Origin of the sequence: Streptomyces spiramyceticus (assembly GCF_028807635.1) — a bacterium.
In the GTDB taxonomy this organism is placed as follows: domain Bacteria; phylum Actinomycetota; class Actinomycetes; order Streptomycetales; family Streptomycetaceae; genus Streptomyces; species Streptomyces spiramyceticus.
On record NZ_JARBAX010000001.1, the window covers coordinates 4,730,741 to 4,846,083 of the forward strand.

General features: G+C 69.9%; 98 protein-coding genes, 4 pseudogenes and 2 riboswitches (2 of these 104 running past the window's edge). Of the genes and pseudogenes, 67 read left to right on the forward strand and 35 right to left on the reverse strand.

What is annotated here, in order from left to right; genetic code table 11:
- Positions 1-2,481, forward strand: partial view of an alpha-glucan family phosphorylase gene (glgP, locus tag PXH83_RS21815; RefSeq protein WP_274562166.1) — the 3' portion only. The gene continues 228 nt to the left of window position 1, outside the view; the window shows 2,481 of its 2,709 coding nt (coding positions 229-2,709); the start codon falls outside the window, past its left edge; its stop codon occupies positions 2,479-2,481.
- Between the two features lie 180 nt (positions 2,482-2,661).
- Here the strand turns inward: glgP and PXH83_RS21820 are convergent, their stop codons facing one another.
- The 3 genes from PXH83_RS21820 to PXH83_RS21830 all read right to left on the reverse strand — a co-directional run bounded on the left by PXH83_RS21820 (position 2,662) and on the right by PXH83_RS21830 (position 7,075).
- Complete coding sequence (locus tag PXH83_RS21820; RefSeq protein WP_274562167.1) at positions 2,662-4,290, reverse strand: sensor histidine kinase; 1,629 nt, start codon at positions 4,288-4,290, stop codon at positions 2,662-2,664.
- Positions 4,291-4,292: 2 nt separating this feature from the next.
- A complete protein-coding gene (locus PXH83_RS21825) occupies positions 4,293-4,964 on the reverse strand; it encodes a response regulator (protein WP_274562168.1) in 672 nt (223 codons plus the stop codon).
- Positions 4,965-5,047: 83 nt separating this feature from the next.
- A complete protein-coding gene (locus PXH83_RS21830) occupies positions 5,048-7,075 on the reverse strand; it encodes a M4 family metallopeptidase (protein ID WP_274562169.1) in 2,028 nt (675 codons plus the stop codon).
- Between the two features lie 423 nt (positions 7,076-7,498).
- Between PXH83_RS21830 and PXH83_RS21835 the strand changes: the two genes are divergently transcribed.
- Positions 7,499-8,446: a hypothetical protein gene (locus PXH83_RS21835; protein WP_274562170.1), complete on the forward strand. Its 948-nt coding sequence runs from the start codon at positions 7,499-7,501 to the stop codon at positions 8,444-8,446.
- Between the two features lie 53 nt (positions 8,447-8,499).
- On the opposite strand, the gene PXH83_RS21840 is transcribed toward PXH83_RS21835, so the two are convergent.
- From PXH83_RS21840 to glgX, 3 genes are all read right to left on the reverse strand, one after another.
- Complete coding sequence (locus tag PXH83_RS21840; protein ID WP_274562171.1) at positions 8,500-10,356, reverse strand: ABC transporter ATP-binding protein; 1,857 nt, start codon at positions 10,354-10,356, stop codon at positions 8,500-8,502.
- The gene (locus tag PXH83_RS21845; RefSeq protein WP_274562172.1) at positions 10,353-12,209 is read right to left on the reverse strand and encodes an ABC transporter ATP-binding protein; all 1,857 of its coding nucleotides are present in this window, start codon (positions 12,207-12,209) and stop codon (positions 10,353-10,355) included. Before PXH83_RS21845 ends, PXH83_RS21840 begins: the two co-directional genes overlap by 4 nt.
- Before the next feature lie 61 nt (positions 12,210-12,270).
- A complete protein-coding gene (glgX, locus tag PXH83_RS21850; protein WP_274562173.1) occupies positions 12,271-14,556 on the reverse strand; it encodes a glycogen debranching protein GlgX in 2,286 nt (761 codons plus the stop codon).
- Positions 14,557-14,712: 156 nt separating this feature from the next.
- Here glgX and PXH83_RS21855 point away from each other — a divergent pair, with 156 nt between their 5' ends.
- From PXH83_RS21855 to PXH83_RS21880, 6 genes are all read left to right on the forward strand, one after another.
- Positions 14,713-15,933, forward strand: coding sequence for a L,D-transpeptidase (locus tag PXH83_RS21855; RefSeq protein ID WP_274562175.1), 1,221 nt, complete (start codon positions 14,713-14,715; stop codon positions 15,931-15,933).
- Between the two features lie 206 nt (positions 15,934-16,139).
- Entirely contained in the window at positions 16,140-17,396 is a 1,257-nt protein-coding gene (locus PXH83_RS21860) for a L,D-transpeptidase (RefSeq protein ID WP_274562177.1), read from the forward strand.
- 81 nt (positions 17,397-17,477) lie between these two features.
- Positions 17,478-18,245, forward strand: coding sequence for an enoyl-CoA hydratase/isomerase family protein (locus PXH83_RS21865; RefSeq protein WP_274562178.1), 768 nt, complete (start codon positions 17,478-17,480; stop codon positions 18,243-18,245).
- 244 nt (positions 18,246-18,489) lie between these two features.
- Positions 18,490-19,017 carry an ATP-binding protein gene (locus PXH83_RS21870; RefSeq protein ID WP_214927338.1) on the forward strand — a complete coding sequence of 176 codons (528 nt, stop codon included), beginning with the start codon at positions 18,490-18,492 and terminating at the stop codon, positions 19,015-19,017.
- A gap of 400 nt (positions 19,018-19,417) precedes the next feature.
- Positions 19,418-20,212: a polysaccharide deacetylase family protein gene (locus PXH83_RS21875; protein WP_420803199.1), complete on the forward strand. Its 795-nt coding sequence runs from the start codon at positions 19,418-19,420 to the stop codon at positions 20,210-20,212.
- A complete protein-coding gene (locus tag PXH83_RS21880) occupies positions 20,209-21,402 on the forward strand; it encodes a YncE family protein (RefSeq protein WP_274562180.1) in 1,194 nt (397 codons plus the stop codon). Before PXH83_RS21875 ends, PXH83_RS21880 begins: the two co-directional genes overlap by 4 nt.
- 57 nt (positions 21,403-21,459) lie before the next feature.
- On the opposite strand, the gene PXH83_RS21885 is transcribed toward PXH83_RS21880, so the two are convergent.
- The 3 genes from PXH83_RS21885 to PXH83_RS21895 form a co-directional block, all read right to left on the reverse strand.
- Positions 21,460-22,653 (reverse strand): cytochrome P450, encoded by a 1,194-nt coding sequence (locus tag PXH83_RS21885; RefSeq protein WP_274562181.1) that lies wholly within the window; start codon positions 22,651-22,653, stop codon positions 21,460-21,462.
- Positions 22,631-23,356: a tRNA-dependent cyclodipeptide synthase gene (locus PXH83_RS21890; protein ID WP_274562182.1), complete on the reverse strand. Its 726-nt coding sequence runs from the start codon at positions 23,354-23,356 to the stop codon at positions 22,631-22,633. The genes PXH83_RS21885 and PXH83_RS21890 overlap by 23 nt, the downstream gene beginning before the upstream one ends.
- A gap of 190 nt (positions 23,357-23,546) precedes the next feature.
- Positions 23,547-24,209 (reverse strand): N-acetyltransferase, encoded by a 663-nt coding sequence (locus tag PXH83_RS21895; protein ID WP_420803200.1) that lies wholly within the window; start codon positions 24,207-24,209, stop codon positions 23,547-23,549.
- A 97-nt stretch (positions 24,210-24,306) separates the two neighbouring features.
- On the opposite strand from PXH83_RS21895, the gene PXH83_RS21900 reads away from it, so the two are divergent.
- Positions 24,307-24,522 carry an EF-hand domain-containing protein gene (locus tag PXH83_RS21900; protein ID WP_214927354.1) on the forward strand — a complete coding sequence of 72 codons (216 nt, stop codon included), beginning with the start codon at positions 24,307-24,309 and terminating at the stop codon, positions 24,520-24,522.
- A 53-nt stretch (positions 24,523-24,575) separates the two neighbouring features.
- Here PXH83_RS21900 and PXH83_RS21905 read toward each other — a convergent pair whose 3' ends face one another.
- From PXH83_RS21905 to PXH83_RS21930, 6 genes are all read right to left on the reverse strand, one after another.
- A complete protein-coding gene (locus PXH83_RS21905) occupies positions 24,576-25,160 on the reverse strand; it encodes a PadR family transcriptional regulator (RefSeq protein ID WP_274562183.1) in 585 nt (194 codons plus the stop codon).
- Between the two features lie 17 nt (positions 25,161-25,177).
- On the reverse strand, positions 25,178-27,208 hold the full coding sequence (locus PXH83_RS21910) for an NADPH-dependent 2,4-dienoyl-CoA reductase (protein ID WP_274562185.1): 2,031 nt from the start codon (positions 27,206-27,208) through the stop codon (positions 25,178-25,180).
- Positions 27,209-27,296: 88 nt separating this feature from the next.
- Complete coding sequence (locus PXH83_RS21915; RefSeq protein WP_274562186.1) at positions 27,297-28,445, reverse strand: serine hydrolase domain-containing protein; 1,149 nt, start codon at positions 28,443-28,445, stop codon at positions 27,297-27,299.
- 169 nt (positions 28,446-28,614) lie between these two features.
- A complete protein-coding gene (locus PXH83_RS21920) occupies positions 28,615-29,190 on the reverse strand; it encodes a TerD family protein (RefSeq protein ID WP_214927370.1) in 576 nt (191 codons plus the stop codon).
- Positions 29,191-29,339: 149 nt separating this feature from the next.
- Positions 29,340-29,804, reverse strand: a complete 465-nt coding sequence (locus PXH83_RS21925) for a GNAT family N-acetyltransferase (RefSeq protein WP_274562187.1) — start codon at positions 29,802-29,804, stop codon at positions 29,340-29,342.
- A gap of 10 nt (positions 29,805-29,814) precedes the next feature.
- On the reverse strand, positions 29,815-30,630 hold the full coding sequence (locus PXH83_RS21930; RefSeq protein ID WP_274562189.1) for a putative protein N(5)-glutamine methyltransferase: 816 nt from the start codon (positions 30,628-30,630) through the stop codon (positions 29,815-29,817).
- A 261-nt stretch (positions 30,631-30,891) separates the two neighbouring features.
- On the opposite strand from PXH83_RS21930, the gene PXH83_RS21935 reads away from it, so the two are divergent.
- Both PXH83_RS21935 and PXH83_RS21940 read left to right on the forward strand, forming a co-directional pair.
- Positions 30,892-31,668 (forward strand): GNAT family N-acetyltransferase, encoded by a 777-nt coding sequence (locus PXH83_RS21935; protein WP_274562190.1) that lies wholly within the window; start codon positions 30,892-30,894, stop codon positions 31,666-31,668.
- Positions 31,665-32,558 (forward strand): lysophospholipid acyltransferase family protein, encoded by an 894-nt coding sequence (locus tag PXH83_RS21940; protein ID WP_274562191.1) that lies wholly within the window; start codon positions 31,665-31,667, stop codon positions 32,556-32,558. The genes PXH83_RS21935 and PXH83_RS21940 overlap by 4 nt, the downstream gene beginning before the upstream one ends.
- On the opposite strand, the gene PXH83_RS21945 is transcribed toward PXH83_RS21940, so the two are convergent.
- On the reverse strand, positions 32,497-34,509 hold the full coding sequence (locus tag PXH83_RS21945) for a heavy metal translocating P-type ATPase (protein WP_274562193.1): 2,013 nt from the start codon (positions 34,507-34,509) through the stop codon (positions 32,497-32,499). The genes PXH83_RS21940 and PXH83_RS21945 overlap by 62 nt on opposite strands.
- A gap of 61 nt (positions 34,510-34,570) precedes the next feature.
- On the opposite strand from PXH83_RS21945, the gene PXH83_RS21950 reads away from it, so the two are divergent.
- Both PXH83_RS21950 and PXH83_RS21955 read left to right on the forward strand, forming a co-directional pair.
- Positions 34,571-34,933: an ArsR/SmtB family transcription factor gene (locus tag PXH83_RS21950; protein ID WP_274562195.1), complete on the forward strand. Its 363-nt coding sequence runs from the start codon at positions 34,571-34,573 to the stop codon at positions 34,931-34,933.
- Positions 34,934-35,049: 116 nt separating this feature from the next.
- The gene (locus tag PXH83_RS21955; protein WP_274562196.1) at positions 35,050-35,361 is read left to right on the forward strand and encodes a DUF1490 family protein; all 312 of its coding nucleotides are present in this window, start codon (positions 35,050-35,052) and stop codon (positions 35,359-35,361) included.
- 81 nt (positions 35,362-35,442) lie between these two features.
- Here the strand turns inward: PXH83_RS21955 and PXH83_RS21960 are convergent, their stop codons facing one another.
- The 4 genes from PXH83_RS21960 to gcvT form a co-directional block, all read right to left on the reverse strand.
- Positions 35,443-36,810, reverse strand: coding sequence for an L-serine ammonia-lyase (locus PXH83_RS21960; protein WP_274562197.1), 1,368 nt, complete (start codon positions 36,808-36,810; stop codon positions 35,443-35,445).
- Between the two features lie 141 nt (positions 36,811-36,951).
- Complete coding sequence (gene glyA / locus PXH83_RS21965; RefSeq protein WP_274562955.1) at positions 36,952-38,214, reverse strand: serine hydroxymethyltransferase; 1,263 nt, start codon at positions 38,212-38,214, stop codon at positions 36,952-36,954.
- A gap of 19 nt (positions 38,215-38,233) precedes the next feature.
- Positions 38,234-38,614: a glycine cleavage system protein GcvH gene (gcvH, locus tag PXH83_RS21970; protein ID WP_214927395.1), complete on the reverse strand. Its 381-nt coding sequence runs from the start codon at positions 38,612-38,614 to the stop codon at positions 38,234-38,236.
- 58 nt (positions 38,615-38,672) lie between these two features.
- The gene (gene gcvT / locus PXH83_RS21975; protein ID WP_274562198.1) at positions 38,673-39,797 is read right to left on the reverse strand and encodes a glycine cleavage system aminomethyltransferase GcvT; all 1,125 of its coding nucleotides are present in this window, start codon (positions 39,795-39,797) and stop codon (positions 38,673-38,675) included.
- Positions 39,798-39,832: 35 nt separating this feature from the next.
- A riboswitch (glycine riboswitch) is annotated at positions 39,833-39,941 on the reverse strand.
- Positions 39,942-40,060: riboswitch (glycine riboswitch) on the reverse strand.
- 150 nt (positions 40,061-40,210) lie between these two features.
- On the opposite strand from gcvT, the gene PXH83_RS21980 reads away from it, so the two are divergent.
- The 11 genes and pseudogenes from PXH83_RS21980 to PXH83_RS32525 form a co-directional block, all read left to right on the forward strand.
- Complete coding sequence (locus PXH83_RS21980) at positions 40,211-40,900, forward strand: AAA family ATPase (RefSeq protein WP_274562199.1); 690 nt, start codon at positions 40,211-40,213, stop codon at positions 40,898-40,900.
- A 49-nt stretch (positions 40,901-40,949) separates the two neighbouring features.
- Positions 40,950-41,723: an enhanced serine sensitivity protein SseB gene (locus PXH83_RS21985; RefSeq protein ID WP_274562200.1), complete on the forward strand. Its 774-nt coding sequence runs from the start codon at positions 40,950-40,952 to the stop codon at positions 41,721-41,723.
- A 161-nt stretch (positions 41,724-41,884) separates the two neighbouring features.
- Positions 41,885-42,682, forward strand: a complete 798-nt coding sequence (locus PXH83_RS21990) for an enhanced serine sensitivity protein SseB C-terminal domain-containing protein (protein ID WP_274562202.1) — start codon at positions 41,885-41,887, stop codon at positions 42,680-42,682.
- Positions 42,683-43,075: 393 nt separating this feature from the next.
- Positions 43,076-44,074 carry an ABC transporter permease gene (locus PXH83_RS21995; RefSeq protein WP_214927413.1) on the forward strand — a complete coding sequence of 333 codons (999 nt, stop codon included), beginning with the start codon at positions 43,076-43,078 and terminating at the stop codon, positions 44,072-44,074.
- 121 nt (positions 44,075-44,195) lie between these two features.
- A complete protein-coding gene (locus PXH83_RS22000) occupies positions 44,196-45,968 on the forward strand; it encodes an ABC transporter substrate-binding protein (protein WP_274562206.1) in 1,773 nt (590 codons plus the stop codon).
- 127 nt (positions 45,969-46,095) lie between these two features.
- A complete protein-coding gene (locus tag PXH83_RS22005) occupies positions 46,096-47,094 on the forward strand; it encodes an ABC transporter permease (protein WP_214927858.1) in 999 nt (332 codons plus the stop codon).
- Positions 47,091-48,188 carry an ABC transporter ATP-binding protein gene (locus tag PXH83_RS22010; RefSeq protein ID WP_274562208.1) on the forward strand — a complete coding sequence of 366 codons (1,098 nt, stop codon included), beginning with the start codon at positions 47,091-47,093 and terminating at the stop codon, positions 48,186-48,188. Before PXH83_RS22005 ends, PXH83_RS22010 begins: the two co-directional genes overlap by 4 nt.
- On the forward strand, positions 48,185-49,273 hold the full coding sequence (locus PXH83_RS22015) for an ABC transporter ATP-binding protein (RefSeq protein ID WP_420803201.1): 1,089 nt from the start codon (positions 48,185-48,187) through the stop codon (positions 49,271-49,273). Before PXH83_RS22010 ends, PXH83_RS22015 begins: the two co-directional genes overlap by 4 nt.
- 18 nt (positions 49,274-49,291) lie before the next feature.
- Positions 49,292-49,966, forward strand: coding sequence for a trimeric intracellular cation channel family protein (locus PXH83_RS22020; protein ID WP_274562212.1), 675 nt, complete (start codon positions 49,292-49,294; stop codon positions 49,964-49,966).
- A gap of 26 nt (positions 49,967-49,992) precedes the next feature.
- Complete coding sequence (locus tag PXH83_RS22025; protein WP_274562214.1) at positions 49,993-50,865, forward strand: thioesterase family protein; 873 nt, start codon at positions 49,993-49,995, stop codon at positions 50,863-50,865.
- A 13-nt stretch (positions 50,866-50,878) separates the two neighbouring features.
- Positions 50,879-51,028 (forward strand): annotated as a pseudogene (locus PXH83_RS32525) (DNA-binding transcriptional regulator); the annotation flags it as partial.
- 6 nt (positions 51,029-51,034) lie between these two features.
- Here PXH83_RS32525 and PXH83_RS22030 read toward each other — a convergent pair.
- The gene (locus PXH83_RS22030) at positions 51,035-51,661 is read right to left on the reverse strand and encodes a TetR family transcriptional regulator (protein ID WP_274562216.1); all 627 of its coding nucleotides are present in this window, start codon (positions 51,659-51,661) and stop codon (positions 51,035-51,037) included.
- Between the two features lie 86 nt (positions 51,662-51,747).
- Here PXH83_RS22030 and PXH83_RS22035 point away from each other — a divergent pair, with 86 nt between their 5' ends.
- The 3 genes from PXH83_RS22035 to PXH83_RS22045 all read left to right on the forward strand — a co-directional run bounded on the left by PXH83_RS22035 (position 51,748) and on the right by PXH83_RS22045 (position 53,499).
- Positions 51,748-51,912, forward strand: coding sequence for a hypothetical protein (locus tag PXH83_RS22035; RefSeq protein WP_274562218.1), 165 nt, complete (start codon positions 51,748-51,750; stop codon positions 51,910-51,912).
- 67 nt (positions 51,913-51,979) lie between these two features.
- Complete coding sequence (locus tag PXH83_RS22040) at positions 51,980-52,252, forward strand: DUF4190 domain-containing protein (RefSeq protein WP_274562957.1); 273 nt, start codon at positions 51,980-51,982, stop codon at positions 52,250-52,252.
- A gap of 77 nt (positions 52,253-52,329) precedes the next feature.
- Complete coding sequence (locus PXH83_RS22045; RefSeq protein WP_274562220.1) at positions 52,330-53,499, forward strand: cysteine desulfurase family protein; 1,170 nt, start codon at positions 52,330-52,332, stop codon at positions 53,497-53,499.
- Between the two features lie 88 nt (positions 53,500-53,587).
- Here PXH83_RS22045 and PXH83_RS22050 read toward each other — a convergent pair whose 3' ends face one another.
- Positions 53,588-54,280: an N-acetylmuramoyl-L-alanine amidase gene (locus tag PXH83_RS22050; protein ID WP_274562222.1), complete on the reverse strand. Its 693-nt coding sequence runs from the start codon at positions 54,278-54,280 to the stop codon at positions 53,588-53,590.
- A gap of 54 nt (positions 54,281-54,334) precedes the next feature.
- Between PXH83_RS22050 and mnmA the strand changes: the two genes are divergently transcribed.
- Positions 54,335-55,453 (forward strand): tRNA 2-thiouridine(34) synthase MnmA, encoded by a 1,119-nt coding sequence (mnmA, locus tag PXH83_RS22055; RefSeq protein ID WP_274562225.1) that lies wholly within the window; start codon positions 54,335-54,337, stop codon positions 55,451-55,453.
- Positions 55,454-55,544: 91 nt separating this feature from the next.
- Here the strand turns inward: mnmA and PXH83_RS32530 are convergent.
- Positions 55,545-55,703 (reverse strand): annotated as a pseudogene (locus PXH83_RS32530) (alpha/beta fold hydrolase); the annotation flags it as partial.
- A 197-nt stretch (positions 55,704-55,900) separates the two neighbouring features.
- Here PXH83_RS32530 and PXH83_RS22065 point away from each other — a divergent pair.
- From PXH83_RS22065 to PXH83_RS22140, 16 genes are all read left to right on the forward strand, one after another.
- On the forward strand, positions 55,901-56,704 hold the full coding sequence (locus tag PXH83_RS22065) for a class I SAM-dependent methyltransferase (RefSeq protein ID WP_214927440.1): 804 nt from the start codon (positions 55,901-55,903) through the stop codon (positions 56,702-56,704).
- Entirely contained in the window at positions 56,701-57,240 is a 540-nt protein-coding gene (locus PXH83_RS22070; RefSeq protein WP_274562229.1) for an LOG family protein, read from the forward strand. The genes PXH83_RS22065 and PXH83_RS22070 overlap by 4 nt, the downstream gene beginning before the upstream one ends.
- Before the next feature lie 16 nt (positions 57,241-57,256).
- Positions 57,257-57,946, forward strand: a complete 690-nt coding sequence (locus PXH83_RS22075; RefSeq protein ID WP_274562231.1) for an SDR family oxidoreductase — start codon at positions 57,257-57,259, stop codon at positions 57,944-57,946.
- Between the two features lie 11 nt (positions 57,947-57,957).
- Entirely contained in the window at positions 57,958-58,953 is a 996-nt protein-coding gene (locus PXH83_RS22080; protein WP_274562233.1) for a methionine synthase, read from the forward strand.
- A 28-nt stretch (positions 58,954-58,981) separates the two neighbouring features.
- Positions 58,982-61,165 carry an NAD-dependent DNA ligase LigA gene (gene ligA / locus PXH83_RS22085; RefSeq protein ID WP_274562235.1) on the forward strand — a complete coding sequence of 728 codons (2,184 nt, stop codon included), beginning with the start codon at positions 58,982-58,984 and terminating at the stop codon, positions 61,163-61,165.
- An 80-nt stretch (positions 61,166-61,245) separates the two neighbouring features.
- Positions 61,246-63,594, forward strand: coding sequence for a putative bifunctional diguanylate cyclase/phosphodiesterase (locus PXH83_RS22090; RefSeq protein WP_420803202.1), 2,349 nt, complete (start codon positions 61,246-61,248; stop codon positions 63,592-63,594).
- Positions 63,595-63,792: 198 nt separating this feature from the next.
- The gene (gene gatC, locus PXH83_RS22095) at positions 63,793-64,089 is read left to right on the forward strand and encodes an Asp-tRNA(Asn)/Glu-tRNA(Gln) amidotransferase subunit GatC (protein ID WP_015036350.1); all 297 of its coding nucleotides are present in this window, start codon (positions 63,793-63,795) and stop codon (positions 64,087-64,089) included.
- Between the two features lie 6 nt (positions 64,090-64,095).
- Positions 64,096-65,598, forward strand: coding sequence for an Asp-tRNA(Asn)/Glu-tRNA(Gln) amidotransferase subunit GatA (gene gatA, locus PXH83_RS22100; RefSeq protein WP_274562241.1), 1,503 nt, complete (start codon positions 64,096-64,098; stop codon positions 65,596-65,598).
- Positions 65,595-65,834, forward strand: a complete 240-nt coding sequence (locus tag PXH83_RS22105) for a hypothetical protein (protein ID WP_214927487.1) — start codon at positions 65,595-65,597, stop codon at positions 65,832-65,834. The genes gatA and PXH83_RS22105 overlap by 4 nt, the downstream gene beginning before the upstream one ends.
- 16 nt (positions 65,835-65,850) lie before the next feature.
- Positions 65,851-67,359: an Asp-tRNA(Asn)/Glu-tRNA(Gln) amidotransferase subunit GatB gene (gatB, locus tag PXH83_RS22110; protein ID WP_274562244.1), complete on the forward strand. Its 1,509-nt coding sequence runs from the start codon at positions 65,851-65,853 to the stop codon at positions 67,357-67,359.
- Positions 67,360-67,592: 233 nt separating this feature from the next.
- Positions 67,593-69,689 carry a phosphocholine-specific phospholipase C gene (locus PXH83_RS22115; protein ID WP_274562246.1) on the forward strand — a complete coding sequence of 699 codons (2,097 nt, stop codon included), beginning with the start codon at positions 67,593-67,595 and terminating at the stop codon, positions 69,687-69,689.
- A 181-nt stretch (positions 69,690-69,870) separates the two neighbouring features.
- Positions 69,871-72,081: an MMPL family transporter gene (locus PXH83_RS22120; protein WP_274562248.1), complete on the forward strand. Its 2,211-nt coding sequence runs from the start codon at positions 69,871-69,873 to the stop codon at positions 72,079-72,081.
- 15 nt (positions 72,082-72,096) lie between these two features.
- Entirely contained in the window at positions 72,097-72,645 is a 549-nt protein-coding gene (locus PXH83_RS22125) for a GNAT family N-acetyltransferase (RefSeq protein WP_274562251.1), read from the forward strand.
- A gap of 35 nt (positions 72,646-72,680) precedes the next feature.
- Positions 72,681-73,319, forward strand: a complete 639-nt coding sequence (locus tag PXH83_RS22130) for a hypothetical protein (RefSeq protein WP_274562253.1) — start codon at positions 72,681-72,683, stop codon at positions 73,317-73,319.
- 182 nt (positions 73,320-73,501) lie between these two features.
- The gene (locus PXH83_RS22135; protein ID WP_274562255.1) at positions 73,502-73,687 is read left to right on the forward strand and encodes a hypothetical protein; all 186 of its coding nucleotides are present in this window, start codon (positions 73,502-73,504) and stop codon (positions 73,685-73,687) included.
- Positions 73,688-73,744: 57 nt separating this feature from the next.
- A complete protein-coding gene (locus tag PXH83_RS22140) occupies positions 73,745-77,005 on the forward strand; it encodes an ATP-binding protein (RefSeq protein WP_274562257.1) in 3,261 nt (1,086 codons plus the stop codon).
- Here PXH83_RS22140 and PXH83_RS22145 read toward each other — a convergent pair.
- From PXH83_RS22145 to PXH83_RS22155, 3 genes are all read right to left on the reverse strand, one after another.
- Positions 76,974-77,147, reverse strand: coding sequence for a DUF6191 domain-containing protein (locus tag PXH83_RS22145; protein WP_274562260.1), 174 nt, complete (start codon positions 77,145-77,147; stop codon positions 76,974-76,976). The two genes, PXH83_RS22140 and PXH83_RS22145, sit on opposite strands and share 32 nt — an antisense overlap.
- Before the next feature lie 65 nt (positions 77,148-77,212).
- Positions 77,213-78,385, reverse strand: a complete 1,173-nt coding sequence (locus PXH83_RS22150; RefSeq protein ID WP_274562262.1) for a PQQ-dependent sugar dehydrogenase — start codon at positions 78,383-78,385, stop codon at positions 77,213-77,215.
- Between the two features lie 318 nt (positions 78,386-78,703).
- Positions 78,704-79,696: an aldo/keto reductase gene (locus tag PXH83_RS22155; protein WP_214927513.1), complete on the reverse strand. Its 993-nt coding sequence runs from the start codon at positions 79,694-79,696 to the stop codon at positions 78,704-78,706.
- Between the two features lie 75 nt (positions 79,697-79,771).
- Here PXH83_RS22155 and PXH83_RS22160 point away from each other — a divergent pair, with 75 nt between their 5' ends.
- From PXH83_RS22160 to serA, 6 genes are all read left to right on the forward strand, one after another.
- Positions 79,772-80,710: a 2-hydroxyacid dehydrogenase gene (locus PXH83_RS22160; RefSeq protein WP_274562267.1), complete on the forward strand. Its 939-nt coding sequence runs from the start codon at positions 79,772-79,774 to the stop codon at positions 80,708-80,710.
- A 371-nt stretch (positions 80,711-81,081) separates the two neighbouring features.
- On the forward strand, positions 81,082-83,967 hold the full coding sequence (locus PXH83_RS22165) for a putative bifunctional diguanylate cyclase/phosphodiesterase (protein ID WP_274562958.1): 2,886 nt from the start codon (positions 81,082-81,084) through the stop codon (positions 83,965-83,967).
- 202 nt (positions 83,968-84,169) lie between these two features.
- Positions 84,170-86,053, forward strand: coding sequence for an acetolactate synthase large subunit (locus PXH83_RS22170; protein ID WP_274562270.1), 1,884 nt, complete (start codon positions 84,170-84,172; stop codon positions 86,051-86,053).
- 25 nt (positions 86,054-86,078) lie between these two features.
- Positions 86,079-86,606 carry an acetolactate synthase small subunit gene (gene ilvN / locus PXH83_RS22175; RefSeq protein WP_138896396.1) on the forward strand — a complete coding sequence of 176 codons (528 nt, stop codon included), beginning with the start codon at positions 86,079-86,081 and terminating at the stop codon, positions 86,604-86,606.
- Positions 86,607-86,732: 126 nt separating this feature from the next.
- The gene (gene ilvC / locus PXH83_RS22180) at positions 86,733-87,734 is read left to right on the forward strand and encodes a ketol-acid reductoisomerase (protein ID WP_274562276.1); all 1,002 of its coding nucleotides are present in this window, start codon (positions 86,733-86,735) and stop codon (positions 87,732-87,734) included.
- Between the two features lie 241 nt (positions 87,735-87,975).
- The gene (gene serA, locus PXH83_RS22185; protein ID WP_274562278.1) at positions 87,976-89,568 is read left to right on the forward strand and encodes a phosphoglycerate dehydrogenase; all 1,593 of its coding nucleotides are present in this window, start codon (positions 87,976-87,978) and stop codon (positions 89,566-89,568) included.
- Between the two features lie 110 nt (positions 89,569-89,678).
- Here serA and PXH83_RS22190 read toward each other — a convergent pair whose 3' ends face one another.
- On the reverse strand, positions 89,679-90,836 hold the full coding sequence (locus PXH83_RS22190; RefSeq protein WP_274562280.1) for a PucR family transcriptional regulator: 1,158 nt from the start codon (positions 90,834-90,836) through the stop codon (positions 89,679-89,681).
- A gap of 163 nt (positions 90,837-90,999) precedes the next feature.
- On the opposite strand from PXH83_RS22190, the gene PXH83_RS22195 reads away from it, so the two are divergent.
- From PXH83_RS22195 to PXH83_RS22215, 5 genes are all read left to right on the forward strand, one after another.
- Positions 91,000-91,926 carry a proline dehydrogenase family protein gene (locus tag PXH83_RS22195; protein ID WP_274562282.1) on the forward strand — a complete coding sequence of 309 codons (927 nt, stop codon included), beginning with the start codon at positions 91,000-91,002 and terminating at the stop codon, positions 91,924-91,926.
- Between the two features lie 15 nt (positions 91,927-91,941).
- The gene (gene pruA, locus PXH83_RS22200; protein WP_274562284.1) at positions 91,942-93,573 is read left to right on the forward strand and encodes an L-glutamate gamma-semialdehyde dehydrogenase; all 1,632 of its coding nucleotides are present in this window, start codon (positions 91,942-91,944) and stop codon (positions 93,571-93,573) included.
- 207 nt (positions 93,574-93,780) lie between these two features.
- Positions 93,781-94,842 (forward strand): S1 family peptidase, encoded by a 1,062-nt coding sequence (locus PXH83_RS22205; protein WP_274562286.1) that lies wholly within the window; start codon positions 93,781-93,783, stop codon positions 94,840-94,842.
- Between the two features lie 84 nt (positions 94,843-94,926).
- Positions 94,927-95,481: a GNAT family N-acetyltransferase gene (locus PXH83_RS22210; protein ID WP_274562288.1), complete on the forward strand. Its 555-nt coding sequence runs from the start codon at positions 94,927-94,929 to the stop codon at positions 95,479-95,481.
- Positions 95,482-95,782: 301 nt separating this feature from the next.
- Positions 95,783-95,911 (forward strand): hypothetical protein, encoded by a 129-nt coding sequence (locus tag PXH83_RS22215; RefSeq protein ID WP_274562289.1) that lies wholly within the window; start codon positions 95,783-95,785, stop codon positions 95,909-95,911.
- A gap of 15 nt (positions 95,912-95,926) precedes the next feature.
- Here PXH83_RS22215 and PXH83_RS22220 read toward each other — a convergent pair whose 3' ends face one another.
- A complete protein-coding gene (locus PXH83_RS22220) occupies positions 95,927-97,930 on the reverse strand; it encodes a zinc ribbon domain-containing protein (RefSeq protein ID WP_274562290.1) in 2,004 nt (667 codons plus the stop codon).
- 86 nt (positions 97,931-98,016) lie between these two features.
- Here PXH83_RS22220 and PXH83_RS22225 point away from each other — a divergent pair, with 86 nt between their 5' ends.
- Entirely contained in the window at positions 98,017-98,211 is a 195-nt protein-coding gene (locus tag PXH83_RS22225) for a helix-turn-helix transcriptional regulator (protein ID WP_274562291.1), read from the forward strand.
- 270 nt (positions 98,212-98,481) lie between these two features.
- A pseudogene (locus PXH83_RS22230) lies at positions 98,482-98,742 on the forward strand (IS5/IS1182 family transposase); the annotation flags it as partial.
- Positions 98,743-98,799: 57 nt separating this feature from the next.
- Here the strand turns inward: PXH83_RS22230 and PXH83_RS32535 are convergent.
- A pseudogene (locus PXH83_RS32535) lies at positions 98,800-98,925 on the reverse strand (hypothetical protein); the annotation flags it as partial.
- Between PXH83_RS32535 and PXH83_RS22235 the strand changes: the two are divergent.
- Positions 98,876-99,199, forward strand: coding sequence for a hypothetical protein (locus PXH83_RS22235; protein ID WP_274562992.1), 324 nt, complete (start codon positions 98,876-98,878; stop codon positions 99,197-99,199). The pseudogene PXH83_RS32535 and the gene PXH83_RS22235 sit on opposite strands and share 50 nt — an antisense overlap.
- A 79-nt stretch (positions 99,200-99,278) precedes the next feature.
- Here PXH83_RS22235 and PXH83_RS22240 read toward each other — a convergent pair whose 3' ends face one another.
- Together PXH83_RS22240 and PXH83_RS32540 are read right to left on the reverse strand one after the other, a co-directional pair.
- Positions 99,279-100,046, reverse strand: coding sequence for a hypothetical protein (locus PXH83_RS22240; RefSeq protein ID WP_274562292.1), 768 nt, complete (start codon positions 100,044-100,046; stop codon positions 99,279-99,281).
- A gap of 222 nt (positions 100,047-100,268) precedes the next feature.
- Positions 100,269-101,009: an outer membrane protein assembly factor BamB family protein gene (locus PXH83_RS32540; protein ID WP_420803203.1), complete on the reverse strand. Its 741-nt coding sequence runs from the start codon at positions 101,007-101,009 to the stop codon at positions 100,269-100,271.
- Between PXH83_RS32540 and PXH83_RS22245 the strand changes: the two genes are divergently transcribed.
- On the forward strand, positions 100,911-101,288 hold the full coding sequence (locus PXH83_RS22245; protein ID WP_274562959.1) for a helix-turn-helix domain-containing protein: 378 nt from the start codon (positions 100,911-100,913) through the stop codon (positions 101,286-101,288). The two genes, PXH83_RS32540 and PXH83_RS22245, sit on opposite strands and share 99 nt — an antisense overlap.
- A gap of 52 nt (positions 101,289-101,340) precedes the next feature.
- Here PXH83_RS22245 and PXH83_RS22250 read toward each other — a convergent pair whose 3' ends face one another.
- Positions 101,341-102,909, reverse strand: a complete 1,569-nt coding sequence (locus tag PXH83_RS22250; protein ID WP_274562293.1) for a fibronectin type III domain-containing protein — start codon at positions 102,907-102,909, stop codon at positions 101,341-101,343.
- A 127-nt stretch (positions 102,910-103,036) separates the two neighbouring features.
- On the opposite strand from PXH83_RS22250, the gene PXH83_RS22255 reads away from it, so the two are divergent.
- Positions 103,037-104,080, forward strand: coding sequence for a 3-isopropylmalate dehydrogenase (locus PXH83_RS22255; protein WP_274562294.1), 1,044 nt, complete (start codon positions 103,037-103,039; stop codon positions 104,078-104,080).
- A gap of 225 nt (positions 104,081-104,305) precedes the next feature.
- Complete coding sequence (locus PXH83_RS22260) at positions 104,306-105,394, forward strand: branched-chain amino acid aminotransferase (protein ID WP_274562295.1); 1,089 nt, start codon at positions 104,306-104,308, stop codon at positions 105,392-105,394.
- Positions 105,395-105,610: 216 nt separating this feature from the next.
- On the opposite strand, the gene PXH83_RS22265 is transcribed toward PXH83_RS22260, so the two are convergent.
- From PXH83_RS22265 to PXH83_RS22275, 3 genes are read right to left on the reverse strand one after another with little or no spacing between them, the layout of a single operon-like run.
- A complete protein-coding gene (locus PXH83_RS22265) occupies positions 105,611-106,855 on the reverse strand; it encodes an amidase (protein ID WP_274562296.1) in 1,245 nt (414 codons plus the stop codon).
- A 10-nt stretch (positions 106,856-106,865) separates the two neighbouring features.
- Entirely contained in the window at positions 106,866-107,681 is an 816-nt protein-coding gene (locus PXH83_RS22270; protein WP_274562297.1) for an endonuclease/exonuclease/phosphatase family protein, read from the reverse strand.
- Positions 107,599-109,062 carry a cytosine permease gene (locus tag PXH83_RS22275; RefSeq protein WP_274562298.1) on the reverse strand — a complete coding sequence of 488 codons (1,464 nt, stop codon included), beginning with the start codon at positions 109,060-109,062 and terminating at the stop codon, positions 107,599-107,601. Before PXH83_RS22275 ends, PXH83_RS22270 begins: the two co-directional genes overlap by 83 nt.
- 134 nt (positions 109,063-109,196) lie before the next feature.
- Here PXH83_RS22275 and ureA point away from each other — a divergent pair, with 134 nt between their 5' ends.
- From ureA to PXH83_RS22305, 6 genes are all read left to right on the forward strand, one after another.
- On the forward strand, positions 109,197-109,880 hold the full coding sequence (gene ureA, locus PXH83_RS22280) for an urease subunit gamma (RefSeq protein ID WP_274562299.1): 684 nt from the start codon (positions 109,197-109,199) through the stop codon (positions 109,878-109,880).
- Positions 109,877-111,565, forward strand: coding sequence for an urease subunit alpha (locus tag PXH83_RS22285; RefSeq protein ID WP_274562300.1), 1,689 nt, complete (start codon positions 109,877-109,879; stop codon positions 111,563-111,565). Before ureA ends, PXH83_RS22285 begins: the two co-directional genes overlap by 4 nt.
- A gap of 9 nt (positions 111,566-111,574) precedes the next feature.
- Positions 111,575-112,603 (forward strand): agmatine deiminase family protein, encoded by a 1,029-nt coding sequence (locus tag PXH83_RS22290; RefSeq protein ID WP_274562302.1) that lies wholly within the window; start codon positions 111,575-111,577, stop codon positions 112,601-112,603.
- Positions 112,604-112,653: 50 nt separating this feature from the next.
- On the forward strand, positions 112,654-113,268 hold the full coding sequence (locus PXH83_RS22295) for a TetR/AcrR family transcriptional regulator (protein WP_274562303.1): 615 nt from the start codon (positions 112,654-112,656) through the stop codon (positions 113,266-113,268).
- 353 nt (positions 113,269-113,621) lie between these two features.
- Complete coding sequence (gene cimA / locus PXH83_RS22300; protein WP_274562304.1) at positions 113,622-115,223, forward strand: citramalate synthase; 1,602 nt, start codon at positions 113,622-113,624, stop codon at positions 115,221-115,223.
- A gap of 81 nt (positions 115,224-115,304) precedes the next feature.
- Positions 115,305-115,343: the start of a hypothetical protein gene (locus PXH83_RS22305; protein WP_274562305.1), read on the forward strand. It continues 1,308 nt past the right edge of the window; the window shows 39 of its 1,347 coding nt (coding positions 1-39); it begins with the start codon at positions 115,305-115,307; its stop codon lies beyond the right edge, outside the window.

Genomic DNA, 115,343 nt, shown 5'->3' on the forward strand with positions numbered 1-115,343 from the left:
CGCAGACTGACCGCAGCGGCCGACGACCTGGACGACTACCTCCGCGGCCGCCGGTGGTACCAGTCGCAGTCGCCCGACACCCGATTGCCCGCCGCCGTCGCCTACTTCTCACCCGAATTCGGAGTCACCGCCGCCCTCCCGCAGTACTCGGGCGGCCTCGGCATTCTCGCCGGGGACCACCTCAAGGCCGCCAGCGACCTGGGCGTACCGCTCATCGGGGTCGGCCTGCTCTACCGGCACGGATACTTCAGGCAGAGCCTGTCCAGGGACGGCTGGCAGCAGGAGCACTATCCCGTACTCGACCCGAACGAACTTCCGGTCTCCCTGCTGCGGGAGGCCGACGGCACCCCCAGCCAGGTCGCACTGGCGCTGCCCGGCGGGCGGTCGCTGCGCGCGCACATCTGGCAGGCGCAGGTCGGACGCGTACCGCTGCTGATGCTCGACTCGGACGTCGAGGAGAACGCGGTCGGGGAGCGCGATGTCACCGACCGGCTCTACGGCGGGGGCAGCGAACACCGGCTGTTGCAGGAGATGCTGCTGGGAATAGGGGGTGTACGGGCCGTGCGGGCGTACTGCCGGCTGACCGGCCATCCCGCGCCCGAGGTCTTCCACACCAACGAGGGGCACGCCGGCTTCCTCGGCCTGGAGCGGATCAACGAACTGGCCGCCCAGGGACTGGAATTCGAGCCCGCTCTGGAGACGGTGAGGGCCGGAACCGTCTTCACGACGCACACGCCCGTACCGGCGGGAATCGACCGCTTCGACCGCGAGCTCGTCGCGCACCACTTCGGCGACGACGGCGAGCTGCCCGGCGTCGACGTCGGGCGCATTCTCCAGCTCGGCATGGAGACGTACCCGGGCGGCGAGCCGAATCTCTTCAACATGGCCGTGATGGGACTGCGGCTCGCCCAGCGCGCCAACGGCGTCTCCACCCTGCACGGCGCGGTCAGCCGCGACATGTTCTCGGGCCTGTGGCCGGGATTCGACCCCGAAGAGGTGCCGATCACCTCGATCACGAACGGCGTGCACGCACCGACCTGGGTCGCGCCGGAGGTCTTCCGGCTCGGCGCACGCCAGATCGGCGCCACCCGCACCGAGGACGCCCTGTCGGTCGGCGGATCCCGGCGCTGGGACACCGTCGCCGACATCGCGGACGCCGAGATCTGGGACCTGCGGCGCACCCTGCGCGAACAGCTGGTCCTGGAGGTACGGGAGCGGCTGTACGCATCGTGGCGGCAGCGCGGCGCCGCGGACGCGGAACTCGGCTGGATCTCCGGCGTACTGGACCCGGACGTCCTGACCATCGGCTTTGCGCGGCGCGTCCCCTCGTACAAGCGGCTCACCCTGATGCTGCGCGACCGCGACCGGCTGATGGAGTTGCTGCTGCACCCGACCCGGCCCATCCAGATCGTGGTGGCGGGCAAGGCCCATCCCGCGGACGACGGCGGCAAGCGGCTGGTGCAGGAGCTGGTGCGGTTCGCGGACGACCCGCGGGTGCGGCACCGCATCGTCTTCCTCCCGGACTACGGGATGGGGATGGCGCAGAAGCTCTACCCCGGCTGCGATGTGTGGCTGAACAATCCGCTGAGGCCGCTTGAGGCGTGCGGGACGAGCGGGATGAAATCCGCACTGAACGGTGGCCTGAATCTGTCCGTCCTCGACGGCTGGTGGGACGAGTGGTTCGAGCCGGACTTCGGCTGGGCCATCCCGACCGCCGACGGCGTGGGAGGGGGAGCCGGCCCGGCGGGCCCGGTGGGCCCGGCCAATGCGGCCATGGGTCCGGGCACGGGTCCCGGCCAGGTGCAGGACGAGGACCGGCGCGACGACCTGGAGGCCAACGCGCTGTACGAGCTGATCGAGCAGCGGGTCGCACCGCGCTTCTACGACCGGGGAGGGGACGGGCTGCCCGAGCGCTGGATCGAAATGGTCCGCCGCACCCTCGCCACCCTGGGGCCGAAGGTGCTGGCGGGGCGCATGGTGCGGGAGTACGTCGAGCGGCTGTACGCCCCGGCCGCCGAGGCGCACCGTTCCCTCGGACCCGACACCGCGAGGGAGCTGGCGGCCTGGAAGGCCCGGGTACGCGCTGCCTGGCCACGGGTCACGGTCGACCATGTCGAGGCGACGGCGGCCACCGCCGTCAACGGCACCGCGGAACTGGGCTCGACGCTCGGACTGCGGGTGCGGGTGGCGCTGGGGCCGCTGCAGCCGGAGGACGTGGAGGTGCAGGCGGTCGCGGGGAGGGTCGACCCGGACGATGCGATCGGCGACGCGCAGCCGTTTCCGCTGAAGCCCGCGAGCGGGCCAGACCTGGACGGCCGCTGGGTGTACGAGGGCCCGCTGGCCCTCGACCGCACAGGTCCCTACGGGTACACGGTGCGGATCCTCCCGGCGCACCCGCTGCTGGCGCACAACGCGGATCTGGGGCTGGTGGCGCTGCCCACCGGGGCGACGGGGGAGGGTGCGGGCGTACTGATGCGCTGACGCTGTGAGTTGGCGTGAGGTGGTCCGAGGGGCCCGGCACCTGCGAAGGGTGCCGGGCCTCTTCGTTTACGTCGTCACGTCGTCACGTCGTCACGTCGTCACGTCGTCACGTCGTTACTTCGTTCACTGAGCACCCATTCTTGTCGCCTGCGAAAAGCTGACGCACGCGGGCAACCCGGCTCAGCGGTTCTCCTCGTTGTCGACGTCTTCGGCGATCGACTTGGAGGAGAGGACGCCGTCCGTGAAGCACAGCCGGTAGACGGGTGTCGCGTCGTAACGGGCGACACGGAAGTACTCGCAGTCGTCGGCCCCGGCCGGTTCGGGGCCGACGCCGTCGGGTGCGCCGTCCAGGGAGCGGCGCGGCAGGCGCGTCATGACGTCGGTACGGGTGTCGCCGACGCGGATGCGGTCGTAGTCGTCCCGGTCCAGGACCGCGCGGGACTGGCTGTAGAGGGCGAAGAGGCCCATCAGTATCCCGAGGGCGACGACCGCTGCCAGTGGCGCCAGGATCGCGTGCATCAGACCGCGCCGTACGCGCTGCCGGGCCCGGTCCAACTCCCGGGCGGAGGTGGGAGCTTCGGGCGCGGCCGCAGAGGGCGTCGGAGTGGCGGAAGGGGCCAGAGGCAGCCGGGCGGTCACCGCGAAGCCGCCGCCCGGGGTGGGTCCGTGCGCGAGGGTGCCGCCGGCCAGGCGTACGCGCTCGTCGAGGCTCACGAGGCCCGTACCGCTGCCTGGGGCGGGGCACGGGAGCGGGCCGCCGGGGCGGGGCGCGTTGGCGACGGAGACGGTGACGAATGCACCGCCCGTGCGCCCGTACGCGTCCCGACCGCTGTCGCCGTCCTCGCCGCCGTCCCGCGTCAGCCGCACCGCGACACGCGCGCCCGGTGCGTGCTTCGCGGCGTTGGTCAGGGCCTCCTGGACGACGCGATGCACCGCCCGGTCGGTCATCGGGGGGAGGACCGGCGGCCCTTCGTCGGTCAACTCCACCGCCATCCCCGAGTCCCGCGCCCGCTCCACCACCGCCCCCACCGCCTCGCCCGTCGGCGCAGTCGGTGCCGCCTCGCCGTCCGCCCGCAGTACGCCGATGATGTCCCGCAGCCGGGCCGTCGCCGAGGCCGTCGCCTCGCGCAGCTCACCGGCCGCCGCCTGCTCCCGTTCGCCGAGCGCCGGGGCGACCTCAAGGGCGGCCGCCCGTACCGCGATCAGCGCCAGATCGTGGCCCAGCGAGTCGTGCATGTCACCGGCGATACGGGACCGTTCGCGCAGCCGTTCCCGGTCGGCGACCGCGCGCTGCTCGCGCTCCATACGGTCGGCGAGCTGCCAGCCCGCACTGACCAACTCCGCGTACTGGCGGACGTATCGGCCGAAGAGGTAGGGCACGACGGCTGCGAAGAGCAGTGTGACGACAAGCGTGAACCACTCCCAGAGAGTGGCGCCGACAGCGAGTACGACCGCCAGACCGGCCGTCGCGATGGCGGCGAAGGTGAGGAGGGCGGGCCGGGCGAGTGCCGTGCGGCGGCCGCTCAGATAGCCGAAGACGACCAGCGCGAGGAGATGGCCCGCCGTGAACAGCTCCACATTCAGGGCCAGGCTGAACGCCGCCGCGATACCGAGCGAGATCAGCGGACGGTCGCGGCAGAGCAGCACGGCCACCCCGAGCGCCACCACGCCCGCGACGACCATCGGCCAGGAAGCGCCGTCGGTGTCGTGCGACATCATCAGCCCCGGCAGGCACAGCACCACCCAGAGCACCAGATCGACGATGTGGTCCCGGGTGCTCCGCTGCCGCAAGAATGGCTCGCCGCGCACCCCTAGGGGCCCTTTTCGTCGCCGCCGGCCACGAGCCCCGCTTCGTACGCCAGAATCGCCAGCTGCACACGGTTCTTGAGCCCGAGGCGTCCGAGGACCGCGCTGACATGCGCCTTGACCGTGCCCTCGACGACGTACAACTTCGCTGCGATCTCCGCGTTGGAGAGCCCACCGCCGACCAGCGCGACGACCTCCCGCTCCCGCACCGTCAGCGGTTCAAGCTGCTCCTTCGCCCCGGCGGCCCGCGTGAGCCGCCCGGCGCCGAGGTGCGCGATGACGCGCTGTGCGACCCCGGGGGAGAGGAAGGCGGCGCCTCCCGCGACGGCCTGGACGCCCGCGATCAGCTCGCGCGGATCGCCGGTCTTGAGCAGGAAGCCGGCGGCGCCGGAGCCGAGCGCCCGCGCGATGTACTCGTCCTCGGCGAAGGTGGTGAGCATGACGACGGCGGTCTCGGGCGCCGTACGCCGCAGCTCCTCGGCGGCCCGCAGACCGTCCAGCCGGGGCATCCGGATGTCGAGCAGCGCGACGTCCGGCCGGTGCTTGAGGGCGAGCTCGACCGCCTCGCGCCCGTCACCCGCCTCGGCGACGACCTCGATGGTGGGGTCGGTGCTGAGAATGGCTCGTACGCCTGCGCGGAGCATCGCTTCGTCGTCTGCCAGCAGCACCCTGATCATGCGGTCACGATACGTCGAACGGCCCTGGGGGTACGGAAGTTCCCCCAGGGCCGTTCACTCAACTACGCCTCGCGCTTCGTGCTCTACGGGAAGGTGAGCTTGAAGCTGTTGATGTAGCCGGTGTCCTGCGCGGCCACGTCCTGGACCTTGAGCTTCCAGATGCCGTTCGCGGTCTCGGAGGACGCGTTGACGGTGTACGTCTCGACGACGTTGTCCGCCGAGTCGGACCCGCTGGAGTTCTTCAGCCGGTAGGCAGTGCCGTCCGGGGCGATGAGATCGATCACCAGGTCACCGCGCCACGTGTGGACGATGTCCACGGAGGCCTTCAGGGTGCTGGGGGCAGCGCCCGTCTTGGTGGAGGTGACCGAAGAGGTGACCGCGGCGCCGTTGTCCGGAATGGCGACGTCCGTGGTGTTCTCGAACGACGTGCCGGTCTCGCCACCGGGACGCGACCCGACGTTGATGCCCGCCCAGGCGTTGGCGACGGCCTTGTACTCGGCGCTGCTGGTCCCGTACAGCTCACCGGCGACCGCGAGCGTGCCGGTGCGGGCACCCGCGTAGTTGGTCGTCGAGTTGAACTTGGTGGTGAGCGCCTTGAACCAGATCTGCGCGGCCTTCTCGCGGCCGATGCCGGTCACCGGCAGGCCGTCCGAGGTCGGGGAGTCGTAGTTGACGCCGTTGATGGTCTTGGCGCCGCTGCCCTCGGAGAGCATGTAGAACCAGTGGTTCGCCGGGCCCGAGGAGTAGTGGACGTCGATGTTGCCGATGCCGGAGTACCACGCGTCCTTGGACGAGCCGTCCTTGCTCGGCTTGTCCATGTAGCGCAGCGGCGTGCCGTTGCCCCGGATGTCGATCTTCTCGCCGACCAGGTAGTCGCCGACGTCCTTGGGGTTGTTGGCGTTGAACTCGACCGCGGCGGCGAAGATGTCGGACGTCGCCTCGTTGAGGCCGCCGGACTCGCCGCTGTAGATCAGGCCCGCGGTGTTGGAGGTGATGCCGTGCGTCATCTCGTGCGCGGCGACGTCGATCGACGTGAGCGGCTTGGTGTTGTTCGCACCGTCGCCGTACGTCATGCAGAAGCAGGAGTCCGACCAGAAGGCGTTGACGTACGCATTGCCGTAGTGGACCCGGGAGTACGCGCCGACACCGTCACCGCGGATACCGCTGCGGCCGTGCACGTTCTTGAAGTAGTCCCAGGTCAGGCCCGCTCCGTAGGCGGCGTCGGCGCCCGCGGTCTCGGCGTTCTGCGGAGTGCCGTCGCCCCAGATGTCGTCCGGGCCCTGGAAGAGGGTGCCGGTGCCGGAGGTGCCGCGGTTGAGGTTGTACGTCTTGTGATTGCCGCGCCCGGTGTCGGTCAGGGTGTACGACGGCGAAGTGCCCAGCGTCACCTGGCCGCTGTACTGGGTGTTGCCGGTACCCGTCTCGATGGCCTCGCGCTCGAAGAGCTTCTTGCCGGTGGTGGCGTCGGTGACGACGTGCAGCTCGCTCGGCGTGCCGTCGTGCTGGATCCCGCCGACCACGGTCTCGTACGCGAGCGTGGGCTTGCCCTGCGCCAGCCAGATGACCTTGCGGGGCGCGCGCTCCGCCTCGGTCTTCTTCGAACCCTCGGCCCTTGCGGCGCCGAGTGCCTGCTTCTCGGCGACGGCGGGGGCGACGTCGGCGCTCGTGTCGACGTTCTTGAGCTGCGCCTTGGAGGCCTTGATGACGTTCTCGGTCTTGCCGGCCTTCGTCTCGGCGACGATCAGGTCGCCGCCGAGGACGGGGAGTCCGTCGTAGGTGCGCTCGTACCGCGTGTGGGTGGTTCCGTCGCGGTCCTGGACGACGTCGCGGACCCGGAGCTGCTCCTTGGCGCCCAGACCGAGGTCCTTGGCGGTGGCCGCCTTGGTGGCATTGGCCTCGCGTATGAGCTCGGCGCGATGGGCGGGCGAGAGCTTGGCGGGCAGGGCGCCCGGGTTGGGCTTCGTGGCGGCGTTCGAGGACTTGGCCTTGGGCGAAACGGTCCGGGGATCGTCGGCCGATGCTGTGCCGGCCTGTACGCCGACGGTGAGAAGTGCTGCGGCGGTGAGCAGCGCGCCTGTCGCGGTGGCACGACGTCTGGGCGTGGATCTCACGCGAACTCCTTCTGCGAGGGGGGTGGCGGGCAGCTGGGTATGCCGCCCGGGCAGAGCCGGCGGAGCAAGGTGGAGCGCGGAACGGGGGAAGAGTCCCAGGAGTTACGGGGTCCTGTCAGGAGCGTGTCAACAACTTGGCCAGAAATCGTCCGTTGCCCGAATGGTCATGTTCGTTGAGCGGACGGTCGCTTGCGTGTCTCGCGCTGTTCTCCCCCGGGTGGGGGAGACGGATCCCACCGGCGGGGGACGCTGACGGCAGGCGTGGCATCCGAGACTTGAATTCCGGCTGGGGGGAGGGGAATTCGGGTGGAGCGAGAGAGCGTGGCGCCAAGTGAAAGGGGTGAAAGGGGTGAAAGGGGTGAATGAGGTGAAGGATGTGAACCGGGACAGCCGTCGCGGGATCGGTGGGAGCGGGTCGGCCGGGTGGCGGCGTACGGGGCGGCGCTGGCACTGACGCCGTATCTGCTGATCAAAGTGTCGTGGGTGATCGGGGCGCTGCTCGGGCTGGTGCCGCTGAGCGCCGAGTTCGACATGGCGGGCTGGGTGGTGCTCAACGTCGCGACGATCGGGATGGCGGCGACCGGGATCGTGACGGCCCTCGCGCTGGTGCGGCCGTGGGGGATGCGGATACCGGGCGCGGCGGTGGCGTTCTGCACGTGGGTGGGTGCGGGTTTCCTCGTACCGCTGCTGCCGTTCATGATTCTCGGTTCGCTGCTGGGACCGGAAGGCGGGGGTGAGGCCGGTGGCGGCGAGGAGCGGAGCGGCGGTGGGGGTGACGACGGAGCGGTGATGCCGGTCTGGGAGGGGCGGCTGATCCAGTTCGGCTTCGTGGGGATGGGGCTCTGTCTGGCCCTCGCGCTGCCGGCTCACCTGCGGCGGCGGTGGCCGGATGCGTTCGCCGGGCGCGTCGGGGAACGGGAGGGCGGCACGCCTTCGGGGCCGCTGCCGTGGGGCGTCTTCGTCGGCGCCGGACTCGGCGCGGTCTGGCTGTACTGGGCGGTGGGCGGCGCGGCAGGCATCGCGCAGTCGGCGGCACGGGACGCCAACTGGCACCTGCTCACCGGCACCGCAGGGGTCTGCGCGCTCGCGTCGGCCGCCGCCGTCTGGGCCCTCACCCGCGCACGGCCGGCCGGGCTGCCCCGATGGATCCCCATGGCGCTCGGCTGGCTCGGCTCGGGCTCGCTCTTCGCATGGAGTGGCTGGAAACTGCCGTACACGCTCGTTCTGGCGGCGGTGCGCCCGGACGACGTCACCCTGCCGGAGAACCTCGGCGTCGCGGCGGCCTTGCACATCGCCGCGGTGGTGGCGGGCGCGGCGATGCTGCGGGCCATTGTCCGCCCTTCAGGGCAAGGGGCGCTCGCCGTGCGATGAGCCCGGAGCGCGGCTCCCTCGCGCCAAGTCAACACACCTATTCAAGAGGGGAGTTACGCAAGGCTGTCCCGCCACGCACGGTGCAGGTCCGCGAAACGGCCCGCTCCGCCGATCAGCTCGGCAGGGGTGCCGTCCTCGACGATGCGGCCGTGTTCCATGACCAGTACCCGGTCGGCGATCTCCACCGTCGACAGCCGGTGGGCGATCACCACGGCGGTACGGCCGCGCAGCACCGTACGCATTGCACGCTGCACCGCCCGCTCGCCCGGAACGTCCAGGGACGACGTCGCCTCGTCCAGGATCAGCACTGCCGGGTCGGCGAGCAGTGCGCGGGCGAAGGCCACCAACTGGCGCTGTCCCGCCGAGATCCGTCCGCCCCGCTTTCGTACGTCCGTGTCGTAGCCGTCCGGGAGAGAGGTGATGAATTCGTGCGCGCCAATCGCCTTCGCTGCCTGCTCGATGTCGTCGCGGGTGGCGTCCGGGCGGCCGATGGCAATGTTCTCGGCGACCGTGCCGGAGAACAGGAATGCCTCCTGGGTCACCATCACCACCCCGCGCCGCAGTTCGGGAATGGCGAGATCACGCAGGTCCGTGCCGTCGAGCAGCACCCGGCCCTCCGTCGGGTCGTAGAAGCGGGCCAGCAGCTTGGCGAGCGTCGACTTGCCCGCGCCCGTCGAGCCGACGACGGCGACCGTCTGGCCGGCCGGGAGGGTCAGGCCGAAGCGCGGCAGGACCTCGCCGCCGGTGCGGTAGCCGAAGCTGACACGGTCGAAGACGACCTCGCGGCCCGGGTGACCGCTGTCGTGGGCGGGCAGCCGGCGCGGCTCCGCGGGCTCGGGTACGGTCGGCGCCTGCGCGAGCAGGCCCGCGATCTTCTCCAGTGAAGCGGCGGCCGACTGGTACGAGTTGAGGAACATACCGAGCCGGTCGATCGGGTCGTACAACCGCCGCAGATAGAGCACGGAAGCCGCCAGTACACCGAGCGCGAGGCTGCCGTCGGCGACCTGGTAGGCGCCCCACAGCACGATTCCGGCGACAGCGGTGTTGGCGACCAGCCGTGAGCCGACGACGTACTGGGCCATCTCCAGCAGGCCGTCGCCGTTCGTCCGCTCGTGCCGATGGTTGAGCGCGCGGAACTCCGCGTCGTTCGTGCGCTCGCGCCGGAATGCCCGCACCGGGCGGATGCCGTTCATCGTCTCCGCGAACTTCACGATGACGGCGGCGATCGCCGTCGACCGCTTGCTGAAGACGACGGCGACACGGGTCCGGTAGCGGCGGATGAGCAGATACAGCGGCGCGAAGGACAGCACCGCGAGCCCTCCGAGGCCCACATCGAGATACAGCAGCAGCGCGCAGATGTAGACGGACGAGAGGACGACGCCTATCAGCTCGTGCAGGCCGTCGATGAGCAGTTCGCGCAGCGACGCCACATCGGTCGTCGATCGCGAGATCAGCCGTCCGGACGTGTACCGCTCGTGGAAGTCCACGCTCAGTGCCTGCGCATGGCGGAAGATCCTGCCGCGCAGATCGAGGAGTACATCCTGATTGACGCGGGCGGAGACGCGGATGAAGGCGTACTGGAGGAGACCGGCGCCCAGCGAGCACGCCAGATAGCCCGCCGCGACAATGATCAGCGGCCCCATGTCGTCCTGCCGCAGCGCCGGTACGCCGCGGTCGATGGCGTACGCGACGAGCAGCGGGCCGGCCTGCACCGCGGCCTGCTGGAGCAGCAGGATCAGCGTGGCGAACGCGACCCTGCCCCGGCGCGGCCCCAGCAGCGAACGCAGCAGCACGCCGGTCGCGCCTTTGGGCGCGGGCAGCGCATCCCGGTCGAAGGGATCACCGCCGGGCGCCTCTCCCGCTTCCGGTTCGGCGTCGTCGGCCACCCGCCCGTCCACAGTCGTGGTCATGCGTCTTCCCCCTCACTGGTGGCCCCGGACATCAGCCAGGCGTACTCGTCGCTGCTGCGCAGCAGTTCCTGGTGGGTGCCGACGGCGGTGATCCGGCCGCCGGAGAGCAGCGCGACCCGGTCGGCGAGCATCACGGTGGACGGCCGGTGTGCGACGACGAGCGCGGTCGTGTCCTCCAGTACGCGCCGTAGCGCCGCCTCCACCAGCGCCTCCGTATGCACGTCGAGCGCCGAAAGCGGATCGTCGAGCACCAGGAACCGAGGTCTGCCCACCACGGCTCTGGCCAGCGCGAGCCGCTGCCGCTGCCCGCCGGACAGGCTCAGCCCCTGTTCGCCCACCTGGGTGTCGCTGCCCTCGGGCAGTTCGTTCACGAATCGGGCCTGCGCGGTGTCGAGGGCCCGCCGCAGGTCCGCCTCGTCCGCACCGCTGTCGGCGCCCATCAGCACGTTCTCCCCGACGCTTGCCGAAAAGAGCGTGGGCTCCTCGAAGGCGACGGACACCAACTCGCGCAGCCGCTCCCGGGGCATGGCGGTGACGTCCTCGCCGTCGAGCGTGATGCGTCCGGCGCTCACTTCGTGCAGCCGCGGTACGAGCGCGGTGAGCGTCGTCTTGCCGCTGCCGGTGGCGCCGACGAGGGCCAGGGTCTCGCCGGGCCGAATGTGCAGGTCGATGCACGCGAGCACGGGCGGAGTCCCGTCGGCGGCATCGGGATACCGGAACTCGACCCCGTCGAACACGATGCCGCCGCCGGCACGAAGCCCTCCCCGCCCGGCGCCCCCCGGGCCCTTCGCGCGCGGCCGGTCCACCGCCTCACCCACCCCGGAGCCGGCCCCGCTGCCAACCCCAGCCGCCCCGTCCGCCTCCTCCTGCGCGTCCATCACCTCGAAGTACCGCTCCGTCGCCGTCGCCGCGTCCTGGCTGATCGCCAGCAGGAAGCCGATCGAGTCCACCGGCCAGCGCAGCGCCAGCGCCGTCGACAGGAACGCCACCAGCGTGCCTGCCGACAGGGCGCCGTCCGCGACCTGGACCGTGCCGAGGACCAGCGCCGCGCCGATGGCCAGTTCCGGGAGGGTCGTGATCAGGCCCCAAATGCCCGCCAGCAGCCTCGCCTTGACCAGCTCCGTGCCGCGAAGTTTCAGCGAGAGCTCACGGAAGGCGAGGGCCTGGCTGCGGTGCCGGCCGAAGCCCTTGATGATGCGGATGCCGAGCACGCTCTCCTCGACCACGGTCGTCAGATCGCCGACCTGGTCCTGGGAACGCCGCGCCACCAGCGAGTACTTCGACTCGAAGACCGAGCACAGCACCACCAGCGGAATCACCGGCCCGAGCAGCACCAGTCCAAGCACCCACTGCTGCTGAATCAAAATCACGAAACCCACCAGGATCGTGACCCCGTTGACCAGCAGGAACGTCAGCGGAAACGCCAGAAACATCCGCAGCAGCATCAGATCCGTGGTCCCGCGCGACAGCAACTGGCCTGAAGGCCACCGGTCATGGAAGGCAATCGGCAGCCGCTGCAGATGCCGGTACAGATCGGCCCGCATCGCGGCCTCCACCCCCGCCAGCGGCCGCGCCACCAGCCACCGCCGGAGGCCGAAGAGCGCCGCCTCGGCGAGCCCGAGCAGCAGCAGGTACAGAGCGCCCAGCCATACCCCGTCCGGGTCGCCGTCCGCGACCGGACCGTCGACGATCCACTTCAGGACGAGCGGGAAGACGAGGCTGAGGCAGGAGGCCAGTACCGCGACAAATGCGGCACTGACCAGGCGTGTTCGTACCGGCCGTACGTACGGCCACAGACGCAGCAGCGTACGCACGGCCGATCGGTCCTTGGTGGGTGCAGGGGATCCGGTCATCAGGATCGAGCGTACGGTTCACCACTGACAGCGCCACCGGTTAAAAGTCGCCGCCTCCACGTCACGTCCCGACCTTCAGCAGCAGCACCGACCTCGCCGGGAGAGTGATCACCTCGCCCCCCGGATGTACCCTGCCCGGAGCGGCCTCCTGTGCCTCCTCCGACGTGTCGACGACCACCTCGTACACCTCCGCCCACGGCGGGCCCGGCAGCACGAAACTCGCCGGTTGGTCCCCCGCGTGCAAGACGGCCAGGAAGCTGTCGTCCGTCACCTTCGCTCCACGCGCGTCGCGTCCCGGGATGTCGCGCCCGGACAGATACATGCCCAGCGTCGCCGTCGGCGCGTACCAGTCCTGTTCCGTCGTCTCCTCGCCGCGCGCCGTGAACCAGGCCAGGTCCCGCAGCCCGTCCGCCGCCTGCGCCCGGCCCGAGAAGAAGGCGCGGCGCCGCAGCACCGGGTGTTCGTGGCGCAGGGCCAGCAGCCGTGACGTCAGCTCGAACAGATTTCGCCAGCCCGGATCGTCGAGCAGCGACCAGTCGATCCAGCTGATCGCGTTGTCCTGGCAGTACGCGTTGTTGTTGCCGCCCTGGGTACGCCCCATCTCGTCGCCCGCCACCAGCATCGGCACGCCCGTGGACAGCAGCAGCGTCGTCACCAGGTTGCGCAGTTGCTGCCGGCGCAGCGTGTTCACCCGGGCGTCGTCGGTCTCGCCCTCCGCCCCGCAGTTCCACGACCGGTTGTCGTTCGTCCCGTCCCGGTTGGCCTCCTCGTTCGCCTCGTTGTGCTTGTGCTCGTACGACACGAGGTCGCGCAGGGTGAAGCCGTCGTGCGCGGTGACGAAGTTGACGGAGGCGTACGGCCGCCGCCCGCCCCATGCGTAGAGGTCGCTCGACCCGGACAGGCGGTACCCCAGGTCCCGTACGTCCGGCAGAGCGCCCCGCCAGAAGTCCCGTACAGCGTCCCGGTAGCGGTCGTTCCACTCCGTCCAGAGGGGTGGAAACGCGCCCACCTGGTATCCGCCGTTGCCCACGTCCCACGGCTCGGCGATCAGCTTCACGCGCCGCAGCACAGGGTCCTGTGCGATCACCGCCAGGAACGGCGACAGCATGTCGACGTCGTGCATGGAACGGGCCAGCGCCGCCGCCAGGTCGAAGCGGAAGCCGTCCACGCCCATCTCGGTCACCCAGTACCTGAGCGAGTCCGTGATCAGCCGCAGGACGTTCGGCTGTACGACGTGCAGCGTGTTGCCGCAGCCCGTGTAGTCGGCGTACCGACGGGCGTCCGCCTGGAGTCGGTAGTAGCCCCGGTTGTCGATGCCGCGCAGCGACAGCATCGGCCCCAGCTCGCCGGCCTCCGCCGTGTGGTTGTAGACGACGTCGAGGATGACCTCGATGCCGGCCGAGTGCAGGGCCCGCACCATGCGCTTGAACTCCCCGACCTGCTCGCCGCGCGTGCCGCCGGAGGAGTAGCCGGCGTGCGGCGCGAAGTAGCCGATGGAGTTGTAGCCCCAGTAGTTGCGCAGGTCGCGGCGCAGCAGATGGTCCTCGTGGGCGAACTGGTGCACCGGCAGCAGCTCGACCGCCGTCACCCCCAGCCGTACGAGATGCTCGATCGCCGCCGGATGCGCGAGCCCCGCGTACGTACCGCGCAGGGGCTCCGGGATCTCCGGGTGCAGCTTCGTGAAGCCGCGCACATGCAGCTCGTAGATGACCGAATCCGCCCAAGGCGTCTTGGGCCGCCGGTCGTCCACCCAGTCGTCGTCCGGCGCGTCGTCGTGGACCACGACGCCCTTGGGGACGTACGGCGCGGAGTCACGGTCGTCGCGCACCGTGTCGGCGACATGCTGCTGCGGCCAGTCCCTGACGTGCCCGTACACCTCGGCGGGCAGCGTGCTGTAGTCATTTCCCGGGGCGCCGTCCACGGCCCGTGCGTACGGATCGAGGAGCAACTTCGCGTGGTTCCAACGGGCCCCGGTCCAGGGGTCCCAGCGGCCGTGCACGCGGTAGCCGTACCGCTGTCCCGCCCGGACGCCCGGCACGAAGCCGTGCCAGATCTCGTGCGTCAGTTCGGTCAACGGGCAGCGCGTCTCCGCGCCGTTGTCGTCGAAGAGGCACAGCTCGACCGCCTCCGCCCCGCCCGCCCACAGGGCGAAGTTGGTGCCGGCGACCCCGTCGGGTCCGACGCGAAAACGTGCCCCCAGGGGGGTGGGTGCCCCGGGCCATACGGGCGGCCTGCCCGCGTCGGGCCAGGGGCGGTGCCCGTTGACTCCGGACGGGGCGGGCCGCTTGTCCCGCACGGCCTCCCGCACCGCGTCCTGTACTGCCTCCTGCTCGGGTGCGCTGGACACCTGTAAGCCTCCCGCGGCTCGACTGGACCGGCGGATCCTTGAGGCCGTACGGCGTCCCGGCCGCGGTTCCCCTCGCATGGTCCTTCCCACCTGTTCTGCCCGGAACAGCGGTCGTACTCACGTTTCCCCTGGAGGGGGGCGGTCGTTGGGCCGGTCGTGAGAGACGCAGCGAGACGTGCGCGGGCGGCCCTGGCCGCCGCACTGGTTGGGGCAGGACTGATCGCCGGACTGACCGGCTGCACGGTGGGTGGCGGCGGTGACGCGTGGTCCGACGAGAAGCCGCGATCGCCCCGGGACACGATCCGGGTGGTCCCCGAGGACGGGGCGAGGGGGGTCAGGGCCGACAGCCGTGTCGAGGTGAAGGTGGACGACGGGCGGCTGGAACGGGTCACGGTCGTACGCGTCGAGGACGTGGAACAGCAGGAGGTCGAGGGCCGGATCTCGGCGGACGGCCGGTCCTGGGAGCCGCAGGAGAGCGGGCCGCTGCAACTGGCCGCCAAGTACTCGGTCGACGCGGTGGCCGTGGACGGCCGGGGCCGGCGCTCGGCCCGGCACACCTCGTTCACGACGGACGTCCCCCGGCATCGCTTCATCGGCTACTTCAAGCCCGAGAACCGGTCCACTGTCGGCACCGGCATGATCGTCTCGTTCAGCTTCAACCGTGCGGTCGCCGACCGTGCCGCCGTCGAACGCGCCATCAGGATCAGCTCGGAGCCGCCCGTGGAGGTGGCGGGCCACTGGTTCGGCAACCAGCGCCTCGATTTCCGGCCACGCGAATACTGGGCGCCCGGCACCGGCGTCAGCATCGATCTGCGACTGCGCGACGTCCAGGCCGCCCCCGGGGTGTACGGCATCCAGCAGAAGACCGTCGGCTTCACGGTCGGCCGCTCCCAGGTCTCCACGGTGGACGCGGAGGCGCACACCATGGAGGTACGGCGCGACGGCAGGGTACTGGCGAAGGTGCCGGTCAGCGCCGGGGCGCCCAAGACCACGACGTACAACGGAAAGATGGTCGTCACAGAGCTGTACGACGTGACACGGATGGACGGCAGAACGGTCGGCTTCGGCGGTGAGTACGACATTCCGGATGTGCCGCACGCGATGCGGCTGACGGCGTCCGGGACCTTCCTGCACGGCAACTACTGGGCACCCGCGGACACGTTCGGCACGGCCAACACCAGTCACGGCTGCATCGGCCTGCGCGACGAGAAGGGCGGCAGCCCGGACGCCCCGGCGGGCTGGTTCTTCGACCGCACGCTCATCGGCGACGTGGTCGAAGTGGTCAACTCCCGTGACCGAAAGGTCGCTCCCGACAACGGCCTCGGCGGCTGGAACATGGACTGGAACCGCTGGAAGGCCGGTTCCGCCCTCTCGTAACTCCCCCGCTGACCTGCATGGCCCGCACGCATCCCGGATGGACCGGATGAACCGGATGGACGGGATGAACCACTTGGGACCGAACGGTGACATTCATGGGGAGGCCCCGACACGCCCGGTGTGATTATCTATCGCCAGGCGCGCGGTAGCTGCGCGTGGGGGTGCGGGCCATGGCCAGGGCCAGGCCGTGCGAGGGGAGCAACACATTGAACAGGCAGCCGATATCGGGGGCATCGGCCAGATCGCGGCAAGGAAGTCGGCGAGGGCTTGGGGGCACCGCGCTGCCGGCTCTGCTGGCCGCGATGATGGTGCTGGCGACGGCCTGCGGCGGAAGCGATGACTCCGGCTCAGGCGACGGCAAGGGCACGGGCGGCGCCGGGAAGGGCGGCGACACCAAGGCATCGCAGGCCGTGGTGACGATCGCACCCAAGGACGACGCGAAGAACGTCGCCACCAGCGGGGCACTGAAGATCACCGCCGACAAGGGCAAGCTGACGTCCGTCACGGTCGAGGACACCAAGGGCAACGACGTCGAGGGCAGGATCACCGACGGCGGCACCGCCTGGAAGCCGTCGCACCACCTCGGCTCCGCGACCAAGTACAAGGTCCACGCGGTGGCGAAGGACTCCGAGGGCCGCGAGTCCGCGAAGGACACCACCTTCACCACACTCGTCCCGAAGAACACGTTCGTCAGTTACTTCACGCCCGAGGACGGTTCGAAGGTCGGCGTCGGAATGCCGGTCTCGCTCCGCTTCAGCCGCGGCATCACCGAGCCCGAGGACGTCGAGAAGGCCGTCAAGGTGACCGCCGAGCCCTCCGTCCCGATCGAGGGCCACTGGTTCGGCAACGACCGCCTCGACTTCCGTCCCGAGAAGTACTGGGCCGCGGGCACCAAGGTGACGCTGAAGCTCAACCTCGACGGCGTCGAAGGCCGTCCCGGGGTGTACGGCAAGCAGAACAAGACCGTGAAGTTCACCGTTGGCCGCAGCCAGGTCAGCGTCGTGGACGCCGGCGCCCACACGATGACCGTCAAGCGCGACGGCAAGGTCCTCAAGACCATCCCGATCACCGCGGGCGCACCGTCGACCACAACGTACAACGGTCAGATGGTGATCAGCGAGAAGTACAAGGTGACCCGGATGAACGGCGCCACCGTCGGATTCGGCGGCGAGTACGACATCAAGGACGTACCGCACGCGATGCGCCTGTCGAACTCGGGCACCTTCATCCACGGCAACTACTGGGCCGGCGCCGGGACGTTCGGCTCGGCGAATGTCAGCCACGGGTGCGTGGGCCTGCGCGATGTGCGCGGGGCGTACGACAGCAAGGTCCCCGCGGCCTGGTTCTTCGACAACTCGATCCTCGGTGACGTGGTGGTCGTGAAGAACTCCAACGACAAGCAGATCCAGCCGGACAACGGCCTCAACGGCTGGAACATGTCCTGGTCGGAGTGGAAGAAGTAACACTTGCCGTACGTAAACGGGCCCGTGCTGTTGTTCACAGCGGCGGGCCCGTTGTCGTTAGCGCCGGTTAACCTGCTGGGCATGACTGTGAATCTCGAAGTCTCCGAGGGCGTCGGCGTCATCCGCCTCGCACGCCCGCCGATGAACGCACTGGACATCGCCACCCAGGACCGGCTGCGCGAGCTCGCCGAGGAGGCGACCCGGCGCGACGACGTACGTGCCGTGGTCATCTACGGCGGCGAGAAGGTGTTCGCGGCGGGCGCGGACATCAAGGAGATGCAGGCGATGGACCACGCGGCGATGGTCGTACGGTCGAAGGCCCTCCAGGATTCCTTCACCGCCGTGGCCCGCATCCCCAAGCCCGTCGTCGCCGCGATCACCGGCTATGCCCTGGGCGGCGGTTGCGAGCTGGCCCTGTGCGCCGACTTCCGTATCGCCGGGGACAACGCCAAGCTCGGCCAGCCCGAGATCCTGCTCGGCCTCATCCCGGGCGCGGGCGGCACCCAGCGGCTCTCGCGGCTGGTCGGCCCGTCCAAGGCCAAGGACCTCATCTTCACCGGTCGCCATGTGCGGGCCGACGAGGCCCTGACGATCGGCCTCGTCGACCGGGTCGTACCGGCCGACGAGGTGTACGAGCAGGCGCACGCGTGGGCTGCGAAGCTCGCGCACGGGCCCGCGATGGCGCTGCGTGCGGCCAAGGAGTCCATCGACGCGGGGCTGGAGACCGACCTGGACACCGGTCTCACCATCGAACGCAACTGGTTCGCCGGGCTGTTCGCGACCGAGGACCGGGAGCGCGGTATGCGCAGTTTCGTCGAAGAGGGGCCCGGCAAGGCCAAGTTCCTCTGAGCGCGGGTCAGTTGAGGCGCCCTGGCGTACTCCTCCCGGGGCGGATTAACTGAGCCTTAAACCAGCCTGAAGGCAGCCTTGTCCCGGACGCTTTGTGATCATGCGTGAGCGGTGGGTCACCGCAGGTCAGGGGGTCGACGAAGGGTCACGCTGCCTCCGGCATATGCCAAACCGCACCTCTGGACGGGGCGGTTCCGGGGAAGCGAATCCCCCGGAACGGCCCCGGAGGGGGTTCTGGGCGGCCATGATGGGGGACATGGCGGGGCTGGATGGTGTGGAACAGCCGCGGCCGCGCGGGAGCGCGACCGCCGCGCGATGGTCACCGGCCGTCGAGGACGAACAAGCGTTCAAGGCGCTGGAGTTGTTCGGAAATCCGACGGATGAAGAAGTCCGGCTGCCCTCCCGCCCCGAGTCCGCCGCCACCGCCCGTCGGCTCACGCATTGCGTGGTGCTCCGCCAGTGGGGTCTCTCCCCGCAGACCGCCGAGCACGCCGTGCTGCTCGTGTCGGAGCTCGTCGGCAACGCCGTGCGGCACACCGGCGCCCGCGTCTTCGGGCTGCGCATGCTGAGGCGGAGGGGCTGGATGAGGATCGAGGTGCGCGATCCCTCGCGGGGCCTGCCCTGTCTGATGCCCGTACATGAAATGGACACCAGCGGCCGCGGGCTCTTCCTCGTCGACAAACTGTCCGACCGGTGGGGTGTGGACCTGCTCCCGCGCGGCAAGACGACGTGGTTCGAGATGCGCGTGTCGGAGCGCACCGCCGAGCATTGAGCGGCCGGCGCTGAACGGCTGTGCATGCACGAAAGCCCCCTGCGCGCCTTGGTGCGGCACTTCGGGGGCTCTCGTGGAGCGCCGTGGCATGAGGGGTGTAGTCACGGCCGCTTGTAATGACGACCTGGCCCGGGTCAATGGGGGTCGTGGGACCGACTATGGCAGACAGGTGAGCACGGCGCCAAAAGTCCTTACTCACACAAATCTGTACGTAATGGGTACTTCGAATCTGAATCGTAGGTGAGGTGAGCCACTCGCCTGTCAAAGGCTGCATAGTTATGAGACTTTGCGAGTGATTCATTGATCGCCGGGCCCGCCAGGCGGTCTGGTCGGGCGACCCGTGGAGCGCCAAATTGGGTCAATGATTACCTTCTGCTCTCATTCCCCCTTAAATGGGCGCGTGACATCGACAAGCCGCCGCAGCGCGCTGCGCGCGGGAGCAGGAGCGCTGGGGGCGGCCGTCGCGGACACGCTCGCCACCGGGTGCGGCGCCCCCGGAAGTACCGGGGGCGCCGCACCCCCCGCCCCGGCGAAACGGCCCGCAGCGCCCGCGGCCCCCCGCCGGGCTCCCGCTCCCCACCGCTTTCCCGGCCTGCCCGTCCAGATCACCAACGGTCCCCGCGACCGCCCACGGGTCGCCCTCACCTTCCACGGCCAGGGCGACCCGGCCACCGCGAAGGCCGTTCTCGCCGAGGCCGAGCGGGCAGGCGCCCACCTCACCGTCCTCGCGGTCGGCGGCTGGCTCGACACGTATCCGCGGCTCGCGCGCCGCATCCTCGACGGCGGCCACGACCTGGGCAACCACACTCAGCGCCACCTCACCATCTCCGCCATGGGCGAGCGGGAGGCGTACGCCGAGATCACCGGCTGCGCCGACCGCCTGCGCCGGCTCACCGGCTCCATCGGCACCTGGTTCCGCCCGTCGCGCACCCAGTACGCCACTCCGCTCGTCCAGAGGCTGGCGCGTCGGGCCGGTTACCCGCACGTCCTCTCGTACGACGTCGACTCCCTCGACTTCACCTCACCCAGCGCCCGGGCCGTCACCCGCAAGATCACCGGGGAGATCCGCAACGGATCCGTGGTGAGCCTGCACTTCGGCTACGCCGACACGGTCGCCGCTCTGCCCGCCCTCCTCGACGCACTCGACCGCCGCGGCCTGCGCGCGGTGACCACCACGGAGCTGCTGACCCGATGACCACGATCACTCGCCGTACGATCGCGCTGCTCGCCGGCGCCCTTCTCGCCGCCCTCGGGGGCTGCGCCGACCCCGCACCGAAGGGCCGGGCCGACGCGCTCGGCACCAACGGGGCCGCACCGCCCGCCAAGGTGAGAAAGGCCGTCCCGGCCGCCCCGCCAGGACTGCCCGGCATGCCGCCGGTGCTCGACCCCGACGACGTGTACGCGGCGGACCGGCCCAACCAGCTGTCGCCCGTCGTCAAGGACTTCCCGTCCCGGGTCTACGTCCCCAACACCAACTCCAACACGGTGTCGGTGATCGACCCCAGGACGTACAAGGTCATCAAGACCATCCCGGTCGGCGTCCAGCCCCAGCACGTCGTCCCCTCCTGGGACATGAAGACCCTGTGGGTCAACAACAACCGGGGCCACACCCTCACCCCGATCAACCCGGCCACCGGCGCCGTGGGCAAGCCCGTCGAGGTGCACGACCCGTACAACCTCTACTTCACGCCCAACGGCAAGCACGCCGTCGTCATGGCGTCGATGGACCGCGAGCTGGTCTTCCGCGACCCGCACACGATGAACCGCGTCAAGACCGAACCGGTCACCTGCGCGGGCGTCAATCACGCGGACTTCTCGGCCGACGGCCGGTACTTCATCGTCTCCTGCGAGTTCTCCGGCGAGCTGCTCAAGGTCGACACCGAGAAGATGAAGGTCGTCGGGCAGCAGAAGCTTCCGTTCCAGGGCGCGATGCCCCAGGACGTGAAGATCTCGCCCGACGGCAAGACGTTCTACATCGCCGACATGATGGCGCACGGCATGTGGGTCCTGGACGGAAAGAAGTTCACCACCCCGAGGCTGCTGCCCACGGGCAAGGGCTGCCACGGCCTCTACATCAGCCGCGACTCCAGGGAGATGTACGTCTCCAACCGGGGCGAGGGCTCCATCTCCCTCTTCGACTTCAAGGAGAAAAGGCTGACCAAGAAGTGGCACCTGCCGGACGGCGGCAGCCCCGACATGGGCGGGGTCTCGGCCGACGGCAAGGTGTTGTGGCTGTCGGGGCGTTACGACGACGAGGTGTACGCGATCGACACCACCACCGGCAAGCAGCTGGCCCGTATCCCGGTCGGCGGCGGCCCGCACGGCCTGGCGGTCTACCCGCAGCCGGGCCGCTACTCGCTCGGCCACACGGGCATCTTCCGCTGACCGGGCCCCGGAGCCGGACGGGCTGACAGACCAGCCCCTCCGGCTCCGGGCGACCGGCTACCACATCACCGGCAGCCGCTCCGGCAGGCGCTTGATGAAGCCCGTACGCCACACCAGTTGCTCCGTCGGAACCGCCAGCCTCAGCCCCGGCAGCCGCTCCACGAGCACCGCCAGCGCCGCCTCGGCGTGAGCCCGGCCCAGGGCGGACGCCGGACAGAAGTGGCGGCCGCCGCCGAAGGCGAGGTGCGGGTTGTGCTCGCGGTCCAGGTTCAGGTTCTCGGGGTCCTCGAAGACCGCCGGGTCGAAGTTGGCGCCCTCGACCAGCACCAGGACCAGCTCACCCTTGCGGACGAGTACGTCGCCGAGCTGTACGTCGTCGAGAGCGATCCGGGGCAGCCCGTCGCCGATCGACAGGTTCCAGCGCAGCAACTCGTCGACCGCACGCCCCATCCGGTCCGGGTGATCCCGCAGATAGCCGATCAGCTCGGGACGCTGGAGCAGCGCGAGAACGGCGAGCACCAGAAAGGCGGACGTGGAGACCGCACCCGCGCCGAACAGCGAGACGGCTACCGTGCCCAGGACCTCGTCCGTCAGGTGCTCCGAGCCCTCCTCGTCGCGCAGCGCCGCCAATTGCCCGAGCAGGCCCGAGCGTTCGGCAACGGGCGCGTTGAGCCGCTGCACCATGTAGTCGACGTCCTTGTACCAGTTGAGCTGCGAGCCCTCGAAGGCGTGCGCACTGGTCATGAACGCGATGTCCAGGCTCGACATCAGCCGTGGCCAGTCCTCGAACGGCACCCCGAGCACCTTGCAGTGCAGCGCCGCCGAGAAGGGATCGGCGAAACCCGCCCGGAGGTCGACCGGGGGCCCCCAGGCCAGCAGGTCGTCGATCAGCTTGTCGGCCGTGATGCCCAGCCAGCAGTGCAGCCCTTCGCCCGCACGCGGGTTGAGCGCCTTCATCACTGCCCCGCGCAGCCCGGCGCTGTTGATGTTCCCCATGTTGTTGACGACCTCGGGCGGGATGGTCAGCGCGTACTGGCGCGGCACACCGGGGGCGGCCGTGTCCTTGAGGCTGAACCGCTCGTCCTCCAGGACCTGTTTGGCCAGCGGATAACTGCTCACCAGCCACGCGCTGTCGCCGGTGAGCGTGCGCACCCGGGCCACCGGCTGCTGCTCGCGCAGCCAGGAACACTCCTCGGGGAGTACGTCGCCCCGCCGGGAGAACGGGAATTCAAGCAGCTCGTCGGACATCATCCGCAGTCCTTCCGAAGGCGTCGGGTTTTACAACGGCATATGCCTGGTTGCGGGCCGCCCGCAGACCGCCGCCCTTCGCGTAGAGGAGTTCTGTCAGCGGCAGCAGCAGGTGATAGCAGGAAACGGAGGTGGGAACGCCGAGAATTCCGGGAGTGTCCAGGAAGAAGGGAAGCTCTGCGGCGATGTAGTCCAGGCAGGCGGACCGCTGCTCGGCGGTCACGGACTGCCCGTCGGGAAGCTTCGTCGCAAGGAAGTGCTCCACCATCGCGTCGCAGCTCTTGCTGAATTCGTCGTCCGTGGCCAGGAAGTGCCGGACGCGACGGTGCAGCAGTTCGTACACGGCATTGCCGGAGAACTCCGACAGCGCCCGCACACGGACGGCACTGCTCGGTGGTCCTGCCGCCTCGACCCCGGTCAGGACGCGGCGGCGGACCGCCTTGAGGTCCTTGGCCGCGCGCCGGGCGGCATGTTCGCGGTTGTGACCGAGAGATGCGAACATCTCGGCGACGTACAGATCGGCATAGACGAAGTCCACTGCGGTGAATCGCTCGGTGGCCCACCGGGTGAGTTCCGTGATGCGGTTGGCGTTGAAATAACTGTTGCCCGGGGAAACCCCGATGAGGGCGTGATCGCCCTCGGCGCAGATGATTCGGCATTGGGGGGTGTAGGGCTGGATCGTGAATGCGTCAGTTGTGATCGTCACTTTTGGAAACGCCCTTGGCCGCCGCTAGTCCCGACGGAGCCCTGTGCTCCGGGTGTGGCGACGACGCCATGAAGTTATCGTCCGGCGGCGGAGAGTCACGAAGCCAGCCCCCCTGTTTGGCGTGAACTAGGCGCACCAGGGCGCAAATTGAACTGTCGGGCGGCTGAAAAAGGTTTACGGCGACACTATTTCAGTGGGCCACCATCAGCGCTTCCGAGCCCACGGGCCGGTAACCCGCCCGCTGAAAGGTGCGCACGCTGCGGGCGTTCCCCGGCGGCTGCTGCGCCCAGACGACCGTGTCCGGCGTCAAGTGGCGTGCTGCCAGGGCGAGTCGGCCACCGATGCCCCGGCCGCGTACCGCCTCGTCCACCTCGATCGCCGCCTCCCAGCGGCCGGCGATGCCCCGGCCGAGTATCAGGACGCCGCCGTCGGCGGACCACACCCGCACGTCGTGGCGGAACTTCATGGCCCGGGCCACGCGCGGGTGATCCGGGTCCTGGATTTCGAGCAGGTCGATGTCCGGGGCGCCCGGCAGGGCGTGCGCGCACGTCAGCAGGTCGATGGTGTCGTTCATCCGGCGGCCCGTGCGCTGCATCAGGGCCATCAGGAACGCCGGATTCATCGAAGCCGCCAGCGGGTCGCAGCGGGTCGCGGCCAGCGTGGACCGTACCCACTCGGGGTCCTCGTCCGTGAAGATCACCGAGTGGGCGGTAAAGGCCAGCACTCCGGCGTCCCGGCGGTTCGGCTGCGGGATCACGGTCGTGGAGCCGTCCGGCGCCGGGAAGTCGCCGTGCGCCGCCGCTGCCAGGATCGCTGCCAGTGCGCTGTCCGTAGCGTCAGTCATGTCTGCCATGCAGAGATCCAAGCATCCCAACGCGGGCGCGTACCAGGCACGATGGCCGGGCCGATAATCTGTTCGCGTACTGACAGCATCAGAAGGGGTGGATCCAGTGGCGGACATCGAGTCGGCGCGCAAGGCTTTCGCACGGTACGACGTCAACGGGGACGGGCTGATCTCTGCGGCCGAGTACAAGAGCGTCATGGCGCAGCTTGGTGACCCCTACGTCACCGAGACGGTGGCCCAGGCCGTGATCAACTCCCACGACAGCAACGGCGACGGCAAGCTCACCTTCGACGAGTTCTGGGCGATCCAGAACAAGGGCTGACACCCCCAGGGCTGACGCTCTCGTCGCCTCCCGAGACCCTGCGGGTCCGGAACTCACCCGGCGGTGGTGGGCTCCGGACCCGTTCGCGTACTCGCCCTGCTCGCGGCCATGTCCGCGAGCTCCGCCTGCGCCGCTTCGAGCCAGCCGATCCGGAACTTCTCCAGATCGATCCCGGCGCGCAGGACGAGATGGCGCAAACGGTCGCTCTCACTGTCCCTGCCGGCGCCGAAGTCGCGCTCCTCGATCGCGGTGTACTCCGCCAACTGCGCCCGGTGCAGCGCCAGATGGCGGCGTACCTCCTCCTCAAGTCCTCGCGCGCCCACCACGCCCGCCGCGCGCAGGCGCAGTGCGAGTGCGTCACGGACGGGCTTGGGGTCCTCGCTCCTCGCCACCCACTCGGCCAGCTCGGCGCGGCCCGCGGGCAGTACCTCGTACTCCTTCTTCTGGCCCCGGGTGGGCTGCTGCTGGGGCAGGGCCCGGATGGCACCGGACTGCTCCAGCTTGCCCAGCTCGCGGTAGATCTGCTGATGCGTGGACGGCCAGAAGTAGCCGATGGACTTGTCGAACCTGCGGGTCAGTTCCAGCCCCGACGACGGCTTTTCGAGCAGGGCGGTGAGGATCGCGTACGGGAGGGACATGACCGCATCCTAGGTAGTCACAATGCCGCCGCGAGTTCCGTTCCCTGCCGGATCGCGCGCTTGGCGTCCAGTTCGGCGGCGACATCGGCGCCGCCGATCAGGTGCACCGGCTGCCCGGCGGCGACCAGCGCGTCGTACAGCTCGCGGCGCGGCTCCTGCCCGGTGCACAGGACGACCGTGTCGACGGGGATGAGCTGCTGCTCGCCGTCGACCGTGACATGCAGCCCCGCGTCGTCGATACGGTCGTACGCCGCGCCCGCGACCGTGGTGACGCCCCGGTGCTTGAGCTCGGTGCGGTGGATCCAGCCGGTGGTCTTGCCGAGGCCGGCGCCGACCTTGGTGGCCTTGCGCTGGAGCAGGTGGACGGTGCGCGGCGGCGCGGAGCGGTCGGGCTTGCGGAGGCCGCCGGGGGAGCGGTAGTCGGTGTCGACGCCCCACTGCCGGAAGTACACCTCGGGGTTCTGGCTCGCACCCTCGCCCTCGTCGGTCAGGAACTCCGCGACGTCGAAGCCGATACCGCCCGCGCCGATGATCGCGACGCGCTTGCCGACGGGTGCGCCGTCGCGCAGGACGTCGAGGTAGCTGAGCACGCTGGGGTGGTCGATGCCGGGGATGTCGGGGGTGCGCGGGGTGACTCCAGTGGCCAGCACGATCTCGTCGTACCCGCCCGCCGAGAGGTCGTCGGCCGTGACCGGGGTGTTCAGCCGGACGTCCACGCCGTGCGCTTCGAGCTGCGTACGGAAGTAGCGGATCGTCTCGTCGAACTCCTCCTTGCCGGGGATCCGGCGGGCCACATTGAGCTGACCGCCGATAGCGTCGGCGGCGTCGAAGAGCGTGACCTCGTGCCCGCGCCCGGCGGCCGAGACGGCGAAGGCGAGCCCGGCCGGGCCCGCACCGACCACGGCGATGCGACGACGGAGACGTGTCGGGGAAAGGACCAGCTCGGTCTCGTGGCAGGCGCGCGGGTTCACCAGGCAGGAGGTGATCTTGCCGCTGAAGGTGTGGTCCAGGCAGGCCTGGTTGCAGCCGATGCAAGTGTTGATCGTGTCGCTCCGGCCCGCCTGCGTCTTGGCGACGAAGTCCGGGTCGGCGAGGAACGGCCGGGCCATCGACACCATGTCCGCGCGGCCCTCGGCGAGCAATTGCTCGGCGACCTCGGGGGTGTTGATGCGGTTGCTGGTGATCAGCGGCACGGATACCGAGCCCATGACCTTCTTGGTCACCCAGCTGTACGCGCCGCGCGGCACCGACGTCGCGATGGTGGGGATGCGGGCCTCGTGCCAGCCGATGCCGGTGTTGATGATCGTCGCGCCGGCCGCCTCGATCTCCTTGGCGAGCGAGACGACCTCCTCCAGCGACGATCCGCCCGGGACCAGGTCGAGCATCGAGAGCCGGTAGATCAGGATGAAGTCGGGGCCGACCCGCTCGCGCACCCGGCGGACGATCTCCAGCGGGAAGCGGGTGCGGTTCTCGTACGTGCCGCCCCACCGGTCCTCGCGGTGGTTGGTCGCGCTCGCGATGAACTCATTGATGAGGTAGCCCTCGGAGCCCATGATCTCCACGCCGTCGTACCCGGCGAGCTTCGCGAGACCCGCTGCCCGTACGAAGTCCTCGACGGTCTGCTCGACCTGCGCGTCGGTGAGGGCGTTGGGCACGAAGGGGCTGATCGGCGCCTGGATCGCGCTGGGTGCGACCAGGTCCTTGTGGTACGCGTACCGGCCGAAGTGCAGGATCTGCATCGCGATCCGACCGCCCGCCGCGTGCACGGCGTCGGTGACGGTGCGGTGCTGCGCGGCCTCCGCCTCGGTGGTGAGCTTGGCCCCGCCCTCGTACGGTCGGCCCTCGTCGTTGGGGGCGATGCCGCCGGTGACGATGAGGCCCACGCCGCCGCGGGCGCGCTCGGCGTAGAACGCGGCCATGCGCTCGAAGCCGCGCTCGGCCTCTTCGAGCCCGACGTGCATCGATCCCATCAGCACGCGGTTGGGGAGGGTCGTGAAGCCGAGGTCGAGGGGGCTCAGCAGATGGGGGTACGCACTCTTCGGGCTCATGGAGGCATTTCTAGACCACCGGAGAGACCTTGTGCAACAAGTTGCATAATGGAGAGAGGGGCATCACAGCGGCCGTGTCCCCGCGGCGTCACAGTGCGCTGTAGACGGCCTCGACCAGCGCCATCTTGCGCGGGTCGTCGGCGATGTTCGGCCCCATGCGGTTCATGACGTATCCCATGCTGATGTCCGCCTCCGGGTCCGCGAGCCCGCAGGAGCCGCCGTACCCGTCGTGGCCGAAGGCGCGCGGGTTGGGGCCGTACGAGCCGTTCGGCCCGCTCAGCCACAGGCCGAGCCCGAGCTCCGTGTCGTGGCCGAAGCCCACGCCCAGCACCAGGTCGCGGCAGCTGCCCTGGCCCTCCCGGATCCGCTCGGTGGCCTCGGGGGACAGGACGCGGTGCTCGCCGGAGCGGCCCTGGCGGGCGAAGATCCCGTACAGGGCGGCGACGGCGCGGGCGGTGCCGTGGCCGTTGGCGGCGGGGATCTGGGCGGCCCGCCAGGCAGGGGTGTTGGCCTCGGTGACGCCGGGGCCCGGGTTGAGGAGCGAGGCGAGCGCGAGCGGGGTCAGCTGGGCGAAGAGCGCCGCCTGTTCGCTGGTGGGCGTGGTCGGCGGATGCACCAGTTCGGCGGCCCGCCCCGCGTCCTTCTCCGGCAGCCCGATGGTGAAGTCGATGCCCAGCGGTCCGGTGACCTCCTGGTGGAGGAACTCGCCGGGGAGCAGACCCGTGATGCGCCGGACCACCTCGCCGACCAGGAAGCCGTACGTGATCGTGTGATAGCCGGACTGCGTGCCCGGCTCCCACCAGGGCTCGGTCGCCGCCAGCCGCGCGCAGGTCAGCTCCCAGTCGTACAGCTCGGCAAGGGTATGTGGCTCGCGCAGTCCGGCCAGGCCCGCGCGGTGCGAGAGGAGGTGGCGTACGAGAATGGCCGCCTTGCCGGCTTCGGCGAATTCCGGCCAGTACGCCGCGACCGGGGCGTCGAGGTCGAGCAGGCCCCGGTCGGCGAGCAGATGCGCGCACAGCGCCGTCGGCCCCTTGGTCGTCGACCAGACATTGACCAGGGTTTCCCGCTCCCACGGGCGGCTGCGGGCGTCGTCGGCCCAGCCGCCCCACAGGTCGACCACGGTCTCCCCGCCGGCCAGCACGGTCACGGCCGCGCCCAGTTCGCCGCGCTGTCGGAAGTTCTCCTCGAAGGCGGCGCGGACCGCGGAGAACCGGTCGTCGCAGTGGCCGTGGATCACGGGGTCCTCCAGGCGGCAGCAGTCGGTACGGTTGCCAGGAACGTACCGACTGGTCGGACTGGACGGAAGACGCCATGCACGGCCAACCGGGCTGTCCGTGCCGGAAATCCGGCACGGACAGCTCAGCGGCGTATCAAACGGCTTCTCGGACGGCTACTGAGACGGTTTCTCAGATGTTGACGCCGAAGTCCGTCGCGATGCCGCGCAGGCCAGAGGCATAGCCCTGGCCGACAGCGCGGAACTTCCACTCCGGGCCGTTGCGGTAGAGCTCGCCGAAGACCATGGCCGTCTCGGTCGAGGCGTCCTCGGAGAGGTCGTACCGCGCGAGCTCGTTGCTGTCCGCCTGGTTGATCACGCGGATGAAGGCGTTGCGGACCTGGCCGAAGCTCTGGCCGCGGCTGTCACCCTCGTGGATCGAGACCGGGAAGACGATCTTGTCGACCTCGGCGGGCACCGTCGAGAGGCTGACCTTGATCTGCTCGTCGTCACCCTCGCCCGCACCGGTGAGGTTGTCACCGGTGTGCTCGACCGACCCGTCGGGGCTCTTGAGGTTGTTGAAGAAAACGAAGTGCTGGTCGGACACGACCTTGCTGTTGACATCGAGCAGCAGGGCGCTGGCATCGAGGTCGAAGTCGGTCCCGGTCGTGCTGCGTACGTCCCAGCCGAGGCCCACCGTGACGGCGGTCAGGCCGGGGGCCTCCTTGGAGAGCGAGACGTTGCCGCCCTTGGAGAGACTGACACCCATGAAGATCCCTGCTCAATCCGGCGCGGGCCGCGCCCTTTGACATCTCTTTGCCCAACCCGCCAACGGTTGCGCGGCCTGCTCAGTTCCCGGGAATCGTCCGAATGGCCCCATTGGGCTTCCCCCTGTGACTTCCCGCGCGGACGGGACGCTCAGGTGACGACCGGGATGAACAGCTCCGGGCGGTCCCACATCACGGCGGGCGGATGGGCGGGCACGGTCCCCGTCCGCTCCGCGCCGACGCTGCGGTAGAAGCCCTCGGCGGGCGGGTGCGAGACCACGCGCACGCCGGTCAGCCCGGCTGCCGCCGCCTCGCCCAGCATGTGCTCGACGAGGAGGCGGCCGATGCCGAGGCCCTGGGCGGAGTCGGCGACGAACAGCAGGTCGAGCTCCGGCGGGTCGAGCACCAGGGCGTAGAAGCCGAGCAGCCGGCCGTCCTGGCCCACGGCCGCGAAGACCCGGTGTGTCTCGATGTAGTCGGGACCCACGCGGTAGGCCGCGACCATCGGGGCGTACGGGCCCTCGTACGCACGGGAGTTACGCACGAGCTTGGTGAGCCGCTTCGCGTCCCGGGCGGTCGCCCGCCGGATCAGCGTCTCCGTAATGCGCGCAGTCATGCAGCGAGTATTACTCAGGTGTGTGGGGGCTGCCAGCGGGCCTGGTTCCGACGACGACGGTCGCGTACAGCTCGTCGGAGGCGACCACCCGCGGGATCAGGCCGTTCCCGGCGAACGTTTCGACGGTCACCGGCGCCTGGCGCTCGCTCGTCTCGACCAGCAGGTGCCCGCCCGGCGCCAGCCACTGCGACGCCGCCGCGGCCACCCGCCGCTGCACGTCCAGCCCGTCCGTGCCGCCGTCGAGTGCCACCCGCGCCTCGTGGATGCGGGCCTCCGCGGGCAGCAGGCCGATCTCCTCGGTGGGAACGTACGGCGTATTCGCGAGGAGTACGTCGACGCGGCCCCGCAGCGCGGTGGGCAGCGGCTCGTAGAGGTCGCCCTCGTACACCTGGCCGCCGACGGCGCCGACATTGCGGCGGGCGCACCGCACCGCTGCCGGGTCGATGTCGGCGGCGTGCAGCTCGGCCCCTTCCACAGCCGTGGCGAGCGCGGCCCCCAAGGCGCCCGAGCCGCAGCACAGGTCGACGACGACAGCTCCGGGACGGGCGAGGGCGGCCGCTTCGGCGACGAGGAACTCGGTGCGGCGGCGGGGCACGAACACCCCGGCGTCCACGGCGATCCGCAGGCCGTAGAACTCGGCCCAGCCGATGACGTGCTCAAGCGGCAGGCCGACGACACGGCGCTCCACCATGGAGGCGAGGGCGTCCGGGCTCTGAGCTGCGGAGATGAGCAAATCCGCCTCGTCCTCGGCGAATACACAGCCGGCGGCCCTGAGCCTGGTGACGACAGCGGACGGAGACAGAGCAGACGAAAGAGAAGAACACAAAGAACGAGATGACGGTGAGACTGACACGGGAGCCTTTCGGGACACCTGTGGGGCTCCCTCGGTCACCTACGTCCAGTGGACCGCACGGCCGTGAAGGGGGAGCACCCGACCTGATACAGCGGTAATCGGTCCCACCTCCTCCGGTTGGCGTCCCCTGCTGAGGACGACCGCAACATTACATGATCATGATGATCGAAAGTTAGGGATGCGGCTGCTCTTTGTGCACTGCGCCGTTCAACAAGCCGCTTCTACGGTCCTTCCATGCTCTCGACCACCGCCGTGTCTACGGCCACCACCAGCTCGTACGTCACTTCCATCGCAGACTCCCAGGAGCAGATACGGGCCGCACAGCGGCTCCGCCACCTGGTCTTCGGCGAGGAGATGGGCGCCACCCTCGACTCGCCCCTGCCCGGTCACGACATCGACGCCTACGACGACCTCGTGGACCACCTGATCGTCACCGACACCACGACCGGCGACGTGGTCGGCACCTACCGGCTGCTCCCCCCGGGGCGGGCCGAAAAGTCCTACTCCGACAGCGAATTCGACCTGCGGTCACTCGACGGGCTCCGGCCGTCCATGATCGAGGCGGGGCGTTCCTGCGTACACCCGGACCACCGCTCGGGCGCGGTGATCAACCTCATGTGGTCCGCGCTCGCCCGCTACGTCCTGCTCTCCGGCCACCGCTACCTGGCCGGCTGCGCCTCCGTACCCCTGTCCGACGGCGGCAGGGCGGCCTCCAGTGCCTGGCTCCTCGGTACGTCCAAGCACGCATCGCCGCCCGAGCTGCGGGTGCACCCGCGCAGGCCCTGGATGCCCGCCGAGCTGACGGCGGAACGCCCCAGTTACGCCGACCTGCCTCCGCTGCTGCGCGGCTACCTCCGGCTCGGCGCGTGGATGTGCGGTGCGCCCACCCACGACCCGGAATTCGACGTCGCCGACTTCTTCGTACTCCTGGACATGGACCGGCTCGGCGACCGCTACCGCCGCTACTTTCTCGGGGAGACGCCGGGGGAGAAGCCCGGAGGGGCCCGGTGAACCCCTGGGCCGTGGACGAGGGGTGTACGCCCGTCTGCGCCACGCATGCGCTGTCGCCGGTTTCGCCGGCCGAAGCCGCGCGCCGGTGCGCCGCGCTGACGTACGTGATCGCGCGCGGCGTGTCGAAGGGGCGGCGGATCGCCGAGCCCCGGGAACTGCGTGCCCAGGCACGGGGGATGCTCGACGGGCTGGGCGTACGGCTGGAAACGGGGACGGGGACGGGGACGAGGGAAGGGGCAGGGGCAGGGGTCGGGGCCGGGCCGCTGAGTGTGAACGGCTCCGGCACCCTGGTCGCCGCCAACCACATCTCCTGGCTCGACGTCGTGGCCCTGCTGGCGGTGGAGCCGGTCCTGCCCTTGGCCAAGTGGGAAGTGGCCCGGTGGCCCGTCATCGGCACGCTGGCGCGGCGCGTCGGTGCGCCCTTCATCGACCGTGAGCGGATGCGACAGCTCCCGTACGCCGTAGCGGATTTGACGGCCACCTTGCGCTCGGGCCGCTCCGTTCTCGTTTTTCCTCAGGCGACGACCTGGTGCTCGGCGCCCGGCGGCCGGTTCAGGCGGGCCACTTTCCAGGCCGCGGCCGACGCTGGGGCGCCCGTACGGCCGGTCACGGTCGGCTACTACCAAAGCGGCGCCCCCAGTACCGTCGCCGCCTTCCTCGGTGACGAGGACTTCACCACCTCGCTGCGCCGGGTGGCCTCCGCACGTGACCTGACCGTACGGGTCACCGCTCACCCGGCCCTGTGGGGCTCCTCCCGGCGGCAACTGGCCGCCGGTGCACGGGCGGCCGTCTGCGCGGCGGAGCCGCCCGCCCATGTCCGGGCGCCCGTCACGCGGTACGCGTCGTCGCGCGACGCCACGCCGTCTCGCGCAGCAGGCGCAGGCCGTTGAGGCCGACGATGACGGTGGAGCCCTCGTGGCCCGCCACACCCAACGGCAGAGGCAGGTGACCCGCCAGGTCCCAGATCACCAGACCGGCGATGAACACCGAGGCGATGACCAGGTTCTGTACGACGAGCCGGCGGGCGTCGCGCGAGAGCCGGATCGCAGCCGGGACGGTGGCCAGTTCGTCGCGTACGACCACCGCGTCGGCCGTCTCCAGAGCGAGGTCGGAACCGGCGCGGCCCATGGCGATGCCGGTATGGGCCGAGGCCAGGGCGGGCGCGTCGTTGACACCGTCGCCGACCACCAGGACCTTGCGTCCGGCCCGTTGCAGCTCTTGGACGACCGCGGCCTTGTCCTGCGGAAGCAGCCCGGGGCGTACATCCGTGATGCCCACCTCGGCGGCCAGGGCCGCCGCGGCGCGCGCGTTGTCACCGGTGATCAGCAGTGGTGCGGTGCCCGTCAGTTCGGTGAGCGCACGGACCGTGGCGGCGGCGTCGGGGCGCAGCCGGTCGGCGATGCCGAGTACGCCCACGGGTACGCCGTCGCTGACGACGAGCACGGCGGTGCGCCCGGCGTCCTCCAGCTCGGCGACCAGTGCGACCAGTGCGACCGGCGCGACCGGTGATACGGCCTGCGGGCCGTCGTACCCCTCCAGCAGCCGCGCGGGGCTGCCGACCGCCACACGCGCGCCCCCGACGGTGGCGGTGACTCCGGTGCCCGGCGCGGACGCGAAGTCCCGTGCGTCGGCGAGGTGCAGGCCACGGGTACGGGCGGCGTCCACGACGGCGCGCGCGAGGGGGTGTTCGCTGGGGTGCTCGGCGGATGCGGCGAGCGCGAGCAGCGCGTCCTCGGTGAGGCCGGACGCGGGCAGCGCCCGGATGTGGGCGACGTGGGGGGTGCCCTGGGTCAGGGTGCCTGTCTTGTCCAGGGCGACGGTGTCGACCTGGCCGAGCCGGTCCATGACCACGGCGGACTTGACGAGTACGCCGTGGCGGCCCGCGTTGGCCATGGCGGACAGCAGCGGCGGCATGGTGGCGAGGACGATCGCGCACGGCGAGGCCACGATCATGAAGGTCATGGCCCGCAGCAGGCTGTCGGTGATGCCGGAGCCGAAGGCAAGGGGTACGGCGAAGACGGCGAGTGTGGCGGCGACCATGCCCACCGAGTAGCGCTGTTCGACCTTCTCGATGAACAGCTGGGTCGGCGCCTTGGTCTCGGAGGCTTCCTCGACCATGGCGACGATGCGGGCGATGACCGAGTCGGACGCGTCGCGCTCCACCCGTACCCGCAGGGCGCCGGTGCCGTTGAGCGTCCCGGCGAAGACCTCGTCGCCGCTCTCCTTCGGTACGGGCAGGGGCTCGCCGGTGATGGTGGCCTGGTCGACCTCGCTCGCGCCGTCCAGCACCCGGCCGTCGGCGCCGACGCGTTCGCCGGGGCGTACGAGGATCGTGTCGCCCACGACGAGGCTGCCGGCGGGCACCGTCTCCTCGACAGCGTCGCCGCCCTCGCCGCGCACCAGGGTCGCGGTCTCCGGCGCGAGGTCGAGCAGCCCGCGTACGGAGTCGGCCGTACGGGCGGTGGCCAGCGCCTCCAGGGCGCCGGAACCGGCGAAGATCACGATCAGCAGCGCGCCGTCCATCACCTGGCCGATCGAAGCCGCGCCCAGGGCGGCGACGATCATCAGCAGGTCGACGTCGAGGGTCTTTTCGCGCAGGGCCTGAAGCCCGGCCCAGGCCGGCTCCCAGCCGCCGCTGACGTATGCGGCGGCGTACACCGCACCCCACGCCCAGGCGGACATGCCGGACAGCTGAAGCGTCAGCGCGAGAAGGAAGAGTCCGAGGGCGGCGGCGGCCCAGCGGGCCTCGGCCAGTGCGAACACACGCGTCCGCCGCACGGGCACGGCGTCGCCGCGGCCCGCCTGTTCGGAGACGGACCGCTCGGTGAGGAGGGAAGACATGCCGGACACCATACAGGAATGAATGAATAGGTATTCATCCTTCGTCGATAGGATGGCGGCCATGGGCCACGGAGTCGACGACAAGAGCACCGCCACCACCCGCGAACGCCTCGACGCCGTGGGCATATCCGACGTCGCCGCGACCCTCCAGGCGCTCGCCACCCCCTCGCGGCTGAGGATCCTCGCCCGCCTCCAGGAAGGCCCGTGCGCGGCCGGCGAACTGGCCGAAGCCGTCGGCATGGAACAGTCCGCCTGCTCCCACCAGTTGCGCCTGCTCCGCAATCTCGGCCTGGTCGCCGGAGAGCGGCGCGGCCGCTCGATCGTCTACGCCCTGTACGACCACCACGTCGCCGAACTGCTCGACCAGGCCCTGTTCCACGTCGAGCACTTGAGGCTCGGCCTGAGCGACGCCCCCACCGGCTGACTCGCCTCGCGCTCTGACCCGCCCGGGGAGCCTGACTCGCCTCGCGCACCACGCGCGCGCACACTTGAAAACGGGTCCGTCCAGCCCGTACGGCACCAGACGGAAGGAGACTCCGCATGCATCCCGTCGCTCTCGCCGGTGCCGCAGCAGGACGTCTCGCCCACTACGCGGTGTCCGGAGTGGTGGGCGGCCTGATCATCCGATGGGCCTCCAAACGCCGCCCCGAAGCGAAACCGGTCGCGCGCAAAGCGCTCGTCGGCGGCATAGCAGGCGGAATCGTCGCCGGCCGCTGGCTGGCGTCGGCCGCCGAAGAGGCCCGGCTCAAGGCCGGGGACGTACTCGCCGAGGCCCGGACCACGCTGGGTGAAGAGTCGCCGCCGCCCTCCGCCGTCAGCGTCGACGTCCACGACCACGGACACGAGCACTGATCATGTCTGGAGGACCGGCGGGTGCGCTGACCAGGATCTCGACGTGAACGGTCCGCATCGCGGCGGGTTCGCAGGAGCGTCTCAGCACTCGATGATGTTGACCGCCAGACCGCCGCGCGCGGTCTCCTTGTACTTCACCGACATGTCCGCGCCGGTCTCCTTCATGGTCTTGATGACCTTGTCGAGGGACACCTTGTGGCTGCCGTCGCCGCGCATCGCCATCTTCGCCGCCGTGACCGCCTTGACCGCCGCCATGCCGTTGCGCTCGATGCACGGAATCTGCACGAGGCCGCCGACCGGGTCGCAGGTCAGGCCCAGGTTGTGCTCCATGCCGATCTCGGCCGCGTTCTCGACCTGCTCGGGGGTGCCGCCGAGGACCTCGGCCAGCGCGCCGGCCGCCATCGAACAGGCGGAGCCGACCTCGCCCTGGCAGCCGACCTCGGCGCCGGAGATCGAGGCGTTCTCCTTGAAGAGCATGCCGATCGCGCCCGCGGAGAGCAGGAAACGGACCACGCCCTCCTCGTCCGCGCCCGGCACGAAGTTCATGTAGTAGTGCAGAACCGCCGGGATGATGCCGGCGGCGCCGTTCGTCGGGGCTGTGACCACGCGGCCGCCCGCGGCGTTCTCCTCGTTGACCGCCATCGCGTAGAGCGTGATCCACTCCATCGAGAGGGCCAGCGGGTCACCCTCGGAGCGCAGCTTGCGCGCGGTGTTCGCGGCCCGGCGGCGCACCTTCAGGCCGCCCGGCAGGATGCCCTCCTGGGACATGCCGCGCGCGACGCAGTCCTGCATGGCCCGCCAGATCTCCAGGAGCCCCTCGCGGATCTCGGTCTCGGTACGCCAGGCCTTCTCGTTCTCCAGCATCAGCGCGGAGATCGACAGACCGGTCTCCTTGGCCAGGCGGAGCAGCTCGTCGCCGGTGCGGAAGGGGTACTTCAGTATGGTGTCGTCGAGCTTGATCCGGTCCTCGCCGACCGCGTCCTCGTCCACGACGAAGCCGCCGCCCACCGAGTAGTACGTCTTCTCCAGCAGAGGTGCGCCCTCGGCGTCGTACGCCCACAGGGTCATGCCGTTCGCGTGGTACGGCAGGGCCTTGCGGCGGTGCAGGACCAGGTCCTTGTCGAAGTCGAAGCCGATCTCGTGCACGCCCAGCAGATTGATGCGCTTGTCCGCCTTGATGCGCTCGACCTGCTCGTCGGCGGTCTCGACGTCGACCGTGCGCGGGGAGTTCCCCTCCAGGCCGAGCAGTACGGCCTTCGGGGTGCCGTGGCCGTGACCGGTCGCACCGAGCGAGCCGAAGAGCTCTGCGCGTATCGCGGCGGTGTGGGCGATCAGGCCGTCGTTCTTGAGCCGGCGGGCGAACAGCCGGGCGGCGCGCATGGGGCCGACCGTATGGGAGCTGGACGGGCCGATGCCGATCGAGAACAGGTCGAAGACCGAGATGGCCACGGGGGTACTCCTAAGGGGTTGGTAGACGCCGCTGTCTGCCGGGGTGGTGCAGATGATCAATGGCGGTGCACAAGGTGCGGGGCACCGCACTCACTGTCCAGTGTGCGCGGTGCCCCGATATTGAGTCTGTTGCGTACGGAACTACTTCAGACCAGGGTAAAGCGGGTGCTTGTCGGCGAGCGCCGTGACGCGGGCCGCCAGGGCGTCGGCGTCGTACGACGGCTTCAGGGCCTCGGCGATGATGTCCGCGACCTCGGTGAAGTCCTCGGCCTGGAAACCGCGGGTGGCAAGGGCCGGCGTACCGATCCGCAGACCCGAGGTGACCATCGGAGGCCGGGGGTCGTTCGGGATGGCGTTGCGGTTGACCGTGATGCCGAGCCCGTGGAGACGGTCCTCGGCCTGCTGGCCGTCGAGCTCGGAGTTCCGCAGGTCGACGAGGACCAGGTGGACGTCCGTGCCGCCGGTGAGGACGGACACGCCGTGCTCGGTGACGTCGGGCTGCACCAGGCGCTCGGCCAGAATGCGGGCGCCGTCCAGGGTGCGCTGCTGGCGCTCCTTGAACTCCTCCGACGCCGCCACCTTGAAGGAGACGGCCTTCGCGGCGATGACGTGCTCCAGCGGGCCGCCCTGCTGACCGGGGAAGACCGCCGAGTTGATCTTCTTGGCGAGCTCCTGCGTGGACAGGATCACACCGCCGCGCGGACCGCCGAGGGTCTTGTGCGTGGTGGTCGTGACGACGTGGGCGTGCGGCACCGGGTTGGGGTGCAGGCCCGCGGCGACCAGACCGGCGAAGTGTGCCATGTCGACCATGAGGTACGCGCCGACCTCGTCCGCGATGCGGCGGAAGGCGGCGAAGTCCAGCTGACGCGGGTACGCCGACCAGCCGGCCACGATCAGCTTCGGCTTCGACTCCTTGGCGAGGCGCTCGACCTCGGCCATGTCGACCTCGCCGGTGGTGTCGTCGACGTGGTACGCGACCACGTTGTAGAGCTTGCCGGAGAAGTTGATCTTCATGCCGTGGGTCAGGTGCCCGCCGTGGGCGAGGTTCAGACCCATGATCGTGTCGCCGGGCTTGATCAGCGCGAACATCGCGGCCGCGTTGGCCTGGGCGCCCGAGTGCGGCTGTACGTTCGCGTGCTCGGCGCCGAAGAGCGCCTTGATGCGGTCGATGGCGATCTGCTCGACGACATCGACGTGCTCGCAGCCGCCGTAGTAACGGCGGCCCGGGTAGCCCTCGGCGTACTTGTTGGTAAGGACGGAGCCCTGGGCCTCCATGACGGCGACCGGAGCGAAGTTCTCCGAGGCGATCATTTCGAGGGTGGACTGCTGGCGGTGCAGCTCGGCGTCGACGGCGGCGGCGACGTCCGGGTCGAGCTCATGCAGGGGAGTGTTGAGAAGCGTCATCACGGTCCCGATCGAGGTCTCAGTTGCCGGAGGTGAGGGCGATGTACTCGTCGGAGGAGAGCAGGTCGGCCGGCTCCTCCGCGACGCGTACCTTGAACAGCCAGCCGCCCTCGAACGGGGCGGAGTTCACCAGCGACGGGTCGTCCACGACGTCCTGGTTGGACTCGACGACCTCGCCGGAGACGGGCGAGTACAGGTCGCTGACCGACTTGGTCGACTCCAGTTCGCCGCAGGTCTCGCCCGCGGTCACCGTGTCGCCGACCTCCGGGAGCTGGGCGTAGACGACGTCACCGAGCGCGTTGGCCGCGAACTCCGTGATGCCGACCGTCGCGACGCCGTCCTCGGCGGTCGACAGCCACTCGTGCTCCTTGCTGTAACGCAGCTGCTGGGGGTTGCTCATGACCTGAATTCTCCTGTACGCGGGGGAGTGCTGGTGAACGGGCAGGTTGTGCGTGGGGTCACTTCTGGCGCTTGTAGAACGGCAGCGCGACGACCTCGTACGGCTCATGCGTACCGCGAATGTCGATGCCGACACCGGAGGTGCCGGGCGCCGCGTGCGCGGCGTCGACGTATGCCATGGCGATCGGCTTGCCCAGCGTCGGGGACGGGGCGCCGGAGGTGACCTCGCCGATGACCTTGCCGTCGGCCACGACCGAGAAACCGGCGCGCGGGACGCGACGGCCCTCGGCGATCAGGCCGACCAGCTTGCGCGGCGGCGCGGTCTCGGCGCGCTCGGCGGCGGCCTCCAGGGCGGCGCGGCCGACGAAGTCGCCTTCCTTCTCGAACTTGACGACCCTGCCCAGGCCCGCGTCGAAGGGGGTGAGCGCGGTGGTCAGCTCGTGCCCGTACAGCGGCATGCCCGCTTCCAGGCGCAGGGTGTCGCGGCAGGAGAGCCCGGCGGGGACGAGGCCGACGTCCTTGCCCGCCTCGGTCAGTGCCTGCCACAGTTTCTCGGCGTCGGCCGGAGCCACGAAGAGCTCGAAGCCGTCCTCGCCGGTGTAACCGGTACGGGCGATGAGGGCGGGGACGCCCGCGACGGTGCCGGGCAGGCCGGCGTAGTACTTCAGCCCGTCCAGGTCGGCGTCGGTGATGGACTTCAGGATGCCGGGGGACTCGGGGCCCTGGACGGCGATCAGGGCGTACGCGTCACGGTCGTCCCGTACCTCGGCCTCGAATCCGCCTTGAGCGGCAGCGCGCTCGGTGATGGCGTCGAGGACGATCTGCGCGTTCCCGGCGTTGGCGACAACCATGTACTCGGTTTCGGCCAGGCGGTAGACGATCAGGTCGTCGAGGATCCCGCCGTCCTCCTGGCAGATCATGGTGTAGCGGGCGCGGCCGGGGCCGATGGTGCCGATGTTGCCGACGAGTGCGTAATTCAGAAGGTCGACGGCCTGCGGACCGGTGACGGTGATCTCGCCCATGTGGGAGAGATCGAAGAGGCCGGCGCGGGTCCGTACGGCGTTGTGTTCGTCGCGCTCACTGCCGTACCGGAGCGGCATGTCCCAGCCCGCGAAGTCGGTCATGGACGCGCCCAGTGAGCGATGCAGCGCATCGAGGGCGGTGTGACGGGGGACATTGCTCATGTGCGGGGCTCCCAGGGCATGACAGGCGAGGACAATCCTCCCCATCTGTCATCGGAACCTGAGAGGTTCACCGAGAGCTCGCAAAGAGCCCCGGCTTGCACCTTGGGTGGAGCCGCACGACGGCGACTCGCTTTTCAGATCTGCCTCGCCCGCGCGGTACGGGGCCTGAGAGATTCAAGGGAGGAACTTGCTCCTTCGGCGTCCTGGGCACTGCGTACTGCTGGAGTACAACTGGGTGCTTCGGACTCTCCCGCGCGGATTCAAGCGGCCGGTATGCAGTTGGCGCGCACATCATTGCACGCATCGTCCGGGAGCGGGACGCTCGGGCTGCACCCCGCAAATCGCTTGTGGCTCATTACCTTTTCTTTACACTTCTTGGGCAAGGGTGGATGACACCCGACTGGGGGAGGACGATGACGTTGCAGCAGCCTGGCGCGTACGCGGCCACGGCAGGGACCGTGCACGGCGCGGTGCCCGCACAGCACGGCGTACCGGCGAGGCAGGCCACGCGCCGGCCCGCGCCGACCGTCCGCGACCTGCGCCTGCGCGCGGGCCGCAGCCCGCGCGTTCTGGGCTTCTCGGCGGGGGACGTGGTGGTCGTCTCCGGCCTGCCCGGCAGTGGCAAGAGCACGCTGATCCGGCGTACGGCCAGTGCCGCGCGCCGCATTGATTCGCAGGACGTACGGGAGCGGTGGGCGGCGCGGATGCCGAGGCTGCTGCCGTACGCCCTCTACCGCCCCCTTGTCCGGGCGGCCCACTACGCCGGACTGCGGCGCGCGCTGCGCTCCGGCGACAGCGTCGTGGTCCACGACTGCGGCACGCTCGCCTGGGTACGCCGCTGGCTGGCGCGCGACGCCCGCCGCAGGGGCGTCGCCCTGCACCTGGTGCTGCTCGACGTGACGCCGGAGGTGGCACGGGCGGGGCAGGAGGAACGTGGCCGAGGCGTCTCCGGCTACGCCTTCGCACGGCACCGGCGGGCGGTGGCCCGGCTCGTACGGGACGCGGAGCGGGGCAGGGTGCCGGCGGGGTGTGCGTCGGCGGTGCTGCTGGACCGGGATGCGGCGGGGGCACTGACGGTGATCGACTTCCCGCCGAAGCGGTAGGGAAGAGCCCCACAGGGCACGGCCACGCACCGGCGTTAAGGTCGTACCCGTGGATTACCCAGACTTTCCGGCACCCGCCCATCCGCACGGCGGCGGCGGCTGGCCGGGCAATGAACTCGAAGAGGTCCTGGCCGCCTCCTTGGGCAACCCCGCCGCGGGTGCCCGCATAGTCGAGGTGCTCGGCCGCAGCCAGGTATGGGTGCCGCTGCCGTCCGGCGGCGGCCCAGACTCGCCGGACCTGGATCTGCCGACCCTGGAGATCCAGGGCGCGGCGTACGTCCCCGTCTTCAGCTCCGAGCAGCAGCTCCGCCAGTGCGCCGGACCCCACATGTCCTTCGCCGTCGCCCCCGCCCGCGAGTTCGCCCGCGGCCTGCCCCCGCAGCTGGGCATCGCCGTGAACCCCGACGGTGCGGTCGGCGTGCCGCTGCCGCCGGCCGCCGTCGCCGAGCTGTGCCGGGCCGGCCGTACGCCGCTGGACGGACCGGCCGGCGGCGCCCGGGTGCGGCTCTTCGAGCCGGACTGGCAGGAGGAGCCGGTCGACTTCCTCGCCGCCGCCGCGGGGGAGTTCGAGGAAAGCCGGGTGGTGGTCACCGCCCGCAGGGTGCTCGCGAGCATTGAGGGCGAGTCCCCGACGCTCTTCGTCGGCGTACAGCTGTCGTCCTGGGAGGCCGCCGACGGCAGTGCCCCGATGGACGCCCTCGGCCGGGCGCTCGGCCGGGTCCAGGTGCCCTGGCCGGTCAACCTGCTTCTGCTGGACGTCGCCAAGGACCCTGTCGCCGACTGGATGCTGGAAAGGGTGCGGCCCTTCTACACCCGCGCCTGACACCCGAGGACTCCTGCGGACTGCTGCGGGCTGCTGCGGACTGCCAGGGCATCTGCGGCAAGCGTCAAGTCTGTGTCAGTGCTGCCGCTTAAGCTGGTTTGATGACCTCGCCATACGGGGGCGGTTGGTGACACGGTGGATCGAAGAGGGGCGGGACCAGGGTGAGCGCGTCAGGCACTGCGGCGGCCGGGCAGGTCGAGCACATGCTGCGCCAGGTGACACCCGGGCGGTACGACGCCTATGAGGCGCTGCTGCGCGCCCTCGCCGACCCGGCGGGCGGCCAGGTCTGGATGCTCCTCTGGCACGGCCAGGCGGGCTCGCCCGACGCGCAGTACGGAAACATGGAGATCGACGGCCTCGGTTACGCCCCGTGCGTCACGTCCGCCCAGGAGCTCGCCGCGAGCGGCTGGAGCCGGGCGTACGAAGTGATTTCCGGCCGCGACATCGCGCGCGCACTCTTCCCCGACCGCTGGGGCATCTGGCTCAACCCGCACGCCCCCGGCGGCGGCGTCGGCATCCCGTGGCTCGACCTGCGGCGCATCGCGAGCGGGCTCGACCGGATGCCCGCCGGGCCGCTGCGGCTGTCCGAACCGGCCATCGAGATCCCCCAGTTCTACGCCCTGCTCACGCAGAACGCCCACCGTACGCCCGCAGTCCGCTCGCTGCGCCGCGCTTGGGTGCAGCCTGCGCTGGGGGCGCCCTATCTGGCCGTCGGACTCGACCTCTACGACACGAGCCAGCAGTCGGTGGACGCGGTGCGCACGATGATGCAGCAGTCGATCGGTGTGGTTCCCGACGGCCTGCCCGTCTCCACCGTCGCGATGTCCGACGAGTACGACCCGGTCTCGATGTGGCTGCGTGCCAACGCCCGCCCGTTCTACGACCGCGAGGCGCACGCACCCGCCGCCCCCTCCTCCACCGCGTCCGGCTACGGCTACCCCGCTCCCCGCGCCTACTGACGGCCCCAGCCCCCAGCCCGTAGCCCTGCCCCAATCCAAGGGCACCCCATAGCCCAATTCGCCGGTTCATAACGGCCGTTGGGCGGCATGCCCGGTCTGGTGCAATAGACCACTTCTGATCCGCTGAGCCGAGCACGGCGTCCGCATAACGGAAGCCCACAGGCCACATCACGGTTACGCATCCATTGCCCGCCAGGTCTGGCGGGTGATCGCGCGCTCATTGAAGACTCCCGCAACAAGGAACGTCGGTCCTCTGTACGACCCGCTTTCCGCGCGTCAACTGCGTTTCTCTGAGCACCTTCTGCACCACATGCACCTGCGATGCGAAAAGCCGCTACAGCGGCGGGCGCGGGCCGACCACCGTCGGTCGAGCCGAGAGGGGTCCCCACCACGATGACGGCACCACTGCACGACACGAGCGCGGCCGAGACCGCGGCCGTTGACGTCGCGGCCGATGTCCCGGCGAAAGCCATCGAAGGCCGTTCGCCATGGAAGATCGCCTGGGTGCGGCTCAAGCGCGACAAGGTAGCGCTGGCCGGCGGCGTAGTCGTGGTGTTCCTGATCCTGGTCGCGGTCTTCGCGCCCTTGATCGTCAGTCTCCTGGGACACCCGCCGAACGAGTTCCACGAAGACCAGATCGACCCGCTGCTCGGCACGCCGGTCGGCTCACTGGGCGGCATGAGCTCCGACTTCCTCTTCGGGGTCGAGCCGATCAACGGGCGCGACGTGTTCAGCCGTGTCGTCTACGGAGCCCGCATCTCGCTGCTCGTCGCATTCCTCGCGGCCATGTTCGCCGTTCTGCTCGGCTCGGTCTTCGGCGTCATCGCCGGCTATTTCGGCGGCTGGGTCGACGCGGCGATCAGCCGGGTCATGGACGTTCTTCTCGCCTTCCCCCAGCTGCTGTTCATCATCGCGCTGGTCTCGGTCCTTCCCAACGAGCTGTTCGGCATCACGGGAAGCGGGGTGCGGATCGGTGCGCTCATCGTCGTCATCGGCTTCTTCGGCTGGCCGTACGTCGGCCGCATCGTGCGCGGTCAGACCCTCTCGCTGAGGGAGCGCGAGTACGTCGAGGCGGCACGCAGCCTCGGCGCCGGCCGGTCGTACATCCTCTTCCGGGAACTGCTGCCGAACCTGGTGGCGCCCATCACCGTGTACACGACGCTGATGATCCCCACCAACATCCTCACGGAAGCGGCACTGAGCTTCCTGGGCGCCGGGGTCAAGCCTCCGACGGCCTCCTGGGGACAGATGCTTTCCAAGGCGGTGAGCACCTACGAGAGCGACCCGATGTTCATGGTGATCCCGGGTCTGGCCATCTTCGTCACCGTACTGGCCTTCAACCTCTTCGGTGACGGAGTGCGTGACGCCCTTGATCCCAAGGGATCGCGCTGACCGCGCCTCGCCGCACCACCGTTCGGCCACAGTGACACGCCCCTGCCGACCTGTCAGGAGGCAACCCCCCAATGGCCGGTTCCACTTCAGGAACCGCCAATCTCACGGAGGATGCGAGATCGTGACAACCAACAGCTCAACCAGGCGCAGACTGGCCGCAGGGTCGGCACTCGTCGTCGCGGCTCTGCTGGGTACCGCGGCCTGCGGAGGCGGCAACGACAACGGCGGTGACGGCGACGGCAAGGCCGCCGGGTTCAACGCCGCGACCAAGGGCATCGCGAACAAGTCGGCCAAGAAGGGCGGGACGCTCAAGTTCGCGGGCTCCCAGGACTTCGACTCCCTCGACCCGGCGCGCATGTACTACGGCTTCGCCTGGGACTTCTCCCGCTTCTACACGCGTCAGCTCGTGTCGTACGCGACCGAGCCGGGCGTGAAGAGCACCTCCCTCGTCCCCGACCTGGCCACCGGCATGGCCGAGATCAGTGACGACGGCAAGACCTACAAGTACACGCTGCGCGACGGCGTCACCTTCGAGGACGGCTCGCCGATCACCTCGAAGGACATCAAGTACGGCATCGAGCGCACCTGGGCCACCGACGTGATCGCCGGCGGCCCCGGCTACCTCAAGCAGGTCCTCGACCCCAAGGGCGAGTACAAGGGTCCGTACAAGGACAAGTCGAAGGACAAGCTCGGCCTGAAGGCCATCGAGACGCCCGACGACAAGACCATCATCTTCAAGCTCCCCAAGCCCAACGGTGACTTCGAGCAGATCCTCGCGCTGCCGACGAGCACGCCGGTCCCGCAGGCGAAGGACACCGGGGCCAAGTTCGGGCTGAAGCCCTTCTCCTCGGGCCCGTACAAGTTCGAGTCGTACACGCCCGGCAAGGGCGGCACCCTGGTGCGCAACACGAACTGGAAGAAGTCGTCCGACCCGATCCGCCCGGCACTCCCGGACAAGATCACGGTCACGATCAGCTCCAACGCCGACGACATCGACAAGCGTCTGATCAAGGGCGACTACGACCTCGACCTGAACGCGACGGGCATGACCCAGTCCGGGCGCACCGAGGCACTGCAGAAGCACAAGGCCAATGTCGACAACGGTCTGACCAACTTCATCCGTTACGCGGTCTTCCCCGAGACCGTGGCTCCGATGAACAACATCGACTGCCGCAAGGCGGTCATCTACGCGGCCGACAAGAAGTCGCTTCAGACCGCCCGCGGTGGCCCGCTGGCCGGTGGCGAGATCGCCGAGAACATGCTCCCCAAGAGCATCAAGGGCACCGACAACTACGACCCGTACGGTGTGCTGAAGGACCCGGGCGCGAACGTCGCCAAGGCCAAGGAACACCTGAAGGCGTGCGGCAAGCCGAACGGCTTCAAGACCACGATCTCGGTGCGGAACAACAAGCCGCAGGAGGTCGCCACCGCCGAGTCGCTGCAGGCGTCGCTCGAAAAGGTCGGCATCAAGGCCGAGATCGACCAGATCGACGGTGCCCAGTCCAGCTCCATCAACGGTTCGCCGAAGGTGGTCAAGTCCAAGGGCTACGGCATCATCATCTCGGGCTGGGGCCCGGACTTCCCGACCGGCCAGGGTTTCTCCCAGCCGCTGGTCGACGGTCGCTTCATCGTCCCGTCCGGCAACTACAACAACAGCGAGACCAACGACCCGAAGATCAACAAGCTCTTCGACGACGCGATCGCCGAGACGGACCCGGACAAGGCCGGTGAGATCTACAAGGAGATCAACCACATGGTCTCCGACCGCGCCGTCTACCTGCCGTTCGTGTACGAGAAGACGATCACCTGGCGCAGCAGCCGCCTGACCAACGTCTACACGGCCGACTCCTACAGCGGCCGCTACGACTACGTCTCTCTCGGCGTCGTCAAGTAGTTGTGATGATCCGCCGACTCCGTCACCGGACCCGATAAGCCCGAAGGGCAGGTGATGGCCGTGTGCGGCGGCCCGGGAAACCCCTCCCACCATGCAGGGGACCCGGGCCGCCGCCGGGCCGAGCACAGTGTTCGCATACCTCATCCGGCGCTTGTTCGCCGTCGTCGTGATGCTGATGGTCGTCATTCTCGCGACCTTCGCCATCTTCTTCATGATCCCGAAGCTGACGGGAACCGACCCCGCTCTGCTCTTCGTCGGCAAACAGGCCGACCCGGAGGCCATCGAGGGCATCCGGCAGAAGATGGGACTCAGCGACCCCATCCTCGTCCAGTTCTGGCACTTCCTGCAGGGACTGGTGGTCGGCCGTGACTACGCCAACGGTATTGACGTCAGCCACTGTTCGGCGCCCTGCTTCGGTTACTCGTTCCGTACCGAGCAGGAGATCTGGCCGATCCTCATGGACCGGCTCCCGGTCACGGTGTCCCTGGCGATCGGTGCCTGCCTGCTCTGGGTGATCGGCGGTGTCGCGACCGGTGTGCTCTCGGCTCTCAAGCGAGGCACGCTGTGGGACCGCGCGGCCATGAGCATCGCGCTCGGCGGCGTCTCCCTCCCCATCTACTTCACCGGCCTGGTCTCACTGGCGATCTTCAGTTACGGACTGCAGTGGATCAGCGTCGACTACGAGGGCATCACCGAGAATCCGGCGGCCTGGTTCGAGAGCCTGCTCCTTCCCTGGGTCACGCTCGCCTTCCTGTACGCCGCGATGTACGCCCGGCTCACCCGCGCGACCATGCTGGAAATCCTCGGCGAGGACTACATCCGTACCGCCCGGGCCAAGGGCCTGCGGGAACCGGTGGTCATCGGCAAGCACGCCATGCGCTCGACCATGACCCCGATCCTCACCGTTCTCGGCCTGGACCTGGGTGCGCTGGTGGGCGGAGCGGTGCTGACCGAGACCACGTTCAACCTGCCGGGTCTCGGGGACGCAGCTGTTGAGGCGATCACTGGACGCGACCTGCCGCTGATCATCGGCGTCACGCTCATCGCCGCCTTCCTCATCGTGCTCGCGAACCTCGTCGTGGACCTTCTGTACGCAGTGATCGACCCCCGAGTGAGGCTCTCGTGACCGAGCTGACCAAGACCGGCGCCGTCGGCGAGCCCGTGAGCGCCGGCACCGAAATCCCGGACGCCTTCCTCGAAGTACGTGATCTGAAGGTGCACTTCCCGACCGACGACGGCGTGGTCAAGTCCGTCGACGGGCTCTCCTTCCAGCTGGAGAAGGGCAAGACCCTCGGCATCGTGGGCGAGTCGGGCTCCGGCAAGTCGGTGACCTCGCTCGGCATCATGGGCCTGCACACCGTCGGCCAGTACGGGCGGAGCAAGGCCCGTATCTCCGGCGAGGTCTGGCTGAACGGCAAGGAACTGCTCTCCGCCGATCCGGACGAGGTGCGCAAGCTCCGCGGCCGCGAGATGGCGATGATCTTCCAGGACCCGCTGTCGGCGCTGCACCCCTACTACACGATCGGTCATCAGATCGTGGAGGCGTACCGGGTCCACCACAATGTCGACAAGAAGACCGCCCGCAAGCGGGCGATCGAGATGCTCGACCGCGTCGGGATCCCGGAGCCGGCGAAGCGGGTGGACAGCTACCCGCACGAATTCTCCGGCGGTATGCGTCAGCGCGCGATGATCGCGATGTCGCTGGTCAACAACCCCGAGCTGCTGATCGCCGACGAGCCGACCACCGCCCTGGACGTGACCGTCCAGGCGCAGATCCTCGACCTGATCAGGGACCTTCAGGCCGAGTTCGGCTCGGCGGTCATCATCATCACCCACGACCTGGGCGTCGTCGCCGAGCTGGCCGACGACATCCTGGTGATGTACGGCGGCCGCTGCGTCGAGCGCGGCCCCGCGGAGAAGGTCTTCTACGAGCCCCAGCACCCGTACACCTGGGGCCTGCTGGGTTCGATGCCGCGCATCGACCGCGACCAGACCGAGCGCCTCATCCCGGTCAAGGGATCCCCGCCCAGCCTGATCAACATCCCCAGCGGCTGCGCCTTCAACCCGCGCTGCCCGTACGCGGACGTGCCGAAGGACGGCATCACCCGCACCGAGCGGCCGGAACTGCGTGAGGTCGGCGCCCGGCACCACTCCGCCTGCCACATGTCGCAAGCGGAACGGACGCGGATCTGGACCGAAGAGATTGCGCCGAAGCTGTGAGCGAGACAAAGGATCACGAAGTGACGATCCCTGAGCAGGCTCCCGCCGCTTCGGCCGAGCCGCTGCTGAAGGTCTCCGGCCTGGTCAAGCACTTCCCCATCAAGAAGGGGATGCTGCAGCGGCAGGTCGGCGCCGTGAAGGCGGTCGACGGGCTCGACTTCGACGTACGGCCGGGGGAGACCCTGGGTGTCGTCGGCGAGTCGGGCTGCGGCAAGTCGACCATGGGCCGGCTGATCACCAGGCTGCTCGAACCGAGCGGCGGGCGCATCGAGTTCCAGGGCGAGGACATCACGCACCTCGGCGTGGCGGCCATGCGGCCGATGCGCCGCGACGTACAGATGATCTTCCAGGACCCGTACTCGTCGCTGAACCCGCGGCACACGGTCGGCACGATCGTCAGTGCGCCGTTCCGGCTCCAGGGCGTCACGCCGGACGGCGGGATCAAGAAGGAGGTCCAGCGTCTCCTGGAGCTGGTCGGCCTCAACCCCGAGCACTACAACCGGTATCCGCACGAGTTCTCCGGCGGCCAGCGCCAGCGCATCGGCATCGCACGGGCGCTCGCGCTCAAGCCGAAGCTGGTCGTTGCCGACGAGCCGGTGTCCGCCCTGGACGTGTCGATCCAGGCGCAGGTCGTGAACCTCCTCGACGACCTCCAGGACGAGCTCGGCCTGACGTACGTGATCATCGCGCACGACCTCTCGGTCATCCGCCACGTCTCCGACCGCATCGCCGTGATGTACCTCGGCAAGATCGTGGAGCTCGCGGACCGCAAAGATCTGTACGAGGCGCCGATGCACCCGTACACCAAGGCGCTGCTGTCGGCCGTGCCGGTGCCCGACCCGAGGCGGCGCGGCGTCAAGAGCGAGCGCATCCTGCTCACGGGCGATGTGCCGTCGCCGATCTCGCCGCCGCCGGGCTGCCGCTTCCACACCCGGTGCTGGAAGGCGACCGCGATCTGCAAGACGCAGGAGCCGCCGCTGGTCGCCCTGAAGACCGGCCACCAGGTGGCCTGCCACCACCCGGAGAACGCGCCCGACCAGGCGCCGACGGGCCAGGAGAGCACGGGGGACGTCGGCAAGGAATAGAACCGGCACAATTGCCCGGTGTTCCAGGAACTCTTCACGCCCTCCGTCCAGCATGCGCTCGACCTCGCCGGGATCTTCGTCTTCGCGATCTCCGGCGCTCTGCTCGCCGTACGCAAGAACTTCGACGTCTTCGGCATCGCGGTGCTCGCAGAGGTCACCGCGCTGGGCGGGGGGCTGCTCCGCGACCTGATCATCGGGGCGGTCCCGCCGGCCGCCTTCACCGACCTGGGGTACTTCACCACCCCGCTCGTCGCGGCCGCCCTGGTCTTCTTCCTGCACCCCGAGGTGGAGCGTATCCAGGGCTCGGTCAACACGTTCGACGCGGCCGGGCTCGGGCTCTTCTGCGTCACCGGCACCACCAAGGCGTACGACCACGGGCTCGGGCTGACCGCGTCGGCGGCGCTGGGCCTGGCCACCGCGGTCGGCGGCGGCGTACTGCGGGACGTCCTCGCCAATGAGGTGCCCTCGCTGCTGCGCTGGGACCGCGACCTGTACGCCGTCCCCGCGATGGTCGGGGCCACGATGGTCGCCGTCTGCATCCGCTTCGACGTACTGAACGCGGCGACCAGCGGAGTCGCCGTCGTCACCGCCTTCGTGCTGCGTCTGCTCGCGATGCACTACCACTGGCGGGCGCCGCGCGCCTGGAACCGGAGCTCGGCGAAGTCCGAGGACCAAGCAGAAGCTACCGCTTAGTAACGTACGGGTGTAGCGTGCCTGCCATGGCAACGGCAACACAGGCATCCATCGGAGACAGCGAATTCGACCGCGACACCGCGGTCTCCTTGCGTGGAGCGGGCGACACGGGCGACACGGGCGACGCGCGTGTCTATGACGCGGAGCTCTCCGCGGGCTGGACGATCTTCCACGCCGTCAACGGCGGCTACCTCCTCGCCCTCCTCGGCCGCGCACTCGGCGACGCGCTGCCGCACCCCGACCCGTTCACGGTCTCGGCGCATTACCTGACGTCGTCCGTGCCGGGCAAGGCAGTCATCCGCACCCAGGTCGTCCGCACCGGACGCACGCTCTCCACCGGCCAGGCCTCCCTCTTCCAGTACGCCGAGGACGGCACCGAGGTCGAGCGGATCCGCGTACTCGCCTCGTACGGCGACCTGGACAGCCTGTCCGACGACGTCCGTACGACCGCCACTCCGCCGGCCATGCCGCCGTACGCAGACTGCCTCGGCTCGGACGCCGGGCCCGTCGCCATCCCGGGCGGGGCGCCGATCACCGAGCGGCTCGGCATCCGGCTCGATCCGGCCACCGTCGGCTGGGCCGTCGGGGCGCCGTCCGGCAAGGGCGAGATGCGCGGCTGGTTCGGCCTTGCGGACGGGCGCGACGCCGACCCGCTGTCGCTGCTGCTGACGGTCGACGCGCTGCCGCCGACCTCGTTCGAGATCGGCCTGGAGGGCTGGACGCCGACCGTCGAACTCACCACCCACATCCGCTGCCGCCCCGCCCCCGGACCGCTGCGCGTCTCCATCACCACCCGCAACCTCGCGGGCGGCTTCCTGGAGGAGGACGCGGAGGTCTGGGACAGCGCGGACCGCCTCGTGGCGCAGTCGCGGCAGCTGGCACGGGCGCCGCGCGACTGAGTTCCGCCGCTGTGACATCGAGGTGCTGTCGGCGTCCGGCGTACCTGTGTACGCGGAACGCGGGCGGCACGGCGGGATCTCGCTGCTCCCCGAACCGCACCAGCCCGCCGCGGAGTTGACCATTCGGCGCGTCATCGTCGACCCGGTGCGGGGGTACGCGGGAGCGGACTCAGTCCAGCCAGTGACGGCGGCCGAGACTGACCAGGCGCAGCTGACGGCGGGCGAGTGAGGCGGCGGCCTCGATGCGCTCCTCGCCGTACGGCTCGGCCTCCAGGAAGGCGGACGCCGTCATCACCATGTGGTCGACGTAGACATGCGCGAGCATCCGCAGATCGTCCTCGCTCCAGCCTGCGGACTCGGGCTGGGTGGCGAGCCAGGCCGCCACCTCGTCGGCGAACAGGCGCAGTTGCTCGCCAATCGCGGCCCGCACCGGCTCCACGCCCCCATGGCGTTCGCGGGCGATGAATCGGACATGGGCGGGGTACGCGTGGACGTGGCGCGCGATGAGGCCGACGGTGCTGTCGATGCGTTCCGCGCTGCCGCCGGTCGCGGCGAGAGTCGCGCGGATCACCGCGTGCAGGCTGCCCAGGGCCTCGTCGACGAGTGCGACGCCGAGGTCGGCCGTGTCCCGGAAGTGCCGGTAGAACGCGGTGGGGGCGACGCCGACGGCGCGGGTCACCTCGCGCAGGCCGAGACTGCTCAGGCTCTGGTGCTCCAGCAGTACGAGCGCCGCGTCCATGAGGGACTGACGGGTCTTCTGCTTCTGGGCCTGGCGGATGCCGACGCTGTGACTCATGACATTCAGTAAACAACCGTTCTCTGTTGACGGGAACCCTAGACTGGGAAGTCAGTGAACAGTCGTACTCCCAGGAGGGATTGCACGTGTTCGTTCTTGTAGCGGCTCTGCTGATGCTGGGGGTCCTGCTGGGCTCGGTGGCTCACGCGCCGCTTCCGGTCACCCTCGTCGGCGCCGCGCTCATCGGCAGCTGGCTGCTCGTCTTCGCCGCCCGTGAGCGCCACTCGCGCCGGTCCACCCGAAGGAGCTGAACGCGCCATGCGCACCATGAACCCGATGCACACCACGAACCCCATGAGCACCATGGAATTGAGCACCGTGGAACTGACCGCATCCGCACGCGGCCGGACCGGGGCGCGGGACGCCGACGGCATGGCCGTCGCCTCGTTCGTGCTCGGCCTTGTCGGGCTGCTCGTGCTGAACATCTTCCTCGGCCCCGTCGCCATCGTCCTGGCGTCCATGGCCCTGTGGCGCGGCACGGAACGCCGGGGCCGGGCGCTGCTCGGACTCGGGCTCGGAGTGGCCGACCTGGCCGTTCTGGCCGCGCTCGTATCCGCGGACAACACCGTGTCCTGGACCTTCGGGGGCTGAGCGGACGCCCGGTACAGGGGCGGGGGGCAAGGGCGGGGCAGGGGGGCGCCCAACGGGCTCGTAGAATCGAATCCACCATGGCTTACCTCGACCACGCCGCGACCACGCCGATGCTTCCCGAGGCGGTCGAGGCTATGACGGCCCAGCTCGCCGTAACCGGGAACGCCTCGTCCCTGCACGCCGCCGGCCGACGGGCCCGGCGTACCGTCGAGGAGGCCCGCGAGACATTCGCCGAGTCCATCGGCGCCCGGCCCAGCGAGGTGGTCTTCACCTCCGGCGGCACCGAGGCCGACAACCTCGCCGTCAAGGGCCTCTACTGGTCCCGCCGCGACGCCGACCCCCGCAGAACCCGCATCCTGGTGAGCCCGGTGGAACACCACGCGGTGCTCGACGTCGTCCACTGGCTGGGCGAACACGAGGGCGCGAACGTCGAATACCTGCCCGTCGACGCGTACGGCCGGATCCACCCCGGCGCGCTGCGCGAGGCCATCGAGCGCGATCCGTCCGACGTGGCCCTGGCGACCGTGATGTGGGCCAACAACGAGATCGGCACCGTCATGCCGGTCCGCGAACTGGCCGACGTGGCAAACGAGTTCGGCGTACCGCTGCACGCCGACGCGGTACAGGCCTTCGGCCAGCTCGAAGTCGACTTCGCCGCCTCCGGGCTGGCCGCGATGACCGTGTCGAGCCACAAGATCGGCGGGCCCTACGGCATCGGCGCCCTGCTGCTCGGCCGCGACTGCACCCCTGTACCCGTGCTGCACGGCGGCGGCCAGGAGCGGCACGTGCGCTCCGGCACCCTCGACGTACCCGCCGTCGCCGCCTTCGCGGTCGCGGGCCGGCTGGCGGCCGAGCGGCGCGAGCGGTTCGCCCGCGAGATCGGCGCCCTGCGCGACGACCTGGTGGCGGCCGTACGCGCCGCCGACCCCACGGCGATCCTCGGTGGCGACCCGTCCCCGGCCGGCCGCCTGCCCGCCAACGCCCACTTCACCTTCCCGGGCTGCGAGGGCGACTCGCTGCTCCTGCTGCTCGACGCGCAGGGCATCGAATGCTCCACCGGGTCCGCCTGTACGGCCGGAGTGGCGCAGCCCAGCCACGTCCTGCTGGCCACCGGAACCGACCCGGACCTGGCCCGCGGCACCCTGCGCTTCTCGCTCGGCCATACGTCGACCGCGGAGGACGTGGCGGCGGTGGCCGAGGCGATCGGGCCTGCGGTCGAGCGGGCGCGGTCGGCCGGACTCGTCTGACGGTCCGGACTCGTCTGACGGTCCGGGGGCTTCTGACGATCCGGGCGCCCGGTTACGCGTTGGCTTACGGCTACGCGTTGGCGTACGGCTATGCCTTGGTGTCCGGTTGCGCCTTGGTGTCCGGCCTCGCCAGCTCTTCCCGTACGAGCGTGAGATAGCGGGGCCAGTCCCAGTGCGGCCCGGGGTCGGTGTGGTCGGTGCCTGGCACTTCGACGTGGCCGATGATGTGCTCCCGGTCGGCCGGTATCCCGTACCGCCGGCAGATCCCGGCCGCGAGGCGGGCCGACGACCGGTACATCACGCCGGTGAAGGACTGCGGCCGGTCGACAAAGCCCTCGTGCTCGATGCCGACGCTCCGCTCGTTGTACGAACGGCTCCCGGCGTGGAAGGCGACGTCGAGCTCCCGCGCCATCTGCGTGATGTGCCCGTCGCTTCCGCGTATCACGTAATGCGCGGCGGCCGCGTGCAACGGGTCCTTGAAGACCTTGATGGCCGAGGCGAAACTGCCCTGGGTCACGTGAATCACGATGCGGTCGATGGAGTAGTCGTCCGGCCGGTCGGCGGTCCGCAGATTCGCCGCCGATGCGGCCACCCACTGCGCACCCGTGTGATCCACATCGCCTTCCGTGCGCTGCTTGTCGACGCCCGGTACGCGCCACCACAGCCGGGACAACTCGTCCCCGAATGCGGCGGCGGCCCCGCCCACGACGGCCGCCCCACCCCCGATGAGCAGCGCGCGTCTGCTCACGGTCCCCGTTCCTGCCGCCTTCTTCTGCTCCATGAGCCTCTTAACGCTTTCGGCCCTGTCGGTGGTTCCGTCTACCCTGGTGGAGCTATGACTGAGACCCCGCGCCGCCTCCGTGTCCTCGCCGCCATGTCCGGCGGTGTCGACTCCGCCGTTGCCGCTGCCCGAGCCGCCGAGGCCGGGCACGACGTGACCGGTGTCCACCTCGCCCTGTCCGCGAACCCGCAGTCGTTCCGTACGGGCGCGCGGGGCTGCTGCACCATCGAGGACTCGCGCGACGCGCGCCGGGCCGCCGATGTCATCGGCATCCCCTTCTACGTCTGGGATCTCGCCGAGCGCTTCCGCGAGGACGTCGTCGAGGACTTCATCGCGGAGTACGAGGCCGGGCGCACTCCGAACCCCTGCCTGCGCTGCAACGAGAAGATCAAGTTCGCGGCGCTGCTGGACAAGGCGCTCGCGCTGGGCTTCGACGCGGTGTGCACCGGCCACTACGCGACGGTCGTGCTCAACGACGACGGCACGCGTGAACTGCACCGCGCGTCCGACATGGCCAAGGACCAGTCGTACGTCCTCGGCGTCCTCGACGAGCGCCAGCTCGCGCACGCGATGTTCCCGCTGGGCGACACTCTGACGACCAAGGACGAGATCCGCGCGGAGGCCGAGCGGCGCGGCCTCGCGGTCGCGAAGAAGCCCGACAGCCACGACATCTGCTTCATCGCGGACGGCGACACCCAGGGCTTCCTGGCCAACCGTCTCGGTACGGCGGAGGGCGACATCGTCGACGAGACGGGCGCCAAGCTCGGCACCCACGAGGGCGCGTTCGGCTTCACGATCGGCCAGCGCAAGGGCCTGCGCATCGGCCACCCGGCGCCCGACGGCAAGCCGCGCTACGTCCTGGACATCTCGCCGGTGAACAACACGGTGACGGTGGGCCCGGTAGAGGCCCTGGACGTCACGGCGCTCACCGCGATCAAGCCCCGCTGGTGCGGAACGGCCCCGGAGGGCAGCGGCACGTACACGGCGCAGCTGAGGGCGCACGGCGGCGAGACGGAGGTGACGGCGGAGCTGATCGACGGCACGCTGAACGTCGAATTCACCGAGCCGGTGCGCGGCGTCGCACCCGGCCAGGCGATCGTCCTGTACGACGGCACCCGCGTGGTCGGCTCAGCAACCATTGCCACGACGGCACGGACGGCGGCGCTGGCCTGAGCCAGTTCAGGGAAGAATGGGGTCTCCCCCGCCCGAACGAAGTTGAGAGCTTGGGGAAGGGCAGGGAAAGCGCCGCAGGCACCCGCCACCGTCACCCCGCGAAAAACTCCTCCAGCACCGGCGCCAGCACGTGCGGTGCCACGTCGTGCACCTGCCCCGTGAGCGTCCGGTGCCGACCGCGCCGCACCGCCTGAGCCACACGCCGCGTAGCCTCCCGCATCGCCGACGGACTCGCCCCGCCGTCGACCACCGTCATGAAGAGCTCGGCGGCGCCCCCACGATCCCCCGCCGAGAGCAGGGCGGCGAGCTGCTCCGTACAGCGCGCCTTGGCGGCCAGGTCGCTCGCCCCGACCTCGACCTCGCGCTCGACCGCGTAGGGAGCGGTGTCGCGAGCGCACATGCGTTACGTTGGGTAGTCGTATCATTACGCAACGCCAAGGAGGCGTCATGGAAGCCGGCCGGCTGGCGAAGAACCGCAAGAGCCTCGCGCACCGGGTGCGCTACGTCCTACGGCATCCGGGCCGGGTGCCCGCCTACGTACGCCGGGCGGGCCGCGACGCCTGGCTGCGCGCCAAGCACCGTGACCATGTCGCCTACTACAGGGCGGTCATGGCGTCGGACGCCGCCCGCAGCGCGGAGGCGGCCGTCGGCGGACGCCCCTCGCGGGAGCGCTGGAACGCCATCGGGCAGATGCAGTTCGACTACCTCGTCGGGCACGGGCTGCGGCCCCAGCACCGGATGCTGGAGATCGGCTGCGGCAACCTGCGCGCCGGACGGCTCTTCATCGACCATCTGGAACCCGGCCACTACTACGGCATCGACATCTCGCCCGACATCCTGGTCGCCGCCAAGAAGACGCTCGTACAGTACGGACTCCAGGACAAGCTGCCGTACCTCACCATCACGGACGACTTGACCTTCGACTTCCTGCCCGACGCGTACTTCGACGTCGTGCACGCGCACAGTGTCTTCTCGCACTCGCCGCTGCATGTCATCGAGGAGTGCTTCGCGCATGTGGGACGGGTGCTGGCGCCCGGCGGTCACTTCGACTTCACCTTCGACCGGACGGAAGGCGCCGAACACCACGTCCTGCGCGAGGACTTCTACTACCGGACCGAGACCCTGACCGCACTCGCGGCCCGGTACGGCCTGCGAGGCGAGCTCATGGCGGACTGGGAGGCCCTGCCGCACGGCCAGTCCAAGATCCGCATCACGGCAGTGTCAGAGGTCGCCCGTACCGTTGGGGCATGAATATCTGCGTCTTCCTCTCCGCCGCCGAGCTCGACGAGCGCTACACCCGCCCCGCCCGCGAATTCGCCGAACTCATCGGCAAGGGCGGCCACACGCTGGTGTGGGGCGGGTCGGAAGCAGGCCTGATGAAGGTCGTCGCCGACGGCGTGAAGGATGCGGGCGGGCGGCTCGTCGGCGTCTCGGTGGAATTCCTGCACACCCTGGCGCGCGAGGACGCGGACGAGATGCTGATCGCCAGGGACCTCGCCGAGCGCAAGGCCATGCTGCTGGAGAGGTCCGACGCGATCGTCATCATGGTCGGCGGTACGGGCACGCTGGACGAGGCCACCGAAATACTGGAGCTCAAAAAGCACGGACTGCACACCAAGCCGGTGGTGCTGCTCAACACGGCGGGCTTCTACGACGGCCTCAAGCAGCAGTTCCAGCGGATGGACAAGGAGGGCTTCCTGCCCGTCCCCCTCACCGACCTGGTCTTCTTCGCCGAGGACGGCGTCGCGGCACTGGCCTACCTTGAGGAGTCTGCCGGGGTGCGGTGATGCGAGCATGGGCCGTATGGCTACACATGTGATCACCGGGGCAGGCTCCGGCATCGGCGCCGCTGTCGCCCGCCGTCTGCACGAGCGCGGCGACGACCTCGTCCTGATGGCCCGCGACGCGGGCCGCGCCAAGCAGCTCGCGGACGCCCTCCCCGGCGCCCGTACGCTCGTCGGCGACCTCGCCAATCCGGACCGGCTCTCCTGGGCCTTCTCGCACCAGCCGATGCCGGAGCGGGTGGACTCGCTGCTGCACATCGCGGGCGTCGTCGACCTCGGCCGCATCGGCGACCTCGGCACGAAGGCCTGGCACAGCCAGCTCAACGTGAACCTGATCGCCCCGGCCGAGCTGACCCGGCTCTTCCTGCCCCAACTCCGCCTCGACAAGGGCCATGTGGTCTTCGTGAACTCGGGTGCCGGACTCCATGCGCATGCCGAATGGGGCCCGTACGCCGCCAGCAAGCACGGGCTCAAGGCCCTCGCCGACTCGCTGCGCGAGGAGGAGCACGGCAACGGCGTCCGCGTCACCTCCGTCTATCCGGGGCGGACGGCGAGCGCCATGCAGGAGAAGGTCCACGCGCAGGAGGGCAAGGACTACGACCCGTCGCGCTGGATCGACCCGGAGTCGGTCGCGACGACGATCCTCATGGCCATCGACCTGCCGCGCGACGCGGAGGTCAACGACCTCACAGTTCGGCCGGGCCGATGAGCGGGCAGCCGATGAACGAGCACGCGTGGGGCGCCGCGACCGGCATCGGGTCCATGCCCGGCGGCGACGCGCGCGAGACCGCGAAGACCGTCGTCGGGTCCTTCGAGGACTTCCCGTTCCTGGCCGAGCTGCCCGCACGCGGACCCGGGGCCGACATGATCGGGCGGACCGCCGGGATGCTCGTCGAGATGTACGTCCATGTGGAGCCCAGCGGCTGGCGGTTCAGCGACCGCCCCGGGCGTGACACCCGGCGGGCACGCTCCTGGCTGGGGGAGGACCTCGACGCGCTGGAGGAGTTCACCCAGGGGTACACGGGTCCGCTCAAGGTGCAGGCCGTCGGGCCGTGGACGCTTGCGGCCTCGCTGGAGCTGAGGAACGGCGAGTCGGCGGTCGGCGATCCCGGCGCGGCCCGGGACCTGGCGGGCTCGCTGGCCGAGGGGCTGCGCGCACATCTCGCGGAGGTACGGCGCAGGGTGCCCGGCGCCCAGGTCGTGCTCCAGCTCGACGAGCCGTCGCTGACGGCCGTTCTGCGCGGGCACGTCAGGACCGCCAGCGGGTATCGGACGTACCGGGCGGTGGACCGCCAGGTCGTCGAGGGCACGCTGCGCGACGTGATGGCGGTCAACGACGGTCCGGTGACGGTCCATTCCTGCGCGCCGGACGTGCCGTTCGGACTGCTGCGCCGGGCCGGAGCCGCGGGCATCTCGTTCGATTTCTCGCTGCTCACCGAGCGTGACGAGGAGGCGATCGGTGAGGCGGTGGAAGGCGGCACGCAACTGTTCGCCGGAGTCGTACCGGGCACCGATGCTCCATTGTCAGACCCTGCCGGTAGCGTCATGGGTGTCAGGACGCTGTGGCGCAGGCTGGGGCTGAATCCGGGGACTCTCGCCGAGTCCCTGGTGATCACCCCGTCGTGCGGGCTGGCGGGGGCTTCCCCCGCCTATGCGCGCGCGGCGCTCGGGCACTGCGTGCGGGCCGCGAGATCGCTCGCGGACAACCCTGAGTAACGGGATTCGAAAACGGGAGGACAAGACGGTGGCTGGCGAACAGCACGCGGCGGTACCCGCAGAGGCACGGGAGCAGCATGCGCAGCTCGCTGAGCAGATCGAGGAGCACCGCTTCCGGTACTACGTGAAGGACCAGCCGGTCGTCAGCGACGCCGAGTTCGACAAGCTCCTGCGCTCACTGGAGGCGTTGGAGGACGAGTATCCCGAGCTGCGTACGCCCGACTCGCCGACCCAGAAGGTCGCCGGGGCGTACGAGACCGAATTCACCGCGGTCCAGCACCGCGAGCGCATGCTCTCCCTCGACAACGCCTTCGACGACAAGGAGCTGGAGGCCTGGGGCGAGCGCGTCGCCAATGAACTGGGCTCCGTTCCGTACCACCTCCTGTGCGAGCTGAAGGTGGACGGTCTCGCGGTCAATCTGACGTACGAGAAGGGGCGGCTGACGCGGGCCGCGACGCGTGGCGACGGCCGGACGGGCGAGGACATCACACCCAACATCCGTACGATCGCTGGCGTCCCGGACCGGCTGAAGGGCGACCGGATCCCCGACCTGGTCGAAATCCGCGGGGAGGTCTTCTTCCCGATGGAGAGATTCCAGGAGCTGAACGCGCGACTGGTGGAGGCGCACGACAAGCCTTTCGCCAATCCGCGCAACGCGGCGGCGGGTTCGCTGCGGCAGAAGGACCCCAAGGTCACCGCGACGCGTCCGCTGCACATGGTGGTGCACGGAATCGGCGCCCGCGAGGGTCTGGACATCGACCGCCTGTCGCAGGCGTACGACCTGCTCCGCGAGTGGGGCATGCCGACCGCGCAGCACAACAGGGTGGTCGACGACCTCGCGGGCGTACGGGAATTCATCGCGTACTTCGGCGAGCACCGGCACTCCGTGGAGCACGAGATCGACGGCGTCGTCGTCAAGGTCGACGAGATCCGGCTCCAGGGCCGGCTCGGCTCGACCTCGCGGGCGCCGCGCTGGGCGATCGCCTGGAAGTACGCGCCGGAGGAGGTCAACACCAAGCTGGTGAACATCCGGGTCGGCGTGGGCCGTACGGGCCGGGTGACGCCGTACGCCCAGGTGGAGCCGGTCACGGTCGCCGGATCAGAGGTCGAATTCGCCACCCTGCACAACCAGGAGGTGGTGAAGGCCAAGGGCGTACGCATCGGGGACACGGTGGTGCTGCGCAAGGCGGGCGACGTCATTCCGGAGATCCTGGGGCCGGTCGTCGACCTGCGGGACGGCAGCGAGCGGGAGTTCGTGATGCCGCACGAGTGCCCGGAGTGCGGCAGTGCGCTGCGGCCGATGAAAGAGGCCGACATCGACCTCCGATGCCCCAACGCCCGCTCCTGCCCCGCCCAGTTGCGGGAGCGGCTGTTCTATCTGGCCGGCCGCAAGGCGCTGGACATCGAGAACTTCGGGTATGTCGCGGCGGCCGCGCTCACCAGGCCGCTGGAGCCGGCCGAGCCGCCGCTGCGGGACGAGGGCGATCTCTTCGATCTCAAGGTCGAGCAGCTGCTGCCCATCAAGTCGTACGTCCTGGACCAGGATTCGGGTCTTCCCAAGCGCGACCCCAAGACGGGGGAGGAGAAGGTCGTCACCTTCTTCGCCAACCAGGAGGGCGTGCCGAAGAAGAACACCCTCGCGATGCTGGAGAACATCGCCGCGGCCAAGGAGCGGCCGCTGGCGCGTGTCATCACCGGCCTGTCGATCCGTCATGTCGGACCCGTCGCGGCGGAGGCACTGGCCCGTGAGTTCCGCTCGCTGGAGCGGATCGAGCAGGCGAGCGAGGAGGAACTGGCCGCTGTGGAGGGGGTCGGACCGACCATCGCCGCCTCGCTCAAACAGTGGTTCGAGGAGGACTGGCACCGGGAGATCCTGCGCAAGTGGCGGGCGGCCGGGGTCCGGATGGAGGAAGAGGGCGCCGGTGAAGACCATGGACCGCGTCCGCTGGAGGGCCTCACGGTCGTCGTGACCGGAACCTTGCAGAACCACACGCGGGATGGCGCAAAAGAGGCGCTCCAGAGCCGCGGAGCGAAGGTCACTGGATCTGTTTCGAAGAAAACCTCCTTCGTGGTGGTCGGTGACAGCCCCGGCTCGAAGTACGACAAGGCCATGCAGTTGAAGGTTCCTGTCCTGAACGAAGAGGGATTTGCCGTTCTTTTGGCGGAGGGACCGGAAGCGGCTCGTGAAGCGGCTGTGCCGACCGAGGAGTAGGCGGGCCGCGAGGCGGGGACAGGGGCGGTGAGAGGGGGAAATGGCAGCCGGGGTTCACCCGTTCGGCGCATACCAGACCGATGCGGGTGCCCGGGTCGCATTCGGGCAAGAGCGGTAGACCGCTGCCCGCAGGAGCCTCCTGCGGCCTACTGTTGAGATGTGCGCCTGTCGTGCACGGCTGCCATGGGGTGTCCCCCTGCTCCTCAGGAGCTCGGGGAAGGGATTTCAGTCGTGATGGCATGACAACGGGGCCATCGCGTGGCACGGGCACCGACGGCTGTGAGAGGGACGGAATGAAACCGACGGAGAGTGCCGACCCGGTCTCACGGCTGCGAGGTTGGGCAGCGGCCCAGAGGAAGCTGCCCGCCGTCGTGGCCGCACTGGCCGCCGTCGTCCTGGTGACCGGGATCTGTCGCGCCGTCACCCAGGGCCATGCCCTGTTCCCCGACGGCACAGTGGGCTGGTCGCTGGCCCTGCTCACCGGATTCATCGTGGGCCACCTGGTCGCCCTCGGCCGCGACCGATGGTGGGGCGGCACGGGCTCCGGCGCGGCGCTGACGCTCGCCGTCCTGCTGCTGTACGGCTGGCTGCCGGCCGGCCTGGTCAGCCTCGCCGTCGTCGTGCTGGTCGGACTGGCCCGCAGGCACCGGTGGCGCCAGGGTGTGCTGCACGGCGCGGTGGACATCCTGGGCATAGGCACCGCGGCGCTCGTCCTGGCCGCATTCGGCGACGTACCGACCGTCGAGAAGCCCTGGGATCCGCTGGAGTGGGGAATCGACGCAGTCCCCGAAGTCGTGCTCGCCGCCACGGCCTACCTTGCCGTCACCCGGCTCCTCCTCTGGTACGCCCTGGCGCCCCGGGGCGGGCGGCTGCCGTCCGTCGCCCGAACGGCCCTTTATCGGCAGGCACTCGTCGCGGTCGCGCTGCTCGGCATCGCCCCGCTCATATGCGTGGTCGCCGTGGCGCTGCCGTTCCTGCTGCCGCTCTTCTCGGTGCCCTTAATCGCGCTGGACTCCACGCTGTGGATCGCCAGGGCGCGTGCGGAGGAGCAGCTTCGGGATCCGCTGACCGGACTGCCCAACCGCCAGTGGCTGTTGGAGCGGGCCTGGCCCGCACTGGAGGAAGCCGAAAGCGTCGGCACCAGGTCTGCGCTCGTGCTGATAGACCTCGACCGCTTCCGGGCGGTCAATGACACGCTCGGCCACTTGGCCGGCGACCGGCTGCTGCTCCAGATAGCGGACAGGCTGCGGCTGGCCCTGCCGCGCGGGGCGGAGGCGGCGCGGCTCGGCGGTGACGAGTTCGCGGTTCTGCTCCCGAAGGCCGACTCCACGACCAGTGCGCAGCGCGTCGCCCGGCATCTCGTGGCCGAACTGTCGTCGCCGCTCGACCTGGACGGCCTGACGCTCGTCCTGGAGGCCAGTGCGGGGGTCGCCGTCTTCCCCGACCACGCGCTCGACGCGGAGGGACTGCTGCGGCGTGCGGACGTGGCGATGTATCAGGCCAAGCGGGACCGTACAGGCGTAGAGGTCTACGAGTCCAAGCGCGACAGCAACACCCCCGACAGGCTCGGCCTGTTGGGCGACCTCCGGCGGGCGCTGGACGCGAGCGAGGTCGAGCTCCACTACCAGCCGAAGGTCCGGTTCGACGGGCAGGTCGCCGGCCTCGAAGCCCTGGTCCGGTGGGTGCACCCGGAGCGGGGACGCGTCCCCCCGGACGAATTCATCGCCATCGCGGAGTCGTCGGGGCTGATGCCGCATCTGACGGAGTACGTCCTGGAGACGGCGCTGGCGCAGGTCGCGCGGTGGAGGGCGCAGGGGCTGAACGTTCCGGTCGCGGTGAATGTCTCGCCGCGCGACGTCCACACGCCGGGGTTCGCGGGCGCGGTCGCGGCCCGGCTCGCCCGGCACGGTGTCCCTGCGGGGTCCTTGCAGCTGGAAATAACGGAACACGTGCTGCTGGAGGACCCGCAGCGCGCGGCGGACACGCTGGCCGGGCTGACCGGGCACGGCGTGAAGATGTCCCTGGACGACTTCGGTACGGGGTACTCGTCCCTGGTCCACCTCCGTCGGCTCCCGGTGAGCGAGCTGAAAATCGACCGCTCGTTCGTGGCGAGGCTGGCGGTGGACAACGAGGACGCCGAGATCGTCCGCTGCACGGTCGATCTCGCCCACTCGCTCGGCCTGCTGGTGGTGGCGGAGGGCGTCGAGGACGACGAGACGTGGGAGCGGCTGAGGGACCTGCGCTGCGATGCGGTGCAGGGGTGGCTGGTGGCGGCCGCGATGCCGCCGGACGAGGCGACGGCGTGGCTGCTGGCCCGAGGTGAGAACGGCTGGCACCGCCAGGTCGATCTGGACCGCGTAGCCGCCGCAGCAGCCCTGGAGGAAGCAAAGCGCCCGGCCCCGTCCCCTTCCGGCCAGCCCGTGAAGTAACCACCGGCGGCGGGGTCGCACCCGGAAGACCGGCACCCCGGCCCCGTCGTCGGCGCACCACCCGCTCCGGCGCAGGCACCGCCGGACCGTGCTCGCGAACCGCTCGCCCGGGCGCGCAGCTAATCCGTTTCGTGGGGAAGGGGCCGCGCCCCATAGGATTGGGCCAAAACCCACACACTCACCCCTGAGGATCGCTGCATGCCTGGCATCACGCGCGAGGAGGTCGCCCACCTCGCACGGCTGGCGCGTCTGGAGCTGAAGGGCGAAGAGCTCGATCACTTCGCCGGTCAGCTCGACGACATCATCGGCGCGGTCGCCCGCGTCTCCGAGGTCGCCGACCAAGACGTACCGCCGACCTCCCACCCGCTGCCGCTGACCAACGTCATGCGCGCGGACGAGGTCCGTCCGTCGCTCACCCCGGAGCAGGCCCTCTCCGGTGCCCCCGCCCAGGAGCAGCAGCGTTTCAAGGTGCCGCAGATCCTGGGGGAGGACTAAACAGTCATGTCGGACAACAGCAACATCATCAAGCTCACCGCCGCCGAGACCGCCGCGAAGATCGCTTCCGGTGAGCTCACGGCCGTCGAGGTCACCGAGGCCCACCTGGCCCGGATCGAGGCCGTCGACGAGAAGGTGCACGCCTTCCTGCACGTGGATAGGGACGGGGCACTCGCCCAGGCCCGCGCAGTGGACGCCAAGAAGGCGAACGGCGAGAAGCTCGGCCCGCTGGCCGGTGTTCCGCTCGCGCTCAAGGACATCTTCACCACCGAGGGCATCCCGACCACCGTCGGGTCGAAGATCCTCGAAGGCTGGATCCCGCCGTACGACGCCACGCTGACCAAGAAGCTCAAGGCGGCCGACGTCGTCATCCTCGGCAAGACCAACATGGACGAGTTCGCCATGGGGTCGTCGACGGAGAACTCCGCGTTCGGGCCGACCGGCAACCCCTGGGACCTCACCAAGATTCCCGGCGGCTCCGGCGGTGGCTCGTCCGCCGCCCTCGCGTCGTACGAGGCGCCCCTCGCCATCGGCACGGACACCGGCGGTTCCATCCGCCAGCCCGCCGCCGTCACCGGCACCGTCGGCGTCAAGCCGACCTACGGCGCGGTCTCCCGCTTCGGCATGGTCGCGTTCTCCAGCAGCCTCGACCAGGGCGGCCCCTGCGCCCGTACGGTCCTGGACGCCGCGCTCCTCCACGAGGTCATCGCCGGGCACGACCCGCTCGACTCGACCTCCATCGACGCCCCGGTCCCGCCGGTCGTCGAGGCGGCGAGGAACGGCTCCGTCGCAGGCATGCGCGTCGGCGTCGTCAAGCAGTTCCGCGGCGAGGGCTACCAGGCCGGTGTCCTCCAGCGCTTCGACGAGTCCGTCGAACTGATGCGGGAACTCGGCGCCGAGATCGTCGAGCTGGACTGCCCGTCCTTCGACCTCGCCCTCTCGGCGTACTATCTGATCGCCCCCTCGGAGTGCTCCTCCAACCTGGCCCGCTTCGACGCCATGCGGTACGGCCTGCGGGTCGGCGACGACGGCACGAAGTCCGCCGAGGAGGTCACCGCCCTCACCCGCGAGGCCGGTTTCGGCGACGAGGTCAAGCGCCGCATCATCCTCGGTACGTACGCACTCAGCTCCGGCTACTACGACGCGTACTACGGCTCGGCCCAGAAGGTCCGTACGCTCATCACCCAGGACTTCGAGAAGGCGTTCGAGAAGGTCGACGTGATCGTTTCGCCGACCACGCCCACCACCGCCTTCCCGATCGGCGAGCGCGCCGACGACCCGATGGCGATGTACCTCGCCGACCTGTGCACGATCCCGACCAACCTGGCCGGCAACGCCGCCATGTCGCTGCCCTGCGGCCTGGCGCCCGAGGACGGTATGCCGGTCGGTCTCCAGATCATCGCCCCGGCCATGAAGGACGACCGTCTTTACAAGGTCGGCGCCGCCGTCGAGGCCGCCTTCGTGGAAAAGTGGGGCCACCCGCTGCTCGAGGAGGCACCGTCGCTGTGAGTGCAATCAACAAGGCCAAGGGCTTCAAGAAGTCCAAGACCGGTACGTATCTGTCGATCGGCACCACCGCCTTCGGAGCGATCAGCGTGTTCAAGCAGGCCAAGAAGGCCCGCCACGAACACGACACGCTCCGACTGGTCGACGCCGTCGTCTCCGCTGCCGCCATCGCCACCGGCATCGCTCTGCTCTACCGCGAGCTGAAGCGCCTCGGCGACGACGACGTCCTGCTGGGCTGAGAGGGAAAGTTTCACCGTGACCGTCACTGAACTTGTGCCGTACGAGGACGCCCTCGCGGCCTACGACCCCGTCATGGGCCTTGAGGTCCACGTCGAGCTCGGCACAAAGACGAAGATGTTCTGCGGCTGCTCCACGGAGCTCAAGCAGGACGCCAACAGCCAGACGTGCCCCACCTGTCTGGGGCTGCCCGGCTCGCTCCCGGTCGTCAACGCGATCGGTGTCGAGTCGGCCATCAAGATCGGCCTCGCGCTCAACTGCGAGATCGCCGAGTGGTGCCGCTTCGCCCGGAAGAACTACTTCTATCCGGACATGCCGAAGAACTTCCAGACCTCCCAGTACGACGAGCCGATCGCCTTCAACGGCTATCTGGACGTCCAGCTGGAGGACGGCGAGGTCTTCCGTGTGCAGATCGAGCGCGCGCACATGGAGGAGGACACCGGCAAGTCGCTGCACGTCGGCGGCGCCACCGGTCGTATCCACGGAGCGTCCCACTCCCTCCTGGACTACAACCGCGCCGGTATCCCGCTCATCGAGATCGTCACCAAGCCGATCGAGGGTGCGGGCGTGCGTGCTCCGGAGGTCGCGAAGGCGTACGTCGCCGAGCTCCGCGAGCTCATCAGGGCGCTCGACGTCTCCGAGGCGCGCATGGAGCAGGGCCAGATGCGCTGCGACGTGAACCTCTCCCTGCGGCCGCACGGCCGTGAGGAGTTCGGTACGCGCTCCGAGACGAAGAACGTCAACTCGCTGCGCTCGGTGGAGCGTGCGGCCCGCTTCGAGATCCAGCGGCACGCCGCGGTCCTCAACTCCGGCGGCACGATCGTCCAGGAGACCCGGCACTTCCACGAGGACGACGGCTCCACCACGGCCGGCCGCATCAAGGACAACGCCGAGGACTACCGGTACTTCCCGGAGCCGGACCTGGTACCGGTGGCGCCGTCCCGCGAGTGGGTCGAGGAGCTCCGCAAGGGCCTCCCCGAGCTGCCGCGCGTACGCCGCAACCGGCTGCGCGAGGAGTGGGGGATCAGCGAGCACGACATGCAGTCGATGCTCAACGCCGGCGCGGTCGACCTGATCGCCGCCACGATCGATGCGGGCGCGGACTCGGCTTCGGCGCGCAAGTGGTGGATGGGCGAGCTGGCCCGTAACGCCAACGAGGCGGGCACCGACCTCGCCTCGCTGCCGATCACGCCGGAGCAGGTGGCCCGTGTCACCGCGCTGGTGGCGTCCGGCGATCTGAACGACAAGCTGGCCCGCCAGGTCATCGAGGGCGTCCTCGCAGGCGAGGGCGGCCCCGACGAGGTCGTCGAGAAGCGCGGCCTGAAGGTCGTTTCGGACGAGGGCGCGCTGGGCACGGCGGTCGACGAGGCCATCGCAGCCAACGCCGCGATCGCCGACAAGATCCGCAGTGGCAAGGTCGCCGCGGCGGGCGCGCTGGTCGGAGCGGTCATGAAGGCCACCCGAGGCCAGGCGGACGCGGCACGCGTGCGCGAATTGATTCTTGAGCGGCTTGCCCCGAAAGAATGATTGAGCACAGTCTGGAGAAGCTGGGCGTCGAGGGCTGATCGCCCGATACGCCGAAGGGCGGTGCACCGGTCCATGGACCGGTGCACCGCCCTTTGCGGTTCTTGGACTCCAGTTGGTACTTGGACTCCTGTTACGGGCTCTTGGATGTTTGCCGCTGCGCTGTCCTTGTGACTTCCCGGCGCCATCTGGCCTCGTTAGCTTCCCGGCGGTAACACCTGACTCGGGAGGATCACTTGGCCACTGACATTTCACGGCGCCGCCTGTTCGCACTCGGCGGGGGCGCGCTCGGCGCGGCAGCGGCGGGTTCGCTGCTGCCGCCGTCGCTCCAGGCCGCGCTCGCCGCCGAACCGGCGTCCGGCGGGCTGCGTGCCGTCAAGCACGTGGTCGTCCTGATGCAGGAGAACCGTTCCTTCGACCACTACTTCGGCACCCTGCGCGGCGTACGCGGCTTCGGCGACAGGAACGCCGTAGAACTGCCCTCGGGGAAGCCGGTCTTCGAGCAGCCCGGACCGCTGCGCACCGTCCTGCCCTTCCCCGTGCGGGACGCCGCCGAGGCGCAGAAGAAGGACCTCCAGTACATCGGCGACCTCGACCATTCGTGGGGCGGCGGCGCCAAGGCCTGGAACCAGGGCTGGATGAACGGCTGGGTGTCCGCCAAGACGGCCGCCACCATGGCCTACTACGACCGCCGCGATCTTCCCCTGCACTACGAGCTCGCAGACACCTTCACCATCTGCGACGCCTACCACTCCTCCGTCCATACGTCGACGAGCCCCAACCGGAACCATCTGTGGAGCGGCTGGACCGGCTTCGAGGCGGACGGCAGCCGGGCCGTCACCAATGCCGCGTACGCCGAGGGCACGCACCCGGGCTACCCGTGGCCGACGTACGCCGAGCGGCTGGAGAGCGCGGGCCGCAGCTGGAAGACGTACCAGGAGTGGGAGAACTTCACCGACAACAACATCGAGTTCTTCACCAGCTTCAAGAAGATCGCCCGCAAGGCGCTGGCGAAGGCCCCCGGCGGCTTCACGTACATGGAGGCCTTCTACGCCAAGGTCCGCGACACCACTGATACCGCCGAGCGTGAGCGGCTGCTCGCGGCGCTGGAGGAGGGCGTCGCCACGCTGACCACGCAGGAGCGCTCGCTCTTCGAGCGCGGGCTGCGGCGCGGCGAGACCGGCAGCCTCGCCGAACGGTTCCGGGCGGACGTGGCGGCGGGCGAGCTGCCCGAGGTGTCGTACTTGGTGCCTTCGGCGGTCGACTCCGAGCACCCCGGCTCGTCCTCGCCGATCGCCAGCGCCTCGCTCGTCTACAAGGTGCTGGACGCGCTCGCCTCGCACCCCGACGTATGGCGGCACACCGTCGTCCTGATCAATTACGACGAGAACGACGGCTTCTTCGATCACGTACCGCCGCCCGTTCCGCCCGCCGACAACACCGACGAGCGCTGGCAGGGCAAGCCGGTCGGGCTCGGCATCCGCGTCCCGATGCTCGTGGTCTCGCCGTGGACCGTCGGCGGCTACGTCTGCTCCGAGGTCTTCGACCACACGTCCGTCATCCGCTTCCTGGAGGAGTGGACGGGCGTGCGCGAGCCCAACATCACGGAGTGGAGGCGTACGGTCACGGGTGATCTGACCTCGGCGTTCGACTTCAGGCGCGGCCGGGCGCTGCCCGACGTGGAGCAGCCGGGCGCGATACCCCCGTTCACCGGGCGCTGGCGGCCCGTGCCTCCGCTGGAGCAGCACATGCCCGTACAGGAGGAGGGGACGCGGCCCGCGCGCCCGCTGCCGTACCAGCCGGACGCCCACGGAAAGGTCGAGGGCGGCGTATTCAAGGTCGCGCTCAGTAATACGGGGCGTGCGAGCGCACACTTCGCGCTGTATCCGTACGCCGCGGAGTTCGCCGTGCCGCAGCACCGGGATGTAAGGGGCAGGGCGCAATGGCCGGTGCCCCTTACCGGGGACTCCTACCGCTTCACGATCACCGGGCCGAACGGCTTCCGCCGCGAGTTCGCCGGTACGAAGACGGGCGCCGCCGAGGTCTCCTCGTACGTCGACGCACGCGACCGTGACCTGCACCTCACCCTCACCAACCGGGGCGCGACGCCGCTCACCTTCACGGTGCGGACGCTGGCGTACGCGGAGGAGGCCGACATCGAGGGCCCGCCCCGCGAGGTCACGGTGAAGCCGGGCCGCAGTCGCACCGTGGTGCACTCCGCCGCCGACGCGCACGGCTGGTACGACCTCGCGATCACCGTTTCGGGTGACCCTGCGTTCCACCGGCGCCTCATGGGGCACGTAGAGAACGGGCGCGCGAGCGTCTCCGGCTGATATATCGGGTATGTGCGGGAGTCCGGGACCAATGGCCCGGGCTCTCGCGCTGCCTGTGAGTAAGCGCACGAAAGGGACAAACGATCACGTTTGGCTGTCAGAGTGGACCGAGCGTAGGTCATGAGTTCTTTGCGGGCTGTTCCCGTGTAAAGATCCACGAACCCTTCAGGGAGCAAGTCCGTTGGCACGAATCGCACAGTGGTGCGTCGCGCACCGTCTCGCCTCGATCCTGCTCTGGCTGCTCGCGCTCGGCACAGTCGCCGGCGCCGCCGGAATCGCAGGATCCTCCTACTCGAACGACTACGAGGTACCCGGCACCGAGTCCGGACGGGCCACAGCCCTCCTCGACGCCGGGTTCGACGACCGGGGCGGCGACAACAACACCGTCGTCTGGCACACGGCAGGACGCACCACCGTGCAGGCCGCCGGAGTCGAGCAGCGGATGACGCAGACGCTCGACGACATCGCCGACCTCCCCGGCATCGCCACCGTCACCAGCCCGTACGAGCGCCAGGGCGCCGGGCAGATCAGCGCCGACGGACACACCGCCTACGCCACCGTCACCTTCGACGCGCAGGCCGACGACATCCCCCAGCCGCAGGCCCAGGCGCTGGTCGACACCGCGAAGAAGGCGGAGACCGACAAGCTCCAGGTGGAGCTCGGCGGCACCGCCGTCGCCTCCACCGAGGCCTCCAGCGCGCACCTCAGCGAGGTCGTAGGGGTGGTCGTCGCGGCTGTCGTACTCTTCCTCGCCTTCGGCTCGCTCGCCGCCAGTCTCCTGCCCATAGCGACCGCCCTGGTCAGCGTCGGCACGGCGTACGCGGGCATCGTGCTGCTCGGCCATGTCATGACGGTCGCCGACTTCGCGCCGATGCTCGGCATGCTGATCGGACTCGGCGTCGGCATCGACTACGCGCTGTTCATCGTCACCCGCCACCGCAAGGGACTGCGCCGGGGCCTGTCCGTGCCCGAAGCGGCGGCAAACGCGGTCGCCACGACAGGACGCGCCGTCGTCTTCGCGGGCGCCACCGTCTGTATCGCCCTGCTCGGCATGCTGATACTGCAGCTGTCGTTCCTCAACGGCGTCGCGATCGCCGCCTCGCTCACCGTCGTGCTCACCGTCGCCGCATCGGTGACCCTGCTGCCCGCCCTGCTCTCCCTCATCGGCATGAAGGCCCTCAGCCGCCGTGAGCGCAGGCACCTCGCCGAGCACGGACCGCAGCCCGAGCTGCCCACCGGCTTCGCCGCCCGCTGGTCCGCCTTCGTCGAGCGCCACCCCAAGCTGCTGGGCGCCGTCGCGGCCGTCGTGATGCTGGTCCTCGCGCTGCCCATGCTCTCGCTCCACCTGGGCACGTCCGACCAGGGCAACAACCCGGCAACCACGACGACCCGCTCGGCGTACGACCTGCTCGCCGACGGTTTCGGCCCCGGCAGCAACGGCCCGCTGACCCTCGTCGCCGAAGTCGACGGCGCCGACGACAAGGCCGCCATGAACGCCCTCGGGGACAGCCTGGGCACGGCCGAGGGCGTCGCCTCCGTCGGCCCGGTGACGTACAACAGCGGCGGCGACACGGCCGTCCTCTCCGTCGTACCCGAGACATCGCCGCAGTCGCAGGACACCAGCGACCTGGTCGACCGGCTGCGCGAGAGCGTCCTGCCCCAGGCCGAACAGGGCACGTCCCTGGAGGTCTACGTCGGCGGGGTCACCGCGAGCTACGACGATTTCGCCGAGATCATAGTCGGGAAGCTGCCGCTCTTCGTCGGCGTCGTCATCGCGCTCGGCTGCGCCCTGCTGCTGCTCGCCTTCCGAAGCGTCGGCATCCCGCTGAAGGCGGCGCTGATGAACGTGCTCGCCGTCGCCTCCTCCTTCGGAATCGTCGTCGCGATCTTCCAGTGGGGTTGGGGCAGCGAGCTGCTCGGACTCGGCAGCGCCGGCCCGATCGAGCCATTCCTGCCAGTGATCATGGTCTCGGTCCTTTTCGGCCTCTCCATGGACTACCAGGTCTTCCTGGTCAGCCGGATGTACGAGGAGTGGCTCGAAACCGGCGACAACCGGCGGGCCGTACGGGTCGGCCTGGCCGAGACCAGCCGCGTGATCAACTCCGCCGCGGTGATCATGATCGCTGTCTTCCTGGCCTTCGTACTGAGCGGCGACCGCGTCATCGCGATGTTCGGCATCGCACTCGCCTCCGCCGTCGCGCTGGACGCTTTCGTCCTCCGTACGCTCCTGGTGCCCGCCCTCATGCACATGCTGGGCGGGGCGAACTGGTGGCTGCCGCGCAGCCTCGACCGGTGGCTGCCGCGGATCAGCATCGAACCGCCCGAGTGCCGTCCTGCCCATGAAAAGATTCCGGGACAGCGCGCGAGCGAACAGGAAGAGCTCGTGCAATAGCCGTCGAGGAGCAGGATGTTCGCGATACCGCTGGGTGACGATGCCGAGCTGCGCCCCCTGGAGCCGTGGCAGGCCGAGGAGTACCTCGCTCACATCGACCGCGGTCGCGCACACATCGGCCAGTACATCGGGCTCGCGTCGGCGGCCACCGACCTCGCGTCGGCGCGGGCTTTCCTCCAGTCGTACGCCGACAAGCAGGCCGCCGACGCGGGCCGGATCTACGGCATCTGGCTCGAAGGCACGCTCGTCGGCGGGGTGCTCTTCCGGGTCTTCGACGCCGCCGCGGGCAACTGTGAGGCGGGCTGCTGGCTGGAGGAGTCCGCGGTGGGCCGGGGGCTGGTCACGCGCGCGACGCGGGTGCTGATCGACTGGGCGGTGGACGTGCGGGGGATGCACCGCGTCGAGTGGCTGGTTTCCTCCGCGAACACGGCCAGCGTCAATGTCGCGAAGCGGCTGGGGATGACGCGGGACGGCGTACTGCGCGAGAGCTACGCGTACCGGGGTGTACGGCACGACATGGAGGTCTGGTCGGTGCTGGGGCAGGAGTGGCGCGAGCAGCGTTAAGACGGCTCTCAGAAACGGCACCTAGCGTGCGAGGTATGACAGCCACACCCCCCGCCACCAAGTCCGACGAAGCAGCCGCACCCGAGGGCGAGCTCAAGAAGACCGACCAGGCCGAGAAGGCCGAAGAAATCGCGGACCAGGACGTCACCGACGCCGACGCTGATGTCGACTCCATCGACGACTCCATCGACGAGGGTGACGACGAGGACGACGATGCCGCGGACGACGACGCTCCGCGCGTCTCCTCCGGCGTCGGCACCGGCGCCGCCGCCGTCGTCTCCACGGTGCTCGGCTTCGCCGCCCTCACCGGCACCTGGACCAGCCGCGTCGCCGCCGAGCGCCAGACGCTCATCGGCCAGCTGACAACCGCCCAGACCAGCACTCCGGCCGAGCAGGTCGCCGCGATCTACGGCGACGCCTGGCACCTCACCGCCCTCGTCAACGGCGGCTTCGCGCTGCTCGCCCTGGTCGTCGGCGTCGTGGTGCTGGCCCGCCCGGCGTTCGGTACGCCCGGCAGCAGCAGCACGCAGGCCGGCTGGGTCCGCTCCGTGGCCTGGGCGGGCGTCGCGCTCGGCGTCCTGGGGATGATCATCTCCGCGGGCATGTACCTCGACCTCTTCGCCTCGATGCCGACGCCGCCCGCCACAGGTGCGGGCGCCGGAGCAGGGCAGTAATGAGGCAGTAAGGCAGCCGGAACAGGGGCCTTAGGCACGTACACGCCCGACCTCGTACGTACCTAAGGCCCCTCGTGCCACCAACATGCGGCACTCTCCCGATGTGCTGGACCCCCCTGGGAAACGAGAGTTGAGGCATCGCAGAAAGCGACCTCAACGAATGACTCACCAGGGAGCACACGATGTTCGAGTATGAAATGCAGAAGCTGCACGCCGCCGAACTCATCCAGCGGGCCGACGCCCAGCGCCTCGTCAAGCAGGCCGTCAACGCCGGCCGCGCCGACCGCAGGTCCGCCCGCCGGTCGGCGAAGAACGCATCGGAAGGGCCGGTGAGTTCACTGCGCAGCCGATTCGCCCGGGCCGCGTGACCTCGGCGTGACGGCCGAGGGACGACTCGCGCAATGAATCGCGTGACGACTCGCGTCATGACAGTCGTGCCGATCAAGGGTCCCGCACTGTCGGACCCCTGTGCGATGCTCAGCGATGTGGAGACCAGGTCCGTCAGCCCAGTGTTCGTCGGCCGCGCCGGCGAACTGGCCCAGCTCACCCATGCGCTCGCCCGCGCCGACGCGGGCGAGCCGCAGGCGTTGCTCGTGGGCGGCGAGGCGGGGGTCGGCAAGACCCGCCTCGTCGAGGAGTTCTTCTCTGCGGCCTGCGAGAGCGGCGCCGTCGTCGCGGTGGGCGGGTGCGTCGAAATCGGCGCCGACGGGCTGCCGTTCGCGCCGTTCTCCACCGCACTGCGCGCCCTGCGGCGCAGGCTCCCCGACGAGGTCGCCGCCGCCGCTGCCGGCCAGGAGGGCGAACTGGCCCGGCTGCTGCCCGAATTGGGGGAAACGACACACGGGCAGCACACCGAGGACGGCATGACGCGCCTCTTCGAGCTGACCGTACGTCTCCTGGAACGCATCACGGCGGAGCGTACGGTCGTCCTCGCCCTGGAGGACCTGCACTGGGCCGACACCTCCACCCGCCACCTCCTCGCGTACCTCTTCCGCACGCTGCGGCGCGGCCGCCTCGTCGTGGTCGCCACCTACCGCGCGGACGACATCCACCGCCGCCACCCGCTGCGCCCCCTCCTCGCCGAACTCGACCGGCTGCGCACGGTCCAGCGCATCGAACTGCCCCGCTTCAACCGCTCCGAAGTGCACCGCCAGCTGACCGGAATCCTCGCCAACGAACCGGCGCACTCGCTGGTCGACGAGGTCTTCACCCGCTCGGACGGCAACGCCTTCTTCGTCGAGGAACTGGCCTGCTGCATCGGCACGGGCTGCAGCACCGGCCTGAGCGAATCCCTGCGCGACGTCCTGCTCGTACGGGTCGAGGCGCTCCCGGACGATGCCCAGAAGGTCGCCAGGATCGTCGCCGAGGGCGGCTCCACCGTCGAGTACCCGCTGCTGCTCGCCGTCGCCAGGCTCTCCGAGGACGACCTGATCGAGGCGCTGCGGGCCGCCGTGGGCGCCAACCTGCTGCTCACCACCCCGGAGGGCGACGGGTACCGCTTCCGCCACTCCCTGGTGCGCGAGGCACTCAGCGACGACCTGCTGCCCGGCGAACGCTCCCGCCTCAACCGGCGGTACGCCGAAGCGCTGGAGGCCGATCCCTCGCTCGTACGGGCGGACGAGCGCGCCACGCGGCTCGCCAGCTACTGGTACGCCGCACACGACGCCGCCAAAGCCCTTCCCGCAGTACTGAAAGCCTCCGTCGAGGCACGTCGCCGCCACGCCTACGCCGAGCAGCTGCGCCTGCTGGAGCGGGCGATGGAGCTGTGGGACGACGCCCCCGACGACGTACGCGCCGTACTGCGGCCGCTCGACTACGCCGAGGTCTACCCTCCCTGCGGCTGCGACCCGGCGACGACGCCCCTGCGCTACCTCGACCTCATGGCGGAGGCGACCGTCGCGGGCCGGTTCGGCGGTGAGCGCGAACGGGCACTCAAGATCGCCAAGAAGGCGCTGCGGCTCCTTGAGAGCGAGGACGACGGCGCCCCGAGCTCTCAGCATGGTTCGAGCAGGGGGGACCCCCTTCGTTCCGCCTGGTTCTGGATCCAGCGCTCCAAGCTCATATCGAACCTCGCCCGGGGCGACGGCTGGGCCGAGATCGCCGTCGCACAGGACCTGGTGCGCGGACTGCCGCCGTCGGCCGTCCATGCCGAGGTCCTCGCCGCGGTGGCGTCCTGGGGCATGCTGCACGAGCCGGGCCCGGACAGCCTGGCCTCCGCCGAGCGTGCCGTGGAGTACGCGCGAATGGTCGGCGCCGCAGACACCGAACTCTCCGCCCGGCTCACCCTGGGCGGCCTGATGATCGACTCGGGCGACATCGAGACCGGCTTCAGCGAGCTGTACGCCGTCAAGGAACGGGCCCTGGAGCTGGGCATCGCCGGCGTCGCGGGCCGAAGCTACGTCAACGTGCCCTCCCACCTGGAGGCTGTGGGCCGCTCCCGCGAGGCGGCCGAAATCGCCGAGGAGGGCGTCGCTTTCACCCGGGCGTACGGCCTGGTGGACACCGAGGCCTGGGCCCGCGGGAACCTGGCCGAGTCGCTCACCTCGCTGGGACGCTGGAACGAGGCGGCGGAGCACGCGGTAAGCGTCGAGCGGGCCGCCGCCAGTGCCAAGCCCAACAGCGCGGCCGCCGTCGTACGGGCCGACCTCTCCGCAGCGCGAGGTGAACTGGCGGATGCCGACGCACAGTTGGCGGCTGCCCGCCAGCACTACGGCAACCACGACCGGATGCCCCAGAACGACGTCCCCATGCATCGGGTCGGGCTGATTCTCGCCGCCGCCCGGGGCCGCATCCTGGACGCCCGCGCCGAGTTCGCCGAGGCCACGGCGGCCGGCTTCCCCCTCGGAGCACACCGCTACGCGTGGCCGCTGCTCGCCGAGGCCGCCATCGCGGAGGCGGACGCACGCGGCCTCCCGGCGGCGGAGGAAGGCCGTCCCGAAGCGCTGGCCCAGATCCGCGCACGAGCGAAGCACCTGACCACGCCCGCCCCGATCTGGCATGCCTACGAACGCTGGGTCCGCGCCGAGCTGCGCCGAGCCGAAGGCCGCGCCACCCCCGACGACTGGACCGCTGCCGTCACCGCCTTCGAGGCCCTGGAGCGCCCGTACGACCTGGCTCGCGTCCGGCTGCGCTGGGCGGAGTCCCTGCTCGCCGCATCGGCCACGCCCACCCCGGAGCCCACCAGTGCCCTGGAGGGGACCGCCGACGCCTCCCCGGCCGGACAACCCGGTCAGGCCACTGCGCCGACAATCCTCCGTTCAGCGAACCCCGGCGAAGGCGACCCCGGCGAACGCGACCCCAGTGAACGCGAGCGCGCCGCCGAACTGCTCCGGCTGGTCCGCGCCACGGCGGACCACCTCGGCGCCCGGCCCCTCGCCGAGAGCGTCGAGCTCCTCGCCCAGCGCGCCCGGCTCTCGCTGACCTTGGTGTCCGAAGTCCCGGCACTCACCGCGAGTCCCGCCGCGTCGCTCGGCCTGACCCCGCGGGAGCAGGACGTGCTGCGCCTGGTCGCGGCCGGCCGCAGCAACCGGCAGATCGCCGAGGAGCTCTACATCTCCCCGAAGACCGCGAGCGTCCACGTGTCCAACATCCTCGCCAAGCTGGGCGTATCCGGCCGCGGCGAAGCCGCCGCCGTGGCCCACCGGCTGCGCCTCTTCACGGATGTGGTGGATCAGGCAGCCGTATGACGACCTTCCCGGAGGTGAGGTCTATCGGTCCTTGCCCCGGGTCGCCGTCGCCGAGATCGACCCGGGTCAGGGCCAGCCGCTTCTGCTCCTCGGCGGTGTGCTTGCGGCCGGGTGCGAACAATTCCTCGATCAGGTTGAACACGTGCCCCCCTGTCCTGGATCCTCCATTCCAGCGCAAAGAGCCGACCTCGGAAACAGTCCCGGCGGCTACTTCACTTCCAGCTTCAGCACCTTGTCGTCGCCCGACTCGGGTGTACCCCGGGTGTCCGTCTCGCTCGTGACCAGCCACAGCTTGTCGCCGCCCGCCGCCACGACCGTGCGCAGCCGCCCGTACTTCTCGTCCAGGAACGATGCGGGCTCGGCCACCGTCTTCGTACCGTCCAGCGGAATCCGCCAGAGCCGCTCGCCGCGCAGCCCCGCCATCCAGATCGAGCCCTCGGCGTACGCGATCCCGCTCGGCGATGCCTCGGCCGTCGTCCACACCGCCACCGGGTCGACGAATCCTTCCTTGTTCCCCTCGCCCTCGACCTCGGGCCAGCCGTAATTGCGGCCGGGCCGGATCAGGTTCAGCTCGTCCCAGGTGTTCTGGCCGAACTCGGCCGCCCACAGTCGCTTCTCGCTGTCCCAGGCCAGGCCCTGCACATTGCGGTGTCCGTACGAGTACACGACCGAGTCCGCCTCCGGATTGCCGTGCACCGGCTCGCCGTCCGGGGTCATCCGCAGGATCTTGCCGCCCAGCGACTTCTTGTCCTGGGCCAGCTCCTCGTCGCCCGTTTCGCCCGTGCCCGCGTAGAGCATCTTGTCCGGGCCGAAGGCGATCCGCCCGCCGTTGTGGATGGTGCCCTTCGGGATACCTCTGAGGATCGTGTCGGGTGCGCCCAGTTGCTGCCCGGCGGGTTTCCGCTCGTCGTACATCATCCGGGCGATGCGGTTGTCGGACTCCGTGGTGAAGTACGCGTAGACCATGCGGTCGGTGGCGAACGCGGGCGAGACGGCCAGGCCCATCAGCCCGCCCTCCCCGGCGGGCGCGACCCCCGCCACCGAACCGACCGCCGACTTCTTGCCGCTCTCGCCGTCGATCCGGGTGATGGTCCCCTCGTCGCGCGAGGAGACCAGCAGATCGCCGTCCGGCAGCGGTGCGAGTCCCCAGGGCGACTTGAGGTCCTCGGTGAGCGTGCTCACCACCTTCACCGAGCCTTTTGCCGGGGGCGGCTCTTTCCCGTCCCCGGCCCCGGAGGCGTCACCGGACGGAGAGGCGGTTCCGCCGCCGGTCGGCGTCGGCGCCGACGCGGGAGTCTTCCCGCCGCCGGGAGCCTCCTCCCCCGCGCCGGAGCACCCCGCCGCGAGCAGGAGAACGGCGGCAGCCAACACAGCTGTCACAGCAGGACGTTGCACGGTATGGATCCCTTCGACGGCCAGCAGCTCTCACTGGCAGCAGCTCTCACTCTTCATACACCGCTGCCCCGCTTCAGGTTCCCGATCTTCCCGGCGAGCCCGTTGTTGGGCCGGGGTCCGGGGGTTGCTCCCCGGGAATTGGGGCCACCGCTGCCGCGCTTCAGGTTCCCGATCTTCCCGGCGAGCCCGTTGTTGGGCCGGGGTCCGGGGGTTGCTCCCCGGGAATTGGGGCCACCGCTGCCGCGTCTCAGGTTCCCGATCACCCCGGCGAGCCGGCTGTTGCGCCCGTGGGTCGGCTGCGCGTCAGTCCCACGACCCCCGCGCCGCCGGCAGACCGGCGATCTCCGCGAGATCCTCCGTCGTCAGCCGCAGCCGGGCCGCCCCCGCGTTCTGCACCGCCCACCGCTCCCGCTTGGTCCCGGGCACCGGCACCACATGACGCCCGCGCCCCAGTACCCACGCCAGCGCCACCTGCGCCGGAGTCGCGCCGTGCCGCTCCGCGACCCGCCGCAGCCCCGCCACCACCGGCTGGTTCGCCGCCATCATCTCGGCGGTGAACCGGGGGTGCCTGGCCCGTACGTCGTCGGGCTCGAAGCCCTGGCCGGGCTTGAGCGTCCCCGTCAGGAAGCCGTTCCCCAGCGGCATGGCCGCCAGGAAACCGACGCCCCGCGCCTCGCACCACGGCAGCAGCGAAGCCAGCGCCTCCGGGGACCACACCGAAAGCTCGGCCTCCACCGCACTCACAGGAAAGACCTGCTGCACCCGTTCGAGCTGGCGAATCGTTCCGTCGTGCATTCGGGCCCCCGACCGCCGCGAAGCCCGCGCCCCCACGGCGCACAATCCCAGAGCCCGCACCTTCCCTGCGGTCACCAGCTCCGCCATCGCGCCCCAGGTCTCCTCGACCGGCACCTCGGGATCCGGCCGGTGCAGCTGGTAGAGGTCGATCACATCCGTCTGGAGCCGCCGCAAAGAGGCATCACAGGCCCGCCGTACGTAACCCGGCCGTCCATTGGCCACGATGTGCTGATCGCCGACGAGCAGCCCGCCCTTGGTCGAGACGAAGGCATCCGCGCGCCGCTCCCTGAGCACCCGCCCCACCAGGAGCTCGTTCGTGAAGGGCCCGTACATGTCGGCCGTGTCGAGCAGGCTCGACCCCTGATCGAGCGCGGCGTGCACGGTACGCAACGACCGGTCCCCGCGCTGCTGCGAGCCGGTGTACGCCCAGCTCATCGGCATGCATCCGAGGCCGATCGCGCCCACTTCGAGCGCTGTCGCACCGATTGTCCTGCGCTCCAACTCCCCGTACCCCTCCCTCTGCCGCTCCCAAAACTAACCTCTGCGCAACCCCGCCCTTCGCATAGCCTCCTGAGCATGACTTCAGACGTATGGCTGCCCGTCCCCGCAGCCGAGATCGAAGGGCTCCCCGAGGGCTTCAACTACCGGTTCTGGGACGGTGGCCAGGACTTTCCCGCCGATCCGGCCGACTGTGCCTTCTATGTGGTCCCGTACATGAAGGGCCCCGAAATCGCCGTACGCCCCTTCGCCGAAATGACGTCCGTACGTGCCGTCCAGACGCTGTCGGCAGGCATCGACCACGTCCAGCCGGGACTCGCGGACCTGCCCGCGGGCGTGCAACTCTGCAACGCCCGCGGCGTGCACGAGGCCAGCACCGCCGAACTCACACTCGCCCTGATCCTCGCCTCCCTACGCGGCATTCCCGGCTTCGTGCACGGCCAGGACAAGGAGGAGTGGCGGAGCGGTTTCTATCCGGCGCTCGCCGACAAGTCGGTCCTGATCGTCGGCTACGGTTCGATCGGCGCTGCCATCGAGGACCGGCTCACGCCCTTCGAGTGTGCGCGGGTGGCGCGCGTCGCGCGCTCCGCCCGTACAACGGAGCGCGGGCTTGTGCATCCACTGGCCGAACTGCCCCGACTGCTCCCCACGGCTGACGTCGTCATCCTCGCCACACCGCTCACCGAGGCCACTCAAGGCTTGGTGAACTCCGGCTTCCTGGCCCGCATGAAGGACGGCGCGCTGTTGGTGAACGTCGCACGCGGACCCGTCGTCGACACCAAGGCACTGCTCGCCGAGCTCGAATCGGGCCGGCTGCACGCCGCCCTCGATGTCACCGACCCGGAGCCTCTTCCCGCAGGTCACCCCCTCTGGCACGCCCCCGGGGTCCTGATCAGCCCCCATGTGGGCGGCAGTACTTCGGCGTTCATGCCCCGCGCCAAGCGGCTGATGGCCGGGCAGCTCAGCCGGTTCGCGGCGAACGAGCCGCTGGACAACCTCGTCCTCACCACCCACTGACGCCACCCGCAGCCATCCCGAAGTCACCTGGAGCCCTCCCCGGCAACGCTCCGAATACACCCGAATGCACCGCGTGCCGGAATCGCCAGCAGCAGTCACGCAGAGTAGAGGAACTATGTCCCTGAGTGACGATTTTGGTGTATCGTCCGGACTTAGGGGCTGCGCCGCGCACTGTCACGGCGCCGGGGAGCGAGCGGACTGTGAGGGGGGCGACGGGCGATGCACGGCCAATGGACCAACGATCCGACGCGGCGGGGCCACCGGCGGCGACCCTCGTGCGATCCGACGGGCGGACAGGATTCGCAGGCACCGCCAATGCCCGTATCGCCTCAGGCGCCCGCCGAGCCGCCCGCGCCCGCGAAGGTGGCCCGGTGAGTGCCCCGGGAGCGCTCCTGACCGGACGGCGGCAGTCGGTGCCCGGCAGCGGGGCGGGTCTGCGCTCCCAGGTTCTCCTCGCCCTGGTCTGCGGGGGGTACGCCACGGGCGCGGGCCTCGGCTGGGGCTCCCCCGAAGTGGCCCTCGTGATGGGCGACTTCGGTCTCGCCGCCGCCGCCCTGGTCGCCGCGGTCTCCTGCTGCCTCTACGCACGCGCGCGTGAGAGCCGCTTTCGGCCCGCCTGGCTGCTGTTCGGGGTCTCCTCCGCGATGGCCGCCTGTGGCAACGCCGTCTGGGGCTGGTACGAGGTGGTGCTGGACCTTCCGGTCCCCTCGCCCTCGTTCGCGGACTTCTTCTTCCTCTGCTTCGGGCCGCCCGCCATCGTCGGGCTGCTCGTCCTCGCCAAGCGTCCCGTGACCAGAGCCGGCTGGGTCTGCCTCGCGCTGGACTCCTGGCTCATCGGCGGCTCGCTGCTCACCCTCTCCTGGAGCCTCGCCCTCGCGCACACCGCGCAGTTCGAGGGCAAGAGCGTGGCCCACGCCGCGCTCCTGCTCGCGTACCCACTGCTCGACATCGCACTGGTCAGCATGGTCCTCGCGCTGCACTTCCGGCGCTCCAACGCCAACCGCACCGCGATCAACACCGCCATCGCCGCCCTCGCCCTGACCGTGCTGTGCGACGCCTTGTTCACCTCGCCGCTGCTGCGCGAGGACTACCGCTCGGGCCAGCTCCTCGACGCGGGCTGGTTCGCCGGCTCGCTGCTCCTCGCCTACGCGCCCTGGGGCGCGCGCCGCGCGGGGCAGTGGGGGGAGGGCGCTCCGCACGGCCGGAGCACTCGCAACCCGAGCAGCCGCCCCATCGGCGGCTCACTCGCCGCCCTCACGCCGTACCTCGCCGCAGCGGTCTGCACCCTCGGCATCCTGTACAACGTCATCGAGGGCCGCCGCCCCGACCGGGTGGTCGTCCTCACCGGCTGCACGGTCGTGCTCGCCCTGGTCGTACGCCAGGGGATCATGCTCCTCGACAACATCTCCCTCACCCAGGAACTGGCGCAGAAGGAGAACCACTTCCGCTCCCTGGTGCAGGGATCGAGCGACGTCATCATGATCGCCGCACCCACCGGCATACTGCGGTACGTCAGCCCCGCCGCCTCCGGCGTCTACGGACGCGAGGCCGAAGAACTCATCGGTTCCGAGCTCGCCTCGCTCATCCACTCCGAGGATCTGGGGAGAGTCGTCCACGAAGTCCGCCGGTTCCTCGCCGCTCCTCCCGCCGAGGAGCCGACGACCCGGATCGAATGCCGGTTCAAGTCGGGTACGGGGGAGTGGCTCAATGTCGAGTCCACCGTCAACAGGCACCAGGGCGGCCTGATCTTCAACAGCCGCGACGTGACCGAACGGGTCCGTCTCCAGGCCCAGCTGCAGCACAACGCCGAGCACGACCCGCTCACCGACCTGCCCAACCGCGCCCTGTTCACCGCCCGCGTCCGCCAGGCCCTCGGCGGCCGAAGGCACGGCGACCCCGGCACCGCCGTGCTCTTCATCGACCTCGACGGTTTCAAGGCGGTGAACGACACCATCGGCCACCAAGCCGGCGACGAGCTGCTGATCCAGGCCGCCCGCCGCCTCCAGGACTCCGTACGGGCGGGGGACACCGCCGCCCGGCTCGGCGGCGACGAGTTCGCCGCCCTCATCCTCGGCGAGGGCGCCCGCGACCAGGCCGCCCGCGAATGCCAGGTCCTGGAGATCGCCGACCGGCTGCGGCTCACGATCTCCCAGCCCTACCGGATCGGCAACAACGAGGTACGGGTCGCCGCGTCGATCGGCGTCGCCTTCGCCGAGCCCGGCGTGACCCCCACCGACCTCATGCGCAACGCAGACCTCGCCATGTACCGCGCGAAGGCGGCCGGCAAGGACCGCGTCGAGCTGTACGCCCCGCAGATGCAGGCCGACGTGGTCCGCAAGACCGAACTGGCCACCCGGCTGCGCACCGCACTCCACGACGGCGAGTTCGCACTGCTTCACCAGCCCGTGGTGAGCCTCGCCACCGGCCGTATCGCCTCCGTCGCTGCCCAGGCGCGCTGGCGGTCCGCCCAGGGCATCCTCTTCACGCCCGCCGAGTTCCTGCGGGTCGCCGACGCGGGCGACACCCCGGAAAGCGCCCGCACGTCCGAGCTCGGCCGCTGGCTGCTCGAAGAGGCCGTCGAGCAGGCCGCCGAGCGCCACCGCGCGGGCCACGAAGTGCCCGTGTCGGTCCGGCTCACGGCCCGCAGGCTCGTCGACCGGTCGATTCCGCTCGGCTCGATCGAGGCCCTCCTCACCCGGCACGGGCTGCCGTCCGGGGCACTGATGATCGAGCTGGCCGACAGCGACCCGCGGATCTCCTTCGACGAGCTGGAACGTCGCCTGGTGTCCCTGCGCAGACTTGGTGTCCGGATCGCGCTCGACGGCTTCGGCAGCGGTTACGCCGCCATCAACGCGCTGCGCCGGCTCCCCATCGACGTACTGAAACTGGACCGGGGCCTGGTCGAGGGCGTCGTCGAGTCCGCCCGGCTGCACAAGATCACCAGCGGGCTGCTCCGGATCGCCGGCGACCTCGGCATGCAGTCCGTGGCGGACGGTGTGGACGTACCCGAGCAGGTGCTCGCCCTGCGCGCCATGGGGTGCACGCACGGGCAGGGCATGGCCTTCTCCGGGCCGCTCGACGAGTACCGGCTGCGGCGCGCGCTGGTGCGCGGCGAATTTCCGGTGCCCGGCGGGGCTGCGCAGCCTGTACTGGCGGGCGGGGTGCTTCCCGTGCGCCACGTGGGCGCGAACGGCGGCGATGCGCTCAGCCTTCCGCCATTGCGCTCAAATAGTGAGACGCCCGTCCCACCTACTTGACACACCCGGTGCGCCGGAGGGAGGGTCAGAGCCATGCGCACCCGAATTCTCGTACTTGGAAAGCGCGTCGGCTGAAGCAGGGAGTAGACCCCCTGCAGACCGCACCGGCGCGCTCCCCTCGCTTGCCTCACGGCACGGGGGGTTTTTTGTTGCACTGGCGCTTCGCAAATCCGCGTAAAATACCCTCAGCTTCGAGAAGAGAATGCCGATGACCGAGCAGGCCTCCGGGGCCCACCATCCGCAGCCGCGGCCCCGCAACGGCGGACACCACGCCGCCACTGTCGAGCACGTGACGGGCGCCCAGTCGCTCATCCGTTCTCTCGAGGAAGTGGGAGCCGACACGGTATTCGGCATTCCCGGCGGCGCCATCCTGCCGGCGTACGACCCGCTGATGGACTCCTCGAAGGTTCGCCACGTCCTCGTCCGCCACGAGCAGGGCGCCGGCCACGCGGCCACGGGCTACGCCCAGGCCACGGGCAAGGTCGGCGTCTGCATGGCCACCTCCGGCCCCGGCGCAACCAACCTGGTCACGCCGATCGCCGACGCCCACATGGACTCCGTCCCCATGGTCGCGATCACCGGCCAGGTCGCCTCCAAGGCGATCGGCACGGACGCCTTCCAGGAGGCGGACATCGTCGGCATCACCATGCCGATCACCAAGCACAACTTCCTGGTCACCAAGGCCGAGGACATCCCGCGCACCATCGCCGAGGCGTTCCACATCGCCTCGACCGGACGCCCCGGCCCGGTCCTCGTCGACATCGCCAAGGACGCCCTCCAGGCACAGACGACGTTCAGCTGGCCGCCCACCCACGACCTGCCCGGCTACCGCCCGGTGACCAAGCCGCACGCCAAGCAGATCCGCGAGGCCGCGAAGCTGATCACCGCGGCCAAGCGGCCCGTGCTGTACGTCGGCGGCGGCGTCATGAAGGCCAACGCAACCGCCGAGCTGAAGGTCCTCGCCGAGCTCACCGGCGCCCCCGTCACCACCACCCTGATGGCGCTGGGCTCCTTCCCCGACAGCCACCCGCTGCACGTGGGAATGCCGGGCATGCATGGTGCGGTCACCGCCGTCACCGCGCTGCAGAAGGCCGACCTGATCGTCGCCCTCGGAGCCCGCTTCGACGACCGCGTCACCGGCAAGCTGGACAGCTTCGCCCCGTACGCCAAGATCGTCCACGCCGACATCGACCCGGCCGAGATCGGCAAGAACCGGGCCGCCGACGTGCCGATCGTCGGTGACGCCCGCGAGGTCATCGCCGACCTGGTCCAGGCGGTCCAGGCCGAGCACACCGAGGGCAACACCGGCGACTACACCGCCTGGTGGAACGACCTCAACCGCTGGCGTACCGCCTATCCGCTGGGCTATGACCTGCCGGATGACGGCTCGCTTTCTCCGCAGCAGGTCATCGAGCGCGTCGGACAGCTCGCCCCTGAGGGCACGATCTTTGCCGCGGGCGTCGGCCAGCACCAGATGTGGGCCTCGCACTTCATCCAGTACGAGCAGCCCGCGACCTGGCTCAACTCCGGCGGCGCCGGGACGATGGGCTACGCCGTTCCGGCCGCCATGGGCGCCAAGGCCGGCATGCCGGACCGTACGGTCTGGGCCATCGACGGCGACGGCTGCTTCCAGATGACCAACCAGGAACTGACCACCTGCGCGCTCAACAACATCCCGATCAAGGTCGCCATCATCAACAACGGCGCGCTCGGGATGGTCCGCCAGTGGCAGACCCTGTTCTACAACCAGCGCTACTCCAACACCGTGCTGCACAGCGGCCCGGACGCCACTGTGTCTGACAGCGGCTCCGCCGCGGGCAAGCAGCCGAGCGCGGGCACCCGCGTCCCGGACTTCGTGAAGCTGTCCGAGGCCATGGGCTGCTACGCGATCCGCTGTGAGGACCCGGCCGACCTCGACAAGGTCATCGCCGAGGCCAACTCCATCAACGACCGCCCCGTCGTGGTCGACTTCATCGTCCACGAGGACGCCATGGTGTGGCCGATGGTCGCCGCAGGCACCTCCAACGACGAGGTCATGGCAGCCCGCGGGGTTCGCCCCGACTTCGGCGACAACGAAGACGACTGAGAAGACGAGAGAGAGATTCAAGCCCATGTCGAAGCACACCCTCTCCGTCCTGGTCGAGAACAAGCCGGGCGTCCTCGCGCGGATCACGGCCCTGTTCTCCCGCCGCGGGTTCAACATCGACTCCCTCGCGGTCGGGACCACCGAGCACCCCGAGATCTCGCGCATCACCATCGTGGTGAACGTGATCGAGGCCCTGCCGCTGGAGCAGGTGACGAAGCAGCTCAACAAGCTCGTCAACGTACTGAAGATCGTCGAACTTGAGCCCGCTGCCGCGATCCAGCGTGAGCTTGTTCTGGTGAAGGTCCGGGCCGACAACGAGACCCGCTCCCAGATCGTCGAGATCGTCCAGTTGTTCCGCGCCAAGACCGTGGACGTCTCGCCGGAGGCCGTGACCATTGAGGCCACCGGCGGCGCCGACAAGCTCGAAGCGATGCTCAAGATGCTGGAGCAGTTCGGTATCAAGGAGCTCGTCCAGTCCGGAACGATCGCCATAGGGCGCGGCTCCCGGTCGATCACGGACCGCAGCCTGCGCGCCCTCGACCGCTCCGCCTGACCCAGCGCGCCGGTCCCGCTGTTCGCACAGCGCTGTGGTTTTTGTTCGCATAGCGAGACCCTCCGTCCTTCCTTCCGCACCCCGCCGTACGGTGGGACGCACAACCAGCACTCAAGGAGAATCCCAGTGGCCGAGCTCTTCTACGACGACGACGCCGACCTGTCCATCATTCAGGGCCGCAAGGTCGCGGTGATCGGTTACGGCAGCCAGGGCCACGCCCACGCGCTGTCGCTCCGTGACTCGGGTGTCGACGTCCGCGTCGGTCTGCACGAGGGCTCCAAGTCCAGGGCGAAGGCCGAGGAGCAGGGCCTGCGCGTGGTCACTCCCGCACAGGCTTCCGCCGAGGCCGACGTCATCATGATCCTGATCCCGGACCCGATCCAGGCCCAGGTCTACGAGGAGTCCGTCAAGGACAACCTGAAGGACGGCGACGCGCTGTTCTTCGCCCACGGCTTCAACGTCCGCTTCGGCTTCATCAAGGCCCCGGCCGGTGTCGACGTCGCCCTCGTCGCCCCGAAGGGCCCGGGCCACCTGGTCCGCCGTCAGTACGAGGAAGGCCGCGGCGTTCCGGCGATCGCCGCCGTCGAGCAGGACGCCACGGGCAGCGCCTTCGCGCTGGCGCTCTCGTACGCCAAGGCCATCGGCGGCACCCGCGCGGGCGTCATCAAGACGACCTTCACCGAGGAGACCGAGACCGACCTCTTCGGCGAGCAGGCCGTGCTCTGCGGCGGCGCCTCGGCGCTCGTCAAGGCGGGCTTCGAGACCCTGGTCGAGGCCGGCTACCAGCCGGAGATCGCGTACTTCGAGTGCCTCCACGAGCTGAAGCTGATCGTGGACCTCATGTACGAGGGCGGCCTGGAGAAGATGCGCTGGTCGGTCTCCGAGACCGCCGAGTGGGGCGACTACATCACGGGCCCCCGCGTCATCACGGACCAGACCAAGGCCGAGATGAAGAAGGTCCTCGCCGAGATCCAGGACGGCACGTTCGCCAAGAACTGGATGGACGAGTACCACGGCGGCCTGAAGAAGTACAACGAGTACAAGACGCAGGACTCCGAGCACCTGCTGGAGACCACCGGCAAGGAGCTCCGCAAGCTCATGAGCTGGGTCGACAACGACGAGGCGTAAGCCTCGGAAACGGGGGGCCGTGGCCGTGCGCCGCGGCCCCCCGTTGCACAACTGGACAGAACGTCCAGCCACGGACGGGTGATCCTTCCGCGGAGGCGGAAGACGCTCCCCCCGGCGCCACTAGACTGTTGAATAGATAACGCGTCAGGCCCACAGCGTCGTGCGTCTCACACGCGACCAGCCCCTCCCACCGCCTGCGGCCGTCGGGACGGCCGTCCGCAAAGGACCAGTGAGGACTCACGTGAGCTCGAAACCTGTCGTACTCATCGCTGAAGAGCTGTCGCCGGCCACAGTCGACGCCCTGGGCCCCGACTTCGAGATCCGGCACTGCAACGGCGCCGACCGCGCCGAGCTGCTGCCGGCCATCGCCGACGTGGACGCGATTCTCGTCCGCTCCGCGACGAAGGTCGATGCCGAGGCAATCGCCGCCGCGAAGAAGCTCCGCGTCGTCGCCCGTGCGGGCGTCGGCCTCGACAACGTCGACGTCTCCGCCGCCACCAAGGCGGGCGTCATGGTCGTCAACGCGCCGACGTCGAACATCGTCACCGCCGCCGAGCTCGCCTGCGGCCTGCTCGTCGCCACCGCGCGCAACATCCCCCAGGCCAACACCGCCCTCAAGAACGGCGAGTGGAAGCGCTCCAAGTACACGGGCGTCGAGCTGAGCGAGAAGACGCTGGGCGTCGTCGGCCTCGGCCGCATCGGTGTCCTCGTCGCGCAGCGCATGTCGGCCTTCGGCATGAAGATCGTGGCGTACGACCCCTACGTGCAGCCCGCGCGGGCCGCCCAGATGGGCGTCAAGCTGCTCTCGCTCGACGAGCTGCTCGAAGTCTCGGACTTCATCACGGTCCACCTCCCCAAGACCCCCGAGACGCTCGGCCTCATCGGCCACGACGCGCTCCACAAGGTCAAGCCGGAGGTCCGGATCGTCAACGCCGCGCGCGGCGGGATCGTCGACGAGGAGGCGCTGGCCTCCGCCCTCAAGGAGGGCCGCGTCGCGGCCGCCGGTCTGGACGTGTACGCGAAGGAGCCCTGCACGGACTCCCCGCTGTTCGAGTTCGACCAGGTCGTCGCCACCCCGCACCTCGGTGCCTCCACCGACGAGGCGCAGGAGAAGGCGGGCATCGCGGTCGCCAAGTCCGTGCGTCTCGCGCTCGCCGGTGAGCTCGTGCCGGACGCGGTCAACGTCCAGGGCGGTGTCATCGCCGAGGACGTACGCCCCGGTCTGCCGCTCGCCGAGAAGCTGGGCCGGATGTTCACCGCGCTGGCGGGCGAGGTCGCGGTGCGTCTCGATGTCGAGGTGTACGGCGAGATCACCCAGCACGACGTCAAGGTGCTCGAACTGAGCGCCCTGAAGGGTGTCTTCGAGGACGTCGTCGACGAGACCGTTTCGTATGTCAACGCGCCGCTCTTCGCGCAGGAGCGCGGTGTGGAGGTCCGGCTCACGACGAGCTCGGAGTCCCCGGACCACAAGAACGTCGTCACCGTGCGCGGCACGCTCTCCGACGGTGAGGAGGTCTCGGTCTCCGGCACGCTGTCGGGCCCCAAGCACCTCCAGAAGATCGTCGGGATCGGCGAGCACGACATCGACCTGACACTGGCCGACTACATGGTCGTCCTGAGCTACCAGGACCGTCCCGGTGTCGTCGGTACGGTCGGCCGGATCCTCGGGGAGGGCGGCCTGAACATCGCGGGCATGCAGGTCTCGCGCGCGGATCAGGGTGGGGAGGCGCTGGCCGTTCTGTCGGTCGACGACACGGTCCCGGCGGCGGTTCTCACGGAGATCGCGGACGAGATCGGCGCGTCTTCGGCGCGGTTCGTGAACCTCTCGGACTGAGTTCCCGCACGTACGCGGTGCGCACCCGGTGCCTGGACGATCGTCCAGGCACCGGGTGCGTTGCTGTGTGGGGCGGGTACCGGAGAGAAGCGCCCTGGCCGACCCAGGCGCTACAGGCGTGCCGCCTTCAGCGACATGTGCAGCAGTAGACGGTCCTCGCCGTCGTGGAGGTTCAGGCCCGTGAGCTGTTCCACGCGGGACAGGCGGTAGTAGAGCGTCTGGCGGTGGATGTTCAGGGCCGATGCCGTGCGGCCCGCCTGGCCCGCGCAGTCCAGGAATGCCTCCGCCGTGCGGGCGAGTTCGGCGTGTGCCGGTTCGAGCAGGGGGCGTACGGCAGGGTCCACGGGGTGACCGGGGCCGCTGTCCGGGAGTGCGGCCAGCAGGCGGTACGGGCCGATCGCCGACCACTCCGCGACCGGGCCGAGATGGGGCCGCGCCAGCGCCGCGCGGGCCGCGGCCGAGGCTTCGCGCCAGGCGCCCGGCAGGTCGTCCAGTGTGCGTGCAGGGTTGCCGATGCCTACGACCGGGCCCGCCACCGCGAGCAGGGTCGTGGCCGCCTGGTGGGCGGGGGCGAGGTCCGTCGGCGTACGGAGCCGGATCAGCGCCGCGAGGCGGGGACCGGCCGGACCGGGCACCGGGAGCAGGCAGAGAGCTGCCGCGCCCGGGACCGTACGCGCGCCCGGCACCGGATCCGCCCACGGCGCGACGCACAGCAGGGCGTACGTACCCCCGTCGCCAAGGGCCGTACGCAGCGAGTCCAGCGCATCGGCCCGGCGCTCGGCGGAGTCCGAGACGAGCAGCGTCCGCAGATGCGGGCCGAGGTCGGCGCGGGCGCGGGCCTCGTCCGCCAGGAGCGCCCCGATCCGGGCGCACACCGCCATCGCAGGACCCGGGACGGGGGCCGGCGGCCCTTCGCCGTCCCCGGCGAGCAGCCATACATAGCCGTAGACGGTGCCCCGATGGCGTACAGGAAGACACAGCCTGCCGCGCAGGACGCCCGCGGCGGGGTCGGCCGGGATGTACACGGGGTCTTCCGCGGTCGCGATGCCGAATTTCTCGAACCAGGCCCGCACCTCCGCCGTCGAGCGCCGGGTGAGGATCGAACGCGTACGGACCGGGTCCAGGGTTGCTTCGTCGAAGCCGCTGCCGCTGTCGTGCGCGCCGAACGCGATCAGCTTGAAGTCCCGGTCCTCCAGCGTCGCGGGGGCACCGAGCAGCGCCGAGATCTCGTCGACCAGGTCCTGGTAATCGCCTTTCACGCTTCCCATTCTCGCATCCATTCAGACATCTGTATGAGATAGAGGCCACGGATGCGTGACAGCTGTCGATGGCTGAGGATGCGAGCAATCCTTAGATTTCACGGTGGTTATGCGTGCCGTACCGAATTCTCCTGGTCGCGGCCCCCTTCGAGCCTTTCCCGTGGAGGTGCCCGTGCTGGGTCCCGTGATCCTCGCCGCGTCGCGCAGCGACCGAATGCGCCGCTTCGTGTCGGCTGCCCCGGGCACCAAACAGGTCGTCGCCCGGTTCATCGCCGGTGAGACGGTCGACCAGGTCATTCCGATCGTCCGGGACGCCGCCGACAAGGGGCTGGAAGTCACCCTGGACGTAGTGGGCGAGGACATCACGACCCGCCAGCAGTCCTTCGCCGCCCGTGACGCGTACCTGGAGCTGATCGAGCACCTCAGGGACCTCGGCCTGGGCGCGAGGGCCGAGATGTCGGTGAAGCTGTCGATGTTCGGCCAGGCGCTGGCGGGCGGCCACGAGCTTGCGCTGGCCAACGTCCGTCCGGTGGTCGAGGCCGCCGCGGAGATCGGCACCACGGTCACGCTGGACGCCGAGGACCACACCACCCTCGACTCGATGTTCGCCATCCACGAGGAGCTGCGGAAGGACTTCCCGCAGACCGGCTGTGTGATTCAGGCGTACCTCTTCCGCACCGAGGACGACGCGCGCCGCTTGTCCGGCGCCGGCAGCCGCGTCCGTATCGTCAAGGGCGCCTACAAGGAGCCGGCCACCGTCGCGTTCCAGGACAAGGCCGAGATCGACAAGGCGTACGTCCGGATTCTGAAGATCCTCATGGCCGGTGACGGGTACCCGATGATCGGGTCGCACGACCCGCGACTGATTGCCATCAGCCAGGAGCTCGCCCGCCGCGCTGGGCGCAAACTGGATGAGTACGAATTCCAGATGCTCTACGGGATCCGCAGCGAAGAGCATGTGCGGCTCGCGGCCGAGGGCCACCGGATGCGTGTGTACACCGCGTACGGCACCGACTGGTACGGGTACTTCATGCGGCGCCTCGCGGAGAAGCCGGCCAACCTGCTGTTCTTCGTCCGCTCGATGATCACCAAGAACTAAGGAGTCACGGAACTCATGGACGCAGTAACCCAGGTCCCCGCCCCGGTCAACGAGCCGGTCCACTCGTACGCCCCCGGCTCCCCGGAGCGTGCGCGTCTGGAGGCCAAGCTCAAGGAGCTGGCCGAAAACGCTCGCGACCTCCCGATGACGATCAACGGTGAGAAGCGGATGGGCGGCGGCGAGCGTTTCGACGTCGTACAGCCGCACAACCACAAGTCCGTGCTCGGCACCGCCGCCCACGCCACCCAGCAGGACGCGCAGGACGCGATCGACGCCGCGCTGGCCGCCGCTCCGGCGTGGCGTGCGATGTCCTTCGACGACCGCGCCGCGATCATCCTGCGCGCCGCCGAGCTGCTGTCCGGGCCGTGGCGCGAGACGCTGGCCGCCTCGACGATGCTCGGCCAGTCGAAGACCGTCCAGCAGGCCGAGATCGACACGCCGTGCGAGCTCATCGACTTCTGGCGCTTCAACGTCAAGTACGCCCGTGACCTGCTCGCCGAGCAGCCGCCGGCGAACTCCCCGGGCGTGTGGAACCGTCTGGACCACCGTCCGCTGGAGGGCTTCGTCTACGCGATCACGCCCTTCAACTTCACGGCCATCGCGGGCAACCTGCCGACCGCTCCCGCCCTGATGGGCAACGTGGTCGTCTGGAAGCCGTCCCCGACGCAGACCCACGCGGCCGTCCTGCTGATGGAGCTCCTGGAGGAGGCCGGCCTCCCCAAGGGCGTCATCAACCTGGTCACGGGCGACGGCATCGCGGTCTCCGAGGTCGCCCTCAACCACCGCGACCTGGCCGGTATCCACTTCACCGGCTCGACCAAGACCTTCCAGTACCTGTGGAAGACGGTCGGCAACAACATCGAGAAGTACCGCTCGTACCCGCGCATCGTCGGCGAGACCGGCGGCAAGGACTTCGTCGTCGCCCACCCGAGCGCCGACCGCAAGGTCCTCAAGACCGCGCTGACCCGTGGCTCGTTCGAGTTCCAGGGTCAGAAGTGCTCCGCGTCCTCGCGTGCGTACGTCCCGGCCTCCATCTGGAACTCCGGCTTCAAGGAGGAGTTCGCGGCCGAGGTCGACGCCATCGCGATGGGTGACGTCACCGACCTCTCGAACTTCATCGGCGCTGTCATCGACGAGCGTTCGTTCGCCAAGAACAAGGCGGCGATCGACCGCGCCGCGGCCGACCCGACGTGCACGATCGTCGCGGGCGGCACGTACGACGACTCGGTCGGCTACTTCGTACGCCCGACGGTCATCGCCTGCACCGACCCGGAGAACGAGGTCTTCAGGACCGAATACTTCGGCCCGATCCTGGCGGTCCACGTCTACGAGGACGCGGAGTACGACGCCATGCTGGAGCAGATGGAGTCGGTCTCCGACTACGCCCTGACCGGCGCCGTCATCTCCAACGACCGCGCGGCGGCCGCCCACACGATGGACAAGCTCCGCTACGCCGCGGGCAACTTCTACATCAACGACAAGGCGACCGGCGCCGTCGTCGGCCAGCAGCCCTTCGGCGGCGGACGCGCCTCCGGTACGTGCGACAAGGCCGGCGCCCCGCAGAACCTCCAGCGCTGGACCCTGACCCGGGCCATCAAGGAGACCCTGGTCGCGCCGACCGACTACACGTACCCCCACCAGGGCTGACCGCCCGCGCGGTACGCGCCCGCGAGACCCCGCCCCTGTCCCGGCCCCCACGCCGGACGGGGGCGGTTCGCGTTCCGGGCGGCGCTCTTTCCCCCCAAGGACACTGACGCCCGGGTCCCCGCGCGGCCTTGTGGGATGACAATGGGCATGTCAAATTCCTCAGTGGTGTCTCCGTTCCCCGCGGAGACCTGACTGAGGAGCCCCCACATGAGACGCACCCTCCGTGCGCGACGCACGGCCCTGACCGCCTTAACAGCCGCCGGTGCACTCTGCCTCGGCGCGGCCCCTGCCGGGGCCGGCACCGCCGGCGAAGACGCTGCCGCAGGTCCGGCGACGTACGCCCTGAACTCCGCGCTCTCCCAGCGGCTCGGCGACGACACTGCCGGGAGCTACATCGACCGCCGTACCGGAGAACTGACCGTCACCGTCACCAGCGACCGCGCCGCCGAGCAGGTCCGCGCGGCCGGGGCAACCCCGCAGCGCGTGACGCGCAGCGCCGCGCAGCTCGGCGAGGCCATGGCCTCCCTGGAGGCCGGTGCGAAGATCACCGGTACGTCCTGGGGCATCGACCCGCGGACGAATCAGGTGGCTGTCCAGGCCGACCAGTCCCTGTCCGCAAGGGAGTTGGCCCGGCTGAAGAGGGTCGCGAACGCGCAGGGCGGCGCCGTACGCGTCGAGCGGGTTCCCGGGACCTTCAAGCGTGAGGTGGCCGGAGGCGACGCCATCTACGGGGGCGGGTACCGGTGTTCGGCCGCCTTCAACGTCTCCAAGGGGACCACGCGCTACTTCGTCACCGCGGGCCACTGCACCAACTCCGCCACCAACTGGTCGGCCACCTCCGGCGGTCCCGTGATCGGCGTCCGCGAGGGCACCAGCTTCCCGACCAACGACTACGGCATAGTCCGCTACACCAACGGCTCCGCGCCCGGCGGCAACGTCAACCTCTACAACGGCAGTTACCAGGACATCTCGTCCGCCGCCAACGCCGTCGTGGGCCAGGCCATCAAGAAGAGCGGCTCCACGACGAAGGTGACCAGCGGCACCGTCACCGCCGTGAACGTCACCGTCAACTACGGGGACGGCCCCGTCTACGGCATGGTCCGCACCACCGCGTGCTCCGCCGGCGGCGACAGCGGCGGCGCCCACTTCGCCGGCAGCGTAGCCCTCGGCATCCACTCGGGCAGCTCCGGCTGCACGGGCACCAATGGCTCCGCCATTCACCAGCCCGTGAAGGAAGCCCTGTCCGCGTACGGCGTGAACGTGTACTGACCGGCCCTGCCCCTGGCCCTGTACTGAGTGAGCGCGTGGGCCCGCCGCCCGGTGTGGGCGGCGGGCCCTGGGAGACTGCGATGCATGACTGAGCCCATTCGTACCGCCCACACCGCCGACCTCAGCACCGCCGAGCTCCACGAAATCCGCGCCTTCCTGGACACCGCCTTCGACGGCGACTTCAGTGACGAGGACTGGGACCACACCATCGGCGGCCTCCACGCCTTCGTCCGCGACGAGCACGGGCTCGCCGCCCACGGCAGCCTCGTCCAGCGCCGGGTCTTACACCGCGGCCGCTCACTGCGCACCGGTTACGTCGAGGGCGTGGCGGTGCGGGCCGACTGCCGCAGGCATGGCCTCGGCGGCCGGGTGATGGACGCGCTGGAGCGGGCGATCGACGCGGCGTACGTACTCGGCGCGCTCTCCGCCTCGGACGAAGGCGCAGTACTGTACGAGGCGCGGGGCTGGCAGGTGTGGCCCGGCCGGCTCGCCGCGCTGGGGCCCGACGGCGTCGTACCCCTGCCCGACGAGGAGGGCACGACGTACGTACGGCCCGCCGCCGGGCGCAAGCTGCCCGAAGCCTCCGACGCGCTGCACGACACGCTGTACTTCGACTGGCGCGACGGCGACGTGCTGTAGCTGCGGGACGAGGAAGTCCTCCCATGCACCTTGTCGCTGCCGCTGGTCGGCTGGGCCGAGAGCTGCACGTCGCACACGCCTGAGCGGGCAGTTCATGATCGCTGTCTCAGATAGTAGGAAGTCCGAGTAATTGTGGAGACAGGCTGGCTGAGGTCGCTTACGTTTGTAGAAGCCGAATGCTTCGCTGCATCCGCGAATGGCGGTCGTGAGCCGGTGCCCCTATGCAGGAGAACCCTGCGGCTTCCGCTCCCCGCCCCTTCCGGCGCCCTGAAATCATTCTGATCTCAAGGAGTCGATCATCATGGCCGAGACCGTGCGTCGCCGCGTCCGCCACACCTCCCGTTCGAGCGAGACCGACCGTAAGCAGGCTGCCGCAGCGCTTCAGCGTGCGCTTGACCGCCGCGACAACGGTGGCGCGACGGGTCACTAAGACTTGATCCGCAATTCACCAGAGGGTGAGCTGTGGACTGCACGCGGTGCGGGGACCGGGCTTTCCGGCGTGGTCACGCACGGGGCGTGTCTCATCCGGGGTTGCTCGGTGCCGCTGTCCGGCGGTTCGGAGAGCAGAGGCCTCACGGCGTTGCCGTGGGACTGCCACGCGACCTGACCGCCGGGGCGGTTTCGGGCTCGGTGTGGTTGACTCCCTCAGCGCTTCTTCCAGCGCTTGTGCGTAGGTGATCTGGGCGTTCTTGGATGCGGTGGTGTCCAGGTACGCGGTCTTGGGGTCGTCCATGTCGGTGAAGCGGACGAAGGCGGCCAGCGCTGCGGATACGAGGTCTCGCTTGCCGACGAGGCCGCACGCGGTGCACTTGTGTTCGCGGTCCCGCAGCGTCTTGTGCACCCGCTCACCACAGAGGCAGTGCTGGGACAAGGCCGTTGACCAGGTGGAGGCCCGCACGAGCCTGCCCCCGGCGGCTTCGCACTCCACCTTGAGGGCGGAGATGAGCATGCCGGGTGTGGTCTGCGAGAGGCGCTTGCCCCACAGCCGGTACCAGGTGCGGATGTCGCAGTCCTCGACCACGAGCACGGGGCCGTGGGCGGCGATGATCTCTCGTGCCACCAGGCGGGCGCGGTGGCGTCGGTGTTCGGCGATGCTGGCGGCGTGTTCGGCCTGGCGGGCGCGCTGCTCCCGGTAGTTGGCGGAAAGCCGGTCACGCCGGAACGCCTGCTTCGGCACCCCATCAGACCTGGCAGCACGGGCGCCACCGGGCACCGTCACCGTCTTGGGCCCCAGACCCTTCTCGGCGCGGCGTGCGGCGCGTGCGGTCTGCTTCTTCGACAGGCCGTACTGTGCGGTGTTCGTCGCCCGGCGGGAGCGTCCCAGCGCCCGCGCACGGCCCCGCCGCTTCTTCGCCTGCTTCTCGATCAGTCGCTGTTCGGCGTCGGTGAGCGTGACCTCGGTGGAGACCGGCTTGCCGGTGGTGAGGTCGGCGGGGAAGGAGACGACGGAGAGGTTGGAGACGTTGCCGTCCACCCCGCCGATCCGGTCGAGCTGGGCCGCTTGGTCGCGCATGGTCCGTACGGCCGGGGAGCTGTATCCGGGGCCGAGCACCATCAGGTGCGCCTCATACACCCAGCCGCCCGGCGCGGACGCCTTGCGGCGGCGTACAAGGTCCACCTTGTGCCAGGTCAGCGGGTTCGAAAGGAAGTGCTGCACTCGCTCCCACTGGCCCGCACCTGGGGGGATGCGGACGGGGAGCACGAGGTCACCCCGGCTGCCGTCGGGGCCTCCGGCGAAGACGACGGCGAGGGGGCCGGTGTGGTCCCACCACGTGGCCTTGCGCATGCCCGGCTTCCCAGCGGCGGTCATCTTGCCCGTGGGCAAACGGCCCTCGGGAACGGTCGGCTTCGGCATCCGGCAGGGCTGCATCAGCGTGTGCTGGCCGCCGGAGGTGTAGGCCATGGCGTGACCGGTCAGGGTGCCGACGAGACGGAAGGTCTCCCACTTGTTGGCGGTGGTGTGGGAGCGGGCGCGGCCGGGGATGCGGGTGAAGTCGTGCCAGTTGCCGACCTTCGGTCGCCCGAAGCGGTGGCCGGTGGCGTCGGGGAACAGGTGCCGTGAGACGCCGTTCCACACCTCGTCGGCGATGTGCATGGCCAGGGCCTTGGAGGCGTGGTGCTTCAAGTGCCCCGAGGCTTCGAGGTGCTTGTAGGCGCAGCGTTCCAGGGCCTCACGGGAGAGGCCGAGGCGCTGCCGTGAGGCCTTCGCCCCGTCGCGCTCCCGCTCGTGGTACGCGGCCCAGTAGGCATCGACCTTGGCGCGGGCGTCGCGCTGGACGACGCGCTTGAGCGACCACATCGCCCCGAACAGGCCATCGAGCCGGGCAAGGTCGGCGGGATCGGTGACGGCCAGAGGCAGCACCATCACCGACACCAACCCGTCGCTGGGCTTGGTCCACTTCGGGGCCTTGTTCTTCCCCCGGAACTTCCTTGGCTGGGCAGCCTGCATCACCGTCACCCCCCGTCACCAAATTAGCTGACCTACGACACGCTACGTGAGTAGTTCAGCTATGACAAGCGGAGTAGAGTGGGATCATGGCAGCGACGATTCCTGGGTATGTAGACGCACGGCAGGCAGCGGAACGGCTCAAGGTGACCGTCCAGCACGTCTACAACCTCAACAGCAGCCGCGACGACTTCCCGGCCCCCATCTACGTCGGCCGCACCCCGCTGTGGCCCGTGGACCAGCTGGACGCCTGGCGCGAAGCCCACCCCAAGCGCGGGGAGTAGGTCACCTATCCTCGATTCGGGAAGTAATTGACCTAAGAGGCTGTTGTGTCCGTTCGTGTCGAAGATCAGTGTCACCAGCCTGCGGCCCTCGCTCCCTGACTGCCCGTCAAAGCGTTCCTCGCCCTGGTCGCCCGCGTCGCAGCCCTCCTCCCCGAGACGGATGCTGTTGGCCAGTCCGGGGGCGCGCGTGACGTCGGCCTTCAGGACCCGGTTGTGGTCTTGAAGGCCGACGTTGTCGTATGGGGTGGGTGCGGGTGTCGATGCAGCCGAGCGGGCCGGGCGAGGACCGACTCCACCCACGTGCTGTCGGCGGCGCGGGAAGTGTGCTGGCTGGAACGGGTCGCGGAAACGCTGCGGTCGGCCTTGAACGCGCTGGCTCAGGCTGCCCCTGACTGGCTGGTCGAAGTTGCTGAGCCGGACTGGTTCAAGCACTACGCCACCAGAGCCGAGGGCTCCCGGTTTCCCAAGGCCCGCACCCAGCGGGACGAGGTGGGACTGCGGATCGGCCGGGACGGGACGCGGCTGCTTGAGCCGCAGAGTCAGGCGCCGGCCGACGCTGGAGGTGGTGCACTGCTCGCGGACCGAGCAGGGGCGGCAGTCCCCGCCATTGAACCGGACCCGGATCAGTGGGGTGCCCTCGGGAGAGCGGTCGAGATTCCAGCACGTGGCGGTCTTCCCGTCGGGGCAGGTGACCTGCTCGCGTGCCCAGTCGATGGTGAAGTCGTCGGCGGTGAACCCACCGCCTGCGGCTGCCTGGTGGCTGACGACGCCGGCGACCGGTCCGGTGAGGGTGAGGCCGTACTGGCGGCGGGCGCCGACCAGCACGTGCGCGTCGACGTATCCGGGCCTGCAACACCAGCTCACCGGCGCCGCCATCAACCTCGCCCGCCTCGACGCCCACCTCACTGAAACGCCCCGAGCCCGCACCCGCACCAGCCACTTCGCAGCACTTCGGCCCGCCGAGCCGCAGCTCGACGGGCCGAAGTAGCAGGCCCCCGGATTCACCAACAGCGTCCAGGCGCGGGGGGCGGGGGCGAGGTCGTGCGGCTTCAGCCGTCGAGCGACACTCAGCCGAGCTTGGCCAGCTGCGCGTCGATGGCGGCCTTCGGTTGCTCCGTCTTGCCCGAGAAGCTCACCGCGTAGAAGGACGCGAGGGTGTTGCCCTTGCGCACCGCCACGAACTGGGAGGTGCCGGATTCGCCGTCCACTGCGGTCGTCACCGTGAAGGCGACCGTCTCGTCACCACCGGTGTAGGTGCTCGGAGCGAGCTTGGTCACCTTCGTCTTGTCCGGGCCGGCGATCATGGTGAAGCCGTCGGCGCAGGCCTTGCCCGCAGTGCGCAGCCCGGCGAGCGCCTCATGGGCGCCCTTGCCGTCGTACGAGCCGAGTGTGTCGGACATGAGGATCGTGCTGCCGAAGCCGGCCACGGCGGCATCCAGCTTCTCCTCGGGCGAAGCGTCCTTGGCCGGCTTCTCGGGCATGGTGGTGATCCTGCGGGTCGAGGTCGCGGCGGGCGAGCCCACGGGCCGGAGCGCCATCGCGTCGACGATCGGCTTGCACTCGGCCTTGTCGGCGGTGGCGATCTTTGCCCCGGCAAGGTCGGCCTTCGAGGGCTTGGCGACCTTGTGGTTCTTCACGTCACCGTTGGCCAGGACGAGCTTGTCCAGCTCAGCCTGCGACAGGGCCTTCGCGGCAGGCTCGGCGGCTGCGCTTTCCTTGCCCTTGCCCTCGGGGGTGGCATCGACGGGCTTGTCGGACCCGCAGGCGCTGACGAGCAGGGCCAGCGAGAGCGCGGAGGCGGCGACGGCGGTACGGCGGACAGTGGTGCGACGCATGAAACAGCATTCCTCTGGTTCGGTGAACAACGGTCCCCCCGCGCGAGGTTCACCACCGGGTGACACGCGGAATCTGTTGTGACCAGTGAATCTACGGCCTGCGTCCGTTCGATGATCAACGAATTTGACCCGCCACCATGATCGTGACGGCTGTGCAATCCCAGAGGGATCCAATCGAGACGCGTTCGAGTACAACCCTCGTACAACCTCGCCCACGTGGGCTCAGTTGAGAGGGAGCGCGTACAAGTTGCGGCCGCGCCACAGGACGGCCGTGCTGCCTGACGTCTGCGCGCGGTACCCGGCCGGGGCCGCGGCGCTCTCGGCGCCCGCGTCCTGGAACTCCACAGCCGCTGACCGTCGCGCGCGCTGAACGCGGTGGCCTGCGTGTCGTCGAGCGCGAACGGTACGGCCGGCGCCGCTCAGGACAACTGCGGGGGTGGACCTGCCCGGGTACTCGGTGGCGCGCTTCCACTGCTCGCTGCCGGTCGCCGTGTCGACGGCGTACACCTCGCTCCGGTCGTTGGCGACGTACAGCGTCTTGCCGTGTACGACGCCACAGCCGAAGCCGTCCGAGGTGTTCTTGAGCTTGAGTGTCGTACGCCCGCAAGTCGCCGTCCACCGCCGCGTACAGCGGGCCCGACGCGTCGTCCGTCGCGCCCGCGCCGTCGCGGGCCCCGTCGAAGAACTTGCGCCACAGCGTCTTGCCGTTGACCAAGGTGAGCGAGGTGGTCCGACGGCTACGCACCCGCACCAGCCACTTGGCAACACTTTGCCCCGCCGAGCAACTCGACGGGGCAAAGCAACGCGGCCCGAAAATAACCAACGGCGTCCGAGACGGGACGGGGGCGGCCGTAGGCGCTCCTGCTGGACAACCGGGTTCTCCTGGCCGCCATCGCGTGGCGCACCAACCTCACACACCGCCAACTCGCCGACCTCTTCGGCGTCGGCGTGGCCACCGTGCACTGCATCCTCGACCGCCTCACGCCCCTGGTCGCGCAGCTCCTCGAACCGCCCGGTGGTAGCCGCTCGGATCTGTGGGTCGTGGACGGCACGCTCATCCCCGTTGAGGACCAGACGATGACCGAGTGCTCCAAGAACTACCGCCGCAGCGTCAACGTCCAGTTCACCTTCCGCGCCCGCGACCGGCGCGTCATCGCCGTCGGCGACGCCTGGACCGGCAACCGCAAAGACACCACCCGCGCCGTCGCCGTACGCCACAACCTCAAGATCGACACCGCCTGAATTACGGATCAAGTCTTAGGGCCGTGCGGTGCGGGCGCGGGTGGCTGAGTGTTCAGCGTCCGCGCTGGATCTCGAAGTAGTCGATCCGTTCGCCCGATTCCGCCAGTGCCGAGACCTTCAGCTTCGGTGACGTGCCCGTCTCCGCCTCCACCGCGAGGAACGAGAAGCCGGTGTACCGCACCCGCGACCACTCCACCGTGTCCGGGTCCGGAAGCCGCAGCTTCGTCCAGTGGAAGCTGACGATGTGGTCGTGGTCGTGGACGTTGCCCTCGTAGCTGTCCTTCACGCCCGGACCGAAGCTGTACAGGTCCTTGCCCGCCCCGCCCGCGGTGACGTACACGATGCCGTCGCGCGTCGGGTCGGTGCTCGCGCCGACCGGGACCGGCTTGCCCACCTCGCCGTTCTTGATGGCGTCGGTCCGCTCGTACACATGGTTGTGCCCGTTGATCACCAGGTCGACCTGGTGCTTGGTGAAGAGCGCCAGCCACGCGTCACGCACCCCGCCGTCCGAGGCGTGTGTGGATGTCGAGTACATGCAGTGGTGGAAGAAGACGACCAGGAAGTCGACGCCCGCCTGCCGCCGGAGTTCCCCCAGCCGCTTGTCGAGCCACGCGGTCTGGGCGCCGTCCGTGTAGCCCTTGTTGGCCGGTATCTCGTACGAGACGTCATTCGCGTCCAGCGCCACGACGCCCACATTGCCGTACGTGAAGGAGTAGACGCCGGGGGCGTTCTTCGCGTCCGGCCCGTTGTCCGGGAGGGACCAGCGGGCGGACTGGCCGCCGTAGCCGTTCGGCGAGTACCAGGCCTCCATGTCGTGGTTGCCGGTGGTCACCATCCACGGCACCTGCGACGCCACGCTCTCGGTCTGCGCCAGGAACTGGTCCCACACCCGCGCGTCGTACGTGTCCGATTCCTTGCCGTGCCCGCTGCTGTCCGCGTAGCAGATGTCGCCCGCGTGCAGGTGGAAGGACGGGTTCTGGCCGAGGATCAACTGGTCGTTGGCGAGGGCGTCATAGCTGACCCCCTGGTCGCCGAAGGCCGTGAAGACGAACTTCTCGGGCTGCGCGGGCGCCGTACGGAACGACCCGATCGTCGCCAGGCGCGACGCGTCGGCCGGGTCGAAGCCGTCGTGCCCCACCCCGTAGTAGTACGTCGTCCCGGGCCGCAGTCCGTCGAGCCCCGCATGCAGGTAGAACTGGTCGACCGCCGGCAGCTTCCACGACAGCGACGGCGTGTGCAGATCGCGCACCTCCGCCTCGATCTTGCGGCTCAGCTCCCAGGGCTTCAACCCCACCCGCACATAAGGGCTCTTGACCGCGAAAGGCACCTGCCAGGAGATCCGCATCTGCGTCTTCGGGTCGGCGCCGAAGGCGAGGTGCCGGCCGAAGGGCGCGACGAGCGACCCGTCGACCCGGGCGGTGACCGAGGCGGGCAGGAGGGCGGGGGAGCCCGCGTACGCCGGACTCGCGCCGCCGAGCAGGGCGGCTCCGCCCACTGTGGCGGCGGAGGAGGAGATGACGCGGCGGCGGGAGAGCTTCGTACGCAGGTACTCGTGCTGCTCCGGCATGCTCATGCGGCGTGCGAGCTGGTCCGGGATGCCGGTGCGGGGGGTGTCAGCCATGCAAGAAAACTTCCCAGTAACAACCAACTCTGGCCAGTACAAAGGGTGAACAGAAACTGTCGAGATTTTGAGTCCGAATGGCGGACGCCCGGTGTCAGGGGCTGGGACGCGGGAGTAGGGTGCCGTCATGTCTCGCAGCCTCAATCTCGCAGTGGTCCCTGGTGACGGCATCGGCCAGGAGGTCGTGGCCCAAGGGCTCAAGGTCCTCAACGCCGTCCTCCCGCAGGATGTGAAGCTGCAGACCAAGGAGTACGACCTCGGCGCTCAGCGCTGGCACCGCACCGGAGAGACCCTCCCGGACGCGGAGCTCGACTCCCTCAAGCAGCACGACGCCATCCTGCTCGGCGCGATCGGCGACCCGTCCGTGCCGTCCGGTGTCCTGGAGCGCGGGCTGCTGCTCAAACTGCGGTTCGCCTTCGACCACTTCATCAACCTGCGCCCGTCGAAGCTGTTCCCCAACACCGCCACGCCGCTGGCCGGCCGCCCGAACATCGACTTCATCGTCGTCCGCGAGGGCACCGAAGGCCCGTACACCGGTAACGGCGGCTCCATCCGTACCGGCACGGAGCACGAGGTCGCGACCGAGGTCAGCCTCAACACGGCGTACGGCGTCGAGCGCGTCGTCCGTGACGCGTACGAGCGGGCCAACGCCCGTCCGCGCAAGAAGCTGACGCTGGTCCACAAGAACAACGTCCTCGTCTATGCCGGCCACATGTGGAAGAACATCTTCGACAAGGTCGGCAAGGAATACCCCGAGGTCACTACCGACTACCTGCACGTCGACGCCGCGACGATCTTCTTCGTCACCCAGCCGGAGCGCTTCGACGTCATCGTCACCGACAACCTCTTCGGCGACATCCTCACCGACCTCGCCGCTGCCGTGACCGGCGGCATCGGCCTGGCGGCCTCCGGCAACATCAACCCGACGGGTGCCTTCCCGTCCATGTTCGAGCCCGTCCACGGCTCCGCGCCCGACATCGCGGGCCAGGGCAAGGCCGACCCGACGGCCACGATCCTCTCCGTCGCCCTGCTGCTGCGCCACCTCGGCTTCGAGGCCGAGGCCGGCCGTATCGAGGCGGCAGTCTCCGCCGACCTGGCGGAGCGCGACGGCAGCACGATCCGTACGACGGACGAAATCGGCGACGCGCTCGCGGTACGAGTAGCGGGCTGACCCGACGGACTCCTCCCACAGCCGCCGGGTCACAGACACCCGGCGGCTGTGCTTTGCCGCGGCCGGGTGCGACCATCAATCCTGGGCCGCATTTCACGCCGTTTCATGCACCGACTCCCACGGGCGATAATCGAACGTGGGGCCGTGGCATGAAGGGAAGCTCGGACGTCCTACTAGAGGCGTGAGCGCGGTCCACCACACACAACCGGTGAAGGACACGCACTCATGACGACGCCCACGATCGAGCTCAAGCCCTCCTCGCACCCCCTGTCCGACGCAGAGCGCGAGGCGATCCTGGCCCACCCCGGATTCGGCCGCCACTTCACCGACCACATGGTGACCATCCGCTGGACGGAAGGCCGTGGCTGGCACGACGCCCAGCTCGTGCCGTACGCGCCGCTGTCGATCGACCCGGCCAACATGACCCTGCACTACGCGCAGGAGATCTTCGAGGGCCTCAAGGCCTACCGGCACCCCGACGGCACGGTCGCCACGTTCCGCCCCGACATGAACGCCAAGCGCTTCCAGGTGTCCGCGCGCCGGCTGGCCATGCCGGAGCTGCCGGTCGAGACGTTCGTCGCGGCCTGTGACGCGCTGGTCCAGCAGGACAAGGCATGGGTTCCCGCGCACGGCGGCGAATCCTCCCTCTACCTGCGGCCCTTCATGATCGCGAACGAGGTCGGTCTCGGGGTGAAGCCCGCCAACGAGTACCTCTTCATCGTCATCGCCTCGCCCGCCGGCGCGTACTTCCCCGGTGGCGTCAAGCCCGTCTCCATCTGGCTGTCCGAGGACTACGTCCGCGCCGTCCCCGGCGGCATCGGCTTCGCCAAGACCGGTGGCAACTACGCGGCGTCGCTGCTCGCCCAGGCCGAGGCGGCCGCGAAGGGGTGCGACCAGGTGGCGTACCTCGACGCGGTCGAGCACAAGTGGGTCGAGGAGCTCGGCGGCATGAACCTGTACTTCGTGTACGGGGATAAAATCGTCACCCCGGAGCTGACCGGCTCGCTGCTCGCCGGCATCACCCGCGACTCGCTGCTCAAGCTGGCCGGTGACCTCGGGTACACCGCGGAGGAGGGCCGCGTCTCGATCGACCAGTGGAAGCGGGACACGGAAAACGGCACGCTGACCGAGGTCTTCGCCTGCGGCACCGCAGCGGTCATCACCCCCGTCGGCACCGTCAAGTCGACGGGCGGGGAGTGGACGCAGTCCGGCGGTCAGCCGGGTGAGGTCACGCTGAAGCTGCGCAAGGCGCTGCTCGACATCCAGACTGGCAAGGCGGACGACGTCCACGGGTGGATGCACGAACTGGGCTGACGCGCGGATGGTTGTGCGCGGAGCTTTTCTTTCCCCTACCCGGCCCTTCCCGAACTGGGGCTCCGCCCCAGACCCCGGTCCTCAAACGCCGGACGGGCTGAAGATCAGCCCGTCCGGCGTTTGAGGACACGCCCGGAGGGCGTCCGGGGGTCTGGGGGCTTGCCCCCAGTTTCGGGAAGGGGCGGGGTGGGGAAAGAAAAGCTCCGCCGGGCACCGCTAGCCCCGGCCGCTACCAGCCACCGCGGCTGCGACCCCTCGCGCCCACGCCAGCAGCTGCTCGTCCGCGCCGTGCGCGCCGACCAGCTGAAGGCCCAGCGGCAGGCTCCCGCTCCACCCCGCCGGCACCGCCAGCGACGGCAGCCCCGCGTTGCTCCACGGCAGGCACATGATCGAGCTGCCGGTGGTTTCGAGGCCGCGCGGGGCCGGGCCCGTCGCGGCCGGGGTGATCCACAGGTCGATGCCGTGGGCGGTCATTGAGGCCGCGATCCGGTCCCGGAACTCCTCCCGCTCCCGCTGCGCCCGCGCATACGCCTCGTGCCCGATCTCTTGACCCTCGTGGATCGCCTTGACCGTCTCGGGCCGGTAGAGCTCGCCGTACGCCGCGAACCAGTCGGCGTGGGTCCTGGCCACCTCGTAGCGGTTCATCGTGAACAGCTGCGCGCGGATCTGCTCGAAGTCGGCCATGACCGGGACCCGGCGTACGTCGAAACCGGCCGCCCGCAACAGCTGAACCTGGGCGTCGAAGGCGGCGAGTGCCTCCGCCCCGGCGCACTCCAGATACGGGCCCTCCGGGACGCCGAGCACCGGCAGGGCGGAGGGGGCAGCGACCGGGTGCCAGCCGTCGCACACCGCACCCGCCGCCAGTGCGACCCCCGCGACGTCGGACGCGTAAAGGCCCAGCGTGTCGAACGACGGCGCGTTGGCGATCACGCCGTCCATGGGGATGCGGCCGTACGTCGGCTTGAATCCGGTCACTCCGCAGTACGCGGCGGGGCGGATCACCGAGCCGACCGTCTGCGTGCCGACGGCCAGCGGCACCATCCCGGCGGCGACCGCGGCCGCGGAACCGCTGCTCGAACCGCCCGGCGTGTGCTCCGGGTTGTGCGGGTTGCGCGTCGGGCCCGGCGCCAGCACGGCGAACTCGGCGGTCACCGTCTTGCCCGCGACCAGCGCTCCGGCCCGCCGCAACCGGCCGACCACGGTGGCTTCTTCGCCCGCCAGCACCTCGGGCGGCAGCGCGGACCCGGCCCGGGTCGCCAGCCCGTCGACGCGCACGATGTCCTTGATGCCGACCGGGATCCCGTACAGCGCGGGCCTGGCGGCAGGGTCGGGCCACCGGGCCTCGATGGCCGCCGCCTCGGCGCGCAGCCGCCCGCCCCTGTCCGGCTCGGGCACGAACGCCCGTATCTTTTCGTCCAATTGGTCGATGTCGATGTCGATGTCGAACCGGTCGTTATTCACGTACGCCAGGCTAATCCGCGAGGTCCGCGACCACAGCCGCATGATCGGAAGGCCACACACCGTCGACGGCGCCGTGCCCCGCGCGGTGGGCCGAGCGGACGCCGCCCTGCCCCTCGGGGCCGCGCCAGCCGACGTGGATGTAGTCGATCCGTACGCTCGGCTGGCAGGTGCCCGCGATGTACGCGTTGGTGTTGTCCCAGGTCGCGGAGGGCGCGGCCGGGTCGGCGTACTCCCAGGCGTCGATGAAGGACTGGCCGGGGACGGGCGGGGAGGTCCGGTAGCCGCCCAGCAGCCGGATCTCGTCCGAGTCGGGCCACGCGTTGAAGTCGCCGGCGACGACCGCCGGGAAATGACCGTTGCCGCGGTGTTCGAAGACGAAGTGGACCAGGCTCCTGACCTGGGCGCAGCGCATCCCCGAATCGTGCACGGCGGAGTTCAGGTGGGTGGTGAAGAAGGGCACAGGACCGGCGGGGGAGTCGATCCTGGCGTGCATCGCCACCCGCCCGTCGTCCCTGCCGCCGGCGACGGGCAGCCGTACCGAGTGCCGGGCGACGACCGGCCATCTGCTCAGGACGGCGAGGCCGACGTCGACCGAGCTGTCGCCGATGCGCTTCTGCCACCGCTCGGGCAGGTAGTACGGGGTCCAGGCCCAGTGCATGCCGAGTTCCCCGGCGAGCCACGCGGCCTGGTTATCGTTGCCGCGCGCCCACACCTCCTGGAGCCCGATCACATCGGCCCGCTGCTCACGCAAGACTGCGAGAATCGCTTTCTGCCGGGCTTCCCACGGTCCGAACCTCCACCACAGGTTCCACGTCAGTACGCGCATCAGCTCGCCCCTTCACCGTCAGTGCGGCGTACGCGATGCCGCCCACGAGCCCCGAGAGGATGAAGCTACAGTCCACGCCGCCGGTCAGGGCGAGCAGCGGGCCCTCGTAGAGGGTGGTCGAGACCGCCGCGAGGCCGACCGCCGCGCCCAGTGCCCAGGAGACCGTGGCGCTTACATTCCAGCCTGCCCGGTACCAGTAGATACCGCCCCTGGCGCGGTTGTTGAAGACCTGAAGGGCTTCGGGGTCGTACTGGCCGCCGCAGCGCACGTACCCGATCAGTGAGATCACTGCCCACGGGGTGCCGATCGCCGTCAGCAGAAGGACGAAGGACGTCATGGCGGACTGGGCGTCCCAGGCGAAGGAGCCGAGGAAGACGAAGACGGTCGCGACGACCGCGACGATCACGGTGGCCCGTGTGCGGGTGGTCTTCGGCAGGATCGCGTCCAGGTCGAGGCCCATCGAGTACAGCATCAGACCGGCGTTTCCGACCGACCCGGCCGAGGCCGCCAGGAGCAGCGGCGCCAGGTACCAGAAGGGCGCGGCGTCGACGAGCGGTCCGGCGTAGTCCAGTCCCGCACGGGCGGCGAGAGCGGTGTACGTGCCGAACAGCTGCGGCACCAGCAGGCCGAGGAGCAGGCCCAGGCAGGTGGCCCAGAACACCTTGCGGGAGGTGTGGCGGCGCGGCGAGATGTAGCGCGTGTAGTCACCGAGGAGGGTGATGAAGGCGACCGGGCCGCTCAGTCCGGCGGCGACGGCCGCCAGGAGCCAGGTGGACCAGAAGGAGCCGAGCAGGTACGGGGTGTCCGGGGGTGCGGCCGTGGTGAAGTCGCCCGCGTAGGCGAGGACGCCGAGGGCCAGCAGGGCGATCATGCCGATGGACAGGACCTTGCTGAGCCGGAGCAGCAGCCGGTAGCCGTAGACCGCGGCGACGACCGTACAGACGGCGAGCAGCGTGTACATCACGGCGCGCGAGGCGCCGCTGTTGGGCAGCCCGACCAGCCGGGACAGCGTGCCGACCATGACGTCGCCGCCGATCCACAGCGTCAGCGCGGTGTACCCGAGCGAGAGCAGCAGGCCGACGACCGAGCCGACGAGCCGGCCGCGTACGCCGAACTGGGCGCCGCTGGAGGTGGAGAGGTTGGTCGCCGTGCGCAGGGAGATCAGCGCGAGCGGCGCGGTGACCAGGATGCCGACCAGCGTGCCGACGACGATCGAGGTCACCGAGGGCCACAGGCCGAGCCCGAAGGACGGCGGCAGCCAGCCGAAGACGATCACGCCGAGGCAGAGGTTGGAGCCGAGAAGGATGGAGACGAGGTCGCGCGGACCGCTGGTGCGCTCCTCGTCGGGGATGGTGTCGACACCGCGCTGTTCTATCGGCATGGGGGACTCCCGGTTCGCCGGATAACAAAGTTTGAGCAGTGTTCAATGTGACTTAGGCCTGTTCCGCGAGTCAAGGTTTCCGGCGAATTAAGACTGTGGTTAGAGTGAAGTTCTAACGATGGAGGTGTGGCGGCGTGCGACTGACCCCGACGGAACGCGACCGGCTGCTGCTGTTCGGAGCGGCCGAGCTGGCGCGTGCGCGCCGGGCCCGCGGACTGCGGCTCAATGTGCCCGAGGCAACCGCGCTGATCGCGGACACGGTGTGCGAGGCGGCTCGCGACGGCCGACGGCTCGCGGAGGCGATCGAGGCGGCACGCTCCGTGCTCGGCCCCGACGACGTGCTGCCCGGCGTGGCGGATGTGGTGACCGAGGTGCATGTGGAGGCCGTGTTCGACGACGGCTCCCGGCTCGCGGTCGTGTCGTCCCCGATCGGCGGCGGCGCGCAGGGCGACGACGCCCCCGGCGCCGTACTGCCCGGTCCCGCGGACGCGGAGCCGGAGCCCGCGGTGCGGCTGACCGTACGCAACACCGCGACCGTGCCGGTCAGCGTCACCTCGCACTTCCACTTCTTCGAGGCCAATCCGCGCCTCGACTTCGACCGCCGGGCGGCGTACGGCATGCGGCTGTGCGTACCGGCCGGGTCCTCCGTCCGCTTCGACGCGGGAGGCGAGGCCGAGGTCGGCCTCGTCCCGATCGGCGGCGACCGGATCGCGATCGGCTTCGCGGGTCTGGTCGACGGCGCGCTGGACGCGCCCGGCGCGAAGGAAGAAGCCCTGCGCAGAGCCGCCGCCTGCGGCTATCTGGGAGCTGAGCGATGAGCATCGATCCGCATGAGTACGCCGCCGTGCACGGCCCCCGCGCCGGGGACCGGGTCAGGCTCGGGGACTCCGGACTGACCGTCCGCGTCGAATCCGACGCGCAGAAGCCCGGCGACGAGTTCCTCGCCGGCTTCGGCAAGACCGCACGCGACGGCCTGCACCTGAAGGCCGCCGCCGTCCGCGAGACCTGCGACGTCGTCATCAGCAATGTGCTGGTCATCGACGTGGCGCAGGGCATCCGCAAGGTGTCGATCGGCATCAGGGAAGGCCGGATCCACGCCATAGGGCGGGCAGGCAACCCGGACACCCTCGACGGCGTCGACGTCGTCGTCGGCACCGGTACGTCGATCGTGTCCGGCGAGGGCCTGATCGCCACCGCGGGCTCGGTGGACACGCACGTCCACCTGCTCTCGCCCCGCATCATGGAGGCCTCGCTGGCCTCCGGCGTGACGACGATCATCGGCCAGGAATTCGGCCCCGTCTGGGGCGTCGGCGTCAATTCGCCGTGGGCCCTGCGCCACGCCTTCGGCGCCTTCGACGCCTGGCCGGTCAACATCGGCTTCCTGGCGCGCGGCTCGTCCTCCGACGGCGCACCGCTCGTCGAGGCGCTTGCCGAGGGCGGCGCGTCCGGCTTCAAGGTGCACGAGGACATGGGCGCGCACACCCGGGCCCTGGACACGGCGCTGCGCGTCGCCGAGGAGCACGACGTACAGGTCGCGCTGCACAGCGACGGACTGAACGAGTGCCTGTCGGTCGAGGACACCCTCTCCGTCCTCGAAGGCCGTACGATCCACGCCTTCCACATCGAGGGCTGCGGCGGCGGTCACGTCCCCAACGTCCTCAAGATGGCGGGCGTCCGCAACGTCATCGGCTCCTCCACCAACCCCACCCTTCCCTTCGGGCGGGACGCGGTCGCCGAGCACTACGGGATGATCGTCTCCGTACACGACCTCAAGACCGACCTGCCCGGCGACGCCGCCATGGCGCGCGACCGCATCCGCGCCGGGACGATGGGCGGCGAGGACGTCCTCCACGACCTGGGCGCGATCGGCATCACGTCCTCGGACGCCCAGGGGATGGGGCGCGCGGGCGAGACCGTGCGCCGTACGTTCCAGATGGCCGGGAAGATGAAGGCCGAGCTCGGCCCGATGGAGGGCGACGGCCCGGACGACGACAACGCGCGCGTCCTGCGGTACATGGCCAAGCTCACCATCAACCCCGCCATCGCCCACGGTCTCGCCCACGAGATCGGTTCGATCGAGGTCGGCAAGATGGCCGACATCGTGCTGTGGCGGCCGCAGTACTTCGGCGCGAAGCCGCAGATGGTGCTGAAGTCCGGCTTCCCGGCGTACGGCGTCACGGGCGACCCCAACGCCGCGACCGACACCTGCGAACCGCTGGTCCTCGGACCGCTGTTCGGGGCGTACGGCGCGACCCCCGCCGACATCTCGGTGGCCTTCGTCGCACAGGCCGCCCTCGACCAGGGCAACGACCTGATGCCCACCCGCCGTCGCCGCGTCGCCGTACGCGGCACCCGCGGCATCGGCCCGGCCGACCTCCGCCTCAACTCCCGTATCGGGCAGGTCGGAGTCGACGGGCACAGCGGACTCGTCACGCTCGACGGCGAGCCGCTCCGCTCCGAACCCGCCGAATCCGTCTCCCTCAACCGTCTCTACTTCCTGTAAGGACCCCCCATGGCTTTCCGTATGCCCGCCGAGTGGGCCCCGCACGAGCGCACCTGGATGGCGTGGCCCGGCCCCAACGTCACGTTCTCGAACGAGGAGGAGCTCGCCGCCTCCCGCGAGGCGTGGGCGGGCGTCGCTCGCGCCGTACGCCGCTACGAGCCGGTCACCGTGGTCTGCGGGCCCGGCCAGTCGGCCGGGGCCCGCGAGCTGCTCGGCCCGGACATCGAGCTCGTCGAGCGTGAGCTGGACGACGCCTGGATGCGCGACATCGGCCCGACCTTCGTCACCGACGAGAACGGTCAGCTGGCCGCTGTGGACTGGGTGTTCAACGGCTGGGGCGCGCAGGACTGGGCGACCTGGGAGCACGACGCGAAGATCGCGGGCATGGTCGCCGATCTGGTGGGCGTACCGACGCTCAGCTCGACCCTCGTCAATGAGGGCGGCGGCATCCACGTCGACGGCGAAGGCACGGTCCTGCTCACCGAGACCGTCCAGCTCGGCCCCGAGCGCAACCCCGAGTGGACGCGCGAGCAGGTCGAGGCGGAGATCCACGCCAAGCTCGGCACGACCAAGGCCATCTGGCTGCCGCGCGGCCTGACCAGCGACTACCCGCCGCACGGCTTCGGCACCCTCGGCCACGTCGACATCGTCGCCGCGTTCGCCGCGCCCGGTGTGGTCCTCGCCCACACCCAGCCCGACCCGTCCCACCCCGACCACGAGCCGTGCAAGGAGATCGTCGCGCTGCTCCGCTCCCAGACGGACGCCAAGGGGCGCCCGCTCAAGGTCATCGAGGTGCCGGCGCCGACGAAGGTGCAGGTGGACGGGGACTGGGTCGACTACTCGTACATCAACCACTACCTCTGCAACGGCGGCGTCGTGCTGTGTGCCTTCGACGACCCGCGCGACGAGGAAGCCGCCGAGATCTTCCGCGGCCTCTTCCCGGACCGTACGGTCACGCTGGTCGACGCCCGCGAGATCTTCGCAGGCGGGGGCGGTATCCACTGCATAACGCAGCAGCAGCCCGCCGTACGCAGCTGATCAGGTAGAACAATCAGGTAGAACATACGGGTGCTTAATGTGAATGCCTCATGACCGGGCCCGCCGCCAAACCGCCGTCCCGTCGGCGCAACGCCGCCCCGCCCCGCGAGACCGTGCTCGCCGCCGCCATGGCGAGCATCGCCGAGCGCGGGCTGGAGCGGCTGACCATGGCCGGGCTCGGCCGTGAGGTCGGCATGAGCAGCGGGCACCTCCTGTACTACTTCCACAGCAAGGAGGAGCTGCTTCTCCAGACGCTGGAATGGAGCGAGGAGCAGCTCGGCGTGGAGCGCAGGGCCGCGCTGGCCCGCCAGGTCCCGGTGCGCGAGCGCCTCGACGCGTACGTCGACCTGTACGTCCCGGCGGGGCCCCGCGACCCGCACTGGGCGCTGTGGCTCGAACTCTGGAACCGCTCGCACGCCGTCGACGAGGACACCCGCGCCCGCCTCCTCGACATCGAGCTCTCCTGGCACCGCGACCTGGTGGCCCTGCTCGTCGAGGGCGCGTCGCGCGGCGAGCTGCGCGCGGTCGACGCCGACCGGTTCGCGACGCGGATACGGGCCCTGCTCGACGGCTTCAGCACGCATGTGGCGATGGCGCTGCCGGGGTCGGAGCGGTCCCAGGTCCTCGCTCACATCGGCGAGTTCCTCGACGAAACGCTGCCCTGACTGCGGGGCTCCTGACGGGAGCTCGTGCGGCGGCTCGGGTGGTGGCTCGTGCGGTGGCTCGTGAGAGGGCTCGCCCGCATGGTGAGACAGGAGTACCACGGAGGGGCAGGCGTGGCAGACTGCCCTCGTGTTCTCGTTCGCCATGATTATGGGCAGCAGGCGCGCCGGTCCCCAGTGACTGCCTCCGTACCACCACGTACGGTCGCGGCCACCGTGCCCCAGACCCGCGCGCAGACCTCTCGCACCCGCGAGGGGTTTTTTCGTTTCCCGGCCTCACCATCGCCGGGCGAGGTGCGCGCGATGATGGGGGCAAGTGGAGCCAGCCCTTCCACTCGACAGGAGTCCAGACAGCCATGACCACTTCAGGCCCCGACGACAGTTTTCACGTCTTCGACACCACGCTGCGCGACGGTGCGCAGCGCGAAGGCATCAATCTGACGGTCGCCGACAAGTTGACCATCGCCCGGCACCTGGACGACTTCGGCGTGGGCTTCATCGAGGGCGGCTGGCCGGGCGCCAACCCGCGCGACACCGAGTTCTTCGCCCGCGCGCAGAGAGAGATCACCTTCCAGCACGCCCAGCTCGTCGCCTTCGGCGCCACCCGCCGCCCGGGCGCCAAGGCCGAGGACGACCCGCAGGTCGGGGCCCTGCTCGCATCCGGCGCACCGGTCATCACCCTGGTCGCCAAGTCCCACGACCGCCACGTCGAACTCGCCCTGCGCACCACCCTGGACGAGAACATCGCGATGGTGCGCGACACGGTCTCCTACCTGTGCGCCCAGGGCCGCCGCGTCTTCGTCGACTGCGAGCACTTCTTCGACGGCTACCGCGCCAACCCCGAGTACGCCAAGTCGGTTGTACGAGCCGCCTCGGAGGCCGGCGCCGGCGTCGTCATCCTCTGCGACACCAATGGCGGCATGCTCCCCGCCCAGATCCAGGCCGTCGTCGCCACCGTCCTCGCCGACACCGGCGCCCGCCTCGGCATCCACGCCCAGGACGACACCGGCTGCGCCGTCGCCAACACCCTTGCCGCCGTCGACGCGGGCGCCACCCACGTCCAGTGCACGGCCAACGGCTACGGCGAGCGTGTCGGCAACGCCAACCTCTTCCCCGTCGTCGCCGCCCTTGAACTCAAGTACGGCAAGCAGGTGCTTCCCCCGGGTGCGCTCGCCGAGATGACCCGCATCTCGCACGCCATCGCCGAGGTCGTCAACCTGGCGCCCTCCACCCACCAGCCGTACGTCGGCGTCTCCGCCTTCGCGCACAAGGCGGGCCTGCACGCCTCCGCGATCAAGGTCGACCCCGACCTCTACCAGCACATCGACCCGGGCCTGGTCGGCAACCGCATCCGGATGCTGGTCTCCGACATGGCGGGCCGCGCCTCCATCGAGCTCAAGGGCAAGGAGCTCGGCGTCGACCTGGGCGGCGACCGCGAGCTGATCGGCCGCGTCGTCGACCGCGTCAAGGAACGCGAGCTCAAGGGCTACACGTACGAAGCGGCCGACGCCTCCTTCGAGCTCCTCCTGCGCGAGGAGGCCGAGGGCCGCGCCCGTACCTACTTCCGTACGGAATCCTGGCGCGCGATCGTCGAGGACCGCCCCGACGGCACCCACGCCAACGAGGCCACCGTGAAGCTGTGGGCCAAGGGCGAGCGCATCGTCGCCACTGCGGAGGGCAACGGCCCGGTCAACGCCCTGGACCGGGCCATGCGCGTCGGCCTGGAGAAGATCTACCCGCAGCTCGCCAAGCTGGAGCTGATCGACTACAAGGTCCGCATCCTGGAGGGCCGCCACGGCACCGAGTCGACCACCCGCGTGCTGATCACGACGGGCGACGGCACCGCCGAATGGGCCACGGTCGGCGTCGCCGACAACGTCATCGCCGCCTCCTGGCAGGCCCTGGAGGACGCGTACACGTACGGGCTGCTGCGCGCCGGGGTCGAGCCCGCGGAGTAACCGGTCCCGGCCCCTTGAGTCCGGTCTGAATCCCCGCTCCGACCTGTCCGAAATTGCACCCATTCGGGTAGCGTCGAGGGTATGAAGACCAGGCTGCTCACCGCACTGTCCGGTCTGCTG

What these genes read in the sequence shown, in the direction of transcription:
- PXH83_RS21825 (WP_274562168.1), bottom strand. Translation starts at nt 4,964, where the DNA reads ATGATCAGGGTGCTGCTGGCAGACGACGAAGCGATGCTCCGCGCAGGC.
- PXH83_RS21840 (WP_274562171.1), bottom strand. Translation starts at nt 10,356, where the DNA reads ATGACCACGACTGTGGACGGGCGGGTGGCCGACGACGCCGAACCGGAA.
- PXH83_RS21845 (WP_274562172.1), bottom strand. Translation starts at nt 12,209, where the DNA reads ATGACCGGATCCCCTGCACCCACCAAGGACCGATCGGCCGTGCGTACG.
- PXH83_RS21865 (WP_274562178.1), top strand. Translation starts at nt 17,478, where the DNA reads ATGACTGTGAATCTCGAAGTCTCCGAGGGCGTCGGCGTCATCCGCCTC.
- PXH83_RS21870 (WP_214927338.1), top strand. Translation starts at nt 18,490, where the DNA reads ATGATGGGGGACATGGCGGGGCTGGATGGTGTGGAACAGCCGCGGCCG.
- PXH83_RS21880 (WP_274562180.1), top strand. Translation starts at nt 20,209, where the DNA reads ATGACCACGATCACTCGCCGTACGATCGCGCTGCTCGCCGGCGCCCTT.
- PXH83_RS21885 (WP_274562181.1), bottom strand. Translation starts at nt 22,653, where the DNA reads ATGATGTCCGACGAGCTGCTTGAATTCCCGTTCTCCCGGCGGGGCGAC.
- PXH83_RS21895 (WP_420803200.1), bottom strand. Translation starts at nt 24,209, where the DNA reads ATGGCAGACATGACTGACGCTACGGACAGCGCACTGGCAGCGATCCTG.
- PXH83_RS21905 (WP_274562183.1), bottom strand. Translation starts at nt 25,160, where the DNA reads ATGTCCCTCCCGTACGCGATCCTCACCGCCCTGCTCGAAAAGCCGTCG.
- PXH83_RS21910 (WP_274562185.1), bottom strand. Translation starts at nt 27,208, where the DNA reads ATGAGCCCGAAGAGTGCGTACCCCCATCTGCTGAGCCCCCTCGACCTC.
- PXH83_RS21920 (WP_214927370.1), bottom strand. Translation starts at nt 29,190, where the DNA reads ATGGGTGTCAGTCTCTCCAAGGGCGGCAACGTCTCGCTCTCCAAGGAG.
- PXH83_RS21925 (WP_274562187.1), bottom strand. Translation starts at nt 29,804, where the DNA reads ATGACTGCGCGCATTACGGAGACGCTGATCCGGCGGGCGACCGCCCGG.
- PXH83_RS21935 (WP_274562190.1), top strand. Translation starts at nt 30,892, where the DNA reads ATGCTCTCGACCACCGCCGTGTCTACGGCCACCACCAGCTCGTACGTC.
- PXH83_RS21945 (WP_274562193.1), bottom strand. Translation starts at nt 34,509, where the DNA reads ATGTCTTCCCTCCTCACCGAGCGGTCCGTCTCCGAACAGGCGGGCCGC.
- PXH83_RS21950 (WP_274562195.1), top strand. Translation starts at nt 34,571, where the DNA reads ATGGGCCACGGAGTCGACGACAAGAGCACCGCCACCACCCGCGAACGC.
- PXH83_RS21955 (WP_274562196.1), top strand. Translation starts at nt 35,050, where the DNA reads ATGCATCCCGTCGCTCTCGCCGGTGCCGCAGCAGGACGTCTCGCCCAC.
- glyA (WP_274562955.1), bottom strand. Translation starts at nt 38,214, where the DNA reads ATGACGCTTCTCAACACTCCCCTGCATGAGCTCGACCCGGACGTCGCC.
- gcvH (WP_214927395.1), bottom strand. Translation starts at nt 38,614, where the DNA reads ATGAGCAACCCCCAGCAGCTGCGTTACAGCAAGGAGCACGAGTGGCTG.
- gcvT (WP_274562198.1), bottom strand. Translation starts at nt 39,797, where the DNA reads ATGAGCAATGTCCCCCGTCACACCGCCCTCGATGCGCTGCATCGCTCA.
- PXH83_RS21980 (WP_274562199.1), top strand. Translation starts at nt 40,211, where the DNA reads ATGACGTTGCAGCAGCCTGGCGCGTACGCGGCCACGGCAGGGACCGTG.
- PXH83_RS21995 (WP_214927413.1), top strand. Translation starts at nt 43,076, where the DNA reads ATGACGGCACCACTGCACGACACGAGCGCGGCCGAGACCGCGGCCGTT.
- PXH83_RS22025 (WP_274562214.1), top strand. Translation starts at nt 49,993, where the DNA reads ATGGCAACGGCAACACAGGCATCCATCGGAGACAGCGAATTCGACCGC.
- PXH83_RS22030 (WP_274562216.1), bottom strand. Translation starts at nt 51,661, where the DNA reads ATGAGTCACAGCGTCGGCATCCGCCAGGCCCAGAAGCAGAAGACCCGT.
- PXH83_RS22045 (WP_274562220.1), top strand. Translation starts at nt 52,330, where the DNA reads ATGGCTTACCTCGACCACGCCGCGACCACGCCGATGCTTCCCGAGGCG.
- PXH83_RS22050 (WP_274562222.1), bottom strand. Translation starts at nt 54,280, where the DNA reads ATGGAGCAGAAGAAGGCGGCAGGAACGGGGACCGTGAGCAGACGCGCG.
- mnmA (WP_274562225.1), top strand. Translation starts at nt 54,335, where the DNA reads ATGACTGAGACCCCGCGCCGCCTCCGTGTCCTCGCCGCCATGTCCGGC.
- PXH83_RS22065 (WP_214927440.1), top strand. Translation starts at nt 55,901, where the DNA reads ATGGAAGCCGGCCGGCTGGCGAAGAACCGCAAGAGCCTCGCGCACCGG.
- PXH83_RS22070 (WP_274562229.1), top strand. Translation starts at nt 56,701, where the DNA reads ATGAATATCTGCGTCTTCCTCTCCGCCGCCGAGCTCGACGAGCGCTAC.
- PXH83_RS22075 (WP_274562231.1), top strand. Translation starts at nt 57,257, where the DNA reads ATGGCTACACATGTGATCACCGGGGCAGGCTCCGGCATCGGCGCCGCT.
- PXH83_RS22080 (WP_274562233.1), top strand. Translation starts at nt 57,958, where the DNA reads ATGAACGAGCACGCGTGGGGCGCCGCGACCGGCATCGGGTCCATGCCC.
- PXH83_RS22090 (WP_420803202.1), top strand. Translation starts at nt 61,246, where the DNA reads ATGCGGGTGCCCGGGTCGCATTCGGGCAAGAGCGGTAGACCGCTGCCC.
- gatC (WP_015036350.1), top strand. Translation starts at nt 63,793, where the DNA reads ATGCCTGGCATCACGCGCGAGGAGGTCGCCCACCTCGCACGGCTGGCG.
- gatA (WP_274562241.1), top strand. Translation starts at nt 64,096, where the DNA reads ATGTCGGACAACAGCAACATCATCAAGCTCACCGCCGCCGAGACCGCC.
- PXH83_RS22125 (WP_274562251.1), top strand. Translation starts at nt 72,097, where the DNA reads ATGTTCGCGATACCGCTGGGTGACGATGCCGAGCTGCGCCCCCTGGAG.
- PXH83_RS22130 (WP_274562253.1), top strand. Translation starts at nt 72,681, where the DNA reads ATGACAGCCACACCCCCCGCCACCAAGTCCGACGAAGCAGCCGCACCC.
- PXH83_RS22135 (WP_274562255.1), top strand. Translation starts at nt 73,502, where the DNA reads ATGTTCGAGTATGAAATGCAGAAGCTGCACGCCGCCGAACTCATCCAG.
- PXH83_RS22140 (WP_274562257.1), top strand. Translation starts at nt 73,745, where the DNA reads ATGACAGTCGTGCCGATCAAGGGTCCCGCACTGTCGGACCCCTGTGCG.
- PXH83_RS22160 (WP_274562267.1), top strand. Translation starts at nt 79,772, where the DNA reads ATGACTTCAGACGTATGGCTGCCCGTCCCCGCAGCCGAGATCGAAGGG.
- PXH83_RS22170 (WP_274562270.1), top strand. Translation starts at nt 84,170, where the DNA reads ATGCCGATGACCGAGCAGGCCTCCGGGGCCCACCATCCGCAGCCGCGG.
- ilvN (WP_138896396.1), top strand. Translation starts at nt 86,079, where the DNA reads ATGTCGAAGCACACCCTCTCCGTCCTGGTCGAGAACAAGCCGGGCGTC.
- PXH83_RS22190 (WP_274562280.1), bottom strand. Translation starts at nt 90,836, where the DNA reads ATGGGAAGCGTGAAAGGCGATTACCAGGACCTGGTCGACGAGATCTCG.
- pruA (WP_274562284.1), top strand. Translation starts at nt 91,942, where the DNA reads ATGGACGCAGTAACCCAGGTCCCCGCCCCGGTCAACGAGCCGGTCCAC.
- PXH83_RS22205 (WP_274562286.1), top strand. Translation starts at nt 93,781, where the DNA reads ATGAGACGCACCCTCCGTGCGCGACGCACGGCCCTGACCGCCTTAACA.
- PXH83_RS22210 (WP_274562288.1), top strand. Translation starts at nt 94,927, where the DNA reads ATGACTGAGCCCATTCGTACCGCCCACACCGCCGACCTCAGCACCGCC.
- PXH83_RS22215 (WP_274562289.1), top strand. Translation starts at nt 95,783, where the DNA reads ATGGCCGAGACCGTGCGTCGCCGCGTCCGCCACACCTCCCGTTCGAGC.
- PXH83_RS22220 (WP_274562290.1), bottom strand. Translation starts at nt 97,930, where the DNA reads ATGCAGGCTGCCCAGCCAAGGAAGTTCCGGGGGAAGAACAAGGCCCCG.
- PXH83_RS22225 (WP_274562291.1), top strand. Translation starts at nt 98,017, where the DNA reads ATGGCAGCGACGATTCCTGGGTATGTAGACGCACGGCAGGCAGCGGAA.
- PXH83_RS22240 (WP_274562292.1), bottom strand. Translation starts at nt 100,046, where the DNA reads ATGCGTCGCACCACTGTCCGCCGTACCGCCGTCGCCGCCTCCGCGCTC.
- PXH83_RS22250 (WP_274562293.1), bottom strand. Translation starts at nt 102,909, where the DNA reads ATGGCTGACACCCCCCGCACCGGCATCCCGGACCAGCTCGCACGCCGC.
- PXH83_RS22255 (WP_274562294.1), top strand. Translation starts at nt 103,037, where the DNA reads ATGTCTCGCAGCCTCAATCTCGCAGTGGTCCCTGGTGACGGCATCGGC.
- PXH83_RS22260 (WP_274562295.1), top strand. Translation starts at nt 104,306, where the DNA reads ATGACGACGCCCACGATCGAGCTCAAGCCCTCCTCGCACCCCCTGTCC.
- PXH83_RS22270 (WP_274562297.1), bottom strand. Translation starts at nt 107,681, where the DNA reads ATGCGCGTACTGACGTGGAACCTGTGGTGGAGGTTCGGACCGTGGGAA.
- PXH83_RS22275 (WP_274562298.1), bottom strand. Translation starts at nt 109,062, where the DNA reads ATGCCGATAGAACAGCGCGGTGTCGACACCATCCCCGACGAGGAGCGC.
- PXH83_RS22285 (WP_274562300.1), top strand. Translation starts at nt 109,877, where the DNA reads ATGAGCATCGATCCGCATGAGTACGCCGCCGTGCACGGCCCCCGCGCC.
- PXH83_RS22290 (WP_274562302.1), top strand. Translation starts at nt 111,575, where the DNA reads ATGGCTTTCCGTATGCCCGCCGAGTGGGCCCCGCACGAGCGCACCTGG.
- PXH83_RS22295 (WP_274562303.1), top strand. Translation starts at nt 112,654, where the DNA reads ATGACCGGGCCCGCCGCCAAACCGCCGTCCCGTCGGCGCAACGCCGCC.
- cimA (WP_274562304.1), top strand. Translation starts at nt 113,622, where the DNA reads ATGACCACTTCAGGCCCCGACGACAGTTTTCACGTCTTCGACACCACG.